Source organism: Deferrisoma camini S3R1, from assembly GCF_000526155.1.
GTDB classification, from domain to species: domain Bacteria; phylum Desulfobacterota; class Deferrisomatia; order Deferrisomatales; family Deferrisomataceae; genus Deferrisoma; species Deferrisoma camini.
The window spans coordinates 677,844-793,186 of the sequence record NZ_JAFN01000001.1; the positions used below are offsets into that span (position 1 = coordinate 677,844).

A 115,343-nucleotide genomic window follows, 5' to 3' on the forward strand; every position below is an offset into this window, starting at 1 on the left:
TCCCGCGGAGGCCGCCACCGGAACGCCCCGCAGCCCACGTTGAACAGGCCGTCGCCCACCGGGAACACCCACCCGTACCCCGGGATCACGCTCGCATCGTAGGTGACGGCCACGAAGTCCCGGCCGCGCCCGGCCCGCAGGTACCGCCGCACGGCCACGGCCTGGGGAGCCGGGGGGGCGTGGCAGCCGGCCGTTCGGGGGGCTTGGCTGCGGCGGGCGCCGGTGGCAGCCACGGCCACGCGGGCCTGCCACCCCCTGCCGTCGGCGGTCTCGACCCGCACCCCGGCGGCGCCGGGTAGGGCGGCCACGGCCCGGCCCCGCTCGAACTCGGCACCCGCCTCCCGGGCGGCCTCGAGGAGCGAGGCGTCCAGGACGCGGCGGGGGACCAGGCGCACCCGCAGGTCGAGCTCCAGCTCGACCCCCCCGGGGCTCCACAGGCGGGCCCGCCCCCCCCGGAAGGCGTGCCGTTCCACCCGCGGGGCCACCCCCAGCCGCTCGAGCTCCGCCCAGGCGTCGTCCAGTAGGCCGTCGCCGCACACCTTCTCCCGGGGGGGCGGGTCCGGGTCGAGCACCAGGGTCCGGGCCCCGGCCCGGGCCAGCACCAGGGCGGCCGCGCACCCTGCCGGGCCGGCGCCGATCACCACCGCATCGTAGCGTTTCGCCGTCACAACCGCCTCTCCTGGACTTTGGGTCTTCGGCCCGGCGGACAAACAGGTGCTATCGCTCCCTGCTCGGAGGGGCACGAGGCCTTGGCGTCGGGGCTCGGGAGCCGCCCGGCCGCCCAGTTGCCTAGCCGGCCGAAGGCTCAAGGGTACACGAGGGGCTTTGCGGAGAAAACGGCGGGCTCGGGAGCATCGGCAGGCCCCTGCGGAGCCGGGCAACGGGGAAGCCCCCTTCGGCCGCTGCGCGACCCTGCAACGGAGAAGGGTAACTTGCGTTGGTCCGGGGCCATTGCCGGCGGGGGGCATGGGTTTCAGGAACCGGAATTCAGCGGACAGAAGACAGGAGAAGGGCAAAGACCCCGTGGCCGAAGCGGCGTCGTGGGCCGACGACCCGTCCACTGACTTCTGTCCTCTGACCCCTGATCCCCATGCCCCACCGAGCGTTTGGCGGCGGTTCGGGGAAGCGGCCCCGCCGCCCAGCGGCCTAGCAGCCAAGCCCCCCAGCGGGCCGAAGGCCCCCGACCGACGACCAACGACTGACGACCAACGACCGAAGTTATAAGGGGGCTTTACCCCGGGCGTGTCCGGGTGCTACAACACGCCGCCCCCATCTGGGGCCAAAGGAGATCGGGAATGCGACCGGAACAGTTTCGCAACGTGGCGATCATCGCCCACGTGGACCACGGAAAGACCACCCTGGTGGACGCCATGCTCTGGCAGAGCGGCGTATTCCGGGAGAACCAGCGGGTGGCGGAGCGGGTGCTCGACTCCAACGCCCTCGAGCGGGAGCGGGGCATCACCATCCTCGCCAAGAACACGGCCGTGTGGTTCGAAAGGGTGAAGATCAACATCGTGGACACCCCGGGTCACGCCGACTTCGGGGGCGAGGTGGAGCGGACCCTGCAGATGGTGGACGGGGTGATCCTGCTGGTGGACGCGGCCGAGGGGCCGCTGCCCCAGACCCGGTTCGTCCTCCACAAGGCGTTCGAGCTGGGGCTGCCGCCGATCGTGGTGATCAACAAGATCGACCGGGCCGACGCCCGGCCCGCCGAGGTCCTGGACGAAGTGTATGGGCTCTTCATCGACCTCGGGGCGTCCGACGACCAGCTGGAGTTCCCGGTGCTCTACACCGACGCCCGCCGGGGCGTGGCCCATCGGAAGTTGGGCGACGGGTCCCGGGACCTCCGGCCCCTGTTCGAGACCGTGCTGGAGCGGGTGCCCCCGCCGTCGGGGGACCCCGCGGCCCCCCTGCAGATGCTCGTCACCAACCTGGACTACAACGACTACGTGGGCCGGCTGGTCCTGGGTCGGGTGGTGAACGGCCGGCTCCGGCCGGGCCAGGAGATCGGCGTGGCCACCGAGGAAGGGGTGGTGCCCGCACGGGTGGGCACGGTGTACACCCACGAGGGGCTGCGGCGGGAGGAGGCCCAGGAGGTCGTGGCCGGCGACATCGTGGCGGTGGCAGGGCTCGAAGCCGTGTCCATCGGCGACACCCTCGTGGAGCCGTCCCAGCCCCGGCCCCTGCGCCGGATTCGGGTGGAGGAGCCCACCATTGCCATGGTGTTCTCGGTGAACACCAGCCCGTTCGGGGGCCGGGAGGGGCGGTTCGTCACCTCCCGTCAGATCCGGGCCCGGCTCGAAAAGGAGGTGCTCCACAACGTCAGCCTGAGGCTGGAGATCCTGGACACGGACGCGTTCCAGGTGGCCGGCCGGGGGGAGCTGCAGCTGGCGGTCCTGATCGAGACCCTTCGGCGGGAGGGGTACGAGCTGAGCGTGTCCAAGCCCGAGATTCTCAGCCGGGAGCGAAACGGCCGGCCGGAGGAGCCCTGGGAGATCGCGCTGGTGGACGTGCCCGAGGAGTTCGTGGGCGTGGTCACCGAGAAGCTGGGCCGCCGCAAAGGCCAGATGGTCCGCATGGATCCGGCCGGCGGCGGCCGGGTGCGGCTGGAGTTTCGGGTGCCGTCCCGGGGGCTCATCGGGTACCGGAGCGAGTTCCTCACCGACACCCGGGGCACCGGCATCCTGAACCGCCTGCTGGAGGGGTACGGTCCCTGGGCCGGGCCGATCCCGGGCCGCACCAACGGGGCCCTGGTGGCCGACCGGGCGGGTCGCGCCACCACCTACGCCCTGTACCACCTGCAGCCCCGGGGCGTTCTGTTCATCGGGGCGGGCACCGAGGTGTACGAGGGCATGATCGTGGGGGAGCACTCCCGGGAGAACGACCTGGACGTGAACGTGGTCCGGGAGAAGAAGCTCACGAACATCCGGGCCGCGGGGTCGGACGAGGCCCTTCGGCTGTCGCCGCCGCGCGAGATGAACCTGGACCGGGCCCTGGAGTGGGTGGACCGGGACGAGTTGGTGGAGGTGACCCCCTCCGGGGTGCGCTTGCGAAAGAGGGTACTTGCCGCAAACCAGCGCCCCCGGCGGGAACGGGCGGCCGGCTGAAACACCGTGAAACGAACGGAAACGTCGGTCCGGTTTCCCCTGGCGACGCCGGGGTAGTCAAACAAGGGTTCCATTTTTCTCTGTCGATGCGGAAATCCGCTTGACACGCCGAAATCGGCTTTCCTATGATCCGCCCTTCCGCCCGGGCCGGGCCCCGGGTTCCCCCTCGCGTTTCGTAGTGTTTCAAGTTTTTTCACCCCGCCAACCCCAAACAGGAGGGATTGGGAGCATGAAGCGCCGCTGGGTTTTGGTGGCCGCCCTTGTGTGCCTGTTCGCAAGGCCAGGGCTTCGGGCGGCCGGGGCCGAGGAGGAGGTGTTCGCGGTACCACCCCCGCCTCTGAGCGAGGACTACTATCCCTGTGCCGAGAACTGTCACGACGACCAGGAGACCGATCCCACCCCCCGGGTGCTGGAGGAGGAGCACACCGACATCAAGCTCCATCACGCCGAGCAGTTCCGGTGGTGTCTCGACTGCCACGACGCCGACAACCGGGACAAGCTGCGTCTTCAGAGCGGTGAGAAGATCGACTTCTCGGAGTCGTACCGGCTGTGCGGCCAGTGCCACGGCGCCAAGTACCGGGACTGGAAGAAGGGCATCCACGGGAAGCGCACCGGCTACTGGAACGGCAAGAAGCAGTACCTGCTGTGTGCCAACTGCCACAACCCCCACAACCCCCGGTTCAAGCCCCTGAAGCCGGAACCGCCCCCCAAGGTGCCTGGGTCGGGCACGTTGAAGTCCCATGCCAAAGGCAAGCACCTGAAGGAACAGACCCACGAAGGCGGCGAGGAAAAGTAGAGCCCGGCCGGTTCGGGACAACGGCAAGGAGAGGCGATCCATGTCCAAGCACAACGTGTCCACCGTCGACCCGAAGAAGGCGAGCCGCCGCAAGTTCCTGAAGGGGATGGCGGCGGGGGCCGCAGCGGCCGCCCTGCCGGTGAAGGCGCTTGCCCAAGGGTCCAGCGGGTTCATGACGTACGGCTCCTGGGAGGAGTACTTCCAGAAGAACTTCCAGGAGATGACCCCCGAAGAGGTGAAGGCCACCCTCAAGCGGTTGGAGGAGAAGTACACCAAGCAGTACGGCAAGAAGGTGACCGTGAAGGCCACCCCCCCGATGGAGAACGTGCTGTTCGGCTACGCCCTGGACTTGAGCCGCTGCATCGGGTGCCGTCGGTGTGTGTACGCCTGCGTGAAAGAGAACAACCAGTCCCGCCGGGATCCGCAGATCCATTACATCCACGTGCTGCGGTTCGAGAACGGCGAGATGGAGTTCGAGAAGTCGGAGCGGTACTACAACCCGGAGAGGGTGCCGGAAGAGGGCCACTACTACCTCCCGGTCCAGTGCCAGCACTGCCGCAAGGCCCCCTGCATCAAGGCCTGCCCGGTGCGGGCCACCTGGGCCGAGGACGACGGCATCGTGGTGGTGGACTACAACTGGTGCATCGGGTGCCGGTACTGCATGGCCGCCTGCCCCTACGAGGGCCGGATGTTCAATTGGCTCGACCCCAAGCTCCCGCCCGAGGAGCTCAACCCCGACACCCACTACCTGGGCAACCGGCCTCGGATGCGCGGCGTGGTGGAGAAGTGCACGTTCTGCATCCAGCGGACCCGCGAGGGCCGGTACCCGGCCTGCCTGGAGGCCTGCCCGGTGGGGGCGCGCAAGTTCGGCAACCTCTTGGATCCCGAGTCGGAGATCCGCTACATCCTGGAGAACCACCGGGTCTTCCGGCTCAAGGAGGACCTCCTCACCGAACCCAAGTTCTATTACTTCTTCGGCTAGAGGGGTGAATCATGAACACGCTGATGGAGTTTCTGGTCGGCACCTTCATCCTGGCCTTCCGGGGTGGAAAGAAGTACTACCTCTGGATGGGGTCGTTGATCCTGATCGCCCTGGTGGGACTGGGGGCGTGGGTGTACCAGCTGAAGACCGGCCTGGGCGTCACCGGCATGCGCGACCCGGTGAGCTGGGGGCTGTACATCGCCAACTTCACGTTCCTGGTGGGCGTGGCCGCGGCCGCGGTGCTCCTGGTGATCCCGGCCTATATCTACAAGTGGGGTCCCATCAAGGAGATCGTGCTCCTGGGTGAGCTCCTGGCGGTGGCCGCGATCAGCATGTGTCTGATGTTCGTGACCTTCGACCTGGGCCATCCGGAGCGGTTCTGGCACCTGATCCCGGGCCTGGGGATCCTGAACTTCCCGATCTCCATGCTGTCGTGGGACGTGGTGGTGCTGAACGTGTACCTGGCCGTGAACCTGATTGTTCCGATCTACATCCTGTACAACGCGTACCTGGGCCGGGAGCCCAACTACAAGGTGCTGTGGCCGCTGATCATCTTCTCGATCCCGGCCGCGGTGTCGATCCACACGGTGACTGCGTTCCTGTACAACGGGTTCCCGAGCCGTCCGTTCTGGAACGCCTCGATCCTGGCCCCCCGGTTCATCGCCTCGGCGTTCTGCTCCGGGCCCAGCTTCATCATCCTGGCGTTCCAGCTGATCCGCAAACACACCCAGATCAAGATCCAGGACCGGGCGATCTTCAAGCTGGCCGAGATCATCGCCTACGCCATGGGGATCAACCTGTTCCTGCTGATCGCCGAGGTGTTCAAGGAGTACTACAGCGCCACCGTGCACCTGGCCCCCATGAAGTACCTGTTCCAGGGGCTCGAGGGGCACAACGAGCTGGTCCCGTTCATCTGGACCGCCATCGCGTTCAACACCATCGCGTTCTTCCTGTTCCTGACCCCCAAGACCCGGGAGAACTTCTTCACCCTGAACCTGGGCTGCGTGCTGATGTTCATCGGGGTGTGGATCGAGAAGGGGCCGGGGCTGATCCTGCCCGGGTTCGTGCCCACGCCCCTGGGCGAGATGTGGTCCTACGCGCCCACCCTCCCCGAGGTGCTGATCACCCTGGGGATCTGGGCGATCGGCCTGATCATCTACACCCTGCTGCTGAAGGTGGCCATCCCCATCGAGGTGGGCGAGTTCCGACAGATCAAGGAGCGCCTCCACGGGATCGTGGGGCAGAGCCGGTAGGGCCGAGAAGCTCCGAGAACGCGGCGACGAAAGGGGTCTTCCCAACGGGGGCCCCTTTCGTTTTGGCCGAATCCGGTTGAAATGCCCGCAGGGGCTTGACTATGATCGCCGGCGCCGGAGGGGCGGGCGGCGGGTTCCGTTCGGTTGGCAGCAGGAGGAGTCGCGATGAAAAGGTGGTACGTGGGGTGCGTCGTGATGCTGGCACTGGGGGGGGGCGGGTGTGCCGGGCTGCCCGTCGCGAAGACGACCGAGCCGACCCCCGAACCCCCCAAGGTCCAGGAGAGTCAGCCCGCTCCGGAGCCGCAGCCCCCGAAGCTCGATCCCCAGGAGGAGCGGCGGCTGGTCAGCGACCTGCTCCGGGACGTGGACGAGTACTACCGGCTGCTCAAGGAGAAGAACGTGGAGCAGGCGGCCGGGTACGTGGACCCGGAGCACCGCCAGGAGCACATCGACAGCCTGTGGGAGTTCGCGGCCAGGTACGAGATCGTGAGCGCGGACGTGGCCAGCTACCAGCTCTTCGCCCAGCCCGACGGCGTGTTGGCCAAGGTGCGGGTCGTGCGCGTTCTGCTTCCCCGGCATTCGGTGATGCCGGAGCGTTCCGAGGTCTGGATGACCTGGCTCCGGGTGGGGGAGCGGTGGGTGCTCCAGCCGCAGCGTCAGAAATAACCCGTTTCGCCCCGGCCCGCCCGGACGGTTGAGCGATGATCGCGTTCCTGGAGTGGTTCGGCCGGTTGGTGGTGGAGCGGATCGAAGAGGTGGGCCGAAACGCCCTGTTCCTGGCAGAGGCGGTGCGGGCCCTGGTGACCCCTCCGCTGCGGTGGCGCCAGACGTTTCGGCAGATGGAGTTCGTGGGGGTGCGGTCCGTGTCGGTGGTGGTGCTCACCGGCACGTTCACCGGAATGGTGCTGGCCCTCCAGGCCTACTACGGGTTCCGGAAGTTCGGGGCCGAGGGACTGGTGGGCACCACGGTGGGACTGTCCATGGCACGGGAGCTGGGGCCGGTGCTCACCAGCCTCATGGTCACGGCCCGGGCCGGGTCGGCCATCGCGGCCGAGCTGGGCACGATGCGGGTGACCGAGCAGATCGACGCCCTCGAGGTGATGGCCGTGGACCCGATCCGGTATCTGGTGGTGCCCCGGATTCTGGCCGGTCTGGCCATGGTCCCCGTACTGTGCGTGGTGAGCGACTTCGTCGGGGTGCTCGGCGGCTACTTCGTGGGGGTCAAGCTCCTGGGGATCAACTCGGGGATCTACGTGGCCAACACGGTGAAGTACGTCGAGCTGGCCGACGTGCTCAACGGCCTGGTGAAGGCGGCGTGCTTCGGCTTCATCCTGGCCGTGGTCGGATGCTACAAGGGGTTCTACGCCACGGGCGGGGCCCAGGGGGTGGGGAAGGCCACCACCGAGGCCGTGGTGCTGGCCTCGGTGCTGATCCTGATCAGCGACTACTTCCTCACCGCGATCATGTTCTAGGCCATGGCCGATCCGATCATCGTGTTCGACGGGGTCCACAAGTCGTTCCGGGGCCAGAAGGTCCTGGACGGGCTCCACCTGGAGATCCCCCGGGGCCGGACCACCGTGATCATCGGCCGCAGCGGCGGCGGCAAGAGCGTGACCCTCAAGCACATGATCGGCCTCATGCGTCCCGACCGGGGCCGGATCCTGGTGGACGGGCAGGACATCACCCGGCTGGAGAAGGGGCCCCTGAACGAGGTCCGGCGGCGGTTCGGCATGCTGTTCCAAGAGGGGGCCCTGTTCGACTCCCTGACCGTGGGGGAGAACGTGGCGTTTCCCCTGGTGGAGCACACCCGGCTCGACCGGGCGGAGATCGAGCGGCGGGTGAGCGAGATGCTTGTCACGGTGGGGCTGCCGGGCACCGAGGGGAAGATGCCGGCCGAGCTGTCGGGGGGCATGCGCAAACGGGTCGGCCTGGCCCGGGCCCTGATCCTGGAGCCCGAGATCGTGCTGTTCGACGAGCCCACGTCGGGGCTGGACCCTATCATGGCGGACGCCATCGACCGCCTGATCCTGCGCACCCAACAGGAGTCCGGCCGGACCTACGTGGTGATCAGCCACGACATCCGGGCCACGTTCAAGATCGCCCACAAGATTGCCATGCTCTACGAGGGGCGGATCATCGCGGAGGGCACCCCCGAGGAGATCCGCCGCAACCCGAACCCCATCCTCGCGCAGTTCCTCCGGGGGACCGCCGAGGGCCCGATCCAGGTGCAGTGATGCCGAAGGCAAGCGGAGCACGGGCATGAAGCGCATGAGCCCCGAGGCCAAGGTGGGCCTTCTGGTGCTGGCGGGCGTGATCCTCCTCACGTACATGGCCCTGCGGCTGGGCCGGCTGGGGTTCGGATCCGGTGGGGGGTACCGGGTGACCCTGCGCCTGGAGAGCGCCGTGGGCCTGGCCCGGGAGGGCGAGGTGCTGGTGGCCGGCATCCCGGTGGGGATCGTGGAGGACATCCGGCTGAAAGGGGGCCAGGCCGAGCTGGTGCTGCGGCTGCGGGACGACGTGAAGCTGCCGGTGGACACGGTGGGGAGCCTGCGGACCCACGGGGTGCTGGGCGAGAAGTACGTGGAGCTGGTGCCGGGCCGGGCGAACCGGTACCTGAAGGACGGGGACGAGGTGTCCCCCGGCGTGCCCCCCGGGGACCTGGACCGGCTGGTGACCAGCCTCAACTCGGTGAGCGACGACGTGAAACGGGTCACCGAACGGCTGGCCAACGTGCTGGGCACGCCGGAGGGGGAGCAGAACCTGCGGGAGATGATCGAGGGGCTGCGGGACACGGCCGTGGGGCTCCGGTCGATGATCGAGGAGAACCGGGAGGACCTGCGGCAGACCCTGGCGAACCTCAGGGGGCTCACCGCCGACCTCAGGGAGCTGGTGGCAGCGAACCGGGAGGGGATCGACGAGACCGTGGCCAACACCCGCCGGCTCACCCGAACCCTGGCAGAGCGCACCCCGGCCATCGCCGACAACCTGGAGCGGCTCACGGGCCGGCTGGATGCGGTGGTGGCCGAGAACCGCGACGACCTGCGGGCGAGCCTGTCGAACCTGCGCCGGGCCACGGCCCGGCTGGACGAGACCCTCGCCTCGATCCGGGACCTGGCCGAGGCGGCCGGCAGCCCCGAGGGGACGCTGGGCCGGTTGATCCACGACGACTCGTTGTACCGGGAGCTGGAGGGCACCCTCGCGGACCTGCGCTCGGTGATGGGGCGGATCGAGCGGGGCGAGGGCACCCTGGGCAAGCTCATGACGGACGACACGGTGTACTCGGAACTCACCGACACCCTGGGGAACCTGCGGAGCATCACGGACAAGATCGACCGGGGCCAGGGCACCATCGGCCGGCTGGTGAACGAGGACAGCGTCCACGAGAACCTCAACCAGACCCTGGAGGGGATCACCAACTTCGTGGCCGGGGCGAACCGGTTCCGGTTGGAGGTGTCGTACCGGGGCGAGTACCTGGCTCAGCTCGGCGAGTCCAAGAGCTACTTCGGGCTCACCATTCAGCCCCGCCAGGACCGGTTCTACTACCTGGCCTTGGTGGACGACCCCCGCGGCGACACCCGCACCAAGATCACCGAGAGGGTGGTGACGGACGACACCGGCACCCACACGGTTCGCGAGGAGAAGACGGTCACCGACGACCGCTTCAAGTTCTCGGCCCAGGTGGGCAAGCGGTTCTCGTTCCTGACCGTGCGCGGCGGCCTGTTCGAGTCCACCGGCGGGGTGGGGGCGGACCTGGACCTCTGGTCGGACCGGCTGCGGCTCACGCTGGAGGCGTTCGATTTCGCCCGGGAGGAGGGCCCGGTGCACCTGAAGGCCTCGGCCCGGTGGCTGTTCTGGAAGCACCTGTTCGTCACGGCCGGGGCCGACGACTTCTTGGACGACCGGGGCCGGGCCGACTACTTCGTGGGCGGCGGCATCCGGTTCGTGGACGAGGACCTGAAGTACCTGCTCTCGCCGGCCGCCAACCTGGCTCGGTAGCTTCGGGCCTTCGGCCCGCTGGGCGGCCGGGCGATAATGGCTTTCAAACGTATTGCCAGGGTACGGGGTGGAGGCCTGGGATTCAGGAGCCAGAGGTCAGAAGACAGAAGTTCGGGCAGATTCTCTCCTGTCCACTGCCCTCTGGATTCTGTCTCCTGATACGGCCGCACCCGGCGCTCCACCAGACCCCCACCCCGTACTCCCCAAGGGGAAGGGGGCACGGGCCTGACAATACTTTATCCCAGTTTTCCAGCCCAAAAGGAGGAACGATGGCACCGATTCGCCGAGCGATCGTGAGCGTGTCCGACAAGACCGGGGTGGTGGAGTTCGCCCGGGGTCTGGCCGACCGGGGCGTGGAGATTCTGTCCACCGGCGGCACCGCTCGGATGCTCCGGGAGGCCGGGGTTCCCGTCACCGAGGTCAGCGCCTACACGGGGTTCCCCGAGATCCTGGACGGCCGGGTCAAGACCCTGGTGCCCAAGATCCACGGGGGCATCCTGGGGCTCCGGGACGATCCCAAGCATCGCGAGCAGATGGCCGAGCACGGCATCGAGCCCATCGACCTGGTGGCGGTGAACCTCTACCCGTTCGAGAAGACCGTGGCCGAGCCGGGGTGCACCCTGGAGGCGGCGGTGGAGCAGATCGACATCGGGGGGCCCTGCATGATCCGGGCGGCCGCCAAGAACCACCGCTACGTGACCGTGGTGGTGGACCCGGCCGACTACCCGCGGGTCCTGGACGAGATGGACCGCAACGCCGGCGAGGTGAGCCGGGAGCTTCGGTACGAGCTGGCGGCCAAGGCGTTCAGCCGCACCTCGGAGTACGATGCGGCGATCGCCGGGTGGCTCAAGGGGAGGGGGATCGGATGAAGGTCCTGGTGGTCGGAGGAGGGGGGCGGGAACACGCCCTGGTGTGGAAGATCGCCCAGAGCCCCCGGGTCACCGCCGTGTTCGCCGCCCCGGGCAACGCGGGCACGGCCGGCCTGGCCCGGAACGTGCCGATCGCGGCGGACGACGTGGACTCGCTGCTGGCCTTTGCCGAGACCGAGGGGGTGGACCTCACGGTGGTGGGGCCGGAGGCCCCGCTGGTCCTGGGCATCGTCGACCGGTTCCGGGAGCGGGGGCTGCGGATCTTCGGGCCCACGGCCGCGGCCGCCCGGCTCGAGGGGTCCAAGGCGTTCGCCAAGGCCGCGATGGACCGTTTCGGGGTGCCCACGGCCGCATACCGGGAGTTCACGGATCCCGACGAGGCCCGGGCCTACATCCGGGAGCAGGGGGCGCCCATCGTGGTTAAGGCCGACGGGCTGGCCGCGGGCAAGGGGGTGACCGTGGCCCGGACCGTCGAGGAGGCGCTGGCGGCCGTGGACGCCATGATGGTGGACCGCGCCTTTGGCGAGGCGGGCGGCCGGATCGTGGTGGAGGAGTGCCTGGAGGGCGAGGAGGCGAGCTTCCTGGCGTTCTGCGACGGCAGGACCGTGCTGCCCATGGCCTCCAGCCAGGATCACAAGCCGGTGTTCGACGGCGACCAGGGGCCCAACACCGGCGGCATGGGGGCCTACAGCCCGGCGCCGGTGGTGAGCCCCGAGCTGTTCGACCGGATCGTGGACACGGTGATCCGGCCGGTGGTGGACGGGCTCGGGCGGGAGGGTACCCCCTATGTGGGCGTGCTCTACGCGGGGCTCATGATCCGGGGCGACGAGGTCAAGGTGCTGGAGTTCAACTGCCGGTTCGGCGATCCCGAGTGCCAGCCCATCGTGATGCGGATGAAGGGCGACCTGGTGCCGGTGCTGGAGGCCTGCGTCGACGGCACCCTGGACCGGGTGGACCTGGAGTGGGATCCGAGGCCTGCGGTCTGCGTGGTGATGGCGTCGGGCGGGTACCCGGGGGCCTACGAGAAAGGCCTGGAGATCCGGGGCCTGGAGGACGCCGCAGCCCTGGACGACGTGGTGGTGTTCCACGCGGGCACCCGGCAGGAGGCCGGCAAGGTGGTCACGGCCGGGGGGCGGGTGCTGGGGGTGACGGCCCTGGGCTCCGACATTCCGTCCGCGATCGAGCGGGCCTACCGGGCCGTGGACCGGATCTCCTGGCCTGGGGTTCACTTCCGGCGGGACATCGGCCGGAAGGCCCTGCGGCATCTGTCCTCCTGACGGTCGTTGGCGTTGGGACGTTAGGACGTTGGGACGTTAGGAGGCTAGGAGGAGGCTACGGGGAGTCGGTGGCCGCCGCGTCACCCGTCACGCGTCACCGCAGTTGACACGACGAACGACCTGCGACGAACCGATTTTAAAGGAGCAGCTTCGATCATGTCCGCGAAACCCAAGGTTCTCATCCTCATGGGGAGCGACTCGGACCTGCCGGTGGTGCAGGAGGCCGCGAAGTTCCTCGACCGGATGCAGGTCCCCTACGCCATGCGGGTCAGTTCGGCCCACCGCAGCCCCGAGCGGACCCGGCGGCTGGTGGCCGAGGCCGAGGCCCAGGGGGTGGAGGTGTTCGTGTGCGCCGCCGGCATGGCGGCCCACCTGGCCGGGGTGGTGGCGGCAGAGACCGTCCGCCCGGTGATCGGCATCCCGGTGGACGCCGGCGCGCTGAGGGGGATGGACGCCCTGCTGTCCACGGTGCAGATGCCGCCGGGCATCCCGGTGGCCACCGTGGCCATCGGCAAGGCGGGGGCCCGCAACGCGGCGGTGCTGGCGTGCCAGATCCTGGCCCTGGCCGACCCGGATCTGGCCCTGCGGCTCCGGAGTCTCCGGGAGGCCATGGCCCGGGAGGTGGAGGAGAAGGACGCCCGGATCGGCGGGGGCGAGGGGTAGTGAGCACGGTCCTTGACGATCGCCCCGGGGCCTGTGGTATACAGGCGCCCGGTTTTGGTTTTGGAAGGCTCGGTTCGTGGGGCCACTTCAACCAAGGGAGGTAGTGCCAGATGAAGAAGATCGTGTTGTTCGTCGTCGCCTGCGTGTTCTCGTTGGGTCTGGCCGTGGGCGCCGCCCAGGCCACCGATGCCCCGGCCGACGGCCTGAAGGTCACCAACTACGGCAAGAAGGCCGCCGTGACCTTCGACCACTCCAAGCACAAGAACGAGGCCAGGTGCGAGCAGTGCCACCACAAGGCCTCCGAGGGCAAGTACAAGTGCGGCGAGTGCCACAAGGCCAAGGGGGGCGATGCGCCCAGCTTCAAGAAAGCCGCCCACAACAAGGAAAAGGCCTGCTGGAGCTGCCACAACAAGAGGGGCAAGACCCCCAAGAAGATCCTGAAGTGCAACCAGTGCCACAAGAAGTAACGGCGCAGGGTGCTTGCTGACATCAGAAGGGCGGCCCTCGGGCCGCCCTTTTCCGTGGAACCCATGACGGACGACTATTTTTTCACCGATACCCCGCCCGAGCAGATCGCCCGGGAGAAGGCCAAGGCCCGGGAGCTCCGGAAGACCCAGTGGTGGAAGCGTCGGGTCGCGGCCGGGGTGTGCCACTACTGCGGCCGTCGGTTCCCGCCGGCCGAGCTCACCATGGACCACGTGGTCCCGCTGGCCCGGGGGGGCCGGTCGGTGCGTTCCAACGTGGTGCCCGCCTGCAAGGACTGCAACACCAAGAAGCGTTACCTGCTGCCCGTGGAGTGGGCCGAGCACCTCGACCGGCTCCGCAGGGGCGGCTGACCCCTCCTGGCTCGGCTTCCTCCCCGATTTTCGTGTATGCTAGCGTCTGGATCGTCCCGGCCCCGGCCGGGCCCGCCGGCCGGCCTTCGGCTTTGGCCGGGCCCGGGTCGCGGCGGGGGAGCACACCGAGCCACCTCGGAGGATGACGCTTGCGAAGACGTGACCGAACTGCAGCCCTGATCTCCCTGTTCGCCCTGCTGTGCCTGGCTGCGGCCGCCTTGCCCCTGCGGGCGCCCGCGGCCACCGGCTTCTTCCACCGGTTCGGCGATCCGTACCCCCGGATCGTGCAGCAGGTGTTCTACTACGTGGAGAAGAAGTACGTGGAGCCGGAGAGGGCGTCCCCGCGGGCCCTGGTGGACGGGGCGCTCGAGGCCCTGGAGAACCAGTACCCCGAGGTGCTGGTGGAGCCTGCGGGAACGGACCGGGTTCGGGTTCGGGTGGGCGGGGCGGAGAAGACCTTCGACCTGTCCCAGGCCGACGTGTTCCGGAGGGCGGCCGACGTCCTGACCACGGTGCTGCGGTTCGTGTATCAGAACCTGGGGGAAGAGGTGGAGGAGCAAGACCTCTACTACTTCGCCCTCAACGGGGCCCTGGCCAAGCTCGATCCGCACTCCACGGCGTTCAGCCCCAAGAGCTTCAAGGAGTTCATGATCGGAACCCGGGGCACGTTCGGGGGCATCGGGTTCGTGTTCGGCATCCGCGATGGCGAGATGACCATCATCAGCGTGATCGAAGGCACCCCGGCCGAGCGGGGGGGGCTCCGCTCGGGTGACCACATCCTCTACATCGACGGCGAGCCCACCATCAACATGCCGGTGGACACCGCGGCGAACAAGATGCGGGGGGAGCCGGGCACCCAGGTGACCCTCACCATCGCCCGGGAGGGGTGGCCGGAGCCCCGGGCCATCACCTTCACCCGCGAGGTGATCCACGTGGACAGCGTGGAGAGCTACGTCCTCGAGGACGAGGGAAGCCCGCCGGTCCTGTACGCCCGGGTGAAGAACTTCCAGAAGGACACCACGAAGGAGCTGCGTCGGGCCATCCAAGAGGCCGAGGCGAGCTACCCGGACCTCACGGGGGTGGTGCTCGACCTGCGCAACAACCCGGGGGGGCTCCTGGACCAGGCCATCAAGCTCTCCGACGGGTTCCTGGACGAGGGCACCATCGTGAGCACCCGCGGTCCGGAGAAGGACGCCAACTCCCGGGCCCTGGCCGGGGCCGACGACCCGCCCCTGACCCGAAAGCCCGTGGTGGTGCTGGTGAACCAGGGCAGCGCCTCGGCCTCGGAGATCGTGTCCGGCGCCCTCAAGGCGTCCCGGGCCCTGCTGATCGGTCAGAAGACCTTTGGGAAGGGCTCGGTCCAGAAGCTCTATCCCCTCACCGACGGCGGGGCGCTCAAGCTGACGGTGGCCCAGTACCTCACCCCGGGGGACGTGTCGATCCAGTCCATCGGGATCGAGCCGGACATCGTGGTGTATCCGGCCCGGATCGAGGCGGGGAGGATGCGCATCGGCCCGCCGCCCACCCACGTGGCCGAGGCCGACCTGGAGAACGCGTTCAAGAGCTGGGGGAACGCCTCGGAAAAGCCCTGGGCCGAGCTCCAGTACCTGCTGCCGCCGGACGAGGAGGAGCAGCGGCCGTTCTCCGAGCTGTCCAAGGAGGAGAAGGCTCAGCGGCTGGCCGAGGACTTCGAGGTGGGGCTGGCGCGCAAAGTGCTCGCCCGGGCCGAGGGAGCGGACCGGAAGGCCCTGTTGGCCGCGGCCGAGACCGTGCTGGCCCAGGTCCGGCGAAGCGAGGACCGAAAGATCACCGAGGCCCTGGCGGCCCTGGGCGTCGACTGGACCGACGGCCCCGGAGGCAAGGGGCTGCGGGTGGAAGGGTCTGCCGAGACCGAGCTGGTGCCCGGCGAAAAGGCCCGGATCCGGTTCGTGGTGGAGAACCGGGGAGCCGCGGCGGTGCACCGGGTGTGGGGGCGCACCGAGTCCGACAACCCCCTGCTGCGCAACCTGGACCTGGTGTTCGGCCGCCTGGGGCCGGGGGAACGCAAGGAGGCCGAGGCCGAGGTGGAGGTGCCCAAATCGGCCCGCCAGCGGTGGGACACGGTGACGCTGCGTCTGCACGCCCCCGGGGTCGACGAGGCGGGCGTGGGGACGGCCGCGGCCCGGATCCGGGCCGTGCCCCGGCCGGAGTTCGCCTACCGGTACCGGCTGCGCGACGAGAACCCGGCCGTGCCGGCTCGGTCTGGGGACGGCCGCATGGAGGAGGGGGAGCGGATCCAGTTGGTGCTCGAGGTGATGAACCGGGGATCGGGTGCGAGCGGAGCCGTGGAGGTGAACATCCGGGGCGAGGAGAAGGAACAGCTTTACCTGGAGAAGGCCCGGCACCGGTTCGACTCGCTGGCGCCGGGGGCCGAGGTGACGGCGCCCATGGAGTTCCGCCTGGTGAAGGCCGAGGAGGACGGCAACGTTCGGGTCGGGGTGAGCGTCACCGACCGGGACTACGGGGCCTTCTTCTCCGACGAGCTCTCGTTTCGGGTGGGTGAGCCGTTCCCCGCGCGGGAGCGGCGGGAGCCCCCTCGGTTCGGAAAGGGCGCCCCGCCTCTGCGCACGGACAAGGATCGGGTCACCTTCGAGGTGGAGATCACGGACGACTCGGCCGTGCGCGACGTGTACGCCTACCGGGAGCGGGACAAGGTGGTATACCGCCGGAACCCGGAGCGGACCGACCGGATGAAGGTCACCTTGGAGGTGCCGCTGGAGGAGGGGTCGAACCGGATCGTGCTGGTGGCCCGCGACGACAAGAAGATCGCGGCCACCCGCACCTTCTTCGTGTACCGAACCCGGCCGGGCGAGCTCGGCACCCAGCTCACCCAGAGCGAAAAGGCGGCCGGCGAGCGCTGACGGGCAGGGCCGCGCCCCGCCCCCTGTTGTAGGAGCGACCTCCCGGTCGCGATCCGGGCCGTTGCGCCGGGGGCCTTGGCAACCGCGGGGCATGGGGCCTGCTTCCGGCCGCGCGCGAAGCCGGGCGTTGAGATTCGCCGCGCAGGCACGGGGCACCGGCGGTGGTTTCATGCCCGTTCGGTGGGGCACGAACGAACTCACGGTGCGAGCGTTGGAGGCGCTGCGCGGCGAGCCAAGGAGCCGCACGCGGCTCTCCAGCAGACCCCATGCCCCCGAGGCCTTGGAGTCGAGGCTCGGGAGCCGCCTAGCCGAATCCAGGCCCCTTGCCCCCCGGCTCCGATGTCGGGGCGAGCTTTCGACCGACGACCGAAGTCACTGGGAAGGAACCGTCGATGGAGTCACGAGAGGAGACCGGCGAGATCCGGGTCACCCGTTCCGGGTTCGTTGGAATCCTGGGTCGGCCCAACGTGGGCAAGTCCACGCTCCTGAACCGGATCCTGGGGCAGAAGGTCGTGATCACCAGCCCCAAGCCCCAGACCACCCGGAACCGGGTGGCCGGGGTGCTCACCCGAGACGGGGTGCAGATGGTGTTCTTCGACACCCCGGGCGTCCACGCCGGCCAGAAGCTCATCAATCGGTACATGGTGCGCGAGGCCCTGTCGTGCGTGCCCGACGTGGACGTGGTTCTGTTCCTGGTGGACGCCGCCACGGGCCGCCACCCGGATGACGAGGTGCTGGCCGGGCACCTGCGCCGGTCCCAGAAGCCGGTGATCCTGGTGGTGAACAAGGCGGACCGCAACCGAACGGCCCCCACGGAGGCGTTCCAGGACCTGGTGCCGGCCGTGGCGGTGCACCGGATCTCCGCCCTGACCGGCGAGGGGGTGGAGGCCATTCTCGACGACCTGGCCTCGCGCATGCCCGAGGGGCCGGCCTACTACCCCGAGGACCAGCTCACCGACCGACCCGAGCGGTTCCTGGCCGAGGAGTTCGTGCGCGAGAAGGTGTTCGAGCTGACCGGGGAGGAGATCCCCTACAGCGTGGCGGTCACGGTGGAGGCGTGGGAGGAGCGGCCCGAGGCGGACCTGGTGGTGATCCACGCCACGATCCACGTGGAACGGCCCAGCCAGAAGGCCATCGTGATCGGAAAGGGCGGCCGGGTGATCAAGGAGGTGGGCCGGAGGGCCCGCCTGGACCTGGAGGCGCTGCTGGGGACCCGGGTGTTCCTCGATCTGCACGTGACCGTGGACCGGAACTGGACCAAGGACCCCCGGGCCCTGCGCCGGTTCGGGTACGAGGTGCGGCGATGAGGCTGGTGGCCATCGTGGGGCGGCCCAACGTGGGCAAGTCCACCCTGTTCAACCGGCTGGTGGGCAAACGGGTGGCCATCGTGGAGGACGTCCCCGGAGTGACCCGCGACCGCCGGTACGCCGCCGTGGACTGGGGCGACCGGAGGTTCACCCTGGTGGACACGGGCGGCCTCGACCCCGACCCGGCTGGCGAGGTGGCCGCCGGCATGACCCGGCAGGCCCTCCTGGCCGTGGAGGAGGCCGACCTGATCCTGTTCGTCACGGACGTCCGGGAGGGGGTGCTGCCCGCGGACGAGGAGATCGCCCGGGGCCTGCGTCGGCGGAGCAAGGACGTGGTGCTGGTGGCCAACAAGGCCGACGGCCCCCGCTGGGAGACCGCTGCGGCCGAGTTCTACGCCCTGGGGTTCGAGCGGGTGCTGCCCGTGTCGGCCGAGCACGGCAGGGGGCTCGAAGAGCTCGAGGGGGAGGTCCGCGACCGGCTCCCCGAGGCGGATGCCGAACCGCCCGAGGCCGACGAGCAGGGGACCCGGGTGGCGGTGCTGGGCCGGCCCAACGTGGGCAAGAGCTCGCTGGTGAACCGCCTCCTCGGGGAGGAGCGGGTGGTGGTGAGCGCCGAGGCCGGCACCACCCGGGACCCCGTGGACACCCTGGTCCGCCGCGACGGCCGGCCCTACCTGCTCATCGACACCGCCGGGATTCGGCGGCGCAGCCGGGTGGAGAAGGGGGTGGAGCGGTGGAGCGTGGTGAGGGCCCTTCGCACCGTGGACCGGGCCCACGTGTGCCTGGTGCTCCTGGACGCCACCGAGGGGCTCACCGACCAGGACGCCCGCATCCTGAACCTGGTGCTCAAGGGGGGCCGCGCCTTGGGCATCGTGCTCAACAAGTGGGACCTGGTGGAGAAGGACGAGAAGACCTTCGACCGGACCGTGGCGGAGCTGCGCCGGCGGCTGGGGCCCCACGGCCACGTGCCCGTGGTCAGCATGTCGGCGCTCACGGGCCAGCGGGTCCATCGGGTGTTCGACCTGGTGGACACCCTCTACCGGGAGTGGACCCGGCGGATCCCCACCTCCCAGGTCAACGCGTTCCTCGAGGCCACCCTGAGGGAGCTGCCGCCGCCGGTCAAGGCGGGCAAGCGCACCCGGATCTACTACATGACCCAGGTGCGCACGGCCCCCCCCACCTTTGCCGCGTTCACCAGCTTTCCCGAGGGCATCTCGGAGTCGTACCACCGGTTCCTGGTGAACCGGCTCCGGGATGCGTTCGGATTCGCCGGGGTGCCGGTGCGGTTGGAGTTCCGACGCCGGACCCGGCCCGGAGAGGAGGACCGATGAGCCCAGGGCAACGGATCCCCCTGGTAGCCCCTTCAGGCCCCCGGGGGGCCGTCCGGGGACCAGAGACTAGAAACTGGAGACTAGAAACTAGATGTCAACCCGGCGGATAAGCAAGCGCTACCGTTCCCTGCTCGGAGGGGCAAGGGACCTGTCGGAGAGCCGGGCGCGGCCCCTTAGCTCGCCGCGCAGCGCCTCTGACGCTCGGACCACGAAACGGTTTGGGTTCCAGCGAGTTGTCATGAAATCAGCTCTTCGGTCCCGTGCCTGCGCGGCGAATCTCAATGCCCGGCTTCGCGCCCGGCCGGAGGCAGGTCCCTTGCCCCTCCCTCCGAGGAGGCGCGTCTATTTTGTCGCCGGGTTAATAAAATCCGGGCACCTCGGCCCCTTAGCTACCCAGCCGGCCAGGGGGGGCGAAGGCCCCAGACAGAGGACCGTAGACCGATGACCGGAGACCGAAGTTACTTGGAGGAGATCAGGGCCCGGGTGGCCCGGCTCCAGGCGGGCATGAAGCGCCAGGGGCTCGGGGGCGCCTTGCTCGTGCAGAACGCGAGCCGGTACTGGGCCTCGGGCACCATGCAGGCCGGGGCGGTGGTGGTCCCAGCCGGGGGAGACCCGGTGGTGTTCGTGCGCAAGGACCTCGACCGGGCGCGGCGGGAAAGCCCGTGCCGGGTGGAAGGGCTGGCCAGCCTGCGGGACCTGCCGGCCCGGGTTCGGGAGGTGCTCGGCGGCGTGCCCGAGCCCCTGGGGTTGGAGTGGGACGTTCTGCCCGTGAACCAGGCCCGGCGGTTCCAGGGGCTGTTCGAGGGGGTGGACCTGGCCGACGTGTCGGGCGCCTTGGCCCTGGCCCGGGCCGTCAAGACGCCGTGGGAGCACCGGGCCATCGCCGAGGCGGCCCGGGTGGTGGCCGAGGCCGTGGCCCGGGTGCCGGAGCTCCTGCGGCCGGGCATCCCCGAGATCGAGCTTGCGGCAGCGGTGGAGTACGAGCTGCGGCGCAGGGGCCACGGGGGGCTGCTGCGCATGCGCGGGTTCAACCAGGAGATCTTCTACGGCCACGTCATGGCCGGTCCCACGGCTGCCGAGCCTTCGTTCCTGGACGCGCCCACCGGGGGGGCAGGGCTGGGCCCGGCCCTGGCCCAGGGGCCCAGCACCCGCGCGATCGGACCCGGCGAGCCGGTCACCGTGGACCTGGTGGGCAACCACCAGGGGTACCTGTGCGACCAGACTCGCATCTTCTGCCTGGGCCGGCCCCCGCGGCAGGTGGCAGAGGCGTTCGAGGCCGCCTGCGCCGTGCAGGACGCCGTGATCGAGACGGCCCGGCCCGGCGCGACGGGCGACGAGCTGTACCGGGTGGCCCGCCGGGCGGCCGAGGCCACGCCGTTCGCCGACACCTTCCTGGGCCACCGCAACCCGGTGAGCTTCGTGGGCCATGGCATCGGGTTGGAGGTGGACGAGCCCCCGTTTCTCGCCCGAGGGTTCCGGGTTCCCTTGGAGGAGGGTATGGTGTTTGCGCTGGAACCCAAGTTCGTGATTCCCGGGGTGGGCGCCGTGGGGGTCGAGGACACCTTCCGGGTCACGGCGACCGGGGTGGAGCGGATCACCCTCTCTCCGAGGGAGCTCGGGCTCGTGGAGATCTGAGCCGGGCCACGCCCGGCTCTCCACCAGGCCCCATACCCCCCGAAGTTTCGCCGGCGGCCCGGGAGCCGCCCGGCCGCCTAGCCGCCTGGCAGCCCAGCCGCCCAGCGGGCCGAAGGCCCCAGACCGAGATCACCGCAAAGGGGGAGACATGAAGGGAGGATGGAGTGCGGCCCACCTGCGCCAGTGGTGGTGGATCGCGTTCGTGCTCGGCGCCCTCATGATCAACTTCCCGTTCCTGCGCATCTTCGACCGGGAGGTGACGGTGGGGGGGTGGCCGCTTCTGTTCCTGTACCTGATGGGGGGGTGGGCCGTGAGCATCGCCGCCATCGCCGGCTACGCCCTGCTGCTGCGCCGGGTGGAGCCCCCCGGGGAGGAGGAGAAGTAGATGCCCCTCACCTGGGGGTGGGTGGCCGCGGTGGCCTTCGCCTATCTCCTGCTCCTGTTCGGCGTGGCCTATTGGGCCGAGCGCCGGAAGGACCGGGGCCGGAGCATCATCGCCAACCCCCTGGTGTACGCCCTGTCCACGGCCGTGTTCTGCACGTCGTGGACCTTCTACGGCAGCGTGGGCCGGGCCACCGTCAGCGGGTTCCAGTTCCTCGCCGTGTACCTCGGCCCCACCCTGATCGCGTTCTCCTGGTGGACCCTCCTGCGCAAGTGGGTCCGGGTGGCCCGCGACAACCACATCACCTCCCTGTCGGACCTGGTGGCCTCCCGGTACGGCAAGAGCGGGTGGCTGGGCGCCCTGGTCACCGTGATGATCCTGGTGGGGAACACCCCCTACATCGGGCTGCAGCTCAAGGCGATCTCCAGCACCTTCGAGATCCTTACCCAGGTGTCCCGCGAGGCCCCGTTCCGGGTGGTGGGCCACCCCGAGTCGTTCCTGGAGGACACCGCCTTTGCCGTGGCCCTGGTGCTCGGGGTGTTCGGGGGCATGTTCGGGGCCCGCCGCCTTGATCCCTCGGAGCGGCACGAGGGAATGGTGGCGGCCGTGGCCCTGGAGAGCGTGGTGAAGCTGGTGGCCCTGCTGTTGGTCGGGGCGTTCGTCACCTGGGGGCTGTTCGGCGGGTTCCGGGACATCTTCGCCCGGATCTCCGAGCACGAGTTCTTCGCCCACCTGCTGACCCTGGGGGCGGCGCCGGCCCGGTCCTACGCCACCTGGTTCACCCTGCTCGTTCTGTCGGCGTGCTCCGTGATGCTGCTGCCCCGCCAGTTCCACGTGATGGTGGTGGAGAACTGCAGCGAGGAGCACATCCGCCACGCCATGTGGATGTTCCCCCTGTACCTGTTCCTGATCAACCTGTTCGTGGCCCCCATCGCCTTCGGAGGGCTCCTGCTGTTCCAGAGCCCCACCCTGGCCGACACCTTCGTGCTGCGCATCCCCCTGCGTACCGGCCACAACCTCCTGGCCCTGGTGGCGTTCCTGGGCGGCCTGTCTGCGGCCACGGGCATGGTGGTGGTGTCGTCGGTGGCCATCTCCACCATGGTCCTGAACAACCTGGTCGTGCCGGTGCTGATCCGGCTCGGCTGGCCCCGCCGCCCCGCGCCCCTGCTGCTCCACTGCAAGCGGGCCATCATCGTGGGGGTGATCCTGCTGGGCTACGCATACTACCGGCTGCTGGGCGAGCGGTTCATGCTGGTGGACATCGGCCTGCTCTCGTTCGCGGCCGCGGCACAGCTGGCCCCGGCCGTGCTGGGGGGGTTGTACTGGCGCCAGGCCACGGCCCGGGGGGCCGCGGCCGGGCTCCTGGCCGGGTTCGGGGCGTGGGTGTACTTCTTTCTGACCCCGTCCCTGGCCCGGGCGGGGTGGATTCCGGTCTCCGTGCTGATCGAGGGGCCCGCAGGGATCCGGCTGCTGCGGCCCGACGCGTTCCTGGGGCTGGAGGGCCTCGACCTGTGGAGCCACGGGTTGTTCTGGTCGATGTTGTTCAACGCCGTGGCGTTCCTGGCCGTGAGCCTCCTGACCCGGCCGTCCCAGGCGGAGCTGGAGCAGATCCCCAAGTTCGTGGACGCCATGCGCCCCTCCCCCCGGGTCCGTCTGGACCTCCGGATGGCCCGGGCCCCGTCCGTGGGGGAGTTCGAGGAGCTCCTGGCCAAGTTCCTGGGGCCCGAGAAGGCCCGGCAGCGCCTGGCCGAGTTCCTGGGTGGACCCGGCTACGACCCCCGGGCCGTGCTGTCCGACGACCGCATGCTCGAGCTCCAGGCCCACGTGGAGCGGACCCTGGCCGGGGCCCTCGGCCCGGTGGCGGCCAGCCGGGTGGTGCAGCGGTACCTGGACCTGAAGGGCACCACCCTCGAGGAGATCTTCGACGTGTTCGGGGCGGTGTCCCTGAGCCTGGAGGAGAGCCGGGAGGAGATGGAGGCGCGGGTGCGGGAGTTGGCCGTCCTGTTCGAGGCCTCGAAGCGCGTGGCGGCCACCCTGGACGAGGACGAGGCGATCCGCGCGGTGCTCGACCTGGTGGGCGCCGAGTTCGGCATGGATTGCCGGGCCGTGTTCGTGGTCCGCGGGGGCAGGCTGGAGCCGGCCCAGGCCCACGGGTTTCGGCCTTCCTACCTGGAGGCGATGTCCATGGGGCCGGTGCGCCCCTCGTACGTGGTGCAGGCCATGGCCGACCGGCGCACGGTGTTTCTGTCGGACGCGGGCCTGAGCCCCCGGCCGGTGCCCCTGGAGGTGCTGGAGAACCCGAGGCTGCTCTCCCTGATCGCCACCCCCATCGTGCACGAGAACCAGGTCCTGGGCATCCTGGCGGCCGGCAGCAGCCAGCGCAAGGGGTACTTCTCCGAGAAGTTCGTGGAGGCGTTCGAGGCCCTGGCCACCGAGCTGGCCCTGGCCCTGGCCAACGCCCGCCTGTACCGGGAGATCCGGGAGCTCAACCGGACCCTGGAGCAGAAGGTCCGGGAGCGGACCCGGGAGCTGGAGGAGGCGAACCGCAACCTCCAGGAGCTCGACCGGCTCAAGAGCGAGTTCCTCGCGAACATGAGCCACGAGCTGCGCACGCCCATGAACTCGATCCTGGGCTACACCCAGCTCGTGCTCGACGGCGTGGACGGCCCCCTGACGCCGGAGCAGCGGCAGAGCCTGGAACGGGTGGAGAAGAACGCCACCCACCTGCTGAAGCTGATCAACGACATCCTCGACCTGTCCAAGATCGAGGCCGGTCGCATGGAGCTGGACCTCCACGAGTTCGATCTCAAGGCCCTGGCGGACGAGGTGGCCGGAGACCTCTGGACCATGGCCGAGGCCAAAGGGCTGTCCCTGACGGTGGAGGCGGAGGAGGGGGATCTGCGGGTGCGCGCCGATCCCAACAAGGTGCGGGAAGTGTTGAACAACCTTGTGAACAATGCTATCAAGTTCACGGACCGGGGAGGGGTGGTCGTGCGGGTGCGGTCCGACGACCGAGGCCGGCCCGGTGTGGCCGTGGAGGTGGAGGACACCGGCATCGGCATCCCCGAGGACAGCCTGGGGATCATCTTCGAGGCGTTCAAACAGCTCGACGGCTCCACCACCCGGGCCTACAGCGGCACCGGGCTGGGGTTGAGCATCGCGAAGCGGCTGATGGAGCTGCACGGGGGGGAGATCACGGTCACGAGCCGGGTGGGCGAGGGCAGCCGGTTCACGGTGTGGCTGCCCCGTGAGGGCCCGGAAAGGAAGGCATGAGGTGGCGCCGCGGATCCTGGTGGTGGAAGACAACGTGGACAACCGGGAGCTCCTGGTGAAGGTCTTGGTGCGGCAGGGGTACCGGGTGACCGAGGCAGCGTCTGGCGAGGAGGCCCTCGACATGGCGGCCCGGGAGCGGCCGGACCTGGTGCTGATGGACATCAACCTGAGCGGCATGGACGGCCTGGAGGCGACCCGTCGGCTCAAGGCCGACCCCCGGATGGGCGGGGTTCCGGTGGTGGCGATCACGGCCTACGCCATGGTGGGGGATCGGGAGCGGGCCCTGGAGGCCGGATGCGACGGGTACATCCCCAAGCCGGTGGACGTGCGGGCCCTGCCGGACCACGTGGCCCGGTTCCTTCGGCAGGGACGGGACGAGGACCCCCGGCCCCCAACCTCTCGAGGGAGCCCACCGTGACCACGGCGCCGAAGATCCTGGTGGTGGACGACAACATCGACAACGTCGAACTCCTCGTGAAGCGCCTGCGGGCGGCGGGGTATCGAACCTGCGAGGCCTACGACGGCGAGGAGGCCCTGGAGAAGGTGGCCGCCGAGGACCCGGACCTGGTGATCCTCGACGTGATGATGCCCAAGCTCGACGGCTACGCCGTGTGCGAGCGGCTCAAACGGAACGAGGCCACCCGGATGATCCCGGTGCTCATGCTCACGGCCAAGCGGGAGGTGCCCGACAAGATCCGGGGCCTGGACATCGGGGCCGACGACTACATCACCAAGCCGTTCAACCCCCAGGAGCTGATGGCCCGGGTGAAGAGCCTGCTCCAGCGCCGGTTCACCGAGGAGCGGCGGTTCACCGAGGAGCGGCTGGACGCCCTGGGGCAGATGGCCGAGGGGGTGGCCCACGAGGTGCGCAACCCCATGGTGGCCATCGGGGGGTTCGCGCGCCGCATCCGCGACAAGCTCCCCGAGGACAGCCCGCTGCGGGACTACGCGGAGCGGATCCTTCACGAGGTCCACCGGCTCGAGTCCATGGTGGAGGACATCGTCCGGTTCAAGACCCTGATGATCTCCCCCTACCAGGAGGTGGATCTTCGGAGCCTGGCCGAAGAGGTGCTGCGCGAGGCCGAGCCCGAAGCCCGGGAGGCGGGGCTGGAGCTGGTGCGCGCCTTCGAGCCGGTGCCGGCCGTGGAGGCGGATCCCCCCAACCTCCGGCTGGCCCTGGCCAACCTGATCGAGAACGCCATCGAGGCCACCGACGCGGGCGGCACCATCACGGTGGAGACCGCGGACCTGGGCGACAAGGTGCGGGTCACGGTGCGCGACACCGGCCGGGGCATTCCGAGGGACCAGGTGGCCAACGTGTTCGACCCGTTCTACACCACCAAGACCGCGGGCGCCGGCATGGGGCTCACCATGGTGCACCGGATCGTGTCCCGCCACGGGGGAACCGTGGAGATCGAGAGCCGGGTGGGCAAGGGTACCGCGGTCCACCTGTTGCTGCCCTGCCGCCATCCGGGCGGGGCCTGAGCCGGGAGGGGGCCTTGGCCGATCGGACCGGCCCCACGGTGTGGCTCGACGCGTTCCTCGATCACCTGGCGGTGGAGAAGGGGCTGAGCCCCCGCACGGTGGAGGCCTACGCCCGGGACCTGGCACGGTTCCAGACCTTTTTGGAAACCCTGGGGCAGGACCTGACGGGGGCGACCGGCACGGACGTGGTCGGGTTTCTGCGGGCTGAGAAGCGCCGGGGTGTTTCGGGCCGCACCCTGGCCCGCAGGGTCTCGGCCCTGCGGGGGTTCTTTCGGTTCCTGTGCCGGGAGGGGGCGGTGTCCCGGGACCCCACCGCCCGCCTGGCCTCGCCCAAGGCCTGGAAGACCCTGCCCCACACCCTGTCCCCCGAAGACGCCGCAGCCCTGGTCGAAGGCCCCCGGGGGGAGGACCCGCTGGCCCTGCGCGATCGGGCCATCCTCGAGCTCCTGTACGGCTCGGGCCTGCGGGTCTCCGAACTGTGCGACCTGACCCTGGGGTTCGTGGACCTGTCCATGGGCTACGTGCGGGTGGTGGGCAAGGGCAGCAAGGAACGGGTGGTGCCGCTGGGGGAGCGGGCGGCCGAGGCCCTGCGGGCGTACCTGGACCGGGGAAGGCCGCGGCTCCTCAGGGGGCGGAAGCGGTGCGACGCCGTGTTCGTGAGCCGGCTGGGAAGACGCATGTCCCGCCAGTCGGTGTGGAACCTGGTCAAGAAGCGGTGCCTGGAGGCGGGGGTCCCCCCGAGCACCAGCCCCCACACCCTGCGCCACTCGTTTGCCACCCACCTGCTGGAAGGGGGCGCGGATCTGCGGAGCGTGCAGATGATGCTCGGCCACGCCGACCTCGCCACCACCCAGGTGTACACCCACGTCACCCGTCGCCGCCTGGCCGAGCTGGTGCGCCGGCATCACCCCCGGAGCCGAAGATAGAAATGCCCCCCCAGGGCTGGGGGGATTCCAGTACCAAGTTGCATTCAAAGCTATCGGCCCCCTGCACAGAGGGGCAAGGGAGCTGCCGGAGAGCCGGGCGCGGCCCCTTGGCTCGCCGCGCAGCGCCTCCGGCGTCTGGACTGCGAAAGGGTGCGGATTCCAACGGATTGCCATGAAGCCAGCTCCCCCGCCCCGTGCCTGCGCGGCGAATCTCAATGCCTGGCTTCGCGCCCGGCCGGAGGCAGGTCCCTTGCCCCGCCCCCGGATGCGTATCCGATGGATGGCAACTTGGTACTAGCTCCCCAGCCTCCCAGCCGAAGTCAGCGGAGACCGCCCGCGTGGACCTGATCACCACCCACATCAACTCCGACTTCGACAGCCTGGGCGCCATGGTGGCCGCCAAGAAGCTCTACCCGGAGGCGGTCGTGGCGTTTCCGGGCAGCCAGGAGCGCAGCCTGCGCCAGTTCCTGGTGGAGAGCGCCCTGTACGCGGTGGACGTGCGCCGGGCCCGGTCCGTGGACCTGGACGCGGTGGACCGGCTCGTGCTGGTGGACGTGTCCCACCCGGACCGGATCGGCCGGTTCGGTGAGCTGCTGGGCCGGCCCGGTCTCGAGGTCCACGTGTACGACCACCACCCCATGTCGGACGAGACCGTGGAGGCCCGGGTCCGCCGCATCGAGCCGGTGGGAGCGGCCACCACGCTCCTGGTGGAGATCCTCCGGGAGCGGCGGATCCCGGTGACCCCGGAGGAGGCCACGGTCATGCTCCTGGGGATCTACGAGGACACCGGGGGGCTGGTGTTCGCCACCACGACCCCCCGGGATCTGGAGGCGGCCGCGTACCTGCTGGGGCAGGGGGGCGACCTCAATGTGGTCTCGTCGTTCCTGACCCCGGAGCTCACCCTGGAGCAGGTGCGGCTGCTGGAGGAGCTGCTGCGCAACCAGGTGACCCACCGGATCTACGGGGTGGAGGTCACGGTGACCGAGGCGAGCGCCGACCACTACGTGGGGGATCTGGCGTTCCTGGTCCACAAGATTCGGGACATGGAGAACCTCGACGTGGTGGTGGCGGCCGTGCGCCTGGGCGACCAGGTCCAGGTGGTGGCCCGGAGCCGGATCCCGGCCCAGGTGGACGTGGGGGCCCTGGCCCGGGCCCTGGGAGGGGGCGGCCACCCCGAGGCCGCGTCCGCCTCGGTGCGGGACGAGACCCTGATCCAGGTGCGGGAGCGGATCCTGGGGCTTCTGCCCCAGGTGGTGCGGCCCCCGGTCATGGCCCGCGACATCGCCACCGCGCCGGTGAAGTTCGTGCGGCCCGGCACGCCCCTCGTCCGGGTGCAGGAGGCGCTCAACCGCTACCACCTGAACGCCATGCCGGTGGTGGGAGACGACGGCCGGGTGCTGGGCGTGGTCACCCGGATGATCGTGGAGAGAGCCCTGAGCCACGGCCTGGGAGAGGCGGTGGTGGACGACTACATGACCACCGACGTGGAGGCCGTGGGGCCGGAGGCGCCCCTCGACGAGGTGCGGCGGCTGGTGGTGCGTGAGAACCACCGGCTGGTTCCGGTGGTGGATCGGGGCGCCCTGGTGGGGGTGGTGACCCGGACGGACCTGCTCCGGGCCCTGGGACGGGAGTGGGGGCCGACCGAGGCTCCGGGCGGGCCGCCCCAGGAGCGCGACGTCTCCCGGCTGCTCCGGGAGCGGCTGCCCTCCGGCGTGGTGGAGCGGCTCCGGGAGTTCGGCGCCCTGGCCCGCCAGCAGGGCATGGAGGCCTACCTGGTGGGCGGCGGCGTGCGGGACCTGCTGCTGCGACGGTCCGTGGAGGACCTGGACCTGGTGGTCGAGGGGGACGGCATCGCCCTGGCCCAGGAGGCCGGCCGTCGGTGGGGGGCGCGGGTCCGCCCCCACCGGCCGTTCGGAACGGCGAAGATCCGGTGCCCCGACGGCGTCCGGATCGACGTGGCCACGGCCCGCACCGAGTACTACCCCCGGCCGGGGGCCCTGCCCACGGTGGAGTGGTCGAGCCTGAAGCTCGACCTCTACCGCCGGGACTTCACCATCAACACCTTGGCGGTGAGCTTGAGCCCGGACCGGTTCGGTCAGGTGGTGGACTTCTTCGGGGGGCTCCGGGATCTCAAGGAGGGCACGGTCCGGGTGCTCCACAACCTCTCGTTCGTCGAGGACCCCACCCGGATGCTCCGGGCCCTGCGGTTCCGGCTCCGGTTCGGCTTCCGGCTAGGCCGCCAGACCGAGAAGCTCCTGCGCACCGCGGTGCGCCAGGGGTTCATGGCCGAGGCCCGGGGGAAGCGGCTGTTCCATGAGTGGATGGCCCTGCTGCGGGAGGGGGAGGGGGCCGAGGCCGTGGCCCTGGCCGACGAGCACGGGGTGCTGTCGGCCCTGATTCCGGGGGTGCGGTACGCGGGCAGGGTGGAGGAGCTGGTGGAGCGGGTCCGGGGCGTGCTGACCTGGTTCCGGCTGCTGTACCGCGACACCGCCCTGGAGGACTGGCGGGTGTACCAGCTGGCCCTGCTGGACCCCCTCAAGGAGGACGAGGTGCGCGCCTGGGTGCGGGAGCTGGGGGTGGAGCAGGGTGTGGGCCGATGGTTGGTCGAGGCGCTCGGATCGGCGTACCGGGCCCTGGGCGAGCTTCGCCGCGCCCTGGATGCCCGGGGCGAGCGGGTGCCCGACAGCCGGGTGTACGAGATCCTGCACCCCTGCGGGGACGAGACCCGGCTGTTCATGATGGCCAAGACCCAGGACGAGCGCAAACGCCGGCTGATCAGCCGGTACTACACCCGCCTGGCGGACGTGCGGCCGGCGCTGCGGGGCCGGGACCTCCAGCGGATGGGCATCCCGCCGGGGCCCGCCTACCGGCAGCTCCTGGAGGGGCTTCTGCGGGCCCGGCTGGACGGGGAGGTCCGCACCCGGGCCGACGAGGAGGAGTGGGTTCGCCGGCGGTGGGCCGACCGAAAGGAGCCCCCCGCCGGGGCCGGATCTTGACGGCGGCCGATCCAATCGATAGGGTAGCTGTTATCAACCGATCGTCCGGTTGGCGCCGCGGCCACGTCCTCCGGGCCCCACGGGTAAGAGCGACCTCCTGGTCGCGATCGTGACGGGGGCGGGCCATTGCGGGCGGCGGGGCATGGGGTTCAGGAGTCAGAATTCAGGGGACAGAGGTCAGAATGCAGAAGTGGGGGTAGAGTCTAAAAACTGAACTCTGCCCCCTGATACGGCCGCACGCGCCTCTCCACCGGACCCCATGCCCACTGAGGCCTTGATGGTGGCTCAGGAGCCGCCTAGCTGCCTAGCGGCCTAGCCGCCCAGCGGGCCGAAGGCCCGAAGCCACTGGGAAAGGAGGAGGACCATGCCCAAACTGAAGCAGATCTCGGTGTTCCTGGAGAACTCGCCCGGACGGCTCTACGCGGTGACCAAGGCGTTGGGGGACGCCGGCATCAACCTGCGGGCCCTCAGCCTGGTGGACACGGCCGGGTTCGGGGTGCTCCGGCTGCTGGTGTCCGACGTGGCCAAGGCCCGCCGGGTGGTCATGGGGCTCCACCTGCCGGCCCGGATCGACGAGGTGGTCGCGGTGGAGATCCCCGACCGGCCCGGAAGCCTGGCCGCGGTGCTGGAGCCGGTGAACCAGGCCGGCATCAACGTGGAGTACATGTACGCCTTCACCGGCTTCTCCTCGGATAAAGCGGTGATGGTGTTCCGGTTCAGCGACAACGACCAGGCGATCCGGGTGCTGGGGGAGCAGGGCGTTCGGGTGTTGGACGCCCAGGCCTTCGGCATGCTCGAAAGCGCGTGAGTCGCGGAAAGGAGGCAGCGATGGGAGGCTCGTCGGACTTTACCCCCAGCCGGTTCGCGGTCATCGGGGCCGGCCCCGTGGGATGCGTGGTGGCGGCCCACCTGGCGTCGGCCGGCCACGAGGTGACCCTGTGCGACATCGTGGAGGACCTGCTGCGGCCGGCCCTGGACCCGGGGATCGAGATCGAGGGGGCCGAGACCCTGTCGGCACGGGTGACCCGCACCACCACCCACGTGGACGAGCTGGGCGAGTTCTCGCCCGACGTGATCTTCGTGACCACCAAGGCCACGGCGCTGCCGCTCATTGCCTCGGCCATCCAGGGGTTCCACCGCGAGGGCATCCACGTGGTGAGCTGGCAGAACGGGATCGACACCGAGCTGGTGCTGGCCGAGGCCCTGGGCCGGCCCTGGGTGATGCGGGCCGTGGTGAACTTCGGGGTGGGCCTGGCCGGCCCCGGCCGGGTCCACATGGCCTTCCACCATCCCCCCCACTACGTGCAGGAGCTCGACCCGGCCGGCAAGCCGGCCGCCCAGGCCGTGGCCGAGGTCCTCACCGGCGCCGGCCTCGCCACCCAGCACACCGACCAGCTGGTGAACATGGTCTGGCGTAAGACCATCATGAACGCCTCCATGAACCCGGTGTGCGCCCTGACCGGCATGACGATGGCCCAGGCCATGAAGGACCCGTTCGTGGCCGGCATCGTGGACCAGCTGGTCAAGGAGGGGGTGCAGGTGGCCCGGGCCAACGAGATCTCCCTGGGTTGGGACTACTACCGTTACTGCATGGACTACCTGGGCACGGCCGGCGACCACAAGCCCTCCATGCTGATGGACGTGGAGGCCAAGCGCCGCACCGAGATCGACTACATCAACGGCAAGATCGTGGAGTACGGGGAACGGGCCGGGGTGCCCACCCCTTACAACCGCATGGTGCAGGCCCTGGTCAAGGGACGGGAGGAGACCCTGCGCTGAACCGGCCCGCCCCCGGCGGCCGCTCGTCCGGCCCCGCCCCGTCGCCCCGGGGCGGGGCCGGTTTTGTCTGGGCGCCGACGTCTTGCGCGACGGCCGGAGAATGGTCGATGATGAGGGCCCCTTGGATGTTCCGGCCCGGCAGAACCGAGGTGACCGATGCCGCGATTCGTGCTCGCCCTGTGGATGGCCCTGGTGGGAGGGCTCTCCGCCCTGCAGCCGTCGGTGAACGCCCGGCTCGCCGACCGGGTCGGCGGGTTCCTGCCCAGCGCCCTGGTGTCGTTCTCGGTGGGCACCGCAGCGCTGTTGGTGATCGTGGCGGCGTCGGGCCGGCTGCCCAGGCTGTCGGGGGTGGGTGGGGCCCCGTGGTGGGAGCTGACCGGCGGGCTGATCGGAGCGGTGTACGTGGCCAGCACGATCCTGGTGTTCCCCCGCCTGGGCACGGCCGCGGGCATGGCCTCGGTGATCGCGGCCCAGCTGGTGGCCGGGCTGCTGCTGGACCGGGTGGGCGCGTTCGGGTTCGAGCGGATCCCCCTGGGGCCGGCCCGGGTGGCGGGCGTGGCCTTCCTGATCCTCGGGGCCGTGCTGGTGCTCCGGCGGGGGTGAGAGGGGGGGACTGTGGCGCCGTTGAAGCAGCCCTACTTGCTTGGGTCCTGAGAGACGAGAGAGGCTTTTCGCTTTCTAGCCTCCCAGCCTTCTAGCTTTCCAGCGGGCCAAAGGCCCATAGCGGGCCGGAGGCCCGAAGTGACGGGAGGCTCATCGTGGGACATCGCGTGACCGTGTTCAAGCCGTACCCCTTGACCCCGGGGCAGAAGATCCGGATCGAAGGGGGGCCTCGGTCGGGAGACTGGGAGGTCGTGGAGGTGGGCGACCGCACGATGAGGCTCCGCTGCCCGGTGTCGGGCCGGGAGGTGGAGTGGGACCGGTTCGCCTGCTTCGTGGAGGAGCGCCCCGACGCCGAGTGGCCAAGCCGCGAGGGGTGAGGCTCCGGCCTTGACGCACAGGGGGTCCCCGGGTGACCCTTCGGGCTTTTTGGGCCCGAAGCCGGGCGTTGGGACGTGACATGCCGTTAGTGGTGTTGCCGCCGCGTCACCCGTCACCCGTGACCCGTCACGGAAGTACTGCCGTGAATCGTAAATCGTGAATCGTTGGGACGCTTCGCGTTTGGGGCGCGCGGCGGGCCCAAAGGCCTGCATCGGTAGGATCCTGCTCCTGCAGGCGATCCCGGGCCGGAGGCCCGGCCGGACCGGGATCGCTCCCTCGGCCCCAACGACAAACGACCCACGACCTACGACGAACGGCCCTTAAGCCTTCTAGCCCCTGTCCCCAGCGGGCGGAATCCGTGGGAGACGATCGTGAAGAGGATCTGGCTCGTTGTGCTGCTCGCGGCCCTGGCGGCCTGCACCAAGGGGGGAGAGCCCGAAAAGGCCCAGGCCTCGAAGGAGACCGAAGCCCAGGTGGATCTCTCGCCCGCCTACGGCGACACCTTCGTGGACGCCTCGATCGGGGACGCGTCCACCCTGCTCCCCATCCTGGCCACGGACTCCGCGTCCCACTCGGTGGCGGGGCTGATCTACAACGGGCTCGTCAAGTACGACGGCGAGTACAACGTGGTGGGGGACCTGGCCGAGTCGTGGGAGGTCAGCGACGACAACCTGACGATCACCTTCCATCTGAGAAAGGGGGTGCGGTTCCACGACGGGGCGCCGCTCACGGCCCGGGACGTGGAGTTCACCTACCGGGTCACCATGGACCCGAACACCCTCACCGCCTACCGGGGAGACTTCGAGCCGGTGGAGTCGGTCGAGGTGGTGGACGACTACACCCTTCGGGTACGGTACAAAGAGCCGTTCGCGCCGGCCCTGATCTCGTGGGGCGCGGCCGTGCTCCCGCGGCACCTGCTCGAGGGCAAGGACATCAACACCTCGGAGCTGGGCCGCAAGCCCGTGGGCACCGGCCCGTTCCGGTTCGTGGAGTGGCTCACCGGCCAGCGGATCGTGCTGGAGCGAAACCCCGACTACTTCGACACCGATCCGGACACCGGCATGCAGTTGCCCTATTTCAGCCGGTACGTGTTCCGGATCATTCCGGATCTGGGGGTCCAGTTCAACGAACTGATGGCCGGCAAGATCGACATGATGGGGCTGAAGCCCCTGCAGTGGACCCGTCAGACCGACAACGAGCGGTTCCGCAGCCAGTACAACAAGTACAAGTACCTGGCCAATGCGTACACCTACTTAGGTTACAACCTCGAAAAGCCGATGTTCCAAGACGTGAGGGTGCGCCGGGCCCTGACCCACGCCATCGACAAGAACGAGATCGTGGAAGGGGTGCTCCAGGGGCTCGGGGTCCCCGCCACCGGTCCGTACAAGCCGGGGACCTGGGTGTACAACCCCGACGTTCCCAAGTACCCCTACGACCCGGACCGGGCCCGCGAGCTCCTGGCCGAGGCGGGGTGGACCGACACCGACGGGGACGGGGTGCTCGACAAGGACGGGAAGCCGTTCCGGTTCACGGTGCTCACCAACCAGGGCAACGACCAGCGGCTCAAGACCGCCGAGATCATCCAACAGCGCCTCAAGGCGGTGGGGATCCAGATCGAGATCCGCGTGCTCGAGTGGGCCGCGTTCATCAACGAGTTCGTGAAACCCGGTAAGTTCGATGCCGTAATCCTGGGGTGGACGATCACCCAGGACCCGGACCTGTACGACGTGTGGCACTCGTCCAAGGCGGTGCCGGGGGGGCTGAACCACACCCACTACCGGAACCCGGAGGTGGACGACCTCCTGGTGCGGGCCCGGAAGACCTTCGACCGGGCCGAGCGCAAGCGGCTCTACGACCGGTTCCAGGAGATCCTGGCCGAGGACCAGCCCTACACGTTCCTATACGTGCCCTACGCGCTGGTGGCCGTGTCGAACCGGGTCCACGGCATCCGGCCGGCCCCGGCCGGCATCACCTACAACTTCGAGCGCTGGTACGTGCCCAAGGCGCTCCAGCGCCATGCGGAGACACCCTGATCCATGCTGGGGTACATCGCGAAGCGGATCGCGTTCATGATCCCGATGCTTTTCGGGATCACCCTGATCTCGTTTCTGCTGATGCACATGGCGCCGGGCTCCCCCACCGAGCTCTACACTGAGCTCAACCCCAAGGTGGGCGCCGAGTTCCGGGAGCGGTTCGAGGCGTACTACGGGCTGGACAAGCCGTTGCCGGTCCAGTACGTGACCTGGCTCGGCCGGGTCGCCCGGCTGGACCTGGGGATCAGCTTCAGCCCGGACAAACGGCCGGTGTGGGACAAGATCCGGGAGCGGTTGCCGATCACCCTGCTGCTGAACCTGTTGAGCCTGGTGCTCATCCTGGCCACGGCCGTGCCCCTGGGGGTGATCTCGGCGGTGCGCAGGGGGTCGCAGTTCGACCGGACCACCACGGTGCTTGTGTTCGCGGGGTTCTCGGTGCCCAGCTTCTGGCTCGCCCTGCTGCTGATGAAGTGGCTGGGGGTGGACCTGGGGTGGTTGCCGATCTCGGGGCTCGAGTCCCTGGGCGCGGCGAATCTTCCACCCCTGGCCCGGTTCTGGGACCGGGTGCAGCACCTGATCCTGCCGGTGTTCGTGTCGGCCGTGGGGGGGCTGGCCGGCATCAGCCGGTACATGCGGGGCTCGATGCTCGAGGTGATCCGTCAGGACTACGTCACCGCGGCCCGGGCCAAGGGGTTGCCCGAGTGGCGGGTGGTCTACGTGCACGCCCTGCGCAACAGCCTGCTGCCCATCGTGACGCTGATGGGGTTCTGGATCCCGGCGCTCATCGGGGGCAGCGTGATCTTCGAGACGATCTTCGCCATCCCGGGCATGGGGCAGCTGTTTTACCAGAGCGTGATGGCCCGCGACTACCCGGTGATCCAGGGCATTCTTCTCCTGGGAAGCGGGCTCACGCTGCTGGGCAACCTGGTGGCCGACGTGGCGTACGCCCTCGTGGACCCGCGGATCCGGTTCGGGAGGACGTAGAAAGCTCCAGCAGGCCCCTGCGGGGCCCTACAACGGGAAGGGTAACTTTGGTTGGTCCGGGGGCCATTGCTGACGGCGGGGCAGGGGGGTCAGGAACCAGATGAATTCTGGCCCCTGAAACCCATGCCCCCCGGCTCCGACGTCGGGGCGGGCTTTCGACCGACAACCAACGACTGACGACCAACGACCGAAGTTGCTGGGAAGGGGACGACGGTGCCTCGACGAAAGCGGCTGGGGGAGATCCTGATGGACGCCGGCCTCATCACCGAGACCCAGCTCCAGGCGGCCCTGAGCAGCCAGAAGACCTGGGGGGGAAAGCTGGGGTCCACCCTGGTGCGCATGGGGTTCGCGAGGGAGGAGGACATCCTCCGGTGCCTGTCGGCCCAGCTGCGGCTGCCCGCCGTGGACTTCCGGAAGGTCCGGATCTCCCCCCGGGCCCTGGCGGCCGTGCCCCTGCGGATCGCCGAGAAGTACCACGTGATGCCGGTGGCCCTGAAGGAGGAGCTGGGCAAGAAGTCCGTGATCCTGGCCATGGCCGATCCCACCAACCTGGACGCGATCAGCGAGATCGAGTTCCAGACCGGGGTGAACGTGCGGCCGGTGGTGGCCACCGAGTCCGGCATCACCCGGGCCATCAACTACTACTACCGCAAGCAGGGCAAGGACCCCGCAGCCCAGGCCCCCCCATCCGAGCGGGTGCCCGTGGGGCCGGCCGGCGGCTCGGAAGGGGAGGAGGAGATGGTGATCCTCCAGAAGGGCGAGGAGCGAAGGGTGGGCTCGCTCGACGGGCTGGACACCGGCGAGCTGCTGAAGGTGCTGATCCGGGTGCTGGAGGCCAAAGGAGTGCTCACCCGGGAGGAACTGGAAGCCGCCCTGCGATCCCAGCGATGACCCAGCCCCCCCACGTAGGCCCCTGGAAGACCCTGTGGCGCCGCCTGCGCCGGAACCGGCAGGCCGTGGCCGGGCTGGCGATCGTGCTGACCCTGGCGGCGGTGGCCGTGCTCCACCCGTGGATCGCGCCGTACGACCCGGCCCAGGTGGACGTCCGCCACATCCTGGAGCCGCCGAGCGTCCGCCACTGGTTCGGCACCGACGAGCTGGGCCGGGACGTGTTCTCCCGCCTGGTGTACGGGGCTCCCATCAGCCTTCTGGTGGGGTTCGTGGCGGTGGGGATCTCGGTGGGCATCGGCACGGTGCTGGGGTGCACGGCCGGCTACTACGGGGGCTGGTGGGACAGCCTCGTGATGCGGTTCGTGGACCTGATGCAGTCCATCCCCACGTTCTTCCTGATCCTCTCGGCCATCGCGTTCCTGAAGCCGTCGATCTGGCTGATCATGGTGATCATCGGTGCCACCGGCTGGATGGGGGTGTGCCGGCTGGTCCGGGCCGAGGTGCTCAGCCTGAAGGGGCGGGAGTTCGTGCTGGCGGCCCGGGTCCAGGGGGCGGGGGACCTGCGCATCCTGTTCTTTCACCTGCTGCCCAACGCCCTGGTGCCGGTGCTGGTGTCGGCCACCCTGGGGATCGCCGGGGCCATCCTGGTAGAGTCGAGCCTGTCGTTCCTGGGATTGGGGGTGCAGCCGCCCCAGCCGTCGTGGGGGAACATGCTGGCCCAGGCCCGGGACAACCTGGCCAGCGGGTGGTGGGTCACCGTGTTCCCGGGCATGGCGATCTTTCTGACGGTGTTGGGTTACAATCTCCTGGGCGAGGGGCTGCGGGACGCCCTGGACCCCAAGATCAACGACTGATACCAAGTTGCATTCAAAGCTATCGGCCCCCTCTGCTCAGAGGGGCAAGCAACTGTGTTGCGTGTCAAGCCGGAACCGCGGCCCGGGGCTGCCAGGGAGTCCTGTCCCGGACGATCGCGTTTAGGATCGTGATAAGTTTGCGCATGCAGGCCGTGAGCGCGACTTTGGGCTTCTTCCCTGCGGCGAGAAGCCGCTGGTAAAACTGCCGAATGTCCGGGTTGTGCCGGATTGCTGACAGGGTGGCCATGTAGAGAACGTGACGCACGCCGCCTCGACCGCCCCAAACACTTCGGCTTCCGCGGTATTGACCGCTATCGCGGCTAAACGGTGCAACCCCTGTGAGACTCGCGATCTGGCGCCGGTCGAGGGTGCCGATCTCTGGTAGTTTGGCAATGACCGTGGCGGACATCACGGGCCCCACCCCGGGGACGGACTGCAGGAGCCTATCGAGTTCTCTCCAGCTCTCGCAGGCGCGAAGGGCCGAACGCAGCTGTTTGTCGAGGCCGTTGCGTTGCGACCGGAGCCATTCGAGATGGGCGCGGATGCCGGGGCGTATGCGCTCCGAGGCGGTGGCCAGCCGGTTGCTCTCGGCTGTGATCATGGCGACGATTTGGCGTCGGCGGTTGACCAAGGCCAGGAGTTCCTGGGTGGCCTCGTCGGGAAGCTGGGTCACGGGGGGCATGATGGCTTCACCGAACAGAGCAAGCACGTCGGCGTCGACGCGGTCGGTTTTGGCGAGGCGTCCGGTGGCTTGGGCGAAGTGTCGACTGTGACGAGGGTTGATGACCGAGGCTGGCAACCCGGCGGCGAGAAGCTCGGCGGTGACGGTGGCTTCGTAGCCGCCGGAGGCTTCGAGGACCACCCGGGTTGGCGCCAGGGCCTTTAGGCGGTTGAGGAGTTCGGCGATACCGTCTTCGGTGTTGGGGACGGACCAACGGGTTCCGTCGGGCCTGACGGCGACGTGGAGGGAATTCTTGGAGACGTCGATACCAACGAAGGTCTTGGGGGTTTTGGCCATGGCTCTCTACCTCCCAACCTTGTGAAATGCGGGCTTGGTGGCCTTAGCAACTGTACGGGATGCGAGAGACCTGGGCGTGGCGACCGCGCTTACCCACGGGCTTGGGGTCCCAAAGGGACGTCGGTCTGCCACGCCCTACCGAGATAACAAAGTTATTAACCCGGTGGCTAAATAGGCGCGATTATGGTACACTGTCGTCATGGACAAAGTCGATGCTCGCAGCATCAGCCGAGAGGCCCAGCAGACCTTACGCCGCCAGGCGATCCGCTTGCGAAAGGCCGGTCGGACCTTCGCAGAGATTGCCGAGATCGTCGGCGTTCATCCTTCCACGGTGCGCAAGTGGTGGAAGATCTATGAACGCGACGGTACCCAAGGAATCCGCCTCAAGAAACGGGGGCGGAAGCCCGGGCAAAAACGAACGTTGAGCCGCGAACTGGAACAGGAACTCCGGCGGCTCATCACCGACAAAACCCCCGAGCAGCTCAAGATGCCCTTTGCCCTGTGGACGCGTCGAAACATCCAGGAGCTGATCCGGCGCCGATGGGGTATCGAGATGCCGGTGCGCACGATCGGGGACTACCTGAAGCGCTGGGGATTCACGCCGCAAAAGCCGTTGCGGCGGTCCTATGAGCAAAACCCTCAGGCGGTCCAGAAGTGGCTGGATGAGGACTACCCCGCCATTGTCGCCCGTGCGAAGCGAGAAAACGCAGAGACTGAACGACCACCGGCTAAAGCCCAATACTGTTCACTTAGTGTGCCTTCGTGCTATTCTTCTCTCGTCTTCCTTACTCATGGAAAGCGAGGTGAAGGATGGCTCGAACTCCAGCAGGGCTTCCCGAAGGCACGCGGATCACGGATTACATCACGCTGGGGGTCATCGCAAAAACGTTCCCCCTGCCCAAGGTGCACGAGGTGCTGCAAGCCACAGGCAAGGCGAGCCAGCGACAGCGCGCCTTACCTGCCCATGTCGTGGTCTACTATGTGATCGCACTGGCGTTGTACATGAGCGTGTCCACACGAGAGGTGCTCCGCTGTTTGCTCGAAGGTCTCCAGTGGCTCATGGGGCCCCGTGAACGCGTTCGCGTTGCCGGAAAATCGGCCATCTCCCAAGCGCGGTCCCGTCTGGGGGCGGAACCGATCGAACGGCTGCACAACGAACTCGTCCGGCCGATCGCCGAAACGGCCACCCGAGGGGCGTGGTACCGGCGCTGGCGGCTGGTCAGCCTGGACGGCAGCACCTTGGATGTGGCCGATACTCAGGAGAACGAACAAGCCTTCGGACGCCCCAAGGCCGCCCGGGGACGGAGCGCCTATCCGCAGATCCGGTTCGTCTCCTTGGTGGAGAACGGAACCCACGTGCTGTTCGGCTCCCGCATGGGTGGATACCACACGAGCGAGGTCGCGTTGGCTCGGCACGTGGTGGAGTCCTTGCGGCCCGGGATGCTGTGTCTGGCCGATCGGTGTTTCTTCTCCTGGCCCTTGTGGACCCAGGCCTGCGCAACCGGAGCCGATCTGCTGTGGCGAGTGAAGGCAAGCGCACGCCTGCCGTGCATCCGCCGTCTGTCCGATGGTTCCTATCTGAGCAAGATCTATCCCAACGCCTATGCTCGCCAAAAGGATCGGGGCGGTGTCATGGTCCGGGTGATCGAGTACACACTGGACGGAGTCCCAGGCGCAGAGGACGTGTACCGGTTGGTGACCACGATCCTCGACCCTGAAGATGCCCCGGCAGAGGAGTTGGCCGCCCTGTACCAGGAACGCTGGGAGATCGAGACTGCACTCGACGAGTTGAAAACGCACCTCCGAGGGGCTCGGATTGTGCTCCGGAGCAAGACCCCGGAGCTCGTCCGACAGGAGTTCTTTGGGTTCCTGATGGCGCATTTTGCGATACGAGGACTCATGCATGAAGCCGCCCGCAAGGGCGATGTGGATCCTGACGAACTTTCCTTCGTTCACACGGTGCGGGTGGTGCGTCGGAGACTGCCCGCTTTCGTCGCCACTCCCCCCTGAGCACAGGGCGGCGTTCCATGCGCAGGTGCTGGAGGAGATTTTGGAAGAGCGAGTGGTGTCCAGTCGTGGTCGACGCAACCCGCGAGCGGTGAAGCGGAAGATGACCCCGTATCCGACTCGGCATCGCCAAACGGTCTCGCCCATGCGACTGCAGCCCATTTGCGAACACGTTCGTATCTTAAAGTGAACAGTATTGGGCTAAAGCCGGTGGGTTCTGTTGCGACTGAAAGTCGCTGGTTGCGGCTGAAGCCGCTGTCGTGCGGCTAAAGCCGGCTCAAGCCCGTGCTTCGTCGGACACCTTGAAGTCGTCCTCCGGCGGCACAGTCTGCTGCTCGATATACGCTTTGATCACCTCGTCCGTCACCGTGCCCGACGAAGCACAAAAGTAGCCCCGAGCCCAAATGTGCTGCCCCCAATACCGTTTCCGAAGAGACGGAAACTCTTGCTGCAACATCTTTGACGATCGTCCCTTCACATACTGCATGATCCGAGCCGGCGACAAGCTCGGAGGAGCTGACACAAACAGATGAACATGATCCTTACTTACATAGCCCTTCAGTATCGTGATCTCTCGCGCCATGCATATTTGCCGGATAATATCCCGCGCGCGCTCCGCTATCTCCCCTCTCAGAATCTTGTATCGATATTTCGTCACCCATACAAAGTGATACTTGATGTCATGGACTGTGTGTGCCCCTCTTCGATACTCTGCCATCGCGGACCTCCTTGCTGGTCCGCCAACCCTACAAAGAAAAACCTGCTGAAGCAATTCCGCCTAAAGGCGAAGGATTGTGACCTGGCACTTCGAAATTCATTGGGGCGACGAAACGGGACTTCGTTCGGACAGCCAACATGGACGCTCCTACGCGCCTCGGGGAAAAACGCCGGTGGTTCGGCTCAACGCCAAACGTGAATCCATCAGCCTGATCTCCAGCATCACCAACCAGGGCAAGGTTCGGTTCATGACCTACCGGGGCGCGATGAACAGTCGGACGTTGATCCGGTTCCTCCGGAGACTGATCAAAGACGCGGACCGGAAGGTGTTTCTCATCTTGGACAATCTCCGAGTGCACCACAGTAAGCCGGTGAAGGCCTGGCTGGAGAAGCACCGGGAGGAGATCGAGGTGTTCTACCTGCCCTCGTACTCGCCAGAGCTGAATCCGGACGAGTATCTGAACTGCGACCTCAAGGCCGGTGTGCACTCGGGACCGCCGGCACGCACGGGAGAGCAACTCCGGGCGAAGGCGATCTCCCACTTGCGCAAGCTCCAGAAGTTGCCCGACCGCGTGCGCTCGTACTTCCGTCACCCGAAGATTCGATACGCAGCCGCCTAGTGCGCCTATTTAATCGCCGGGTTAATAACCATCGGGGCCCTTATACAAGGGACCTGCCGGAGAGCCGGGCGCGGCCCCTTGGCTCGCCGCGCAGCGCCTCCGGCGTCTGGACTGCGAAAGGGTGCGGATTCCAACGGGTTGCCATGAAGCCAGTTCCCCCGCCCCGTGCCTGCGCGGCGAATCTCAATGCCTGGCTTCGCGCCCGGCCGGAGGCAGGTCCCTTGCCCCGCCCCCGGATGCGTATCCGATGGATGGCAACTTGGTATGAGAAGCCCCCAGGCTCCTGTGGGGTCAGGCGACGATGGAAGTCTCTCAGGCCCCTGGGGGGCCGGGAACCGGGAAAGGGTAACTCTTCTTGATTCGGGGCAAGCTAGAGACTAGAAACTAGAGACTAGTGTCGTGCTTCGGAAATTTCGTGGTTTTCCCAGGCGGTGGGGCTGGGGGCCCCTCCTTCGCTGAACGGCCTCGCAGGGGCCGCCTCGGCGCGGTCCGCTGCGGCGCGTGAGAGCACGCGCCGCAGCCGCTTCCCTGGCGCCGGGCGGCCCTAGCTGCTCGGCCGTCGCGCTTCGTCGGAGCCCCCAGCCCCACCGCACTAATCCGCATATTGTTTGCGAAACGGAACACTAGAAACTAGAGAAATCCTGGGGGGCGTCGGCCCGTGAGGCGGCCTCCCAGCCGCCCAGTGGGCCGGAGGCCCGACAAGGAGTATGCGCTTGCCCGAACTCCTCGAGGTCGAGAATCTCCAGGTCTCGTTCCACACGCCGGCGGGCGAGGTGCCGGCGGTGCGCGGGCTCGACCTGCGGGTGGGGGCCGGCGAGGCGGTGGGGCTGGTGGGGGAGTCGGGGTGCGGCAAGAGCGTGACCGCGCTGTCCCTGATGGGGCTCGTGCCCGAGCCGGGCCGGGTGGAGGCCGGCTCGATCCGGCTGAACGGCCGGGAGTTGGTGGGGCTTTCCTCTGAGGAGTACCGAAAGATTCGGGGTCGGGAAATCGGCATGGTGTTCCAGGAGCCCATGACCAGCCTGAACCCGGTGTTCACGGTGGGGTTCCAGGTGGGCGAGGCCCTGAGCACCCATCTCGATCTGCCGCGGGACGAGGTGCGGCGCCGGTCCGTGGACCTTCTCCGGGAGGTGGGGATCCCGGCTCCGGAGGAGCGACTTCGAGCCTACCCGGCGCAACTGTCGGGCGGGCTGCGGCAGCGGGTCATGATCGCCATCGCGGTGGCCTGCCGGCCCAAGCTGCTGGTGGCGGACGAGCCAACCACGGCCTTGGACGTGACGATCCAGGCCCAGATCATGCGGCTCCTGGGGCGGCTCCGGAGGGACCGGGGCATGTCCCTGCTGCTGATCACCCACGACCTGGGGCTGGTGGCCCAGAACGTGGACCGGGTGGTGGTGATGTACGCGGGGTATGCCGTGGAGGAAGCGACCACCGAGATGCTGTTCGCAGAACCCCTTCATCCCTACACCCGGGGCCTGCTGGGCTCCCTTCCCGGCGCGCCGGGCCTCCGGAGGGGGGAGCGGCTGCGGGCCATCCCCGGGAACGTGCCCCACCCCACCCGGGTGCCGTCGGGCTGCCCGTTCCGGGACCGGTGTTCCGAGGCGGTGGAGGAGTGTGCGGCCGCGGTGCCGGCCCTGGAGGAGAAGCGGCCGGGCCACCGGGCCCGGTGCGTGAGGGTGGAGCGCCGTGTTTGAGGTCAGAGGGGTCCGGCGCCACTACCCGGTGCGGCAGGGGGCGTTCGCGCCGCGCCGGTGGCTGCGGGCCGTGGACGGCGTGGACCTGGTGCTGGCCCCGGGCGAGACCCTGGCCCTGGTGGGGGAGTCGGGGTGTGGGAAGAGCACCCTCGCCCGGCTCCTGTTGCGCCTGGAGCGGCCCACGGCCGGCGAGATCCGGTACCGAGGCCAGGACCTCTGGACCCTGGACCGCGACGGGGTCCGTCGGTTCCGGCGGGAGGTCCAGATGGTGTTCCAGGATCCCCAAGCCTCCCTGAACCCACGGATGCGGGTGGGTGCCATCGTGGGCGAGGGCATGGCGATCCACAATCTGGCCCGGGGCCGGGAGCGGCGCGCGAGGGTGGAGCGGTTGTTGGAGCAGGTGGGGCTGCCCCCCGAGGCGGCCGAGGCCTACCCCCACGAGTTCAGCGGGGGCCAGCGCCAGCGGATCGGGATCGCCCGGGCCCTGGCGGTGGAGCCCCGGGTGGTCGTGGCTGACGAGCCGGTGTCGGCCCTGGACGTGTCCGTGCAGGCCCAGATCCTGAACCTGCTCCAGGACCTGAAGGAGGAGCGCGGGCTCACCTACCTGTTCATCAGCCACGACCTCAGGGTGGTGGAGCACGTGTCCGACCGGGTGGCCGTGATGTACCTGGGGCGGGTGGTGGAGGAGGCCCCGGCCGAGGCCCTGTTCTCCCGGCCGCTCCACCCCTACACCCGGGCCCTGCTCTCGGCCGTGCCGGTGCCGGACCCCACCCGGCGGACCGAGCCCACCGTGCCGGAGGGCGACGTGCCGAACCCGATCGACCCGCCCCCCGGCTGCCCGTTCCACCCCCGGTGCCCGGAGCGGTTCGGCCCCTGCGATCGGGATGTGCCCGAGGACACCCGGCCCGAGCCGGGCCGGCGCGTCCGCTGCCACCTGTTCCGCTGACCCCGACGGGAGGCCAAGGCCCATGCAGACCGTGTTGCGGCCCATGGGGGCCCGGGAACGCCGGCTGTTGACCGTATGCGTGGGGGTGAGCCTGGCCCTCCATGCCCTGCTCGTGTGGATCGCCCTGCCGGCGGGCCCCAAAGGGGGGTCCCGGGGAGCCCCGGCCGCCCTGGCGGAGCGGTTCGCATCGGCGGTGAACGCGGCCACGGACCTGGACCCGGCGGTGCGCTCCCGCCTGGAGGCGGCCGTGGCAGGGGTGCGGCGATCGTCTTGGCGCCGGCTGGCGATGGCCCAGACCCTGCAGGAGGTGGCCCGGGGGGCGGGCGTGCCGGTGTCGGACTGCAAGCTGGTGCGGGCCCTGGATCCGGAACGGGCCCGAGAGGGGCGGTGGGACATTCGGGTGTGGGTGCGGTGGGACGAGGACGTGGCCGCCGACCCGTTCCTGATCGTGGCGTTCCTGGTGGGGGAGGGGACGCTCAAGAGCGACTTCGGCTCCCACCGGCTCTGGATCCAGGTGGAGGCCCCGGAGGGCACCGGCCGGGTGGCCCTGGAGACCATGGACTGCCGGCTGTTCCGGGCCGGCAAGCTCTCGGCCTCCGACCTGCTGCACCGGGCCCGGTGGTACGACGGGTAGCGAGGTGTCCGCGACCGGGGTTGCCTCGTCGCGGAACGGTGATTATAGGTCGCCGGTCACGACCCACGACGAACGGCCTTCAGAAACCATTCGCCACAGATCGACACAGATGAACACAGATATGGACCCCATATCTACCCAAGAATCCGTGCAAATCTGTGAAGATCCGTGGCTAGAATCCTTACGCTGGGACGTCGGGGCGCCAAGGCCGTCACCCGTCACGGAAGTGCTGCCGTAAATCGTGAATCGTGAATCGTGGCAAGGCGGCCGGTTCTTCCCCCGTCACCCGTCACGCGTCACTGTGTCACCGCTTCTCAGCCTTCAGAAGCCATTCGCCACAGATCGACACAGATGAACACAGATATGGATCCCATCTCCGCCCAAAATCCGTGCAAATCTGTGAAGATCTGTGGCTAGAACTCTTTCAGTGGGACGGCTCGGTGGCTGCTCGACGTCCAGCCGCACAGTGGTCACGACGTACGACCCACGACGTACGACAAACGGCCATTAGCCTCTCAAGGAGAGACGGTCCATGTTCTACTTCGACCCCTTGTACTTCATCCTGATCGCTCCGGCGTTCCTGCTGTCGCTGGCGGCCCAGATGTGGGTCCAGTCGGCGTTTCGGAAGTACGGTGAAAGGATGAACCGGCGGGGCATCACCGGCGCCCGGGCCGCGGAGCTGATCCTGGCCCGGGCCGGGCTCGACGACGTGCGCATCGAGACCGCCCAGGGGTTCCTTTCGGACCACTACGACCCCCGGTCCCGGGTGCTGCGCCTGAGCCCCGACGTGTACTCCACGCCCAGCCTCGCGGCCGTGGGGGTGGCCGCCCACGAGGCGGGCCACGCCCTGCAGCACGCGGCCGGCTACGCGCCGCTCAGCCTGCGCACGGCCCTGGTGCCGGCCGCGTCGGTGGGGTCCCAGCTGGCGTGGCCCCTGCTGGTGTTCGGGTTTCTCCTGCAGGCCACGGCCCTGGTGAAGCTGGGGGTGGTGTTCTTTGCGGCGGCGGTGGTGTTCCAGCTGGTGACCCTGCCCGTGGAGTTCAACGCGAGCCGCCGGGCCCTGGCCGCGGTAGAGAGCGTGGGCATCCTGGGGCCCGACGAGATGCCCGGCGCCCGGCAGGTGCTCACGGCCGCGGCCCTCACCTACGTGGCCGCCGCGGTCACCTCGGTGATGCAGCTCCTCTACTTCCTGCTGCGTTCCGGCATGCTGGGGGGCAGCGACGAGTAGGCTCTGCGACGGCCGAGGCCATGCCCCCGCGACGCACGACTGATACCAAGTCGCATTCGAAGCCAGCGATTTGGGGGCCGTTGGCCCGGAGCGCTACGGCCGAGCCGTTCAAGCCGCTCGGCGCAGGGGAGCGCCCGCGGCGCGTGCTCTCACGCGCCGCAGCGGACCGAGCCGTAGCGGCTTCGGCGAGGCCGTCTTTTCCGGCGGAGGACCAACGGCCCCCAAATCGCCCCTCTATGAGCTCATCTTGATCGCAAATCGGTACGACGACCCGCGACCAACGGGCTTCAGCCTCATGGCCTCCTAGCTTTCCAGCCTTCCAGCGGGCCGAAGGCCCAAACCGACGACCGTGGACCGTAGACCGAAGACCGACGTTCCCTGGAAGCGGCTGGTGGAGCAGCTCACCGACGAGGGGTACGACAGCCCCTACCTGGACCGGCTGCGCCGGCGCCTGGACGTGTACCAGGCCCAGGACGAGCTGGAGAAGGAGATCCTCCAGGAGATGGCCGCGGCCGTGGGCCGGGCCGAGGAGAAGGTGCTGGTGGCCCTGCTGGAGCTGGAGGTGCAGGGTCGCCGGATCGACCGGTGGGAGCAGGAGGGCCGGCCCGTGCCGGCCGAGGAGATCCAGGCGTTCAACGCCAAGCGCCGCGTGGCCCGGCAACGGCTGTGGGAGCTGGTGATCCACCGGGAGGCGCTTGGGTTCCGAAACCACCGGATCCTGGAAGAGTTCTACCCGATTCCCCCGCCCCGCCGGGCCTAGCCCCACCCTGCTCGTCCTCCGCGTTCGGCTGGGGCCACAGCTCGGCCGCCAGGGTGCCGGCGACGATCAGCAGCCCGCCCATCCACGCCGTGGCCGAGAGCCGCTCCCCGGCCAGCCACACCGAGAACACGGCCGCGAACACCGGCTCCAGGGTGTAGATCAGGGCGGCCCGGGCGGGGGTGGTGTAACGCTGGTACGTGGTCATCACCCAGAAGGCGTACACCGTGGCGAAGACCGCGGTCACCACCACCGCGGTCACGAGGTCCGCGGTCCATGCCGGGGGCCAGGTCACCGGCTCGAACGCGGCGCTTCCGGCCCAGGCCCACACGGCCATGGTGGCCACCTGCACGAAGGTCAGGGCCCTGGCGTCCGTGCCCTCGGTCAGGGCGTCGAGCCCCAGCACGTGCAGGGCCACGAACACCGAGCACACGAGCACCAGTAGGTCCCCCGGCCCCAGCCTCCAGGGGGCGCTGCCGGTCAGGAGCCACAGCCCGATCACCGCGCAGACCACGCCGATCCTGGCGCCGGTCGACGGCCGCTTGCCCAGGAGGGGGCCGGCCAGCAGCGGCACCCACACCACGTTGAGCCCCGTGAGGAACCCGGCGTTGGCCGCGCTGGTGCGCTCGAGGCCGAAGGTCTGGAACAGGTAGGCCAGGAACAGCACGGTGCCCAGCAGCACCCCCCGGGTCCAGCCCCTGCGGCCCAGCCGTGCCAGGCGCGGGCCGGCCAGTGCGGCCAGCAGCAGGGCGGCCAGGGCGAACCGCACCCACAGGAAGCACAGCACGGGCACCTGGGACACGGCGTCCTTCACCACCGGGAAGGTGCTGCCCCAGAACACGGTGACCGTGGCCAGGAGGAACTCGGCCCAGAGGCGTCGGCGTCGGGTGGCAGGCAGGGACAAGGGCATTCCTTTCGGGCCGACCCGTTGCCCCTTGCCCGGGGTCGGCTTGCCGGGCCGAAGGGGCTGTGGTATAAGCGGCTTCCCTTTTATCAAATCTGGTTTCGCGACGCCACAACGGTCGAGGTGTTGCCATGGAGCGCGGGGAGAAGGAACCGGTCCAGGTCGTGTGCCCCCGGTGCCGGTTCACCCAGATCATCTACCTCCCGGTCGAGGACCTGCCCCAGTGCCCGGAGTGCGGCACCCGGATGGTGATCGAGGAGCTCCTCGACGAAGGCAAGTCCTACTGACCCCGCCGGAGAGCCTTCCCCACCCCTTCGTTCCGAAAAGGAGGTCTGCCATGAAACGCATCTTCCGAACCCTTACCGTCCTGGTGGTCGCGGCGGTGGTCGCCGCTCCCCTGGCCTCGGCCGGCACCCTGGACGAGATCCTCGACCGGGGCAGCCTGCGGGTGGGCCTGGAGCCCGGGTACATGCCGTTCGAGATGACCAACCAGAAGGGCGAGATCATCGGGTTCGACGTGGACATCGCCAAGCGCATGGCCAAGGCCATGGGCGTGAAGCTCGAGATCGTGAGCACCGCGTGGGACGGCATCATCCCGGCCCTGCTCACCAAGAAGTTCGACATCATCATGAGCGGCATGACCTTGACCCAGGAGCGCAACCTTCGGATCAACTTCGCCGACCCGTACATCGTGGTGGGTCAGACGATCCTGCTGCGCAAGGAGCTCGCGGGCAAGGTGAAGTCCTACAAGGACCTGAACGATCCCAAGTACAAGGTGGTCTCGAAGCTGGGCACCACGGGCGAGCAGGCCGTGAAGCGAATGATCCCCAAGGCGGAGTACATCTCGTTCGAGACCGAGCAGGAGGGCGTGATGGAGGTGGTCAACGGCAAGGCCGACGCCTTCGTGTACGACTCGCCCTACTGCGCCGTGGCCAACGCCCAGAAGGGCGAGGGCAAGCTGGTGTTCCTGGACAAGCCGTTCACCTACGAGCCCCTGGCCTGGGGCGTGCGCAAGGGCGACTACGACTTCGTGAACTGGCTCAACAACTTCCTGCGCCAGATCAAGAACGACGGCACCTACGACCGGATCTACCGGAAGTGGTTCAAGAGCGACGCCTGGCTCAAAGAGCTGCAAAAGTAGGTGTTGGAAGGGCCCCGGCACGCCGGGGCCCTTCCAACACTTCGGTCGTTGGTCGTCGGTCGAGAGCTCGCCCTGACATCGGAGCCGGCAGGCATGGGGGCTGTTGGAGCGCCGCGTGCGCCCGGAAACGGCACCACGACGCGGGGGAGAGGGATTTAGGCTCCCAGCCCCGTTTCATCGGCCACAGATTCACACAGATGAACACAGATGTGGGAAAAGCGGGGGGTCCAGCACCGGTGGAATGGGGCGCCTGCATCCCAGAATCCGTGGAAATCTGTGTTCATCTGTGGCCCCCATCCTCTGAGTTTCTAGCTTCCCAGCAGGCCGAAGGCCCAACGTTCCTGCAAGGTGAGAGACGGTGAAGCAAAAGACCCCCACGTGGCCCTGGAACCTCCTGCTGGGGCTGATCCTCCTGACCGTGGCCGGCGGCATCTGGTGGGCCACGAAACGGGTGGACTACACCTGGCGCTGGAACCGGGTGCCCCAGTACTTCGTGTACCGGGCCGAACTGGTGGAGCACGCCCCGGCCGACGGCCGGGTCGTGGAGGTCCGCACCGACGGCGACGACGCCGTGGTGGTGTTCGAGAGCGACACGGGCGAGCGTACCGAGATCCGGGTGGACGTCGGCACGGTGCAGGTCTCGGAGGGGGAGGACCTGTTCGAGGGCGACCCGGTGGGCGCCCGGTTCCGGTGGCGGGTGGGCCCGCTGACGAAGGGGCTGTGGACCACCCTTTGGATCTCGTTCTTCTCGGGGGTGCTGGGGCTCGTGCTGGGCCTGGTGGCCGGGCTGGCCCGGATCTCCAAGAACCCCACCCTCAGGGGGCTGGCGGTTCTCTACGTGGAACTGATCCGGGGAACCCCGCTGCTGGTTCAGATCTTCATCTTCTACTTCTTCATCGGAACCGTGCTGAACCTCGACCGGATCGTCGCGGGAATCCTGGCCCTTGCGATCTTTGCCGGCGCCTACACCGCCGAGATCGTGCGGGCCGGGATCCAGTCGATCCCCCGGGGCCAGATGGAGGCGGCGCGGTCGCTGGGCATGACCCTGCCCCAGGCCATGCGCTACATCATCCTGCCCCAGGCGTTCAAGCGGATCCTGCCGCCGTTGGCGGGGCAGTTCATCAGCCTGATCAAGGACTCGTCCCTGGTGTCGGTCATCGCCATCACCGATCTCACCAAGAGCGGCCGGGAGGTGATCACCTCCACGTTCGCTACCTTCGAGATCTGGTTCACGGTGGCGGCCCTGTACCTGCTGGTCACCTCGCTGCTGAGCCAGGTGGTCATGTGGATGGAACGGAGGCTCGCGGTCAGTGATTGAGGTTCGGGATCTCGTCAAGATCTTCCACGCCCGGGGCCACGTGGTCCGGGCCGTGGACGGGGTGAGCACCCACGTCGCCCGGGGCGAGGTGGTGGTGGTGATAGGGCCCTCGGGCTCGGGCAAGTCGACCTTTCTGCGGTGCCTGAACGGCCTGGAGACCTTCGACGAAGGCCACGTGGTGATCGACGGCATGGACCTCGCGGACAAGAAGACCGACATCAACCTGGTCCGGCGCGAGGTGGGCATGGTGTTCCAGCAGTTCAACCTGTTCCCCCACAAGACCGTGCTCGACAACATCTGCCTGGCCCAGGAGGTGGTGCGGAAGCGCTCGCGGCAGGAGGCCGAGGCCAAGGCCCGGCAGCTCCTCGCCAAGGTGGGCATCGCGGAGAAGGAGTCGGAGTACCCCTCGCGTCTGTCCGGCGGGCAGCAGCAACGGGTGGCCATCGCCCGGGCCCTGGCCATGGACCCCAAGGTGATGCTGTTCGACGAGCCCACCAGCGCCCTGGACCCGGAGATGGTGGGCGAGGTGCTTGACGTCATGAAGCAGCTGGCCCGCGAGGGCATGACCATGGTGGTGGTCACCCACGAGATGGGCTTCGCCCGCGAGGTGGCCGACCGGGTGCTGTTCATGGACGAGGGCAAGATCGTGGAAGAGGGCCCGCCGGACAAGCTGTTCTCCTCCCCCGAGCACGACCGCACGAAACTGTTCCTGAGCCAGGTGTTGTGAAGGCTGGAAGGCTAGAAGGCTGGAAGCCACAGATTTACACAGATTGGCACGGATTTTGGGTGGAGACGAGATCCGTACCTGTGTTCATCCGTGTAGATCCGTGGCGAATGGTTTCTAAGACTGGGCAGCTAGGCGGCTGGGCGGCGAGCCGGCACGACGAACGACCCGAGGCCTTTCCCAACGATTCACGATTTACGATTCACGACAGTACTTCGATGACGCGTGACGGCTTTGCCGCCCCGACGTCCCAGCGTAAGGATTTTAGCCACAGATTTACACAGATTTACACGGATTCTTGGGTGGAGACGAGATCCGTATCTGTGTTCATCTGTGTGGATCTGTGGCCGATTGATTCTCCTCCCTGCCAGTGATCTCCTCAGGTGCCGGATTCGCTGCTTTCCGGTAGAATCCCCTGTATGAACCGCTGCCTCCCCACACCCTCTCTTCGAGCCGGCGACACGGTGGCCCTGGTGGCGCCGGCCGGGCCCGTGGATCCCGAGCGGATCGAGGGGGCCCGCCGGCTGCTCGAGGCCCGGGGCCTGCGGGTGCACCTGCGGCCCGACGCCGGGGCCCGGCACGGCTACCTGGCCGGCGACGACGACCGCCGGTGGGCCGAGCTTTGGGACGCCCTCTCCGATCCGGAGGTGGCCGCCGTGTGGTGCCTTCGGGGCGGGTACGGCACGGTCCGGCTCCTGGCCCGCCTGGCCCGGCGAGATCCGCCCGCCCGGGCGAAGCCGGTGGTGGGCTTCTCCGACAACACCGCCCTCCTGTGGTTCGTGCGCAGCCGGTGGGGCTGGCCGGCGGTCCACGGCCCCCACCCGGACCCGGCCGATCCGGACGGGATCGACGCGGTGCTGGGGGGCCTGGGGTTCTGGGGCGAGCCGGCCCGGCCGGCGGCGAGGGGGCTGCGGCTGTGGAATCCCGGGCCGTGGCAGCCCCGGCACGGGCCGGTGGAGGGGGGGTGCCTGGCGCTCGTGGCCGCGCTCCAGGGCACGCCGTTCGCGCCCCGGTTCGGGGGGTGCATCGCGTTCCTGGAGGACGTGGCCGAGCCGGCCTACCGGATCGACCGGCTGCTGTGGCAGCTCGGCGCGGCCGGCGCGTTCGAGGGGTGCCTGGGGGTGGTGTTCGGGCGCCCCGAGACCTTCGTGCCCCAGGCAGAGGACGCGGCTGCGCTGGAGCCCCTGCTGGAGGAGTTCGCCCGGCAGGTCCCGTTTCCGGTGCTGTCGGGCCTGCCCTCCGGCCACTGCCGGCCCAACCTTCCCCTTCCCCTGGGCGCCCGAGCCCTCCTGGACCCGGCCGAGGGCCGGCTGGCCTGGATCGACCCGGCGGTGGAGCCGTGATCGAGCGGCCGGGCCGGCTCCTGGTGGTGGGGTTTCCGGGGACGACGCCCCCGCCCGAGCTGTTCTCGTTCGCCCGGAGGTGGGGCCTGGCCGGGGTGATCCTGTTCTCCCGGAACGTACCCGAGGACACGGACGTGGCCCGGCTCGTGGCGGCCGTGCGCCAGGGCCTGGCCGAGGCCGACCCCGGGTCGCCGGCCCTGGTGCTGGTGGACCAGGAGGGAGGGCGGGTGGAGCGGGTCCGCCACGGCGTTCCCCGGCTGCCCGCGGCCCGGGATCTGGCCGCCTCGCCCCTGGCCGAGCTGACGGCCGGGGTGGAGGCCCAGGCCCGGGCCCTTGCGGCCTTCGGCATCGACGTCAACCTGGCCCCGGTGTGCGACCTGCCGGCCGAGGGCGAGAGCGGGGTGATCGGCGACCGGGCGTTCGGCAGCGATCCCCGGGCCGTGGCCGCGTGCGTGCGGGCCCACGTGCGCGCCTGCCTGCGGGGCGGGGTGGCCCCGTGCGCCAAGCACTTCCCCGGCCACGGCCGGGCCCGGGCGGACAGCCACCGGCGGCTCCCCACGGTCCGGGCCGGGTGGGACGACCTGTGGGGCCGGGACCTGGTGCCGTTTCGGGCCGCGGTCGGGGACGGCGCGCCCCTGGTCATGGCCGGCCACCTGCGGTTCCCTGCCGTGGACCTGCGGCCGGCCACCCTGTCGCCGGTTTGGATCGAAGAGGTGCTCCGGGGGCGCATGGGGTTTGCGGGCGCCGTGATCTCCGACGACATGGAGATGGGGGCCCTGGACGGGCTGGGGCCGCCCCCAGACGTGGCGGTCCGGGCCGTGGCCGCGGGGTGCGACCTGCTGATCTACGGCCGCACCCTGCGGCCCGACCTGGCCTTGGAGCCGGTGGCCGAGGCCCTTGGCCGGCGCCTCGGGCCGGAGCGGGCCGCCCAGGCGGAGCGTCGGCTCGGCCGCCTGGGGCGGGGAGGCGCGCCGTGACCCGGCCGCCGGACCCCCGGGAGCTGGCCCGGGCGTTCCCCGACCTGGGGCGGGTCGAGTCGGTGGTGCCCCTGGCCGGGGACGGGTCGAGCCGGAGGTTCTTTCGGATCCGCATGGGGCAGGGGAGCCGCGTGCTTCTGGTGGGGCCGGACCCGCGGGAGAACGCCGCCTATGTGCGGATCGGCCGGCACCTGGGGGCGCGGAGGGTGCGGGTGCCGAAGGTGCTCGGGTTCGACCCAGGCCGGGGGTGGATCCTGGTGGAGGACCTGGGCGACCGAAACCTGTTCGGGGCGCTGCGCGAGCCGGGCGCCGACCGGCTGAGGCTGTACGGGCCCGTGCTCGACCTGCTGGTGCGGATGCAGGTGGCCGGCTCGGAGGGGTTCCGGCTCGAGATCGGGTTCGCGGCCCGGCCCTACGGCGCCCGGACCATGGTGGAGGACGAGGGACTCTACTTCGCCCGGGAGTTCCTGGAGGGGGTGCTGGGCCTTCGCCCCCCGGCCGGGTTCGGGGCGGAGCTGGAGGCCCTGGCCAGCCGGGTGCCCCGGGAGGGTGGGCGGTTCTTCCTCCACCGGGACTTCCAAAGCCGCAACATCCACCTCGTGGCCGATGGCCCGGCCGTGATCGACTTCCAGGGCGCGAGGCCCGGGCCGTTGGCGTACGACGTGGCCGCGTTGCTCCTGGATCCTTACGCCAACAACCCCGTGAACGTGCGGGAGGCGTTGATGGCCGGGTACCTGCGCCGCCTTCGGGACGCGGGGGCCGAGCAGGCCTGGGACCCCGAGGCCTGGGCGGCCGTGGGCACGTTCCGGCTGCTCCAGGCCCTGGGGGCGTTCGCCAAGCTGGGGTGGCGCATGAAAAAGCCGGGGTTCCGGGAGCACGTGCCCGCCGCCCTGGGGCTCCTGTCGGAGCACCTGGCCCGGGTGGACGGCGTCGCCGCCCTGCGCGAGACGGTGGAGCGGGCCCGGCAGGCTTGGGCGCTCCGTTCGCGCTGAGCCCGGCCTACAGCCCCATCCCCCCCACCCGGTACTCCAGGGCCAGCCGCCGCTGGAGCTTCTTGGCCTGCCGCAGCGACTCCAGCAGGAACCGCCGGTCCAGGTTGTTGAGCCGGTCGGGATCGATCCGGTTGTCGGGCTCCCGGCCGGCCCGCTCCTGCTCGTACTGGTGGCGGAGCCGGAGCATCTGCACGAAGAAGTGGGCGTGGATCCACGCCTCCACGTCGGGCCGGGCGAGCCGGCGGGGGCCGGCCGCGAACCGAAGGCGCTCGGCCGTGTTGCTGGTGGGCGCGCCGTGGGCCAGGCCGAGCACCCGGGCCGCGTCCACGAACAGGGCCACCCCCTGGGTCTTCAGATCCAGGGTGCCCCGATGCGGGCCCCGGCTCTCCACCACGAAGTCGCGGAAGAACCCGATGGGCGGGGTGCGGCCCAGGGCGTTGGCGGCGAGCAGGTGGAGGAACATCTCCCGCTTGGGCGCCTCGGCAGCGAGCCAGGCCCGGAGCTCCTGGCCCAGGGCCAGGTGGCCGAACAGGGGGCGCAGGTCGAAGAAGATCGTGGCGTTGAGCAGGGCCTCGGGCGACGGGGTGTCCATCCAGCGGTGGAACCGGTCCTTCCACTCGGCCAGGCTCAGGCACCAGGCCGGGTTCGAGGCCATGACCTGGCCCTTGCACAGGGGAAACCCGCACTCGGCCAGGGCCTCGTTGGCCCGGCGGGCCAGGGGGAGCAGGCGCTCCCGCACGGCCTCGTCGGGCTCGTCCGGGGCCGCGAACACGATCCCGTTGTCCTGATCGGTGCTCAGGGTCTGCTCCATGCGGCCCTCGCTTCCCAGGGCGATCCAGCACAGGCGCACTTTCCCCAAGTCGGCCGGAGCGAACACCAGCTCCAGCACCCGGGTGGTGATCTGGTCGTTGAGGGTGGAGATCAGCCGGGTGAGCTGCTCGGCCGCCACCCCCTGGCCCAGGAGCCGGTGGGCCAGCGCCTTCACCTCCGGAGCCAGGCGGGCCAGCTCGTCCACACCGGCCGCCCTGCGGATCCGGTTTCGCAGATCGGTCAGCCGGAGCCCCTGGCGGCGGAACAGCTCCTCCTCGGACACCAGGCCCACCACCCTCCCGCCGTCCACCACCGGGATGTGGTGGAACCCGTTGCGGGCCATCACCAGGGCGGCCTCGAACCCGTCGGCCTCGGGCCCCAGGGTGACCGGGTCCGGGGTCATCACCTCGGACACCGGCCGCGAGACGTCGCGCTGGGGCAGGGCCACCCGCCGCAGAACGTCCCGCAGGGTGAACAGCCCCCGGGGGCCGCCGTTCGGGTCCGCCACGATCACCACGCTGGAGTCCCGACGGTCCATAGCGGTCAGGGCGTGCCGGATCGGCGCGTCGGGGGGGCAGGTGGGGGGATCGGGCCGCATCAGCTCGCCCACCGGCGAGCCGAGCCCCAGGTGCGCGTCCGGCTCCGGCACCCCCGCCTCCGATCCGGAGGCGCCGAGGAACGACTCGAGCCGGCACCGGCAGAACGCCTCGAACTCGGGGTTGCGTTCCTTGAGGGCGGAGAACTCCTCCACCGGGATCTCCAGGCACCACACGTCGGTGCGGGCCCGCCACGCGGCGCCCGAGGGCCGGTGCCCCTCCAGGGCCTCCACCGGGAAGCACTCGCCCTCCACCAGCTCGGCCACCACCCGGCCGTCCACCTCCACGGCCACGGTGCCCTCCTGGATGAACCGGAGCCGTTGGGGCACGTCGTCCGGGCCCAGGATCAGGCTGCCCTTCCGGTAGCACACCTCGCGCAGCCGGCCGGCGATCCACTGCAGGTCCGACTCCGACAGGCCGGCGAACGGCTCCTGGCGTCGGAGCCTTGCGACGAGGGCCTCGGGCATGGGGGCGTCGGGGCGGGAAGCGCTCACGGGAGTCCTCCGGCGTGAAAGGGGGAAGAGGCGTCAAAAGAGTCCGGCGGCCCTCCTCGCCGTCCTCTCCGGCGGCTCGGCCGGGGAGGTCGCGGAGCGGGCCACGCCGGCCGAGCCGCCGCTCCGAAGAACCTGGATGGCGGCCTCAAGCTGCGGATCGTTGTCCGGGGTGACGCCTTCCGGCTCCGCGACCTCCCGGTCGGGGGTGAGCCCTTGGCCGTGCCAGGACGACCCGTCGGGCAGGAGGATGCGAAGCGACGGGACGAACAGCGCGGACCCGTCCGCCAGGACCGCGACGTCCTGGGCCACCCCCTTGCCGAAGGTGCGCTCCCCCACCAGGGTGGCCACCCCGTGGTACCGCAGCACCCCGGCCACGATCTCCGAGGCGGACGCAGAGCCCCCGTCCAGCAGCACGACCAGGGAGACGCCGGTGAGGTCATTCGCGAACCCGTCGCCGAACCGGTACCTCGTCTCCAAGCCGTACGCGTCCTCCGTGTGGAACATCTCCACGCCGTCCAGGTCCGGTCCGGCCAGCAAGTCGGCCAGCTGCACGGCGCCCTGGAGGCTTCCGCCCCCGTCCTGCCGCAGATCCAGCACGATGCCCGAGACCGGGCCCGCGGCCTTCACGAGATCCCCGTAGTCCTCCCAGACCTGCCGGGCCGTGTCGGTGGTGAACTTCCGCACCCCCAGGTAGGCCACGTCGCCCTCGAGGATCCGGCCGATGTGGGTCTCGGCCGCGGTGGCGACCTCCACCGTGGATCCGTCGCGGTCCAGCACGAGGATCGTCTCGGCCTCCTCGGTTTGGGGCAGCAGGGCCCGCGCCTGGTCCAGGGTCATCCCGTCGAAGGGGGTCTCCACGCCGGTCTCGGGGTCCCGCACCCCGAGGATCCGATCCCCCGCCCGGAGGCCGTCCCACCACCCCCGGGTGTAGGGCAGCACCCGCTCCACGCTGGGCACCGTGTCCCCCTCGGCGATCGTCAGGACGATCCCGATGTAGGCCCGCTCGCCGGTGATGCCGGGCTCCACGGTGCCGGCGAACGCCTCGGGGGTGTAATACACGGCGAAGCGGTCCGGCGGGGTCAGGGCGGCCAGGTACCTGTCGGGGGTTTCGATGTCGGCCACGTCCGGGGGCAGGCGATCCGGCTCCAGGTACCGGTCGTGGAACTCCAGGCAGGTCTCGGCCACCAGGAACGGCACCCTTTGGTCGGCCGGGTCCTGGCAGGCGGGTTGGGCGAGGGTGCGGTCGTACACCGAGGCCAGGTATGCGCTCGACGCCCCGAAGGCTCCCTCCGGCACCTCCAGAACGAGCTCGGTGCCGGGCCGGGTGACCGCGCCGTCCCGGACCACCAGCCCGTCGTCGGAGGAGCCGCCGCCCCCGCATCCGGCGAGAGCGGCCAGGGCCAGAAGGACGACGGCGGGGGGGAGACGGCGATGTCGCACGGCAACCTCTCGTGTCAGGTCGGGTAGGCTAGAGACTAGAAACTAGAAGAGACTAGAGCCTAGAGAAATTCCGGATGCCTCGGCCCGTTAGGCGGGCGGCCGCGCCCCAGAATCCGTGCCAATCTGTGTCCATCTGTGGCCCCCAGCTTCCCAGCGGGCCGCAGGCCCAGATTCTGCCACAGGGCGGCCGGCTTGGCGACCGTCGAGCGAAAAAACGGGGAGGCCCGTCAGGGCCTCCCCGTTCCACTTCGCGCTGTGCCGTTGCAGCTAATTGTGTCGGGCCGCCTCGCGGATCATGCGCTTGGCCTCCTGTTTGATCTCCACCAGGTCCTTCTTCATCTCGGCCAGGCCGTACCAGGTGACGTAGTCGGGGTTCATGTGGAACGCCCCCTGGAACGCCCGCATCCGGTGCTCCAGGAACATCACGTACAGGGTCTGCTCGATGGGGGTCCTGGCCTCGTAGAAGGTCAGCAGGTCCGGGTAGGCTGGTTTGCCGGGCTCGGGCTCGATGATGCCCCGCTTGTAGAGGTCGGCCACGATCTCGATGGCCTCGGCCATCAGCTTGTCGGCCTCCTTGATCATGGCGTCCGCGTTCTTGAGGTTGGTCTCCGCGTAGGACCGGCTGTGGCACTTGGTGCACACGTTGAGCATCCGGTCCCGCTCGGCCTGCCACTCCTCCTTGGTCAGCCGGGCCACCTTGCCGGCCTTCACCACGTCGAGGCGGGCCGTGGGCTTGCCGTCGGGGTCGAGCACGTGGAGGCCCTTGAGGATGGTGAGCCGGTAGTTCATCCACTCCTTGTCGTCCTCGGGCAGCCGCAGAGCCAGGAAGCCCCAGGCGGTCATCACCTTGTGGTTGCCGTTCTCCATGTGGCAGGTCTGGCACTTGGGAGCCCGGCCGGTGTCACCCTCGGTCAGGTAGATCACGCCGTGCTTCGAGCTGGACCACATCTCCCACTGGGGGTGGTCGAAGCCCATGTGGCAGGTGCGGCACGCCTCGGGCCGCTGGGCCTCGGCCTTGGAGAACTTGTGGCGGGTGTGGCACGAGTCGCACGGCGACCCGTACCGGGACTCGGCGCGGACCGACTCGTCCCGCACGCCCACCTTGTGGCAGCCGCCGCAGCCCTTGAGGCCCTGGATGTAGGCGTGGGGCTGGAACCCGGTCTTGGGCATGGCCGCCATGGCGATCCAGCCGGCGGCGTGCTTTCCGGCCATGTACTCGTCGTGCTTCTCCTGGTGGCACTGGGCGCAGGTCTTCTCGGTGGGCAGCTTCACCTTGGCTACGTCGTCGGCGCTCGTGTGCTCCGACCCGTGGCAGTTGGAGCAGTCGATCCCGGCCTTGCCCATCTCGCCCGACAGGAAGTCCTTGACGATGTTGGGCGTCACCTTCCGGTGACACTCCATACAGGCGCTCTCACCGGCCCAGGACGAGCCCGCTGCGAGCACCAGCGCGGCCGCGGCCGCGACCGCCACGGTGAGGTGAAAGCCGATTCGTTTCCCCATGTTCCCACTCCTCCTCGCCCGGACGTGGTTTCCGGCCGGCTCCTGTGGGGCCCCGCCGGGCTTCGGGGCCCCGCCGGCCAGCCCGGTGTCAACCCGGCGCCAAAACAGGCTCGTTTCTCCGAGGGCGGGGCAGGGGACCCGCGGTTCAGGGATCAGCGGACAGAAGAGAGAGGCAAACCGCACCCCCGGGTATCCTGTTCGCTGAATTCGGTCCACTGACACGGCCCCGCCCGGCTCTCCGGCAGGTCCCCCTCGGATCATGGGAGCAACTACGCCTATTTCGTTGCCGTTTTGACAATTGATGCGGGCTACAGGCTCCGTTCGGAAAGGATGTGTCCGTTTCGGCCGATGACCACCTCGCGGGCCGGAATCTGGGCCCCGGCCTCCTGGAGGGCCTGGGTCACCATGCCGGTGAGCCCTCCGCAGCAGGGCACCTCCATCCGCACGACGGTGACGGACTTCGGGTCGCCCTGCTCGAAGATCTGGATCAGCTTGCGAAAGTGGGCGCCGGGGTCGTCGAGCTTGGGGCAGGCCACGGCGATGGCACGGCCGGCGAGGAACCGATCGTGGAATCCTGCGAACGCGAACGGCACGCAGTCGGCGGTGATGAGCAGCTCGGCGTCCCGGAAGAACGGGGCGGTGGGGGGAAGCAGCCCGAGCTGCACCGGCCACTGGCCGAGCCGCGAGGGATGGTCGCCGGCCTGCGGGTCCGGAGCGGCGGCCTTGGCGGGCCGCATCTGGAGCACCCGGGCCGAGGGGCAGCCGGCGGGCTGGGGCTGGGCGGCCTTTCGTCCGAGCTGGGCCAGCCGCTTCTCCACGAGCTCCTCGTCGAACGGCTCGGCGTCCCGCTCCTCGATGATCAGGGCCCCCTCGGGGCAGTGGCCCAGGCAGGCGGCGAGCCCGTCGCACAGGGCCTCCTTCACGAGCACGGCCTTGCCGTTGCGGATCTCCAGCGCACCCTCGGCGCAGTTGGGCACGCACTCGCCGCAGCCGGTGCACTTGTCTTCGTCGATACGGATGATGGGTCGTTTCATGGGACTCTCCTATTGGGTCTGGTTTGCGCGGCCAAAGCATAGCGCGACCCGGGATGGACGCAATTGACCCGGATCAAGAATCGAAAGGTTGTTGATCACGACGGGTTGCCCGAGGCACTTGACGGACCGGGCCCCGCGGCTAGCTTGGAGCAGGGGGATAAGTGTGTTGAATTTCGAAGTGCCAGGTCACAATCCTTCGCCTTTAGGCGGAATTGCTTCAGCAGGTTTTTCTTTGTAGGGTTGGCGGACCAGCAAGGAGGTCCGCGATGGCAGAGTATCGAAGAGGGGCACACACAGTCCATGACATCAAGTATCACTTTGTATGGGTGACGAAATATCGATACAAGATTCTGAGAGGGGAGATAGCGGAGCGCGCGCGGGATATTATCCGGCAAATATGCATGGCGCGAGAGATCACGATACTGAAGGGCTATGTAAGTAAGGATCATGTTCATCTGTTTGTGTCAGCTCCTCCGAGCTTGTCGCCGGCTCGGATCATGCAGTATGTGAAGGGACGATCGTCAAAGATGTTGCAGCAAGAGTTTCCGTCTCTTCGGAAACGGTATTGGGGGCAGCACATTTGGGCTCGGGGCTACTTTTGTGCTTCGTCGGGCACGGTGACGGACGAGGTGATCAAAGCGTATATCGAGCAGCAGACTGTGCCGCCGGAGGACGACTTCAAGGTGTCCGACGAAGCACGGGCTTGAGCCGGCTTTAGCCGCACGACAGCGGCTTCAGCCGCAACCAGCGACTTTCAGTCGCAACAGAACCCACCGGCTTTAGCCGGTGGTCGTTCAGATCTCCGCGTACGGCCAGGGGCAAGGAGGAAGCCATGCGCCAGTATGTCATCTTGGGCACCGGGCCGGCCGGCACGGCCGCGGCCGAGGTGGTGCGGCAGGAGGACCCGAAGGCCCGGATCACCATGGTGAGCCGGGAGTTCACCCCCTTCTACCTCAAGCCGGCCCTTGCGGTGTTCGTGGCGGGCCAGGTGGATCGGGGTCGGCTGGTCCGGTCCGACACCCCCGTGCTGGAGGACCCGAACACCGAGGTGCGGGCGGGCGCCCGGGTGTACCGGGTGTTTCCCCACGAGTCCCGCGTGCTGCTGAGCGACGGCACCAGCCTGTACTTCGACCGCCTGCTGGTGGCCACGGGCGCCGTGTCGCGGATGGGGCGCCGGGCCACCGAGCTGCGCCACAAGGTCCACACCCTGAACTCGTTCGCCGACGCGGTGCGGATCGTGGGCACCGGGGTGGGCAAGGGCGACTGGGTCCTGGTGGAGGGCGAGGGGCACACCGGGCTCGAGGTGGTTCGCGCCTTCGCCATGCGGGGGTGTCGGGTGGTGTACCTCACCAACCACACCCGGTTCTGGCCGCCGGGCTCCCCGGTGGCCCGGGCCGACGTGCTCGAGAAGCTCCTGTCGGAGAAGGTGGAGGTCCTGTTCGACGAGACGGTGCTGGACATCCTCGACCGCAACGGCGACGGGTACCGGGTGGTCACCTCGACCCGGCGCGCCATCGACGTGGACCTGGTGTGCGAGGCCGGCGCCCTGGACCCGGCCGTGGGGTACCTGGAGGGCAGCGGGATGCTGGTGGACCGGGGGGTGGTGGTGGACCGGGAGCTGCGCACGAACTTCGACAACATCTTCGCGGCGGGCGACGTGGCCCGGGTGTTCGACAGCGAGAACGGGTGGACCCGGGGGAACTTCGGCTGGCAGAGCGCCTGGGAGCAGGGAAGGGTGGCCGGGTACAACCTCGTCCACGGCGGGGGCCGACGGGTGGGAGCCTCGGAGGCCCACTTCCGCAGGCTCACGGGCACGGCCCTGCTGGAGCGGTGGGGAGACTAGCGTAGGCGCCGGGGGAAGGGAGCCCCATGCCCCGGGTTTCGGTGGTGATCCCCACCCGCGACCGCCTCGGCCTCGTGGACGAGGCGGTCGCGAGCGTTCTGGCCCAGACGTTCCCCGACCTGGAGCTGGTGGTGGTGGACGACGGCAGCACCGACGGCACCGCCGAGCATCTGGCGCGGCGGTTCCCGGACCCCCGCCTCCGGGTGGTGGTCCAGGAGAACCGGGGGGCCAGCGCGGCCCGGAACCGGGGCGCGGCCGAGACCTCGGGCGAGTGGCTGGCGTTCCTGGACTCGGACGACCTGTGGCGGCCCGAGAAGCTGGAGCGGCAGCTGGCGGCGTTGGACGCCCATCCGGAGGTTCCGGCCGCGTATACCGAGGAGGTCTGGTACCGCCGGGGGCGGTGGGCCAACCCCCGGAAGATCCACGCCAAACACTCCGGCTGGATCTTCGAGCGGTGCCTGCCCCTGTGCATCATCAGCCCCTCGTCTGTGATTCTGCGGCGGGGGGTGTTCGAGGAGTTGGGCGGCTTTGACGAGAGCCTGCCGGCCTGCGAGGATTACGACCTCTGGCTCCGGCTGACCGCGAGCCACCCGGTGCTGCTGGTGCGCGAGCGGCTGATCGTCAAGCGAAACGGCCATCCGGGCCAGCTCTCCCAGGCCCACTTCGGGCTCGACCGGTTCCGGGTGCGGGCCCTGTGGAAGGTGGCCTACGACCCCGAGATGCCCGACGACCTGCGGGCCAAGGCCCTGGAGACCCTGGCGGCCAAGGCCCGGGTGGTGGCCCAGGGCGCCCGGAAGCGGGGCGCCCGGCAGCGGGCCGAGATCTTCGAACACTCCCGGAGGGAGGCGTTGGCGTGGTTGGGACGGATCGGATCGAAACCGTCGAGCTGAGCCGGCTGCGGGCCGAGCCGGACCGGTACTCGTTCTCGTGGCCGCCGGCGGACGAGCGGGCCCGGCTCGAGCACAGCCTGGCCCGGGCCGGGGTCCTGCGGCCCCTGTGGGCCCGGCCGGCAGGGGACGGGTTCATGGTCGTGGCGGGGGCCCGACGGCTGGCGGCCCTGCGGGCCCTGGGCGCGGCCGAGGCTCCGGTGCGGGTGACCGACGTCCGCGGCCCGGCGCTGTGGGACCGGCTGCTGGACGACCACGCGGACCACCGGCCGTGGAACCCGGTGGAGGTGGGCCTCTACCTCGTCCGGCGGCAGGCCGACACCGGCGAGGCCCTGGAGCGCCTGGCCGGGGAGGTGCTCCCCCGGCTCGGCCTGGCGCCGCGGGTCGGGGCCGCGGCGGGGCCTCTGTGGTTCGCGGGGCTGCCGCCCCGGCACCGGGACGCCGTGGCCGAGGGCCGGCTGCCCGCGGCGGCCGCCCGGGTGCTGGGTGACCTGCCTGCCGGCGAGGCCGTGGCGATCCTCGATTGGCTGGGCCGGTGGCGTCTGGGCGGAAACCGGTTCGCCGAGCTGGCCCGGCTGGCCCTGGAGTGCGCCTGGCGCCGGGGCCGGGACGTGGGCGCCTGGCTGCGGGACGAGGGGCTGGACCCGTGGGCCGGGGACCCCCAGGGCCTGCGGCAGGAGCTGCGGCGCCGGCGGTACCCGACCCTGACCGAGTGGGAGGGGCGGTTCGCCCGGGTGGCGGCCGAGCTCCGGCTGCCCGAGGGGGTTCGGGTGGAGGCCCCCCAGCACTTCGAGGGCGGCCGGCTGCGGTGCGTCGTGACGTTCGGCAGCCTCGCCGAGCTGAAGGGCCGGCTCGACCGGGTCTATCGTGCGGTCGAGGAGGGGGCGTGGGCGCCCCTCGCGGAGTTCCTGGGGTGAGGCCCCCGTTCGCCCGGGTGGTGGTGGACCGGGAGGTGGCCGACCTCCGGTTCACGCGGGAGTTCCTGGACCGGATCGGGTCGGCCGTGCCGGTCGAGATCGCGGCGCCGGGCTCGCCGGCGCCCCAGGGCCGAACCACGGTGCACCTGACCCGGGAGCCCGGCCGGTTCCTGAAGCCGTGCCCCTGCAGCCCCGGGGTGGTGCGGTGCGGGTACTGGGTGCTCTCCCCGGCGTTCCAGTGCCCGTTCGCCTGCGCCTACTGTTTTCTGCGGTTCTACGCCCCGGACGAGCCCCTGACCCTGTACGCGAACCTGGCCGACGCCGAGGCCGAGCTCCGGGACGCGCTGTCGCGGTGGGAGGGGCCTGTGCGGCTGGGCACGGGGGAGTTCGCCGACAGCCTGGCCCTCGACCCCTGGACCCGCCACGCTCGGTGGCTCCGGGACCTGGTGGCGCCCCACCCGCGGGTGCTCCTGGAGCTCAAGACCAAGAGCGACCGGATCGAGGGGGTGCTCGAGGACGGGCCCGCGCCGAACGTGGTGCTGGCCTGGTCGGTGAACCCGCCGGCTCGGATCCGCACGGACGAGCCGGGAACCGCGCCCCTCGGCCGGCGGCTGGCCGCGGCCGCCGACGCGGTGCGGGCCGGCTTTCGGGTCGCGTTCCATTTCGACCCGGTGATCCTCGAAGGGGAGTGGCGCGGGGAGTACGCCGGGGTGGTGGAGGCGATCTTCGACGCGGTGCCGCCGGAGCGGGTCGCCTGGATCAGCCTGGGCACCCTGCGGTTCCCCCGCCGGTTCTTGGAGCGTTGGGGGCCGGCGCTCCGGGGCCGAGCCGCGTTTTTCGGGGAGCAGGTGCCGGGGGAGGACGGGAAGCTCCGGTATTTCTGGCCCTTGCGCCGGGACGCCTACCGGTTCCTGGCCGGGGAGATCCGCCGCCGGGCCGGGCCGGACCTGCGGCTCTACCTCTGCATGGAGACCCCCGCCATGTGGCAGGCGGCGTTCGGCCAGGAGCCCGGGCTCGAAGGCGACGTGGAGCGCTGGCTCGCCGCCCCCCTCTGCACCGGCGGGGCCTCCCGCCTCCACAATCTATCGGCCACAGATTCACACGGATTCACACAGATGAACCAGAAGTAGGGGGGCTTCGACTTCACCAGCAGTCGGTTCCTCAGGGGGCGCGCCCCAACGGAAGGGATCCACCTCCACTCCAAAATCTGTGCCAATCTGTGTCCATCTGTGGCCCCCAGCCTCGTTTCATCGGCCACAGATTCACACGGATGAACACAGATGTGGGAAGAGCGGGGAGGCGACCACCGGTGGAACGGGGTGCCCGCGCCCCAAGATCCGTGGAGATCTGTGTTCATCTGTGGCTCCCAGCCTCCCTACCACCACCACGGCCGGGTGCCCACGGCCGGGTCGTACCAGGGGGGGTACCACAGCTCCTGCCGGGCGAAGGGGGTGCGGGCCATCTCCCGCCGGGTCCAGGCCCGCACCTCCGAGGCCGTCACCGCCAGGTATCTGCGCTTCGCCTCGCCCTCGGAGCGCTCCACCACGCCCGCGATCTCCCCCACCACCGTGACCGGCCGGCCGGGGGCGAAGAGCCGGCGGTCCAGGTCGGCTCCGCAGGTCACGAGGATCCGGCCGCGACCCAGCAGATCGAGCCGGGGCCGGTCCCAGCCGTCGATCGGCTTGTGGAGGAGCACGATCTCGGTCGTCCCGTTCTTCCTGTTCAGCTCCTGGACCACCCCGCCGATCACCACGAACCGGCCCACGCGGTTGGGCGCCTCGGCCAGCAGTTGCTCGTACCTCGGGGGGACCTCGTCGTCCGTGCGCAGGTCGAGCCGACCTGCGCACCCTGCCGCGCACACGGCCACCGCCACCACCGCGGCCAGCCTGCCCATCCGGGCCCGTGCTCCCATGGGGCCTCCTCCGGAAAAGGGGTGTGTTCCTCCGTATCGGTTCGCGCGCCCGCCGAGATGAGGGCGTGCGCTTGCCCCGCACCCCCTTTTCTCCTACCATCCGGGCGTTGCGCGGGCACGACGGGGGGGGCCCGCCCGCGCCCGTACCCGGGCTTTGGCGCGGTTCGAGAGCCGCCCCGCCGCCGAGCTGCCCAGCGAACGCGAAGCGTCCCAACGATTCACGCTTCACGGCACTTCCCACCCGAAGGAGGGGTCCCATGAGCATGCTCTACTCCGTCAGCCCCGACGGCGAGCGGTTCCCGCTGCCCGACACCGAGGACTACCAGACCGAGTTCGCCCGGCTCGAGCGCCTGGCGGCCGAGCAGCGGGCCCTGGGTCGGGAGGTCGTGGTGGTGGTGGGCGTGGGGTTCGTGGGCGCGGTCATGGCCGCGGTGGTGGCCGACGCCGAGGACGCCGAGGGCAACCCCACCAAGTTCGTGATCGGCATGCAGCGCCCGAGCGTGCGCAGCTACTGGAAGATCCCGCTCCTGAACCGGGGCCTGTCGCCGGTCAAGTCCGAGGACCCCAAGGTGGACGAGCTGATCCGCCGGTGCGTCCACGACAAGAAGACCCTCACCGCCACCTTCACCTACGACGCCCTGAAGCTGGCCGATGTGGTGGTGGTGGACGTCCAGTGCGACTACCTCAAGGAAGACCTGGGCAACGTGCGAAACGGCCGGGCCGATATGGCGGCCCTGGAGCAGTCCCTGGAGATCATCGCCCAGCACATCCGGCCCGATGCCCTGGTGCTGATCGAGACCACCGTGGCCCCGGGCACCACCGAGCAGGTGGCCTACCCGATCATGCGCAAGGTGTTCCGGCGGCGGGGCATCGAGTCCGACCCGCTGCTGGCCCACAGCTACGAGCGGGTCATGCCGGGCCGGCAGTACGTGGACTCGATCCGCAACTTCTGGCGGGTGTGCAGCGGCATCAACGACGAGGCCCGGGACCGGGTGGTGCGGTTCTTGAGCGACGTTCTCAACGTGGACGAGTACCCGCTGACCGTGCTCGACCGGCCCATCGAGTCCGAGACCGCCAAAATCGTGGAGAACAGCTTCCGGGCCACGATCCTGGCGTTCCTCCACGAGTGGAGCCTGTTCGCCGAGCGAAACGGCGTGGACCTGATCAAGGTGATCGAGGCGATCAAGGTGCGGCCCACCCACTCGAACATCATCTTCCCGGGCCCGGGCATCGGCGGGTACTGCCTGCCCAAGGACGGAGGGCTCGGGGTGTGGGCCTACCACCACATCCACGGGTTCGAGGACGACATCTTCCGGATCACCCCGCTGGCCATCGACATCAACGACACCCGGGCCCTGCACGCCTCCCAGTTGGTGCGCGACGCGCTGCGCAACATGGGCCGGCCCGTGGCCGCGGCCGAGGTGCTGGTGCTCGGGGCCTCGTACCGCGAGGACGTGGGCGACACCCGCTACAGCGGGTCCGAGCTCCTGGTGCGCCGGCTCGCCGAGATGGGCGCCGAGCCCCGTGTCCACGACCCCTACGTGGACCACTGGTGGGAGTTCGAGAAGCAGGACGAGTACCCCTCGCCCGAGTACAGCTGGAAGCGGTTCTTCCGCAACCAGGAAAAGCTCAAGGAGCTCCGGGTGGAGAAGGACCTGGGCCAGGCCCTGGCAGGGGCCGACGCCGTGGTGTTCGCCGTGCGCCACGCCCCTTACCTCGACCTGGACCCGGACGAGGTGGTCGCCCGAACCGGCCAGCCCGTGGCCGTGATCGACTGCTTCGGCATCCTCGACGACGCCAAGATCCGGCGTTACTTCGAGCTGGGCTGCGAGGTCAAGGGCCTGGGCCGCGGCCACGTGAAACGGATCAAGGACGAGGTGAGGGCGGGAGGGCTAGGAGGTTAGGCGGCGGGACGCTCTTTGCCCCCTGGGCGCCAGGGCAGTGGCTCCCTCTCCCCCCCCGGGGGGGAGAGGGCCGGAGTGAGGGGGAGCAAGTCCGACCCACGACCAACGCAACGACCTGTGGCCTTTCCAACGATTCACGATTGACGATTCACGATTTACGGAAGTTTTCGACCTACGACGAACGGCAGTACTCCAGCCTCCCCATGATTTTCCTTAGCACCCGTTCCGGCAGCTCCGTGGCCCCGTGGGGGAGCACCCCCAGGAGCCGGGCCTCGGGGTAGCCCGCCAGCACGTCGGGGTTGGTCTCCTCCGCCACGGTGACGGGCGGTTGGGTGGCCGAGAGCACGGTGCCCAGCAGGGGGATGCCCCGGTCCCGGAGGTGCCGGGCCGAGAGCAGGGTGTGGTTGATCGTGCCCAGGCCCAGGCGGCCCACCAGGAGCACCGGCAGCCCCCGGGCCTCCACCCAGTCGGCGAACAGCACCCCCTCGGCCAGGGGCACCAGCAGGCCGCCGGCCCCCTCCACGATCACCCAGTCGTGGGCCGCTGCCAGCGCCTCCATGCACCGGTCCAGCACCGCCGGGTCCACGGCCCGGCCCTCCCTCCGGGCCGCCACGGCCGGGGCCAGGGGCTCGCGGAATCGGTAGGGGCAGATCCGGTCCAGGGGCTCCGCGCACCCGGAGGCCCGCACCAGGGCCAGGGCGTCACCGGGCCGGTCCGGGGCCTCGCACCCGGTCTCGGCCGGCTTGAACACCCCCACCCGCGCGCCCCGGTTCCGCAGGGCCTGGGCCAAGGCCGCGGCCACCCGGGTCTTGCCCACGCCGGTGTCCGTGCCGGCCACCACGACCACCCGGGCCCGCGAGGGGCTCACGCCTGGGCCTCCGGGGCTTGGCGGGCGGCCGGGTCGGACCGGAGCAGGTCGGCCAGGGCCTCCGTGAGGGCGTCGATGTCGGCCGGGTCGTGCTCGGAGCTGACCGTGATCCGCAGCCGGCTGGTGCCCTCCGGCACGGTGGGCGGCCGGATCGGGTGCACCCAGAACCCCCTCTCCCACAGCCGCTCGCTCCAGGCCAGGGCCGCCCGGTTTCCGCCGAGGATCACCGGCACGATGGGGGTGGGCAGGTCGGGCACCGCGAACCCGGCCTCCTGGAGCCCCCGGCGCAGCCGCCGGGTGTTGGCCGCCAGGCGCTCGACGCGCTCGGGCTCGGTCCCCAGGACCTCCAGGGCGGCTCCGGCCGCGCCCAGCACCGGCGGCGGGATCGCGGTGGTGTAGATGAGGCTGCGGGCCCGGTTCACCAGCAGATCCCGCACGGCCTTCGGCCCGGCCACGAACGCGCCGAACGCGCCCAGGGCTTTGCCCAGGGTGCCCATGACCACCAGGCCCTCGGGCCGGATCCCGAAGTGGTGGGCCGTGCCCTGGCCCCCGCCCACCACGCCGGTGGCGTGGGCATCGTCCACCACCACGATGGCGCCGTGCTCCCGGGCCGCTTCCATGATCTCCGGCAGGGGGGCCAGGTCCCCATCCATGCTGAACACGCCGTCGGTCACCACCACCTTCCGGCTGGTGCCGGCGTGGGCCCGCAGGCGCCGCTCCAGGTCGGCCGGGTCGGCGTGGCGGTACACCTCCACCCGGGCCCGGGCCAGCCGGCAGCCGTCCACGATGGAGGCGTGGTTGAGCTCGTCCGAGAGGATCACCCCGCCCCGGCCCAAGGCCGTGAGCACCCCCAGGTTGGCCTGGTACCCCGAGTTGAACAGCACCGCCGCCTCGCACCCCTTGAGCCGGGCCAGGTCCTGCTCCAAGGCCGCGTGCAGGCCCAGGGTGCCGGTGATGAGCCGGCTCGCGCCCGCGCCGGCTCCCCACCGGCGGGCCGCCCGGGCCGCGCCCTCGGCCAGCCGCGAGTCGGCCGCCAGGCCCAGGTAGTCGTTGGACGAGAAGCACAGCATCTCCCGGCCGCCCACCCGGACCCGGGCCCCGCAGGGGCCCTCCAGGGGGCGCAGCGTGCGGTAGCTGTCGGAGGCCCGCAGGGCCTCCAGCTCGTCCCGCACCCAGGCCGGGATCACAGGCCCCTCCCGCTCCCCTCGGCCACCGGCCGGAAGCCCAGGTCCCGCACCATCTTCAGGTCCTGGTCGGGGTGGCGGCCCGCCGTGGTGAGGTAGTGGCCCACCATCATGCCGTTGGCCCCGGCGTAGAAGATCCACGAGGCCAGGTCCCCCAGGTTGCGGTCGCGGCCCGCGCACACCTTGATCGTGGCCCTGGGCAGCAGGAACCGGTACACGGCCACGATCTTGAGGCACTCCAGGGGCGGCAGCGGGGGCATGCTCTCCAGGCGGGTGCCCTGGACCGGCACCAGGAAGTTCAGGGGCACGCTGTCCACCTCAAGCTCCCGCAGGGTCAGGGCCATCTCCACCCTCTGGGCCCGGCTCTCGCCGATGCCGAAGATCCCGCCCGAGCAGGTCATGAACCCCAGGCGCTTGGCCGTGCGCACGGTCTCCACGTCGTCGTCGTAGTCGTGGGTGGTGCAGATCTCGGGGAAAAAGCTCCGGGCGGTCTCCAGGTTGTGGTGGTAGCCCCGGAGGCCAGCCTCCCACAGCCGCCGGAGGGCCTCCTCGGACAGGATGCCCAGGCTCGCGCAGGGGCTCACCTCCCCTTCGGCCGCGATGCGCCGCACGGCCTCGCACACCCGGTCGAGCTCGGGCCCCTCGCCCACGGCCGTGCCGCTGGTCACGATGCCGAACCGGTTCGCACAGATGCCGGCCCCCTCCCGGGCCGCGGCCACGATCTCGTCGGGGTTCTTCAGGTCGTACACCGGCGCCTCGGTCCGGTGATGGGCCGACTGGGCGCAGAAGGCGCAGTCCTCGGGGCACCGGCCGCTCTTGGCGTTCACGATGCCGCACAGCTCCACGTCGTACCCCTTGAACCTCCGGGCGACCCGGTTGGCCGAGGGGAACAGGTCGTACACCTCGGGCCCCTCGAGCTCCATGAGCTCCACGGCCTCCTCGGCCGTGACCTGCCCCCCGTCGTAGATCCGCTGCTCCAGCGCCTCGATCCGCTCTCGCATCCGTGGCCTCCCAGAAAGAACCGCCGCCCCGCGGGCGGCGCGAACGCCCGTAGGTAGCACGGGGAAGGGCATGCCGTCAACCAAAAGAGCGGCGTTGGTTGACGGTGGTGCTTTCGGCTCCGCCGGAGTGGAACATGGCGTAACAGGGTGGGAAGAAAAGTTCTTAGGGTGGGGCAGTTGGACGTTGGGACGGCAGGACGCTAGGAAGTAGAAGCGTGCTCCTGCAGGCGATCCCGGGCAGGAGGCCCGGTCAGCGGACGCGAAGCGTCCGAACGATTCACGATTCACGATTCACGATTTACGATTTACGATTTACGAATCCCCCGGCCCCCCTCTTGCATCCCCGACGGCCCTCGGTGTTCCGCCCGTCTTCCCTGGGAGCCCCCATCGGCCCCGGCGGGGCCCTACAACGGAGAAGGGTCACTTGCGTTGGTCCGGGGCGAGCTAGAGACTAGAAACTAGAGACTAGAGACTAGAACGTATGGGAATCCGGGAGGTTTTCAAACCTCCCAGCGTCCCAGCGTCCTAGCGTCCCAACGGAAGTTGCATGGAGCTCGATTGAGACTTCTGTCGGTTCTCCTCGTGTTCGCCGCGTCGCTGGTCCTGACCGGGCCGGCCGGGGCGGGGGTGCGGCCGAGCCAGGTGCTGGTCCTGTACAACGCCGACTGGTCCGGCGACGCGCCCCTCACCGACCCGGGGCCCGACTCCCGGGAGATCGCCGAGCTCTACGTGGCCCGGCACACCGACCCCGCCACCGGCGAGCGGCCGTACCTGCTGGGCCTGCGGTGCCGGCATCGCATGGGCCACCTGAACGGGCCCCACCTGGTGGAGGAGAGCCGGGACAACGGGGCCGGGGTGGTGCTGCGGGGCGAGGGGAGGGCGGCCGCGCCCGCGGGCGAGGTGCGGGACAGCCGGCTGGTGGAGCTGGTGCTGCCGAAGACCGAGGCGGGGTGGCGGTTCGACACGCTGCGGGTGGTGCTTTGGCCGGAGAAGGGTGACCCGGTCGTGGTGGTGGACCGGGGCCGGAGCCGGTTTCCGAAGCGGGTGTCGGTGCAGGAGGAGGGCAAGTGGAACGTGCGCCTGAACGGCCGGTCGTTCCTCACGGGCCCGCTCACGGCCGAGGCCTCCATCGAGGACACCACGGACAAGGTGCACACCTGGACGGCCCGGTACGCCGACATCCTCGACGTGTCGTGCAGCCGCACCGGCGCCGACGGCGTGCCCGACGACCGGAACTTCGAGGAGGACGTGGCCGAGCCGGTGCGCCGGTTCCTGGAGGACCCGGCCAACGCGCGGCCCGACGGCACCCTGCTCAAGGACCACGTGCTGTTCCTGGTGGTGTGCTACGGCCTTCCCAAGACGGCCGCGGCCACCTACGGCATCGCCCGGGGGGTCACCGCGAGCCGGGGGGACCACGGCCCGGCCGTGTCCTTGGAGCAGCGTCTCCAGCTCCTCTACTACGACGTGGAGGGGGCCCTGGGGTTCGTGCCCCGGCCCCACCGGTTCAACGGCCGAAACCCGTTCACGGCGTACCTGTTCCGGGCCCCCCAGGCCTGGCCCCTGTACGGCAAGCGGGTCAACCCGTTCCTCCACCCCCTGGCGTACAAGAAGGACAAGGGGAGCCTGGACGCGCTCCCAGACCCCCTGCGGTTCACCCCCCAGAACCGGGCCCGGTTCCCGGGCCGGCACCTCTACTTCGCCATGCGGGTGGACGGCACCACCCCCCTGGAGGCCCGGGGCCTGATCGACCGGGCGGTCTACGCTATCCGGTACGCGGGGCCGGCGATGGGGGTATTGTCGGGGGTTACTTTGTCGAAAAATGAGGAGCGGGTGGGAAGCGTTGACCGCAATCGGGCTGGCGTTCTTTTGTGGGCCCGAGGCTACAGGCATGTTTACTATCGCTATACGAGCAGCCAGCGCCTCGCTCTTTTTACCCTCAGACCGGGGTCTGGCTTCTGGAATCAGACCGACGTGTACCTGCCCGGAGGAGTCCAGGGCACGGTGATCTCGAACAACGGTTGGAACCGCAGGACTGCGGCTATGGTGCGGGCTCTGGCCCGTGGGGTGACGGTCACCGTTGGCGCGGCTCGGGTGTATAACGGCGCCCCCCACATCCACGACAAGAGCTGGTGGGACGACGAGATCCTCTACCCGCTCCTGCTCCGGGGGTACACCGTGGGCGAGGCCCTGCTGGCCAACCAGATGCACCTGGAGTGGATCACCACGTTCGTGGGCGATCCGCTGTACCGCCTGCCCTCGGAGCCCGAACCGGACACCCGGCCTCCCTCGATCGCTTCAGGCGGGGTGCGCACCTACCGATACCTGACCGAGGAGGGCAAAAAGGCCCTGTGGGTCGCCGTGGACCTGGACCAGACCCGGGGCCCCGAGGTGGCCCAGATGCGGCTCACGGCCGGCGACCAGACCGCCGTGTGCCAGACCTTCGAGGCCCGGCCTTACGTCAGCCTGCTCCGGACCGACGCCGTGGACCGGGGCCCGTGGAAGATCGAGCTCCTGGACCCGTACGGGAATCGGAGCGAAACCGTGTGGACGTTGGGACGGATGGGGCCGTAAGTCGTGAATCGTGAATGGTGAATGGTGAATGGTGAGTCGCAGGTCGTTGGTCGTTGATCGTTGGTCGTGGGGCTTCGCCCCTCACGACCCGCGGCAGTTCCAACGATTCACGATTTACGATTCACGGTAGTTCACAACGGCAGTGCACACGACAAACGACCTCCGACGAACGACCTGCGGCAGTGGTCCCGTCCACACGTTTCACCGCGCACGACGCCGAGCAAAGGAATCGGTTTGACCAAGAACCTTCTGTTCATAGCCCACCGGGTTCCGTATCCCCCGGACAAGGGAGAGAAGATCCGGGCGTTCCATCAGATCCGGCATCTCGCCGGAAAGGGATGGAAGGTTCACCTGGTTGCCCTCGCGGACCGGCCGGAGGATGCTGAGTCCTGGGGCGCCTTGAAGCGCTGGTGCGCATCGGTGTTCTGCGAGGTCGTGGATGCGCGGTACCAGAAGTTTCGGTGCCTCGCGGCTCCGTTTCTCCGGCGTCCGCTGTCCGTTCCCTATTTTCACCGTAGAGTCCTGCAGCGAAGGGTGGACCAGATCCTGGAGCAACGCCCGATCAGGGCGGTGTTCTGTTACTCGGGTGCCACGGCCGAGTACGTGTTCCGCTCGAAAATCCTGCGGCTGTCCGAGCGGCTCGGAGGTCCGGTCGCCGGAAGGCCCCAACGCCGCTCCACCAGGGTTGGACCCCCGGGTCAGCCTCCCAGCCTTCCGGCGTTCCAGCCTTTCAGCGACGAGCCGCGGAGCCCGCGGCTCGTCATGGACCTCGTGGACGTGGACTCGGACAAATGGGCCCAGTACGCCCGCTGGAACCCCTGGCCGTGGAAGGTCGTCTACCGGCTGGAGTCGATCCTCCTTTCCCGCTACGAACTCGCCGTGGCGCGGGCGTTCGACGTCGTGACCCTGGTCTCTCCGGCCGAGGCGGAGCTGTTTCGGGGAAGGGTCGGCCCGGAGGCGCGGGTAGAGGCGCTGGCCAACGGCGTGGATCTCGAGTATTTCCGGCCCGGGGCGGTTGCCGAAGGGGACGCCGAGGCTGCCCTAGGCGGTTCCGAGATCGCCTTTTGCGGCGCCATGGACTACTACCCCAACGTGGACGCGGTGGTCTGGTTCGCAAACCGGGTGTTGCCGCTCGTTCGTGGCGAGGTGTCAGATGCGCGGTTCGTGATCGTGGGCTCGAGTCCGGCGCCAGCCGTGCAGGAACTGGCCAAACTCCCGGGGGTGGAGGTGACCGGACGTGTCGAAGACGTTCGGCCCTTTGTCGCCGGGGCCCAGGTGTCCGTTGCTCCCATCCGCATCGCCCGGGGCGTGCAGAACAAGGTGCTCGAAGCCATGGCCATGGGGAAGCCGGTGGTGGCAAGCCCCCAGGCCCACGAGGGTATCGACGCTTCGCCCGGGGTACACCTCCGGGTATGCGAGTTGCGTCCAGAGGGGTTTGCGAATGAGGTGGTTGCGTTGCTGAGAGATCCAGAGCTTCGCTTTGAGTTGGGTCGGCGCGCCCGGGAGCGTGTGGAGGAGGTGTACCGGTGGGATCGGTGCTTGGAGCCTCTGGAGGTTTTGCTCACCGGGAACTCGCCCAGGGAGACACGAGCATGACCGAGAGCGGGCTTATCGTCTCATACCTGCGAACGGGGGAGGAGCCGGAATGGAACGCGTACGTGGAGCGCCATCCCTTGGGCAGCCCATACCACCTCACCGCGTGGCGGGACGCCATCGAGCAGACCTTCGGTCACGAGGCCAGATACCTGACGGCGCGCAGGGGGGGCGTGATGGTGGGCGTGCTGCCCCTCTTCCACGTGCGTTCCCTGCTGTTCGGCTCGATGCTGGTGTCCGTGGCGTTCGCCGTGTACGGCGGGGTCCTGGCAGACGACGAAGACGCAGCCCGGGCCCTGGAGGACGCGGCGGTCGGTTTGGCTGAGTCCCTGGGGGTGGACTACCTCGAGCTTCGAGATCGGGTGGACCGCACCGATCGGGGCGGCACTCGAAAGGATCTCTACGTGACGTTCCGAAAGCCGCTTCCCGGCTCGCCCGAGGAGGTTCTGGGGCAGATCCCGCGGAAGACGCGGCGGATGGTGCGGTTGGGCATCAAGGCCGGACTCGTGGGGGAGCTGGGGCGTGGGGCCCGGATGGTGGACGAGTTCTACCGGCTTTTCGCGCTGAACCTGCGAAAACTGGGCACCCCGGCCTTTCCGAAGACCCTGATCCAGAACCTCCTCGCGGCGTTCGGGGAACGGGCCGACATCCTGGTGGTTCGAACGCCCGAAAAGCGGCCCGTGGCCGCGGTGCTGAACCTCTACTTCCGAGACGAGGTGTTGCCGTACTACAGCGGCGCGACGCCCGAGGCGCAGCCCCTGGGCGGCAACAATTTCCTCTACTATGACCTCATGGTGAAAAGTATCGAGCGGGGCCACCGAATCTTCGATTTCGGTCGGAGCAAGGCCGACACGGGGCCCTACCACTTCAAGCGGCACTTCGGGTTCGAGCCCGAGCCGCTCCCATACCGGTTCCACCTGGTGCGGGCCCAGGCCCTGCCGGACCTGAACCCGACGAATCCCAAGTACCGCAAGGCCATCGAGGCGTGGAAGCGCCTTCCCCTGGCCCTCACGACCTGGATCGGCCCCCGCATCGTCCGGGGCATCCCGTAGCCGTTGCCGTTCTCGAGGGAGACACGAATTCATGCCGTTTCGCGTTCCAGTGGGTGGTTTCGTCGTCGTTGCGGGGGCCGATGCTCGGATTCCCCCCGGCACCGGGCCGGCGCCGGATCGGGAGTGCCGGTCCGACGGGGTGGGGGGAGCGGTCTGGGCAGAGTTCCCGGGGCAGGGTATGTGGGAGGGAGAAGGCCTGCTCGTGGCCCACGATCTGGATCTCACGAACGAGAGGGCACTCCGGCAGGAGTTGGGGCTTGGTGGGGGCGAGTCACCGGCTGCCGGCGAGCTCCTGGCCCGGGCGTACCGGGCGTGGGGCGTGGGCATGGCGGACCGGCTGAGGGGGGCGTTCGCCTTTGCCGTATGGGACCCCCAGGCGCGCACCTTGTTCGCGGCCACCGACCCCTACGGCATCCGGCCCGTGGTGTATGCCGAGGTGCCGGAGGGGCTGGTGGTCGGCTCCCGCATCCGCCACGTGCTGCTCCACCCCGACGTGGATCGCGCCCTCGACCCCGACGCGATCTACCAGTACCTCTTCTTCTCCGCGATCCCCTCGCCCCACACCGTCTACCGGGGGGTGCGCAAGCTCGAGCCGGGCCACTGGATCCGATGGACTCCCGAGGGTTGGAAGGTGGGGCGGTACTACGACATCCGGTACCGGCCCGACCGGAGCGTGGACGAGGGGTACTGGCGCCGCGCCATCCCCCTGGAGGTGCGGAGGGCGGTGGGCCGGTTCGTGCCGCTCTCCGATCCGGACCGCACGGGCTGCTTCCTGTCGGGCGGTACCGACTCGAGCTCGGTGGCGGGGTACTACACCCGGCTCGCGGGCCGGCCGGCCCGCACCTTCTCGATCGGGTTCGACGAGCCCGGGTACAACGAGCTCGACTACGCCCACACCGCGGCCCGCCACTTCGGCACCGAGCAGCACGACGCGTTCGTGACCCCGGCCCAGGTGCTGGAGCTCCTGGAGCACCTGCCCTCCGTGTACGACGAGCCGTTCGGCAACTCCTCGGTGATCCCCACCTACTACTGCGCCCGCTTCGCCCGGGAGCACGGGGTGGAGGTGCTGCTGGCCGGCGACGGCGGCGACGAGATCTTCGGCGGAAACGAGCGCTACGTCACGAATCTGGTGTTCGAGCGGTACCGCCGGATTCCCGGGCCCCTCCGAAAGGGGGTGATCGAGCCCCTGGTCCGGGCGCTTCCCGGCCGGGGGGTGGTGTACAAGGCCCAGCGGTACATCCGGCGGGCCAACATCCCGAACCCCGATCGGTTCTACTCGTACAACCTGCTGTACGAAGAAGGGGCGGCCCGGGTGTTCCGGCCGGAGTTCCTGGACCAGGTGGATCCGGAGAGCTTCCTGCGCCTGGCCCGGCGCCACTATGCCGCGGCCGCCCCGGCCCACGACACGGACCGGCTGCTCTACCTGGACATGAAGTTCACCATCACCGACAACGACCTGCGCAAGGTCACCCAGATGACCGAGGCGGCCGGGGTGCGGGTGCGCTACCCCCTCCTGGACCGGGACCTGGTGGACTTCACGGCCACCATCCCCCCGGAGCTCAAGGTCAGACCGGGGCGGAACCGCTACGTCTTCAAACGGGCCATGGACGGGTTCCTCCCCCGGGAGATCATCGAGAAAACGAAGCACGGATTCGGGCTGCCGGTGGGGCCCTGGTTCGCCCGCCACCCCCAGCTGAACGCCCTCGTGCGCGACGCCTTGCTCACCCCCAGCGCCCACATCCGCGACTGGATCCGCCCCGAGTTCCTCGAAGAGCTCCACCAGGGCCTCTACGGCGACAGCCCCTCCTACGCCGGCGGCAACCTGTGGGTGTTCTTGGTGCTTGAAATGTGGATGCGAAAGGCCGTGAATCGTAAGTCGTGAATCGTGAATCGTAAATCGTGAATCGTGGGATGGGGGGTGGCAGAGATGGCGGCGGATCGACCGCACAAGAGGCTGGATGCATGGAATCTATCGATGGAGTTGTGCCGGGAGGTCTACGCGCTTTGTCAGCGATTGCCCCGGGAGGAAAGGTACGGGCTCGGGGCGCAGATGAAGCGCGCGGCGGTGTCGGTGCCGAGCAACATCGCGGAAGGGGCGGCAAGGGGCACCTCCAAAGAGTTTGCTCATTTTTTGTCGGTTGCCCAGGGATCGCTCGCGGAACTGGACTCCCAGTTGGAGCTTTGCAGCGCATACCTGGGGCTCATAGACCGGGAAGAGGCGGCAAAAGTTCTTGAGAAAGCAGCCCGTGTGGGGCGCATGATCACCGCTCTTCGTCGCTCGTTGGAGCACCGAAAGTAAAGCCCTGAGATTCACCGCCGACCCCGTCGGCTCAACCATTCACCATTCACGATTTACGATTCACGGTCCCAATGAAGATCATACATCTCCTCGACCACAGCCTTCCCCTCCACAGCGGCTACACCTTCCGGAGCCGGAACATCCTGTTGTGCCAATTGCGGCAGGGTCTCCGTCCGGTGGCCGTGACGTCCCCGAAACACGAGGCGGCTTGGAGCGGGGAGTGGCGGCCAAAGGAAGAGTTCGACGGAATCGCCTACCACCGATCCGGACCGGTCTCCGGGCGGGTGCCGGTCTGGGCTGAGATCCGGCTGATGGCCCGGAGCCAGACCAAGGTGCGAGAAGTCGCCCGGGAGGAGTCTCCCGCCGTGATCCACGCCCACAGCCCGGTGCTGAACGCGTTTCCAGCGCTTCGGATCGGAAGGGAACGGCGCGTTCCGGTTGTGTACGAGATCCGGGCCTTCTGGGAGGACGCGGCCGTGGACCATGGCACCCACCGGGAGTGGGGGCTACGGTACCGGCTCACCCGGGCCCTCGAGACCCGGGCCTGCCGCCGGGCCGACGCAGTGGTGACCATCTGCGAGGGGTTGCGATCCGACCTGGTGTCGCGGGGCATCCCCTCGGAAAAGATTACCGTGGTGCCCAACGCTGTGGACCCCGAGGAGCTCCGGCCCGTGCCCCGCGACCCCGCCCTGAGGGCCCGCTGGGGGGTGGGGGAGGCCGACTTCGTGATCGGGTTCATCGGCTCGTTCTACCACTACGAAGGCCTCGACCTCCTCCTCCACGCCCTGGCCTACCTGAAGGAAGGAAGGGGTGACAACGATTCACGATTCACGATTCACGATTCACGCGCGCCCCGCGCGCTGCTGATCGGCGGCGGTCAGGAGGACGAGCGGCTCCGTGCCTTGGCCCAAGACCTGGGCGTGGCCGACCGGGTGGTGTTCGCCGGCCGCATCCCCCACGCCGAGGTGCCGGCCGCCTACGCGGCCTGCGACGCCCTGGTGCTGCCCCGAAAGTCGATCCGGCTCACCGAACTGGTCACTCCCCTCAAACCCCTGGAGGCCATGGCCCTGAACACCCCCGTCATCGCGAGCGACGTGGGCGGCCACAAGGAGCTCGTGCGGGACGGGGAGACCGGGCTCCTGTTCCCGGCGGGGGACCCGGCGGCCCTGGCCGACCGGATCCTGGCCCTGGCCCGGAGCCCGGATCTGGCGAACCGCCTCCGGGAGAACGGCCGCCGCTGGGTCACGGCCGAGCGCACCTGGAAACGAAACGGCGAGATTTATCGGGAGGTGTATGGGAAGACGTTGGGACGTTAGGACGTGGGGTCGTTGGTGCTCCGCGCGTTCGAGGGGGTGGACGCCGACGTGTTTCTGTTCGGCTCCCGGGCCACCGGAGGGGCATCGGAACATTCTGACTGGGACATCGGGTACCGGTGCGCGGCCGAGACGCCTCGTCGCGCCCTGGTCCGCGTGGAAGAAGAGCTGGAAGATCTCCCGGTCCCGACACCCTGTCACGACCACCGCGACGAACTGGGTGAGAGGGATGTAATGGCGAACGAGATCAGGACCCAGTGTCCGGACACGGTGCATCATCCGGGCACGCTACGGTCTTCCGGAGCAGTGACCCGGAGGGGTGTGTACCCCGTTTCCCTCTTCGCCTTCCCAAGGCACTCGATGTCACAGTGTAGGAAAAAAAGTTCCCTTCGTATCCGTCGGGCCGGGCCAAGAGCGGTATTCGTAAATAGGTAAATGGCGGGAGCGCCCGGGTCCCTGCGTCGCCCAAGCTCATACCGGCGCTGCAATCCCTTCTCTTCCTCTCCTTCCCCACGCCTTGGCATCTCTCTTGCAAAACACGCCTCCCGGTAAACGGCGGCGCCCAGAGGGTGGCCGGCAAAAGGCTGGGGCTCATGCACCTCGATCGCCCACACAAGAAATTGGACGCGTGGAAAGTGGCCCTGGAGCTGTGCAAGGAGGTCTATGTCCTTTGCGAGAGTCTGCCGCCGGACGAACGGTTTAGCATGGCCACGCAGTTGCGGCGCGTGGCGGTTTCGGTGCCAAGCAACATCGCGGAAGGGGCGGCAAGAGGTACCGTGAGGGAGTTCGCCCATTTCCTGTCGGTTGCTCAGGGCTCGCTCGCAGAACTGGACACCCAGTTGGAACTTTGCAGCGCATACCTGGGGCTCATAGACCGAGAAGAGGCGACAAAGGTTCTCGAAAAGCGGCCCGTGTGGGGCGCATGATCACCGCTCTCCGGCGCTCGTTGGAGCACCGAAAGTAAAGCCCTGAGATTCACCGCCGACCCCGTCGGTTCAACCATTCACGATTTACGATTCACGATTTACCATTTACGATTCACGATTTACGATTTACGGAAAAGAGCCCATGCAATCCCCCATTCCCAACACCCCCTTCGACATCTTCCGATACCTTCGCCTCCTGTGGAAGCACAAGTGGCTGATCCTGCTCCCTGCCATCGTGTTCCCGGCCGTGGCCGCCTGGTACGCCATGCAGCTGCCCGACCGGTACAAGTCCACCACCCTGATCCTGGTGCAGCCCCAGAAGGTGCCCACCAAGTTCATCCCGAGCACGGTCACGGCCAGCATCCGCGACAGGCTCCAGACGATCAGCCAGCAGATCTTCAGCCGCACCCGGCTGGAGCAGATCATCCAGGAGTTCAACCTGTTCGAGCGCGAGCGCAAACAGAAGACCCCCGAAGAGATCATCGAGATGATGCGCTCGCGCATCAACCTGCAGGTGCACCGGAACGACGCCTTTCAGCTCTCGTACATCGACGCGAACCCGCGGCTTGCCATGCTGGTGACCAACAAGCTGGCTAGCCTGTTCATCGAGGAGAACCTGAAGGTCCGGGAGCAGCAGGCCATCGGCACCACCCAGTTCCTGGAGGACGAGATCCAACGCTACCGTTCGAAGATCCGCGAGAGGGAGAAGCTGATCTACGAGTTCAAACAGAAGCACATGAACGAGCTGCCCGAGCAGCTCGCTTCGAACCGGGCCCGGCTGAACCAGCTCCAGAACCAGCTCCAGATCAACAACGACAACCTGAACGCGGCCGAGTCCCGGAAGATCCAGATCCAGCAGCAGATCGCCGAGATCGAGCGGAGGGTGGAGGAGCGGGCCGTGGGCGGTGCGGGGATGGCGCAAGGGCCGGATCTAAGTATCTCGAAACAACTCGAGGCCCTTTTCCAGACTCAACTGGAGGATGGGGAGGGCGGAGGCGGGATCCAGATCGACGAGAGCCGGCTCCGGGCGATCCGCAAGGAGAAGCAGAAGGTCCAGAGCAAGATCGAGGCTCTGTTGCTCCGCTACACCGAGAAGCACCCGGACGTGGTCGCCCAGAAGGCCATCCTGGCTCGTCTGGAGGAGCAGGAGCAGGCCGAGATGACCGAGCTGGAGAAGAAGCGCCAGGAGGCGGAAAAGCAGCGGGCCGAGCAGGAGGCCGCAACCGCGGCTCAGGAGCCGGAGGTGGCCCAGGAGGAGGAGGAGATCCCCCCCGAGCCGCCCAAGCCCCAGTACCCGCCGGCCTACGAGCGCTTGAAGGCGGAGCTGGCCCGGGTGGACGCGGAGATCGCTCGGATCACCGCAGAGAACCAGGAGATTCAGCGCCAGATCGAGAAGTACCAGGCCCGGATCGCCGCGGCCCCGGCCCGGCAGCTCCAGCTCCAGCAGCTTTCCGAGGACTACGACAACCTGAAGCGCGTGCTCGAAAGCTTGATCAACAAAAAGCTCCAGGCCGACCTCTCCGAGAACCTGGAGCGCAAGCAGAAAGGCGAGCAGTTCAAGATCCTCGATCCGGCCAACCTGCCGGAGAAGCCCTTCTATCCAAAACGGCTCCGCTACGTTGCAGCGGGTCTGATAGGTGGGCTGGGGCTCGGCGTGGGGCTGGTGCTCCTGTTGGACATCCTGGACGGCAGCATCCGCAGCCGGGACGAACTGCACCAGATCACCGAAACGCCGGTGCTCACCATCATCCCCGAGATCGTCACGCCCGAGACCCTGCGGCGGCGATGGATGATCCGGGTGGGCGCGACCGGCGCCGGCCTAGCCTGCGTGGCGATCCTGCTGATCGTGGTCCACTTCCAGGTGAAACCGCTGCCGAAGGCGTTGTCGGACCTCTATACCCAGGTGCGGAACACACACTGGACTACGGTGAGATAGAAAACTTAAGGCCGCGCATCGTCGGACCTTCCTTTCTGGAGTCTGGGGTCCCGCATAAAACTGCGGTGGAAACCAGATTTGTCGGAGAATTTGTAAAGGAGGAAGAGGGTGGAAGCTTTGCTGTTTGAGGTGACCGAATTCTTGCTTCGGGATCCCGACCTGGCGACGGGACGGGAACAAATAGATCCGGATGAACCTTTACTGGAGGGCGGGCTCATCGATTCCATGGGTGTGCTTAAGTTGATCGCCTTTTTGGAGGAGCGTTTTGGCGTTGTTTTTGGCGATGACGATATCGATGCGGAAAAGTTCAGATCTATCCGCACGATCGTTTCGTTGGTTAGCAGTAAACGGGATGCCAAGGCTGTTTCCTGACTTGCAGAACTAGCCACCCTTGTCTGGCTTTGAGTCGGGCGGGGAAATGTTCTCGATAATCGGCTGAAGATAGTCCATTTGCCCTGGGGAACTTGAGCGCAGGCTCGCCAAACGGCGGGCATCTGAGGGATGCAGTGATTCGGATCACCGTAGCAGACAGCCTGAGGGAACAGGCCGGGATCTGGCCGGACAAGGAAGCGCTCGTTCACCGCCAGCGCCGCATCTCCTACGCGTCCTTGGATGCCGAGGTCGATCGGCTGGCCTGTTTGCTCCTGGACCAGGGCCTGCGCAAGGGCGACCGTGTCGCCGTCTACATGGAAAAGAGCCCGGAGGAGGCGGCTTCCCTCCTGGCCGCGGCGCGGGCCGGGGGGGTGTTCATCGACGTGAACCACCTTCTCAAGCCCCCCCAGGTGGAGCACATCCTGTGCGACTCGGGGGCGCGGGTGCTCCTGACCACCCGCCAGCGGGCGGCGGGGCTCGCCGAGGTCTTGGCTCGCTGCCCGGACCTGGAGGTGCTGATCCTCCACGGGCCCGGTGAGACCCCCGAGATCCAGAGACTCCGGGTCGTGGAGCGGGGATGCTGGGGCGAGGAGGGCTGTGGACAGGCGCGGTTTCCCCGGGTGGTGGAGACGGACATCGGGGCCATCATCTACACCTCCGGCAGCACCGGAAAGCCCAAAGGCGTGGTGCTCTCCCACCGGAACCTGGTGGCCGGGGCGGAGAGCGTGTTCACGTACGTGGAGAACACCCCCGACGACCGGATCCTGAGCGTGCTGCCGTTCAGCTTCGACTACGGGCTCAACCAGCTGACCTGCAGCCTCCACGTGGGCTGCACCTGCGTGCTGATCAACTACCTGTTTCCCAACGATATCTTGAAGGCCCTCGAGGCCGAGAACATCACGGGGCTCGGGCTGATCCCGCCCCTGTGGCTCCAGCTGCTCAAGCTCGAATGGGACCACACCCGCTTCCCTCACTGGCGCTATCTCACGAACACCGGGGGGGCCATGCCGGTGCACGCCACCCGGGAGCTTCGCCGGCGCCTGCCCCACACCCGCATCTATCTCATGTACGGGCTGACCGAGGCGTTCCGGGGAACCTACCTGCCGCCTGAAGAGGTGGACCGCCGGCCCACCAGCATCGGAAAGGCCATCCCCAACGCGGAGATCTGGGTGCTGAACGACCGCGGCGAGCACTGTAAGCCGGGCGAGGAGGGCGAGCTGGTGCAGCGGGGCGCCCACGTGGCCCTCGGCTACTGGAACGACCCGGACAAGACGGCCGAGCGGTTCCGGCCGAACCCCTTCGCCCCGCCGGGGCTCCAGATGCAGGAGATGGTGGTGTTTTCGGGCGACCGCGTGAAGACCGACGAGGAGGGGTACATCTACTTCGTGGAGCGGGCCGACGAGATGATCAAGACCTCCGGGTACCGGGTGAGCCCGACCGAGGTGGAAGACGCCCTCTATGCCACGGGGTTGGTGGAACACGCGGTGGCCTTCGGCGTGCCGGACGAGGTGCTGGGGCAGGTGGTTGCGGCCGTGGTGTCGGCGAAAAAGCCGGGGGTTCAGCCCCGCGACCTCACCGCGGCGTGCGCCCAGACCCTTCCCAACTACATGGTGCCCAAGCACATCGAGGTGTGGGAGCGCCTGCCCCTGAACCCCAACGGCAAAATCGACCGGAACGCGGTGAAAAGGGATTTCTTGAACCGCGGAGGCGCGGAGGACGCGGAGAATTCTTGAACCGCGGAGGGGTGGGGAGAGGAAGGCTTCTGTGGGGAGATCGCATGGGCGAGAGACGCTGTGGTAGGGCACCGAAACATCTTGGTGATGTGGTTCCTCCGCGCTCTCCGCGTCTCCGCGGTTAGAAAAAAGGGGTGGCCATGGGAATCGAGGACGTCTCGCCAGAGCTCAACCGCCTCACCGAGGCCGTGATCGGCGCCGCCATCGAGGTGCACCGACATCTTGGGCCCGGGTATCTCGAGAGCGTGTACGAAGAGGCGCTGGGGATCGAGCTGGATCTGAGGGGCATCCCGCACCAGCGCCAGGTTCCGGTGAGCGTGGATTACAAGGGCAGATCGGTGGGAGAAGGGCGGTTGGATCTACTGGTAGGTGACCGTCTTGTGGTCGAGCTGAAGGCGGTCGAGGCGCTCGCACCCATTCACCATGCCCAGGTCATATCGTACCTGAAGGCAACCGGAAGCCCGGTGGGGCTTCTCCTGAACTTCAATGTCCCCTCGATGAAGGAAGGCATCCGTCGGGTTGTTCTAACCGAAAAAATACAGATGTTCTCCGCGCCCTCCGCGCCTCCGCGGTTCAAAAGGTTTTGAGCCCACATGGAACATAAAGCTCTCTCCTCCATTCTTCGCTACTTCGCGGTTCGGGACGGGCGGCTCCTCATCGGCGGCCGCACCTGTGCCGAGATCGCCGCCGAGGTGGGCACCCCGTTCTACGCCTACGACCTGGGTGTGGCCCGAAAGAAGTACGAAAGGCTCCGGGCCGCCCTGCCCGACGAGGTGGAGATCCACTACGCCGTCAAGGCCAACCCCCACCCGGAGATCGTGCGGTTCTTCCGCGACCTCGGCTGCGGGTTCGACGTGGCCTCGGCCGGAGAGCTTCGGGTGGTTCTGGACGCCGGCGCGAATCCCGCCGCGGTGGGGTTCGCCGGGCCGGGCAAGCGGGAGTTCGAGATCCGGGAGGCCTGCCGCGCCGGCATCGGCAGCCTGAACGTCGAGAGCGAGGCCGAGCTGGAGCTCGCCGACCGGATCGCCGGCGAGGAAGGCCGCAGATTGCGGGTGGCCATCCGGGTGAACCCGGCCTACGAGCTGGTGGGCTCGGGCATGAAGATGGGCGGCGGCCCCAAGCCCTTCGGCATCGACCAGGAAAATGTGCCCCGGCTCCTCGCGCGGTTCCCCGAGTGGCCGAACCTCGGGTTCGCGGGGTTCCACATCTTCGCCGGCTCCCAGAACCTCAGGGCCGAAGCCATCGTGGCCGCTTTCGAGGGCGCGCTTTCCGCGGTGGCCTCGTTCCTCCCCCACTGCCCCAACGCGCCCGAGCTCGTGAACTTGGGCGGCGGCTTCGGCATCCCCCACTACGCGGCCGATAACGAGCTCGACATCGAGGCCGTGGGGGCTGGGCTGGGAGAGCTCCTGGAAAGGCATCGCCCGGAAATGCCCCGCACCCGGCTCGTGGTGGAGACCGGCCGGTACCTGGTGGGGGAGTGCGGCGTTTACGTTTGCCGGGTGCTGTACCGAAAGGAGTCCAGGGGCCAGGTGTTCCTGGTCCTCGACGGCGGCCTGCACCACAACCAGGCCGCGTGTGGGAACTTCGGCCAGGTGATCAAGCGGAACTTCCCGATCTGTGCCCCTGAGAAGATCGGCGGGGAACCCGTGGAGGAGGTGAACCTCGTGGGCCCCCTGTGCACGCCCCTGGACCGGCTGGGGAGCAAGGTGGAGATGCCCAGGTTGGACGCTGGAGCCCTGGTGGCGGTGATGGTTGCCGGGGCGTACGGGTTTACGGCGAGCCCGAGATCGTTCCTGGGCCATCCCGAGCCTGGGGAGGCCGTTGTGGAACCGCCAAGACGCCAAGGGCGCCAGGGTTGACCCGGTGATTGAGACGAGATGAGCGGAATCAAACAAAGGGTCAAGAAGCTTCTCTTGAAGACCGTCTGGGCCTTCGGACCGGAGGATGTCGTACGGACGATCCGCCGTCTCGGGGTGAGGCCCGGCGACGTGATGATGGTGCACGCAGGATGGCGGCCGGATTCGGGTTTTCGGGGCTCCGTCCAGGACCTGGTGCAGGCCTTCCTGGACGCCGTTGGCCCGGAGGGCACCCTTTGCATGATGAGTATGCCGTTCCACGGCATGACCATGGCCGAGTACCTCAAGCTGGGGAAAGTGTTCGACGTTCGGCGCACGGTCTCCATGGTGGGGTTGCCGAGCGAGGTGTTTCGGCGGCGCAAGGGGGTGGTGCGCAGTCTCCACCCCACCCACTCGGTGGCAGCGTATGGCCCGAAAGCGGAATGGTTGATTGAGGGGCACGAGCGTTGCGCAAGCCCTTTTGGAAAAGGAAGCCCGTTCGACAAGATGGTGGAGGCGAAAGGTAAGATTCTGATTTACGGCGTCCCTTTCAATACGATGACGTTCGAGCACTATCTTGAAGATTTGCTCCAACACCGATTGCAGGTATCTGTTTACAGTGCAATGACGGTTCCTGGCTTAGTAATTGATTCGGCCGGGCGTCGGTTGATTGTGAAGACCAAAGTCATTTCTGACGAACTGAACCGGTCTAGAAATACAGATTCACTGTATTCATGGATGAAAGAAACAAAAGTGGCCCGGAAAATGAATCTGAAGCACATCGTGGTTACAGTGGTTGATGCTGGAGACGCGGTAAAGGCACTGCTGCGCGCGCCAGAGCCTCCCCCGGGATGGCATATTGCTTTTTAAGTTAAGGTGTACTGCCGTCGGTCGTCCGCGAAGTTGATAGATTAATCAGCCTGAAAAAAAGTCCCTCGGTTGGCCTGGCGGCACCACATGTTGCGGGTCTAGCGACAATACTGTTCACTTAGTGTGCCTTCGTGCTATTCTTCTCTCGTCTTCCTTACTCATGGAAAGCGAGGTGAAGGATGGCTCGAACTCCAGCAGGGCTTCCCGAAGGCACGCGGATCACGGATTACATCACGCTGGGGGTCATCGCAAAAACGTTCCCCCTGCCCAAGGTGCACGAGGTGCTGCAAGCCACAGGCAAGGCGAGCCAGCGACAGCGCGCCTTACCTGCCCATGTCGTGGTCTACTATGTGATCGCACTGGCGTTGTACATGAGCGTGTCCACACGAGAGGTGCTCCGCTGTTTGCTCGAAGGTCTCCAGTGGCTCATGGGGCCCCGTGAACGCGTTCGCGTTGCCGGAAAATCGGCCATCTCCCAAGCGCGGTCCCGTCTGGGGGCGGAACCGATCGAACGGCTGCACAACGAACTCGTCCGGCCGATCGCCGAAACGGCCACCCGAGGGGCGTGGTACCGGCGCTGGCGGCTGGTCAGCCTGGACGGCAGCACCTTGGATGTGGCCGATACTCAGGAGAACGAACAAGCCTTCGGACGCCCCAAGGCCGCCCGGGGACGGAGCGCCTATCCGCAGATCCGGTTCGTCTCCTTGGTGGAGAACGGAACCCACGTGCTGTTCGGCTCCCGCATGGGTGGATACCACACGAGCGAGGTCGCGTTGGCTCGGCACGTGGTGGAGTCCTTGCGGCCCGGGATGCTGTGTCTGGCCGATCGGTGTTTCTTCTCCTGGCCCTTGTGGACCCAGGCCTGCGCAACCGGAGCCGATCTGCTGTGGCGAGTGAAGGCAAGCGCACGCCTGCCGTGCATCCGCCGTCTGTCCGATGGTTCCTATCTGAGCAAGATCTATCCCAACGCCTATGCTCGCCAAAAGGATCGGGGCGGTGTCATGGTCCGGGTGATCGAGTACACACTGGACGGAGTCCCAGGCGCAGAGGACGTGTACCGGTTGGTGACCACGATCCTCGACCCTGAAGATGCCCCGGCAGAGGAGTTGGCCGCCCTGTACCAGGAACGCTGGGAGATCGAGACTGCACTCGACGAGTTGAAAACGCACCTCCGAGGGGCTCGGATTGTGCTCCGGAGCAAGACCCCGGAGCTCGTCCGACAGGAGTTCTTTGGGTTCCTGATGGCGCATTTTGCGATACGAGGACTCATGCATGAAGCCGCCCGCAAGGGCGATGTGGATCCTGACGAACTTTCCTTCGTTCACACGGTGCGGGTGGTGCGTCGGAGACTGCCCGCTTTCGTCGCCACTCCCCCCTGAGCACAGGGCGGCGTTCCATGCGCAGGTGCTGGAGGAGATTTTGGAAGAGCGAGTGGTGTCCAGTCGTGGTCGACGCAACCCGCGAGCGGTGAAGCGGAAGATGACCCCGTATCCGACTCGGCATCGCCAAACGGTCTCGCCCATGCGACTGCAGCCCATTTGCGAACACGTTCGTATCTTAAAGTGAACAGTATTGGGTCTAGCGAGTTGGTAGCCACTACATATTGTGGCCGGTCTTGCCCCGATCGCCTTTTTGCAGCCTCATCATAGATTGAATCCGATAGAAGGTGTTTTATAAAAGCTTTTTCTGGGATTCAGCGAGGAACCCGGGACAATGCTTTTCAACTCGGTCGAGTTCTTCGTCTTTCTGACTGCCGTGCTCACGGTGTACTATTGTCTCGGGTGGCGCTGGCAGAACTACTGGCTGCTGGCCGCGAGTTATGTGTTTTACGGCTGGTGGGACTGGCGATTCGTGTTCCTCCTCGCCGGCTCGACGGGTTTCAACTACATTTGCGGCGCCTGGATCGCCCAGGCGACAGAGGCCTGCAAGAAAAAGATCTTGATACTCAACGTTGCCGCAAACCTGGGCCTCTTGGGGATCTTTAAGTACTTCAATTTTTTTTGCGACTCTTTCGTCGCGGCTTTTGCCCTGCTTGGTCTGGAGTTGCCGGTCCCTGCCGTCCAAATTGTTTTGCCAGTGGGTATTTCTTTCTTCACCTTCCAATGCCTTTCGTACACGGTGGACATCTACAGGGGACAGACGAAGCCTGAGCCGAGCTTGCTCACGTTTGCACTCTATGTATCGTTTTTCCCCCAGCTCGTGGCCGGCCCGATCGAACGGTCCACGCGGTTGCTGCCCCAACTGCTGGGACCCAGACGGGTGGAATGGCCGAACCTGGGGAGGGGAGTCGAGCTAATTCTGCTCGGTCTGTTCAAGAAGGTAGGCGTCGCTGATGCGTTTGCACCCCTCGTGGATTTGCGCTTCCGCAACCCGGAGCTGGCGAGCGGCGCCGACCTCTTAATGGCCGCCTACCTGTTTTCGATCCAGATCTACTGCGATTTCTCGGGCTACACCGACATCGCTCGGGGGGTTGGCAAACTTCTCGGCATCGACCTGATGAAAAACTTTCAACAACCCTATCTCTCAAGGAACCCCACCGAGTTTTGGCGTCGGTGGCACATATCGCTTTCCACCTGGTTGCGAGACTATCTGTATATTCCGCTCGGGGGGAACCGAAAAGGGGTTAGAGCCACCTACCGGAATCTCATGATCACCATGCTCCTGGGCGGGCTGTGGCACGGGGCTAACTGGACGTTTGTTGTCTGGGGTGGGCTCCACGGGGTCTATCTGGCGTTGCACAAAGCGTGGACCGAGGTGCGTCAGGGAGCTCAGGGGGTACTCGAACGGAGAAAGAGCTCGCCGTGGATGCGTGTCGCGCAAGTCATCGCGATGTTTCACCTAGTGACGTTCACATGGATCTTTTTTCGATCCGAGACGTTGGGGGCAGCCCTGCGTTACTGCACCGGGCTCCTTCGCTGGCAACCCGGTTCGGGCGCGTTCAAGGCGATCGCCGTAACCTCGCCCCGAATTTGGGCTCTGGTGCTCTTGATGCTGGTGATTGATGTAAGTCAGTACTGGGCCGGAAGGCACACCGTAATGCTGCGCTTGGCTTGGCCGGTGCGCGGCATAGCCTACGCCGGGTTGATGGCCACTGTGCTTATTTTGGGCGGTGTTTATGGGCAGGTTCCGTTTATCTATTTTCAGTTTTGAAACCCTCAGACTCAAGGCGGTGCCCCTGGAGTGGTGGCTCTCTCTCGCCTTGGGCTCCGCTTTGTTGCTGGGGGTAGAAGGCGCGGCGCGCTATTTGATGCGCCCTTTGGGTGAATACGCATGGGCCTACTGGGACGATCAGGCCATGGTGAAGTTTGAATGGTTCCGCGCTGTCGCGTCCGCCGGCTCTCCCCCTGAGGTGTTGGTCATCGGGGACTCCACCGGTGCCAGAGATTTCTGCCCCAAAGCATTCACCGAGACTTCGGGTGGGCTAACAGCTTTCAACTTGGCTTGGCCGGCGAACTTCCCGTTTGCGCTTGAGGCCACAACCTTGCCGTTCCTTCGCGACAACACTCTAAAAGCCCCGCGATATGTCGTGCTTTTTCAGAGCCCAGCCGCATTCGTGGACTCTGCTGACGTTGAGCGGTTTGAGGCTGGGATCCTTTCCAGCCCCATTGCCCGCTTGGCGCGAGGGGATGTGTGGCCGGTTGATCGCGTGGCGCTCGCCCGGATCTATCGTTGCCGTCACCTCTTGGTGAGATACTGGCTGCGGGGAGAGCCACCTATTACGAGCCCTACGCGGGACGGGTTCATGCCTGAGCGTGGAACCGGCCGCACGGGCCAGGGGAACGACAAGAAACCGGTCGAAGTACCTTTGTCCAAACGCCGCCTCGACGTCGTACGCAAATTTGCGCAGGTGGCACGAGAGAGGGGGACTCAATTGATCGTGGTCGTCCCCCCTGTGCGCGTGCGACCGGTGCCCTCCTTGTTTCAGAAGTATCGCCGGTGGCTGGAGAACACGGCCGGTTCAGAGATGTTTCGCGTGATAGATTGCGCCGAGCTTCCCGAGTTGGGTGAGGCCGACTACAAGGATTTTATCCACTTGAATGAGCGCGGAGCCGAGCGATTTTCTGCCATCCTAGGTCGAGTTTTCGCCGATGGGATCGCGACATGCAGTCCCGCAAGCGGGCCAGCCCAGGGTTCTTGAGCGCCATTGAGCACTACGATGGACGTTTTGAAGCAACGCAGCAGCGCCTGGAGAGAAAGGCGAACATGAGGGAATCAAATCCCAACCCGCGCCGCCGTGGGCCGAGATGCATGGCACCCAACTTTCAGGGCGAACACCACGGCGCCCGTCCCAGAAGGCCGTCGCAGGGGCTGGATCGCGCTGGTTGCCCGCGAGGCTCAGTATGGCGAATGGCTCAGCTTGGCGGTGACTCGCAGCCATCCTCAGGGGTTGCTTCGGGGACGGAGGTGGGGCCGTGTCGGGAAGTGGGTGCGTTTCATCCGCGAATAGGGGGATCAGAAGGAGAGACTCAGTCTCGGGTAATCGGGAACATCCAGTTGAAGACCACCGTGCATCTTTGTTCGCGAGCCGGTGCCGGGACGCACGTGCCAAAAGGGGGGGGCGGCGAGTTGGGAGGTGCCGGTTCAAAAAGGGCAGTGTTGGCGGAACGGAGTGGGAGGGAAGATGAGGGTTTTGGGCCCTTGCGGAGCGCTACAACTGGTCCGGCAGGCAGACGCGAGCGAGCGGCAGCACCAGAGGGCTTCCCCGGCACGAGGTTACTCGGCGCCGTTTTGGGATTGTGCCTCCTCGTGCTCCCCTCCATCGCATGGGGCCTGTCACGTTACGCCCTGGAAGTTTGGCCCCGCCCTCAAGGAACCTATTTGGAGGGTGCGGATTATACTTCAACCGACCATGTGGCGCTCGGCTACAACAAGATGTGGCGGGGAGAGAAATACTATGCGTATGCAAAGGAGGAATTTTTGTACCTTATCAGCTATCGAAACTACGAGCACCTACGTTCGGAGTCGCCTGCCGGCGTCTTGAGCCTGCGCGGGCTCTCTGAATTATCTCTTCGCATGAAGAATCCTGATTTGGCAACAAAATGGTATGTCAAGGCGCTACAGCTGAAACCGGAGTCTTCGGTTTATTGGAATGGTCTCGCAAACCACCTGTTTCGTGCGGGGCAGTACAGGGAGGCTCTGAAGGCGGCGAAGAGAGCCGAGAGCCTGAATCCTCAAGATTTGCAACTCACCTACAACCGGGCACTGATCGAGGTAGCCCTTGGAAAAATCGATGACGCCCGTGCGACCTTGACGTTCTTGCGAAAGAAGAAATTCAGCCCGAAGCGCTGTGAGAAATTGGAGAAAATCATCGAATCTCTTCAGGGCGAAGGCTCTGGAAACGGGACCTCCGATAAACCCGCGGCCGCAGAAGAGGCGAGCGCCCAGCAATGAGCCTGCTTCGCGAGATTGCGAAGGGCGCGGCTTGGACCGCGGCGTCGCGGTGGCTGAGCCAGGCGACCCAGGTTGTGGTCAGCGTGATCGTGGCGCGACTGCTCTCACCCGAGGACTACGGTCTGATGGGCATGTCTGCGGCGTTTACGGGTTTCGTGGTGTTGTTTGCAAACCTCGGGATGGGGCCTGCGCTCGTGCATGCCGACGAACTGGACGAACCGTTGGTGCATACGGCTGTCTGGTCCACGCTGGGGGTGGCGGCGGTGTTGTACGTGCTGAGCTTTGCGGCTGCACCGATGATCGGAGCGTTCTTCAACGAGCCGCGTGTTGTGCCGGTGATCCGGGTGGCGGCGCTGGCTTTTCTGGTGGGGCCGGCCGCGGGCGTGTTGTCGGCGGTGCTCACCCACGACATGCGCTTTCGTGCGCTGGGGTGCGTGGATCTGGCGGGGGCTTGGGCTGGACAGATGGCCGCGCTTATCGCGGCATGGCAGGGCTTTGGTGTGTGGAGCCTGGTGGCCGCGAGTCTGACGCAGCAGTGCGTTCGGTTGGGCCTGCTTTTGCGCATCACGCGATACCGGCCCAGGCTGTGGTTCGATCGACTCCGCTTCAAAGCGCTGTTTTCATACGGCTCGAATATCTTGGGGAGTAACATTCTAGGGTTCTTTGGCAGGAATGCTGACAATTTGCTGATCGGTCGGTATCTGGGAGCCCAGGCCCTGGGGTACTACGATCTGGCTTATCAGATCATGATGCGCCCGATCGTATATCTTTCGGGTACGGTCACACGCCCCCTGTTCCCTGCCCTTTCCAAGCTCAAACACGACAAGAAGAAGGCTGCTGAAACCTATATGCAGGTAATAGGGTTTTTGGCGCTGCTCACAACACCTGTCATGCTGGGGGTTGCCTCGGTCGCGCCAGAGTTCGTGCACGTGGTCCTCGGCGAGAAGTGGGGGCCCGCGGTGCCCCTGATCCAAATACTCGCTGTGGTCGGCGCCCTGCAATGCGTGGGAACCACGGTGGGGGACATCTACCAGTCACAGGGCCGCACCGACCTCATGTTCAAGCTGTATTTGTTCGGTACGCCGATGGTCGTCCTCGTGTTTTGGGTCGGGGTCCGCTGGGGCGTGCTGGGGGTCGCGTTGACCTATGCGGCGTGGTGTTTTGCGTACGCGGGGCTGAGCCACGCCATCGCCAACCACGTGATCGGGCTCCCGAACCGGCGGTTTTTGCAAACCCTGCTGCCATCGACCCTGGCGAGCCTGGTGATGGTGGGGGCCGTATGGGGGGGGCGGGTAGCCCTGACGGGCTCGCTGCCGATGGGGCTCCCGCGCCTGGTGGTGCTGGTGGCCGTGGGGGTGGTTGTGTACGTGGGGGTGATGGTGGCCCTTGGCCCACCCGAGGTGGCGAGCCTGCGCGCCTTGGCGCGCGAGCGCATCGCCCGCTGGCAGGCCCAGCGGGCCTGAGAGAGGGAGCAGGATGCGGGAACCGTTGGTTTCGGTGGTCATTCCCTGTTTCAACGCGGCCCGATATGTGGCGGAGACGTTGTCGAGCGTGCTCGCCCAGACCTACCCCCGGCTCGAGGTGATCGTGGTGGACGACGGATCCACCGACGGGACGCTGGATGTTCTGCACTCGTTTCGGGAAGCGGTTACGGTGGTCCGGCACGACAGAAACCGGGGCGTGGCGGCGGCCCGGAACACGGGCGCGGGGCTCGCGAGGGGAGAGTTCCTGGCCTTTGTGGATGCGGACGACCTTTGGACGCCCCAGAAGCTGACGCGGCAGATCGAGGCCGCGTCGGAGCCAGATGTGGTGTTGTTGGTTCACACCGACCTGGGGTACATCGACGAGACCGGCGCGCCGCATCCCAGGCCGTGGCCCATGTGGACCACCGCCGACGGGGACTGTTTTGCCGAATTGCTGCGATCGAACGGGGTGGCCGCGTCAGCGGCCCTCGTGCGGCGCCCGGCGTTCGAACGGTGCGGCGGTTTCGAGGAAGGCCTGAGGGGCACAGAAGACTACCACCTCTGGCTGCGCCTGACGCTTCGGGGAAGGTGCGGCGGATCCCCGAGCCCCTGACCCTGTACCGTCTTCATGCGGGCCAGGTGAGCTCCGACCGCGTGTTCATGGCCCAGCAGCGGCTGAGAGCCGTCGTCGATGTGTTGACCACCGAGCCCGGGGCCCTGGTGTGCACCGGCTGGTGGTTTCGGGCCCGCCGGATGTCGGGGCTCCGGCGTCGGGTGGGGTACGAGCTGTGGCGGGCGGGGCGCCGCAGAGAATGCCTTCTCACTTTGGCCTCGGCATGGGCGAGGTTCCCGCTCGACCCCCACCACTTGGTGGGACTGCTCGATCTGGGGGCCCCACGGCTCGCGGCCTCTGCCCGCTGGTATCTGAAACGCATCTTTGGGTTAGAGGACCTGGCATGGACGTGAACAGGCCCGCGGGGCTTGGAGTGGTTTCGTTCTCCCCGGTGACCTGGCCGGTGCGTGGGGGCCTTTCCACCGTGGTCCACAGTCTGGCCGAGGCCGGGCGGAAGGCCGGCGACCGTGTCGTGTTGGTCCGTCCTGTGGGGTCGCGAAGCGAGGAGGGGGAAGACGAGCACTGTCGGCGCGTGTGTATCCCGGCTCCCGGAGACGGGGCTTCCACGCTCGGCAGGGTTCGTGAAGCCCTGCTGACGTTGCGGGCCCGCAGGGTTTTGGCGGGCATGGTCAAGGGCCGAAGCGTCGTCCACGTGCATTTTCCGCAGGAGCGGTTCGACGTGCTCCGGGGCGCCGATGCCCCGCTGGTCCTGACGTACCACGGAAGCGACGTCTTGCGTTTGGGGAACGGCTCCGCCCCGAACCCCCTCGACCGGCTGAACGATCGGGCGAGCCGCATTTTCGTGGTCTCGGAGTTCTTGCGGCGGGACCTCCTTGACCGCCGTCCCCACCTGGAACCGAAGGTGGTGTGCATTCGCAACGGCCGCCCCCCGCTTCCCGCGCCTCCCCCCCGGCGTTGGGCACGCGGGGATGGCAGCCGGATCTTGTTCGTGGGCGACCTGCTCCCTGTGAAGGGCGTGGACCTGCTCGTCCGGGCTTTTGGCCGGTTGCGAGCCGGTGGAATCAGGTGCTCGCTCACCCTGGTCGGAGTCGGGCCCGAGAGGACGAGCCTGGAGGAGACGGCAGCGGATTTGGGAGTCGCCGGGGAGGTCAGGTTCCGGGGGCAGGTTCCCAACCAGGAGGTCTTGGCAGAGATGCTTCAGGCGGACGTGCTGGTTCTGCCATCGCGGCGAGAAGGGCTTCCGAACGTTCTCTTGGAAGCCATGGCCGCCGGATGCCCTGTGGTGGCGTCGACTGCCGGCGGGATCCCCGAGATCGTCGATGGGGGACGGAACGGGCTGCTTTTCCCAGCGGGGGATGGGGATGCCCTCTTCGCGAGGCTGCAAGAACTGCTCACCTCGCCTGGACTGAGGTGCCGCCTCGCGGAGGGGGGCAGGGAATATGTGGCCGGTTACCCTGACTGGGGGCAGGTGTACGAGCGGTACCGGGAACACTACCTTGAGGTGGTTCGCGAATGGGAGCGGGCCGGGCGCAGACGGATACGGAGGGCCCATGCGGGATAGGGAGATAGGGTCAGCGGTGAAAGCCGTTGTGGAATGGATGAAGCGGGCACAGGATGCGACTCAGGACGTGGGAGTTGCTCAGGCATATTTCGTAAACCGCGGCGAGTGGACGGCCTCGTATCCGGAAACCACCGGCTACATCATCCCAACCTTTTTCGACTACGCCGAACTGACCGGCGACTCCGACGCGAGACGCCGGGCGGTGGAGATGGCCGGGTGGGAGTGCGAGGTGCAGCTCCACAGCGGCGCGGTGCGGGCCGGGACCATGGCCGACCACGCCGACGATCCAAGGCCAACCATTTTCAACACGGGCCAGGTGCTGTTTGGCTGGGCCCGGGCGTGCCAGGAGACGGGGGAAGAACGGTTCCACACGGCCCTGGAGAGGGCTGCGGACTGGTTGTGCGACGTCCAGGACGAAGACGGTTGCTGGCGGCGTTTTGGTTCCACGCGGACCGCCACGTCGGTGAACACGTACAACACGCGCACGGCCTGGGGGCTGATCGATGCGTACCGCGTTACCGGAAACGAACGGTACCGCGAGGCGGCCCGGAAAAACTGCCAGTGGGCGTTGGGCCAGCAGCTTCGCAACGGATGGTGGAGGAACAACTGCCTTCTGGATAACTCCAAACCGTTCACCCACACCATCGCTTACGCGATGCGCGGTTTCCTCGAAGTAGGCGATTTTCTGGGGGAGGAGCGTTTCGTCGAGGCCGCCCTGAAGGCCGCCCGGGCGTTGGTGAAGCGGCAGCGGGACGACGGCTCGTGGGCGGGGCAGTACAGCCGGTGGTGGCGGCCCAAGGCCGAGTGGACCTGCTGCACCGGAAACTGCCAGTTGGCGGTGAACTTCATTCGCCTCTATGAGATCACGGGGGACAGGGCGTTCTTCGACTCAGCCGTCCGGGCGAACCGGTTCACCATGTCGATCCAGGACCTGGAGACCGATGACCCCAACGTCCGGGGCGGAATCCCTGGATCTTGGCCGATCGACGGACGCTACCACCCCTATCAGTACCCCAACTGGGCCGCAAAGTTTTTCGCCGATGCACTCATGGCGGAGATGAGGAACGCACCGTAGCCGAACGCATGGCGACTTTGGCGCGATGAGAGTGAGCCCTAAACCCGGAGCGGGGACTTTTACGCCAAGGATTCTTTGGCTGGATGTGGTGCGGCTTATCAGTATTGTATGGATCTGTCTGTTTCATGTGCCCAAACCGCCGCAGAATGATTGGGTGCGATACCTCTTCCGCAAGGGGTCCCTAGGAGTTTTCGTTTTTCTCATCGTTTCTGTTGTGTCGCTGGCGTTGTCCGAAAAAAGTGGCAGGAGGAGAACTTATAGTAGTTTTTTGTTGACTAGGTTGACTCGTATAGCGCCAGTATACTATGTCGCATTGAGTTTTGTTGTGGTGGCCAGGTGGGGGCTCTGGGGGAAAATACCGACCTGGCCGGATCTGCTTATTCATGGCCTGTTTTTGCAGGACCTGTTTTCTTCGTATTCACAGAGTATTATAGCTCCTGCTTGGTTTTTGACGTCTGTCTGGCAAATTTATTTATGCTTCCCGCTGATGAGCGGTTCCCTTGACCGCTTTGGTCTGTCGAAGGTGCTGGCTGCCTGTTTGCTGATGAGCTTTGCTTGGAGGCTTCTGTGGCGCGGAATCGTCAACCCTGGATGGTTCAACCCGGGTGGCGTGATTTTCCACTTTCTCCCCTTGATGGCCCTTACCCTTTACTTGGCGAAAACAAGACTTCGGGGGGAGAAGTTGATCACGGGCGGCTTAGGGGCGATGGCGGTGGTGGGGGTAGTTTTTCTCGTGGTGATGAAGTTTGCCAGTGGGCGTCCGATAGCAGACTTAGTTACATCTTTAGGCGTCGCTAGAGCTGCCATCCCTGGGGTTCTGTCGTTTTTTGTAATCGCCGTGGCGGCCATATCGCTGGAACATGTGGGCGGCCCGGTGGTAAGGGGGTTGGCTTTTTTAGGTAAGAAAAGTTACGCATTTTTCCTTCTGCACGGACCTTTCATAGGTGTTGCCCAGTGGTTTTTTGAGCAAAAGCTGGGCTGGGGCGTATGGTGGTTCATAGTTGTCTATGTTGCGTTACTGTTTGCCATGTCGGTTCTTTTTGAGGCGTGCGTGAATAGGCTGTTCAGGATTGGATTTGGCCTGTTGACGCGAGAAGTTTCGAGCATCCCTGTGTCTCGGTGAGGCGCTTTATGGAAAGAGGCATGCTTTGAGAGCTCTTTTCATCGCCAGCTACTTCCCCCCCATCGCCGGCGGGTCCGCCGTGGTGTACGAGAACCTCTGCCGTCACCTGGGCGATGCCGCGGCTGTGCTGGCACCGTGGCGCTACTACATGGATGGCCGGGAGGTTGAGGGCTGGCGAGAGGCGGACCGGGCCCAGCCGTTTCCTGTGCGCCGGGTGGAGCTGCTTCGTCCCGTGGTCAAACCGGCGCCGCGGCACGCGCTCCAGTCAGCCTGGCGGTTGCTGACGGAGGATCTGCCCCTCCGGCGCAGGGTCCTTCGGGAAGCCCTCCGGGCGGTGGACGCCCATGGGGCGGACGTTGTGGTTCTAGGGGAGCTGGTCGCCCTGTCATGGCTGGGTCCGGCGCTACGCCGCAGACGGGGGGTGGCGATCGTTCATTATATCCATGGGGAAGAGGTCACCACGCGCCCGACGTCCCGGTTGTACGGGAGACACGCGTTCCGCCATCTCAGGCAGGCCGAGGCGGTGGTGGCGGTCAGCTCGTTCACCCGGGACGAGCTGGTCCGGCGCGGCGTGCCGGCCGAGCGCATCCACGTGATCACCAACGGGGTGGATCTGAAACGGTTCACGCCCGGGCCCAAAGACCCGGAGATCGTCGAGCGCCACGGCCTTCAAGGCAAAAAGGTGCTTCTCACGGTGGCGCGGATCGAGGAGCGCAAAGGCCACGACAAGGTGATCGAAGCCCTTCCGGCCATCGCAGAGAAGGTGCCCAAGGTGGTCTATTTGATCGTGGGTAAGGGGGGGTACCGCCCCCGCCTCGAGGAGCTGGCTCGGGAGCACGGAGTGGCCGACCGGGTCGTTTTTACCGGACTGGTCCCGTGGGACGACCTGCCGAGGTACTACCGCACCTGCGACGTGTTCGTGATGCCCAACCGGACCCTCCCCAACGGCGACACCGAGGGGTTCGGCCTCGTCTTCCTTGAGGCGAATGCCTGCGGAAAGCCGGTCATCGGAGGCCGGGCGGGCGGGGTGCCGGATGCTGTGGTGCATGGTGAGACGGGGCTCTTGGTCGATGGGGCGTCGGCCCAGGAGGTGGGGCGGGCGGTGCTGCGGTTGCTCTTGGACCCGGAGTTGAGATTGAGAATGGCAAACTCGGGTCTCTCACGAGCCCGGGAATTCTCGTGGGCCCATAAAGGAGACGAGTTCTCCGGGGTGTGTCGGCGGTTTTCCCGACATTCCGTGAGGTCCTCCTTTGGGAGCTCTGAAAAAGTGGTCGGGAAAACGGACCGAGTATGAAAGCATCCGAGGCTTAGGGAATCTCAAAGGAATAGATGAATGCGGGTCTTGATCGTCGCAGCGGAGTTCCCACCGTATATCGGGATCGGTCGGCTGAGGCCTTTGAAGATGTGCCAACACCTCCCGGATTTCGGGTGGGAGACGGCGGTGCTGACGGTGAACGAGGCCTCGGTGTTCCCCCGAGACCCAGCCACGTTGAGGGAGATCCCTGACGGGGTGCCGGTGCACCGTGCCTGCCGCCCAAGGCCATTGGAGAGCCTCCTGGCACTGATCTCCCAGCGAAAGGCGCATGCCGGGGAGGCGATGATCTCTTCGGAAGGCCCCCAGGGCCAGAAGGCGAGGGGAACGCAGGCTGGGGCAACGAAGGGGGAGATTCGAAGGTTGGCGGGGGCTGCAAAGAAACGGTGGGACCTGTTCGCCCGCGCCCATCTCCTGGTTCCGGACGGATGGGCCCTCTGGATTTTCCCGGCCGTACGAAAGGCGCTGAAGGTTGTCCGGGAGTGGGGGCCGGACGTGATCTTCAGCACCGCACCGCCTTTCTCCGGTTTCCTCGTCGGATGGGCCGTGAAAAGGCGCACCGGGCTTCCGTGGGTGGTGGACTACCGGGACCTTTGGACGGGCGACGTGCTGCGGGAGTGGCTGCCCCCATGGCGCAAGCGGTTTGAGTTGTGGTTGGAAAGGCGCCTGGTGGGACAAGCCGACGCGGTGATCGCCGTCTCGAAGCCGAAAGAAGACGTTTTGCGTGCCCGGCTTCGCAGCGTCCCCGCCGATCGCTTTTTCACCATTACCAACGGCTTCGACCCTGAGGAGTACGACGGTGTCGAGCCGGAGCTCGGCGAACCCGGAGCGGTCAGAGTCGTTTACACGGGACGGCTGTTCAAGAATCGCCGCGGTTATGAGGTGGTCGAGGCGGCAGCGCAACTTTTCGACGAGCTCCCCGCGGCCAGGTCGCGGCTACGTTTCGAGTATTACGGAGGCGTGGCTCCTGAGATCGCGGAGACCATGAACAGGACGGTCGAGCGGCATGGTGTTCGAGAAACTTTCCGGTTTTTCCCGGCGGTGCCTTATCAGCGTTCCAAGGCCCTGCAGAAGGGAGCCGATGCGCTGTTGATGATTGTGGATACGGGGGAAACGACGGCTGGGGTTCTCCCGGGTAAGCTCTTTGAGTACATCGCGGCACGAAGGCCGGTGCTGTGCATTGCTGCGGACGGCGCAGCCGCTGAGATCGTCCGGAAAGGGGGGCTCGGGTGGGTGGTGCCGCCGGGCGACGTGGCAGGGCTGAAGAACGTTTTGAAACGACTGTTGAACGGCGAGGCCCATTGCCATCGTGACGATGAGTACCTGGCTGGTTTTGAGCGTAGAACATTGATCGGTCAAATGGCCGAAGTCCTGATGCACGTGGCGACATAGGAGTACCAGTGCCCATCCGTGACGCATTTGTCGCCCTCGTTCTTTTCGCCGGAGTTCCCGTGGCGTTTTTTCGCCCGGTTTGGGGGGTGCTTCTGTACGCTATGTTCGGTTACCTGAACCCTCACCGGCTGACGTGGGGATTCGCGCAGAACCTCCCCGTGGCGTTCTATACGGCGCTGGCGACGATGGCCGGCTGGGTGTTCTACTCGGGCGACCGCCGACTTCCCGTGACGCGCGAGGTCATACTGATGGGGCTCCTGTGGGGCCTTGCGTCGGTGGGCTGGCTGACCGCGTTGAATCCTCAGGGGTTCGTGGCGGATTGGAGCCGGTATAGCAAGATTCTTCTTATGATTTTCGTGGCCGTGAGTCTCATTAAGACCCGAGAGGATTTGAGGCGGCTTTACTGGGTGATCGCGTTGAGCATCGGGTTCTATGCCCTCAAAGGAGCCATCTGGGGAATGCGGGGGGGGACGGGATGGGTGTTCGGGCCGCCCGGCTCGTTCTTCGAGGGCAACAACGGTCTCGGGCTCGCGATCAACATGGTCTGGCCCCTTTTCCTCTTGATGGCGCGCAACGAGCGGCGTCCGTGGCTGCGGCTGGGGCTGTGGTTGCTTTTCTGGGTTTCTCCGTTAACCGTGATCCTCACTAAGTCTAGGGCGTCCGCCCTTGCGATGGCGGTTGTCGGGGCGATCCTGTTTCTGCGGGTGAAGAGAAAGGGCCTTTTTATTGTTCTCGGAGTCACTGCTGCACTGGTTCTAGCTCCGTTCGTGCCTGCCGAGTGGTACACCCGGATGAAGACCGTGGAGACGTACCGCGAGGATCCTTCCGCAATGGGGCGGATCAACGCATGGCATGCAGCATGGAATTTGGCGGTAGACCGCCCTCTCACCGGAGGCGGGATGAACGCGTTCACCCGGGAGATGATTTTTCGTTACGCCCCCAACCCGGAGGACTATCACGATTCGCACAGCATCTATTTCGAGATCCTGGGGGAGTTGGGCTTCCCGGGGCTGGCCGTTTTCCTGGTGCTGCTGCTGTCGACGATGGCGAAACTAAACAAGATAAAAAGAGTGTGTGCTGGAAACAAAGATCTAGCGTTCTTCGAGAGCTATGCGGATGCCACGTTCCTCGGGTTGGTGGGGTACGCGGTCAACGGTGCATTCGTCGGAATGGCGTACTTCGACCTGTACTACCAACTCGTTGGACTTACAGTGAGTCTCGAAACAGTTTTGACATCGGAGCTGTGGCGGACGGAGGATGTTTCTTCCTCGTCTTATGCTCCTGCTACCGAGGTGCCGGCTATGGGTAGTAGGTGGAGAACGGAGATATAACTACATGAGGTTCTTGTGCCCCGCGTGTCGGACGCCAATGGATGAAAAGGACTCGATGCTTTTGTGCCCGAGCTGCGGTTCCACCGGGACGCGCGAAGGTGCCATTGTGTGGTTCTGCCACCGAGACGAGTTCTACGGGGAGTTGACGCGGCCGCAGATGAAGCAGTTGCTCGAGCTGGCGGAGCGTGAGGGCTGGAGGGACGCGGTGGCCACGTACGTGACCGCCGTGAACCCCGGCCTTGTCCGAACCATCGAGCATCCTCATCGTCTGAACGGGATATTGGACGCGGGACCTAGTCTGATGGATGCCGTGGTTCTGGATTACGGATGTGGACTGGGGGGGGTTTGTATTCCGTTGGCTGGTCTCTGCAAGGAGACCGTAGGGGTAGACGGTTGCCTCGAGCGGCTTCGATTCACCGCGTTACGCGCAGAACAGGAAGGGCTGGAGAAACTGACCCTGGTGCTCCACGACGACGCAATGAGGTTGCCGTTTCCGGACCATTCGTTCGATTTGGCAATTCTTAATTTGGTGCTTCCCTATCTCCCATCGGCTTATCCTGACATGAGCAGGTGGAGTGCAGAGCGGGCAATACTAGCCGAGTTCCGGAGGGTGATCCGCCCAGGCGGAGTACTGTATCTTGCAGAGCGCAATCGGACAAGCGTGTACTGCTGGTCACGGCTGGGGTTGCCAACCACGACCAGGAGATCCTATGGCCATAGGCAGTATCTCCGGCTTCTGCGGGAGGCCGGATTCTCCGATGTCTCGTTCCGTTGGCTGATCCCAGATTACAAAACGCCGAGCCACGTGATTGATTTAGATCAACCGTATCACTCCATTTGTAGAGAGCTTGATGCGGTGTCGGAATTTCCAAAAATAAAAAAGACGTTTTTCAAATTCATTGCGCGCGTCTCTTCATATTGGATGGCTCATGTGCTCGGAATCGTCGCGAGAGCATAGTCTGTCTGCCAGAAATCGACATCTTGACGACATGGCGCGGGCCTTGGAGTTGTGGCTGTCGGCCGAGGTGGGGGTGAAAAACGCTCAGGTTGAGGAGGCACGGCGGAATCCGTCCTCTTCGACGTGGAGGGTGGCCGCTACGGACGCACGTGGCGAGCCCGTGCGTTTTTTTGTGAAGCGTCATGCGTCGAAGCGGATGTTTGAGCGTGAGGTGATGGGGCTGACACTTCTATCCGAATACTCGGGGGCAACTGAACCATATGCGGTCCCAAGACTCGTGGCCTGCGATGAAAGACGTCGATTGGTGGTTCTCTCGTGGGTCGAAGGCGTCCAGGTCGGGAATCTCCTCCGAAATGCTGTGGGGCGGGGTGCGGACGAAAAAAGTTTTCGAAGAGGACTTCGAGCGGCTTGGATGGTGGGGAGGTGGTTGACACATCTGGAGAGACGGACGCGCGCTGACGAGCCCGCAAAGTTTCCCGTGGAGCCGATCTTAGCCCGGATTTCGGAACTTTGCGACGAGATTTCGGGTTGGCGCGTGCCCGGGATGACGAGGGGCGTGCTCAGCCGGTTGAGGGATGTTGCTGAAATGCTGGGATGCCGTCTAACTGGGCACTATTCCGTCAGCCTGACCCATAGAGACTTCTGGCCAGATCATATTTTCGTCCACCCGAAGGTGAGACGGATCGTTGTCATTGATTTCGGGCGCTGCCTTATGGGCCCTGCCGGCAGAGATGCGATGCAGTTCTGGATGCGCTTGGCCGACCTCGCTTTGGGGAATCCTCTAGTCAGTAGGTCACGGGTGTTCGCGCTCCAGGCCGCGTTTCGCGACGCGAACCCGGACTTTCAGCCCGGAGCACCAGAATGCCAGCTGTTTGGGCTGTTGTATCGGTTGGAGCAGGTTTGTTCTATGTGGTCAGCTATCAACAGTCGGAGACGTACAGGTTTCAGGGATCATATTAGAATGATCGTTCTTTGTTCTGCCGCCAGAAAAGATGTCAAACGGGCAAGGAGGGTCGCGGTAAGGATGTAAATTGTTTCCTTTATCTTGGCTGTGGCAGCTTTGTTAGAGATTGCTTGTGTGTCGCGTGTGGATTTCGCTGGTTGGATGGGTAACAGCAAGTGGAGAGATGTGTGTTGATGGGGGTATGTCAGGGGATGCATTCTGCTCATATACGTCCTGCGTCGTCAAGGAGATGGGTTGTAGAATTTGGATGCTTGGCAGCATGGTGTGTGCTCGGGTTCTGTTCGGTGTTTTTTGGGGGAGAGACTCTCTCGTTTTCGAAAGCAGCATTCGAAAACGCCCGAGTTCTAGCAGATTTTGAACAGGGCGTCCCTGTTTCCTCTTTTGTTCAGCCTGGATTTCGGCCACGAGACGCAAAGATCGCGATGATTCTGGAGAGAGAGTCTCCTGTAGGTGGGAAATTTGCCAGATTTTTGATTGGTTCTGACCATCGTGATTTGTTCTTTCAGTACGCCGTTCGATGGAGGTATCTAGTTAACGGAACTGCCCTTTACCGCGAGCTTCCCCTGAACTGCTTAACGTTCACTCTCCGAGTGAGAAATGGAAGCCCTCTGATTGATGTGGGCAAGAATACATTAGGTGTTTGGACGTACCACTGGGCTCCTGGCGATCGGTGGGTAGGCGGCAAGAATGGTAGGTCTGGGACCACTGACTCAATGATGCACGGGTACGCCAATATGCGACTCTTGCCTGGAGCAGAAGGTCGCTGGGTTCGGGTGGAGTTGTCCCCGAGTGCTTTCCGTCACCAAAGGGAATACTACCATTTTTACGCGGCCAGAGCGGTATCTGGGGAATTGGATTTCTTTTCTTCTTTGCGACAGCTTCAATTCCGAGTATTGGCAAACGTTGGCAATATCACCCCTTTGGATATAGATAATATGGCCGTGGTTCGGAAGGAGGCGACGGCCATATTTGAACCAGACTATGTGGCTCGCGAGGTTCCTTCTTCTGAAGCAGAAGTTCGAGTCCCCATTGTTTTGATCAACCCCACGAATCGGGCACGAAGATACCGGGTGTTCATATCGAGTTTTTTGGGCACCTCCCGAAGCGAGCTGAACCGAGCGTTTGGTGAGGCCGATTCGGTGGGCGCGCCAACGGCCGTGCAAAAGGCGGTAGGCGGTGACGGGGGACTAGGGGTGGCCTACTTGGCGGATGCGAAGGGTGAGCCCGCGGGCTATCGGGAGATTGGGGTTGCGGCCGGGGGGAAGTGGAAAGGTTTTTTGGTTCACCGTCTTCGGCCCGAGATGTTGGGACCGTCAGTCACCGTGCGTTACCGGGGACGTAAGTGGGCCGTCCGGCGCGACACGCTCACCACCTCGGTGATCGCCTGGGATCCGGATGAGCCCTCCGCTCCCGGCATGGAGTGGATCCGGGTGGCGCCGAGCAACGCCGACGATGGGCAGCATCGCCCCCCGCCGGGCTTCCCGCCCCAGGAACGTCCCCCAGAAGGCTGGCGTAGCGAGGACGTTCCTCCGGATCAGGTGGCTGCCTATTTGGTGACGGAGATCACTCTGCGATGACGGCAGCCGGGGACGGGGGCCTGCGGGTCCTCACGTTCACCTCCCTTTTTCCCAACGCCGTCCAACCGGATTTCGGCGGGTTCGTGGCCCGGCGCATGGGGGCATGGGCGGAGAGGTATGCCGAGGGGTGGGCCGTGGTGACGCCGGTGCCGTTGTTCCCCCGGCTTCCCTGGAAAACAAAATGGGACGTGTTCTCCCGCATTCCCCGGGAAGAGCGACGAAACGGTTGGCGGATCTGCCACCCCAGGTATTTCATGGTTCCGGGCGTGGGCGGGTTCTTCCAGGGCGACAGCATGGCCCGGGGCGCGGTTGGCGTCGCGGAGCGCTTGTGGCGCGAAGAGGGGCCGTTCGACCTCATCGACGCCCACTTCGTGTATCCGGACGGCTATGCGGCCGTGAAGCTGGGCCGGCGGTTGGGCGTGCCCGTGGTGGTGAGTGCCCGGGGCACGGACGTGAACCTGTACCCGGATCTGCGGGGAATCGGGGGTAAGGTGCGGTGGGCGGTTCGCCACGCGGACGCACTGATCGCCGTGAGCCAGGAGCTCAAGGACCGTATGGTGGCCTTGGGGGCAGACTCGATGCGGGTCCATGTGATCCCCAACGGGGTGGATCTAGGGCGTTTCTCCCCTCGCGAAAGGCCAAGAGGGTCCCGCCACCGCCTGCTCACCGTGTGCAACCTGGTGCCTGGCAAGGGGGTGGATGTGGTGATCCGGGCCGTCGCCGGCCTCGAGCCCGAGGCCGAGCTGTGGGTGGCTGGCGACGGCCCCGAGCGCCCGCACCTGGAGGCCCTGGCCCGGGGCCTGGGCCTGGAGGCCCGGGTCCGGTTCCTGGGGCGGGTACCTCACGAGGAGATGCCCCGACTGTACGCGGAGGCAAGCCTGTTCTGCCTCGCTAGCCGGGCCGAGGGGTGCCCCAATGTGGTGCTAGAGGCGCTGGCGAGCGGGGTTCCGGTGGTGGCCACGCGGGTCGGCGGCATCCCCGAGTGGGTGGAGGAGGGCCGGACGGGGTTTCTGGTGGAGCCCGGAGACCCCGAAGCGTTCCGGGGGGCGTTGTCGCGGGCGTTGGCGCACCCCTGGGATCCGGCGGCCATTCGTGCAGCCCTGCGAGGCCGTACCTGGCAGGACGTGGCGGAGGCCGTGGAGGCGGTGTTTCGGGGGGTGGTGGGGGCTTAGGTGCCGAGTGCCCGTCGGCCACAGGTGGATACGGATTTTCACGGTGAACTGCGGTGACGGGAGGACGCGCGGACGTTGGGACGTGCGGACGGGATGCCGTGTGGACGGTGGGACGTGCGGACGTGCGGACGGAACGTCCCAACGTCCCAACGACTCACGACCAGCGATTCACCATTCACCATTCACGATTCACGGCCCCATCCGTCCTAGCGTCCTAGCGTCCCAACGTTCCCCGCCCCGTGGCGTCGTTGCGCCGTGGCGTGAGCTCTGGGGTTCGGAAGGGGGGCGACATCGCCCGGCCAGCGTTTGTCGGGTGCCGGATCTTGTGCTATCAATGGTGATATCATTCCCCTTGGCTTCGCAGGATGGATCCCATGGCTCAGGTGATCGTGCGCAACCTCGACGATCGGGTGGTCCGTGCCCTCAAGGCGCGGGCCGCGCTTCACGGCAGGGCTCTGGAGCAGGAGCTCCGGGAGATCCTGACCCGGGCCAGCGAACTCAGCCCGGAGGAGCGGCTGGGGCTGGTGGACCGGATTCGGGCCATGGCGCCGCGTCCCTCCACGGACAGCGTGGATCTGATTCGCGAGGATCGGGATTCACGATGATCTGCGTGGTGGATGCGTCGGTCGCGGCCAAGTGGTTCTTTGACGAGCCGTTGACCCCCAACGCCAGGGCGGTGCTGGGTCGGCACGAGGGGCTCATCGCGCCGGACCTGGTGCTGCTGGAGGTTGCGAACGTCGCTTGGAAGCGGGTGTCTCGGGGTGAGGCTCCACCGGAGCACATGAAGGCGGTGGTGGATGCTTTGCCCCATCTGTTCTCCCTGCTGGTCCCTGTCACGGATCGCCCTAATGGAGCCACCCATGATCGGCCTAATGGAGCCAGTTTGGGGGTCTCATGATCGGGCTAATGGAGCCGGGTCATGATCGGCGTAATGGAGCCACTCAGACCGGCCTGCCTCAGAGGGTCCCGGCGGTGTTGACCCTACCCCTTCCGACGCGTCGAGGCAACGGCCTCCCGGGGGGCGTCGTCCGGCAGGGGGCGGGGTGAGCGGTAGCTCTGGCCTTCCAGGACGATCCGGTAGGCGCCGTGGCGGATCCGGTCGATGGTGGCGGCCCCCAGCAGGCGGTTGGGGAAGGCCTGGCCCCACTCGCCCAGGTCGAGGTTGCTGGTGAGGATGGTGGAGGCGCGCTCGTAGCGTTCGTTCATGAGGTCGTGGAAGTCCTCGTCCTGGGGTGGGCGCAGGGGTTTGAGGCCGAAGTCGTCGATGATGAGCAGATCGACCCGTGCCAGGGCGGCGAAGCGGCGTTCGTAGGTATCGGTGGCCCGGGCGGCATGGAGCGAGCCCAGGAGCTTAGAGGCGGAGGTGAAGAGCACATCGTGGCCCTGGCGGATGGCGCAGTGGCCGATGGCCTGGGCGAGGTGGCTTTTGCCGGTGCCGGTGGGGCCGACGATGAGGACACAGACCTTCTCGTGGAGGAAGCGGCAGGTGGCGACATCGAGGATGAGGGCCTTGTTGACGCCGGGGTTGAAGGCGAAATCGAAGTTCTCGATGGTCTTCTCGCCGCGGAATCCGGCACGCCGGAACCGAAGGGCGAGCTTTTTGTGCTCGCGGCGGGCGATCTCGTCCTGGATGAGCAGGGAGAGGAACTCGGTGTAGGAGAGCTGATGCTCCACGGCCTGACGGTTTCGGGCCTCGAGGGAGTCGAGGATGCCGGAGAGGCGAAGCTGCTTGAGCAAGGGGGCGAGCTGAGGCATGGGGTTCATGGGTTCGTCTCCGTTGAGTGGAGGGGTGGAAGAGGAACAGGCTCCGCCGTGAGGCGGCACCTCAGTGGGGTTCGCCGGGTCCGGGCCGCTGGGGTGCCGGGGGTGGATCCCACAGGCGCAGTTGGGTGGCATCCCGGCAGAAGCGACCCTTGCCGGTGTAGGCCTCGGCAAGCGCGGAGGGCTCGGCCGGTTCGGGCTGTTGATCGAGGCCTTTTTGGAGGATGGTCTTCACGGTGCGGTAGCGGGGGTCGTCGAAGCGAAGGGCGCGGCGGCAGGCGGCCTCCAGGCGTTCGGGCCCGAAGCGCTGGGCCAGGCGGATCACCCCCTGGGCGGCACGGAGGTTGTCGAGGACCCGGTGGGCGAACAGGCGCTCGATGAGCTCGTGGGTGGCGGGCCCCAGGGAGCGGGCCTTCTTGAGGCACCACTGGGGATCTTGCATCCAGTAGGCCACCGCCTCCGGGGGGAGGTGATCGGCAACCGTGGAGCGCTCGCCGGGGCGAGCCAGCCGAGGGTGGGAGGCGACGAGCTCGTGGTCGAGGTAGAGCTCCACGGTCGAGGGGGTGGCGCGCAGCCACAGCGTCTGGCGCACGAGGCGAAAGGGGGCGGAGTAGTAAGCCTTCTCGAACGTGACGTGGCAGTTGCCATGGAGCTTCACGCGGGTCCACACGCCGATGATGGGGGGCACGTCAGGAAGGGGGCGAAGCACGTGGCGCTCCACCTCGGCGAACCGGGTGAGGGGCCGCTCGTGGGTGGTGCCGTGGAGGCGGTTTCCGGCGGTGGAGCGGATCCACTCGTGGAGCTGGCGGTTGGCGTCGACTCGGTCGCGGAACTCGCGCAGCGGCAGAAACGAGCGCTTGATGTACTTCACCCCCGACTCCACCCGGCCCTTCTTCTTGGGGTCCTGGACGGGACAGGGGGCGATGAGGAACCCGTAGCCCTCGGCCAGCTCGGCGTAGGAGCGCTGGACCTCGGGATCGTGGTAGCAGGCGCGCACGATGGCGCACTTGGCGTTGTCGATGATGATCCGGGCGGGAACGCCGCCGAACCACTCGAAGGCGCGGCGGTGGCAGGCGAGCCAGGTGGAGACCTTCTGGTCGGGGACGACCTCGGCGTACTGATGGCGGCTCCAGGCAAGGGTCATCACGAAGACCCAGGTGGACTGGAGCTCGCCGGTGAGGGGATGGGGGATCGTGGGCCCCTTGCCGAAGTCGACCTGGGCGGCCTCTGCGGGGGCGAACTCCAACATCACGGTGGCCTGGGGGTTGGCCTTACGGATCCCCCGCACGAAGCGGCGCACCGAAGAGTAGTGTCCAGTATAGCCGTGCTTTCGGCACAGGGCCTCGTGGATGGTGGTGCCCTGGATGCCGAGTTCGATCCAGCGGGTGATCTCGTCGCGGTAGCGCTCGAGGGAGGACCCGGCCCGCGGGGTGGCCCGCCCGGTGGAGCCGAGGGCCTGGGCGATGGCGGCCTCGTCGGGCACGGGGGAGTCGGGATCGAGCCAGCCGTTCTGGGCGGCGAGTTTCCGGAAGGCGGAGGCCTTGGCGCGGCCCATGAGGCCGGCCTTGGCGATCTTGCGGTTGGACTCGCCGAGCCGCATGCGAACGAGGACGTTTCGGTACTGGTGCATCTCGAACCTCCGGTTGGCCATGGGGATCTCCTCTGAGGCTCCTGGGAAAGGGGAGCGAGGAGGATACCCCGGTGGATGGAAGTCCGAGACCCTCGGGCAGACAGATCAGGTGGCTCGATTACCCCGATCCTGGGGTGGCTCGATTAGGCGATCATCGGGTGGCCCCATTAGGCGATCATGAGGTGGCTCGATTACGGCGATCCTCGAATGGCTCCATATTGGCGATCAGCAACAGTCCCCGCCGCCGAGGTTCTTGCCGAAGCCGCGGAGACGGCGATCCGCCTCGACCATGCCGTGTACGACTGCGCGCATCTGGCCTTGGCTCGAAAGCGCAACGTGCCCCTCGTGACGGCAGACCACCGGCTGAAGGCCCGGGCCGGCGCACGCACGCTGAAGGGGGAGACACGTGAGCAGAGTGGATGGTTCAATTTCGAAGTGCCAGGTCACAATCCTTCGCCTTTAGGCGGAATTGCTTCAGCAGGTTTTTCTTTGTAGGGTTGGCGGACCAGCAAGGAGGTCCGCGATGGCAGAGTATCGAAGAGGGGCACACACAGTCCATGACATCAAGTATCACTTTGTATGGGTGACGAAATATCGATACAAGATTCTGAGAGGGGAGATAGCGGAGCGCGCGCGGGATATTATCCGGCAAATATGCATGGCGCGAGAGATCACGATACTGAAGGGCTATGTAAGTAAGGATCATGTTCATCTGTTTGTGTCAGCTCCTCCGAGCTTGTCGCCGGCTCGGATCATGCAGTATGTGAAGGGACGATCGTCAAAGATGTTGCAGCAAGAGTTTCCGTCTCTTCGGAAACGGTATTGGGGGCAGCACATTTGGGCTCGGGGCTACTTTTGTGCTTCGTCGGGCACGGTGACGGACGAGGTGATCAAAGCGTATATCGAGCAGCAGACTGTGCCGCCGGAGGACGACTTCAAGGTGTCCGACGAAGCACGGGCTTGAGCCGGCTTTAGCCGCACGACAGCGGCTTCAGCCGCAACCAGCGACTTTCAGTCGCAACAGAACCCACCGGCTTTAGCCGGTGGTCGTTCAGTTAGTCTGATCCTGATATTTTTTTTCGCCTGCTTCGGCTTCGTAACGCCTGGTCTGGCTGGGCTGAATGAGCAGGAGCGTATGTATGTTCTGTTTACAATAGACGTGGAGACACGGGGTAGTGGTCGAGGTGTCGGGAATCCCCTGATCGATATACTTGGGCGAGTGCCAGGAGAAGATGAACGGTTTGGGCTTGAAAAGATGATGGATATTTTAGATCGACATGGAGTGAAAGGCACGTTTTTTGTGAATCCGTATGAGACACCAGTTTACGGCGAGGAAGTTCTTTCTCAAGCCTGTCGGACTATAGTACGACGTGGGCATGATCTTGAACTGCACACTCACCCGAAGCCTGCCTTCGGTTTTTGGTCGATGCGAGAGGTAGATCGAACCACTCAAACTAAAGTTTTGAAGTGGGGGCTTGAAAAGATTCAGGGCTGGGTTGGAGACTGGCGGCCGGTGGCGCACCGTGCAGGAGCTTACGCTGGAAACCTTGACACTTTGCTCGCCTGTGCTGCGGTCGGGATCCCGATGGATTTCAGCTACAACTACTCTGTGCCATTCTGGCGCCCAGCACAAAAACGTGTCGGGACCTTCAACCGCCCGGTCGTCGTAAACGGGATCTTGGAAGTGCCAGTTACAAGCTACGTGCAGTTCTCCTTGGGCCCATGGGAGAAGCTTGGCTTTGTTGACTTAGAGTCCTCCACTCTTAGCGAGATCCGTTACGTTCTGAGATCGCTACTCGAGGCTGGGGTCGGCACGGCGGTTGTCATGATGCACAGCTTCAGTTTTGTTCGCAACGGAGTGCCTGATAGAGAAGTTATCGGTAAGTTTGACCAGCTCTTGGGGATGTTGGTGCCCGATCCCAGATATGCTGTGGTCAGCGCCAGAGAGCTGTTTGATGCGGCAAAAAGTGGAGAGGTAGCATTGGACACGTCGGACTTGCTCCCCGAAACAGGATTGGTACTAACGTATTTGCGCGCTTGGGCACGAATAGATGAGGGGTGGAGGAACACGGCAGTGGCGTTGGCACCAATCGGGATCATCGTCTTACTCTTACTAAGACCTTCAAAAGTATTGCCGGATGTGCTAGTATGAGCGCATGAAATGTAAACGGAGAACAGACAACCGATCGCTCGACAAAAAAGCTCAGGAAGCCTTGCGCATCCGGGTGGTGCGCCAGGTACGCGAAGGGGTCAGCCCTGAGCAACTCGCCAAGACCCTGGACATCAATCCGCGGACGATCTACCGCTGGATCGAGCGCTTCCATTACGGGGGCGAGGAGGCGCTTCGAAACAAGCCCAAGACGGGGCGGCCTCCGAAGCTGACGGCGGCGCAGATGGCATGGATCGCCCACACGGTCCGAGACAAGAACCCGCAGCAGATGAGCTTTCCGTTTGCCCTGTGGACGTTGGGCATGATTCGAGAGTTGATCCGCTGGAAGTTTGGGGTTCGGTTGAGCGAAGTCTCGGTGGGGCGGGTGATGCGGGCCTTGGGGTTCACGCCGCAGAGGCCGCTTCACCGGGCGTACCAGCAGAACCCGGCCTTGGTGGAGAAGTGGCGGGAGGAGGAGTACCCGAAGATCCGCAAACGGGCGCGCAAGGAGAACGCCCTGATCTTCTTTGCGGACGAGTCTGGGATCCGGTCGGACTACCACAAGGGGCACACGTGGGCGGAGGCGGGGCGCACGCCGGTGGTGAAGGCGACGGGGAAGCGCTTTTCGGTGAACATGCTCTCGGCCGTGAGCCCTCGGGGTGAGTTTCGGTTCATGGTGCACGAGGGCACGGTGACGGCGGAGGTGTTTTGCACGTTCTTGAGGCGGTTGGCCGCCGGGGTGGAGCAGAAGATCTTCCTGATCGTGGATCGGCATGCGATTCACCGTGCCAAAAGGGTTCGGGAGTTGTTGGAGGAGATGGACGGGAAGATCACGCTGTTTTTCCTTCCGCCGTACTCGCCGGAACTCAATCCAGACGAACTGGTGTGGTCGCAGGTGAAGCGGCGAGTGGCCCGGGAGTTGATGCAATCGAAGGAGGACCTGAAGGCTCGGGTCCTCTCCGCCCTGCGCTCGTTGCAGCGGATGCCAGACAAGATTCGAGGGTTTTTCCTGGCCCCAAGTTGCCGATACGCCGCGTAGGGAATTGGCAATACTTTTGTAGGTATTAGTAACAGTCGCTGTGGCGCGTCGGCGTTGGCAAGCTTCGAAACGGGATTCTCGTGACGGGTGACCTGCCCTTTAGCCACAGTTGACACCGTGGGTTCCCAGGCGACCCAGGGAGACGCTACAGGCAGGGAGAAGTCATAAGAATGCCAGGCAATATCAACATATTAGATCTACTCGTGCACTTTGGGGTAGCCGGGCCTTCCGGTTCGCTTTCAGGCTCGAAGAGTATCGCTTCTGGCTTCAAGAGTGCCTCTCTTGCACAACGCCCTCAAGGCGTGATGCGGCCATTCCAGAAAAACGCCACGGGACTAACGGATTCTCGGCCCATCGCGCCCTGTGGCCCCAAGGTCATGCCACGGTGTCAACTGTGTCCAAGGGACAGACGGGTGACGGGGGAGGGCGACAGGCGCGCACTTTGGGAAGTTAGGACGGATGGGGCCGTGAATCGTGAATCGTAAATCGTGAATGGTTGGAAAGGCCGCTGGTCGTTGGTCGTGAGTCGTTGGGACGGCACGACCAACGACAAACCACCTGCGACGAACGGCCTTTCCGCCTCCCAGCGTGCCAGCGGAGGATGTCCTCAGCCCAAAACGATTCGCAGGGCCTTGCGGAACGCGTCGAGGTTTTCGACCCGCACGGCCTGTCGGAGGAGGATCTTGAGCTTTGCCGGGTCGTCGGCCAGTCGCACCCGGTCCACGATGTCCCCCGGCACGGGCTCGAACCGCGCCTCCAAGGCGTCGATCACGTCCTCCCGGGCCGCCTTGATCTGTCCCTCCATCAACCCCTGCTGAAGCCCCTGCTGGAGTCCCCGCTGGAGCCCCTTCTCCATTCCCTGTTCGATCCACTTCTGGGCGATGGTCGGCATGATCTCCTCTCCTTTCGCCCCCAGAGCCTCGGTGACCGCCCGCTCCAGATCGGCCGGGCCCACCGTGTCCGTCGCCACCGTCACGTAGCGTAGCAGTACCTCCACCGCCTCCAAACCCGAGGCCGTGTCCACCAACTCCCTCAGCAGTCCCAACGCCCGGGGCAGCGCCTGCCTCAGGTCCTCCCGAAAGATGTGCTTCAACACCAGCAGCGACGCCTGCAGAATCGCCGCCCCCCGGATCTCTTCGTCCCCATACCGCCCCAGGTCGCACAACTCGTACCGAAGCCGGGGTTGATAGGCTGCGAGCCCCTCCGGCGCCTCCACCAGATCCCCCACGTCCCGCGGCGCTCTCCACTCGGATCTACCATGATACAGCACCACCGGGATCACCGCGGGCAGCCCGTTCACGCCGGTTTCCCTGAGCGCCCGCTCCCACAGCCGTACGATGTACCTGAGCACTTGGAAGGCCGCGAATCGGTCCGGGTGGCTCTTGTGCTCGATCAGCACGTACACATAGGCGTCGCTGCCGTCCTTCA

The 115,343-nt window shown here is 67.1% G+C and carries 100 protein-coding genes and 2 pseudogenes (2 of these 102 cut by a window edge); 87 read left to right on the forward strand and 15 right to left on the reverse strand.

Annotated elements, in window-relative coordinates:
• Nucleotides 1–668: the 5' portion of an NAD(P)/FAD-dependent oxidoreductase gene (locus DEFCA_RS0102890; RefSeq protein WP_025321539.1), read on the reverse strand. It extends 538 nt beyond the left edge of the window; only the first 668 of its 1,206 coding nucleotides appear in the window; its start codon is at nt 666–668; its stop codon lies beyond the left edge, outside the window.
• A gap of 627 nt (nt 669–1,295) precedes the next feature.
• On the opposite strand from DEFCA_RS0102890, the gene typA reads away from it, so the two are divergent.
• The 31 genes and pseudogenes from typA to DEFCA_RS0103045 all read left to right on the forward strand — a co-directional run bounded on the left by typA (nt 1,296) and on the right by DEFCA_RS0103045 (nt 37,536).
• Nucleotides 1,296–3,107 carry a translational GTPase TypA gene (typA, locus tag DEFCA_RS0102895; RefSeq protein WP_025321540.1) on the forward strand — a complete coding sequence of 604 codons (1,812 nt, stop codon included), beginning with the start codon at nt 1,296–1,298 and terminating at the stop codon, nt 3,105–3,107.
• Between the two features lie 229 nt (nt 3,108–3,336).
• Nucleotides 3,337–3,903: a hypothetical protein gene (locus tag DEFCA_RS20195; RefSeq protein WP_025321541.1), complete on the forward strand. Its 567-nt coding sequence runs from the start codon at nt 3,337–3,339 to the stop codon at nt 3,901–3,903.
• Nucleotides 3,904–3,943: 40 nt separating this feature from the next.
• Complete coding sequence (locus tag DEFCA_RS0102905; RefSeq protein WP_025321542.1) at nt 3,944–4,885, forward strand: 4Fe-4S dicluster domain-containing protein; 942 nt, start codon at nt 3,944–3,946, stop codon at nt 4,883–4,885.
• Between the two features lie 11 nt (nt 4,886–4,896).
• Entirely contained in the window at nt 4,897–6,138 is a 1,242-nt protein-coding gene (dsrP, locus tag DEFCA_RS0102910) for a sulfate reduction electron transfer complex DsrMKJOP subunit DsrP (protein WP_025321543.1), read from the forward strand.
• Nucleotides 6,139–6,303: 165 nt separating this feature from the next.
• Entirely contained in the window at nt 6,304–6,804 is a 501-nt protein-coding gene (locus tag DEFCA_RS19015; protein ID WP_025321544.1) for a hypothetical protein, read from the forward strand.
• 35 nt (nt 6,805–6,839) lie between these two features.
• A complete protein-coding gene (locus DEFCA_RS0102920; protein ID WP_025321545.1) occupies nt 6,840–7,610 on the forward strand; it encodes an MlaE family ABC transporter permease in 771 nt (256 codons plus the stop codon).
• Between the two features lie 3 nt (nt 7,611–7,613).
• On the forward strand, nt 7,614–8,372 hold the full coding sequence (locus DEFCA_RS0102925) for an ABC transporter ATP-binding protein (RefSeq protein WP_029733459.1): 759 nt from the start codon (nt 7,614–7,616) through the stop codon (nt 8,370–8,372).
• A 25-nt stretch (nt 8,373–8,397) separates the two neighbouring features.
• Entirely contained in the window at nt 8,398–10,134 is a 1,737-nt protein-coding gene (locus DEFCA_RS19020; RefSeq protein ID WP_025321547.1) for an MlaD family protein, read from the forward strand.
• 269 nt (nt 10,135–10,403) lie between these two features.
• Nucleotides 10,404–10,991: pseudogene (gene purH, locus DEFCA_RS0102935) on the forward strand (bifunctional phosphoribosylaminoimidazolecarboxamide formyltransferase/IMP cyclohydrolase); the annotation flags it as partial.
• 8 nt (nt 10,992–10,999) lie between these two features.
• Nucleotides 11,000–12,280 (forward strand): phosphoribosylamine--glycine ligase, encoded by a 1,281-nt coding sequence (gene purD, locus DEFCA_RS0102940; protein WP_025321549.1) that lies wholly within the window; start codon nt 11,000–11,002, stop codon nt 12,278–12,280.
• 156 nt (nt 12,281–12,436) lie between these two features.
• Entirely contained in the window at nt 12,437–12,943 is a 507-nt protein-coding gene (gene purE / locus DEFCA_RS0102945) for a 5-(carboxyamino)imidazole ribonucleotide mutase (protein WP_025321550.1), read from the forward strand.
• A 110-nt stretch (nt 12,944–13,053) separates the two neighbouring features.
• Nucleotides 13,054–13,410: a cytochrome c3 family protein gene (locus DEFCA_RS19025; RefSeq protein WP_025321551.1), complete on the forward strand. Its 357-nt coding sequence runs from the start codon at nt 13,054–13,056 to the stop codon at nt 13,408–13,410.
• A gap of 63 nt (nt 13,411–13,473) precedes the next feature.
• The gene (locus DEFCA_RS0102955; protein WP_025321552.1) at nt 13,474–13,779 is read left to right on the forward strand and encodes an HNH endonuclease; all 306 of its coding nucleotides are present in this window, start codon (nt 13,474–13,476) and stop codon (nt 13,777–13,779) included.
• A gap of 149 nt (nt 13,780–13,928) precedes the next feature.
• Nucleotides 13,929–16,679: an MXAN_5808 family serine peptidase gene (locus DEFCA_RS0102960; RefSeq protein WP_025321553.1), complete on the forward strand. Its 2,751-nt coding sequence runs from the start codon at nt 13,929–13,931 to the stop codon at nt 16,677–16,679.
• Nucleotides 16,680–17,071: 392 nt separating this feature from the next.
• Nucleotides 17,072–17,986, forward strand: a complete 915-nt coding sequence (era, locus tag DEFCA_RS0102965) for a GTPase Era (RefSeq protein ID WP_025321554.1) — start codon at nt 17,072–17,074, stop codon at nt 17,984–17,986.
• A complete protein-coding gene (der, locus tag DEFCA_RS0102970) occupies nt 17,983–19,317 on the forward strand; it encodes a ribosome biogenesis GTPase Der (RefSeq protein ID WP_025321555.1) in 1,335 nt (444 codons plus the stop codon). The genes era and der overlap by 4 nt, the downstream gene beginning before the upstream one ends.
• Nucleotides 19,318–19,758: 441 nt before the next feature.
• Complete coding sequence (locus tag DEFCA_RS0102975; RefSeq protein ID WP_025321556.1) at nt 19,759–20,952, forward strand: M24 family metallopeptidase; 1,194 nt, start codon at nt 19,759–19,761, stop codon at nt 20,950–20,952.
• Between the two features lie 148 nt (nt 20,953–21,100).
• A complete protein-coding gene (locus tag DEFCA_RS0102980) occupies nt 21,101–21,337 on the forward strand; it encodes a hypothetical protein (RefSeq protein ID WP_025321557.1) in 237 nt (78 codons plus the stop codon).
• A complete protein-coding gene (locus tag DEFCA_RS23960) occupies nt 21,338–24,607 on the forward strand; it encodes an ATP-binding protein (RefSeq protein WP_025321558.1) in 3,270 nt (1,089 codons plus the stop codon).
• Between the two features lies 1 nt (nt 24,608).
• Nucleotides 24,609–25,025, forward strand: a complete 417-nt coding sequence (locus tag DEFCA_RS0102990) for a response regulator (protein ID WP_025321559.1) — start codon at nt 24,609–24,611, stop codon at nt 25,023–25,025.
• Nucleotides 25,022–26,092 carry an ATP-binding response regulator gene (locus DEFCA_RS23965; protein ID WP_025321560.1) on the forward strand — a complete coding sequence of 357 codons (1,071 nt, stop codon included), beginning with the start codon at nt 25,022–25,024 and terminating at the stop codon, nt 26,090–26,092. The genes DEFCA_RS0102990 and DEFCA_RS23965 overlap by 4 nt, the downstream gene beginning before the upstream one ends.
• A 14-nt stretch (nt 26,093–26,106) precedes the next feature.
• Nucleotides 26,107–27,018, forward strand: coding sequence for a site-specific tyrosine recombinase XerD (xerD, locus tag DEFCA_RS0103000; RefSeq protein ID WP_245693419.1), 912 nt, complete (start codon nt 26,107–26,109; stop codon nt 27,016–27,018).
• A gap of 338 nt (nt 27,019–27,356) precedes the next feature.
• Complete coding sequence (locus DEFCA_RS0103005) at nt 27,357–30,014, forward strand: CBS domain-containing protein (protein ID WP_025321562.1); 2,658 nt, start codon at nt 27,357–27,359, stop codon at nt 30,012–30,014.
• A 364-nt stretch (nt 30,015–30,378) separates the two neighbouring features.
• Nucleotides 30,379–30,822: an ACT domain-containing protein gene (locus tag DEFCA_RS0103010; RefSeq protein ID WP_025321563.1), complete on the forward strand. Its 444-nt coding sequence runs from the start codon at nt 30,379–30,381 to the stop codon at nt 30,820–30,822.
• A gap of 20 nt (nt 30,823–30,842) precedes the next feature.
• Entirely contained in the window at nt 30,843–31,793 is a 951-nt protein-coding gene (locus DEFCA_RS0103015) for a ketopantoate reductase family protein (protein ID WP_025321564.1), read from the forward strand.
• A gap of 156 nt (nt 31,794–31,949) precedes the next feature.
• On the forward strand, nt 31,950–32,396 hold the full coding sequence (locus tag DEFCA_RS0103020) for a DMT family transporter (RefSeq protein WP_025321565.1): 447 nt from the start codon (nt 31,950–31,952) through the stop codon (nt 32,394–32,396).
• Nucleotides 32,397–32,551: 155 nt separating this feature from the next.
• A complete protein-coding gene (locus DEFCA_RS19030; RefSeq protein WP_025321566.1) occupies nt 32,552–32,773 on the forward strand; it encodes a hypothetical protein in 222 nt (73 codons plus the stop codon).
• Between the two features lie 372 nt (nt 32,774–33,145).
• Complete coding sequence (locus tag DEFCA_RS0103030; RefSeq protein ID WP_029733467.1) at nt 33,146–34,807, forward strand: peptide-binding protein; 1,662 nt, start codon at nt 33,146–33,148, stop codon at nt 34,805–34,807.
• Nucleotides 34,808–34,810: 3 nt separating this feature from the next.
• Nucleotides 34,811–35,791, forward strand: a complete 981-nt coding sequence (locus tag DEFCA_RS0103035; RefSeq protein ID WP_025321568.1) for an ABC transporter permease — start codon at nt 34,811–34,813, stop codon at nt 35,789–35,791.
• Between the two features lie 213 nt (nt 35,792–36,004).
• A complete protein-coding gene (locus DEFCA_RS0103040) occupies nt 36,005–36,682 on the forward strand; it encodes a GspE/PulE/PilB domain-containing protein (RefSeq protein ID WP_025321569.1) in 678 nt (225 codons plus the stop codon).
• The gene (locus DEFCA_RS0103045; protein WP_025321570.1) at nt 36,679–37,536 is read left to right on the forward strand and encodes an ABC transporter permease; all 858 of its coding nucleotides are present in this window, start codon (nt 36,679–36,681) and stop codon (nt 37,534–37,536) included. Before DEFCA_RS0103040 ends, DEFCA_RS0103045 begins: the two co-directional genes overlap by 4 nt.
• A 64-nt stretch (nt 37,537–37,600) precedes the next feature.
• Here DEFCA_RS0103045 and DEFCA_RS0103050 read toward each other — a convergent pair whose 3' ends face one another.
• Nucleotides 37,601–38,554, reverse strand: coding sequence for an IS110 family RNA-guided transposase (locus tag DEFCA_RS0103050; RefSeq protein ID WP_025321571.1), 954 nt, complete (start codon nt 38,552–38,554; stop codon nt 37,601–37,603).
• 199 nt (nt 38,555–38,753) lie between these two features.
• On the opposite strand from DEFCA_RS0103050, the gene DEFCA_RS24625 reads away from it, so the two are divergent.
• Together DEFCA_RS24625 and DEFCA_RS0103055 are read left to right on the forward strand one after the other, a co-directional pair.
• Complete coding sequence (locus DEFCA_RS24625) at nt 38,754–39,539, forward strand: IS630 family transposase (protein ID WP_084318716.1); 786 nt, start codon at nt 38,754–38,756, stop codon at nt 39,537–39,539.
• The gene (locus DEFCA_RS0103055) at nt 39,422–40,564 is read left to right on the forward strand and encodes an IS4 family transposase (RefSeq protein WP_245693526.1); all 1,143 of its coding nucleotides are present in this window, start codon (nt 39,422–39,424) and stop codon (nt 40,562–40,564) included. Before DEFCA_RS24625 ends, DEFCA_RS0103055 begins: the two co-directional genes overlap by 118 nt.
• A gap of 274 nt (nt 40,565–40,838) precedes the next feature.
• Here the strand turns inward: DEFCA_RS0103055 and tnpA (DEFCA_RS0103060) are convergent, their stop codons facing one another.
• Nucleotides 40,839–41,279, reverse strand: coding sequence for an IS200/IS605 family transposase (gene tnpA, locus DEFCA_RS0103060; RefSeq protein WP_025321573.1), 441 nt, complete (start codon nt 41,277–41,279; stop codon nt 40,839–40,841).
• Between the two features lie 91 nt (nt 41,280–41,370).
• On the opposite strand from tnpA (DEFCA_RS0103060), the pseudogene DEFCA_RS0103065 reads away from it, so the two are divergent.
• From DEFCA_RS0103065 to DEFCA_RS0103085, 5 genes and pseudogenes are all read left to right on the forward strand, one after another.
• Nucleotides 41,371–41,898: pseudogene (locus DEFCA_RS0103065) on the forward strand (IS630 family transposase); the annotation flags it as partial.
• A 707-nt stretch (nt 41,899–42,605) separates the two neighbouring features.
• Complete coding sequence (locus DEFCA_RS0103070) at nt 42,606–43,589, forward strand: oligopeptide/dipeptide ABC transporter ATP-binding protein (protein ID WP_029733470.1); 984 nt, start codon at nt 42,606–42,608, stop codon at nt 43,587–43,589.
• Nucleotides 43,582–44,535, forward strand: coding sequence for an ABC transporter ATP-binding protein (locus DEFCA_RS0103075; protein ID WP_025321576.1), 954 nt, complete (start codon nt 43,582–43,584; stop codon nt 44,533–44,535). Before DEFCA_RS0103070 ends, DEFCA_RS0103075 begins: the two co-directional genes overlap by 8 nt.
• 22 nt (nt 44,536–44,557) lie before the next feature.
• Nucleotides 44,558–45,169 carry a hypothetical protein gene (locus DEFCA_RS23975; protein ID WP_025321577.1) on the forward strand — a complete coding sequence of 204 codons (612 nt, stop codon included), beginning with the start codon at nt 44,558–44,560 and terminating at the stop codon, nt 45,167–45,169.
• 532 nt (nt 45,170–45,701) lie between these two features.
• Nucleotides 45,702–46,397, forward strand: coding sequence for a zinc metallopeptidase (locus tag DEFCA_RS0103085; protein ID WP_025321578.1), 696 nt, complete (start codon nt 45,702–45,704; stop codon nt 46,395–46,397).
• Between the two features lie 632 nt (nt 46,398–47,029).
• On the opposite strand, the gene DEFCA_RS0103095 is transcribed toward DEFCA_RS0103085, so the two are convergent.
• Nucleotides 47,030–48,058, reverse strand: a complete 1,029-nt coding sequence (locus DEFCA_RS0103095; protein WP_025321580.1) for a DMT family transporter — start codon at nt 48,056–48,058, stop codon at nt 47,030–47,032.
• 131 nt (nt 48,059–48,189) lie between these two features.
• On the opposite strand from DEFCA_RS0103095, the gene DEFCA_RS21920 reads away from it, so the two are divergent.
• From DEFCA_RS21920 to DEFCA_RS0103130, 7 genes are all read left to right on the forward strand, one after another.
• A complete protein-coding gene (locus tag DEFCA_RS21920; RefSeq protein ID WP_169709419.1) occupies nt 48,190–48,345 on the forward strand; it encodes a hypothetical protein in 156 nt (51 codons plus the stop codon).
• A gap of 50 nt (nt 48,346–48,395) precedes the next feature.
• Nucleotides 48,396–49,199: a transporter substrate-binding domain-containing protein gene (locus DEFCA_RS0103105; protein WP_025321581.1), complete on the forward strand. Its 804-nt coding sequence runs from the start codon at nt 48,396–48,398 to the stop codon at nt 49,197–49,199.
• Nucleotides 49,200–49,557: 358 nt separating this feature from the next.
• Complete coding sequence (locus DEFCA_RS0103110) at nt 49,558–50,517, forward strand: amino acid ABC transporter permease (protein ID WP_025321582.1); 960 nt, start codon at nt 49,558–49,560, stop codon at nt 50,515–50,517.
• Nucleotides 50,510–51,244 carry an amino acid ABC transporter ATP-binding protein gene (locus DEFCA_RS0103115; RefSeq protein WP_025321583.1) on the forward strand — a complete coding sequence of 245 codons (735 nt, stop codon included), beginning with the start codon at nt 50,510–50,512 and terminating at the stop codon, nt 51,242–51,244. Before DEFCA_RS0103110 ends, DEFCA_RS0103115 begins: the two co-directional genes overlap by 8 nt.
• Before the next feature lie 416 nt (nt 51,245–51,660).
• Nucleotides 51,661–52,584: a S66 peptidase family protein gene (locus tag DEFCA_RS0103120; protein WP_025321584.1), complete on the forward strand. Its 924-nt coding sequence runs from the start codon at nt 51,661–51,663 to the stop codon at nt 52,582–52,584.
• On the forward strand, nt 52,581–53,561 hold the full coding sequence (gene nagZ, locus DEFCA_RS0103125) for a beta-N-acetylhexosaminidase (RefSeq protein WP_025321585.1): 981 nt from the start codon (nt 52,581–52,583) through the stop codon (nt 53,559–53,561). Before DEFCA_RS0103120 ends, nagZ begins: the two co-directional genes overlap by 4 nt.
• On the forward strand, nt 53,558–54,553 hold the full coding sequence (locus tag DEFCA_RS0103130) for an aminoglycoside phosphotransferase family protein (RefSeq protein WP_025321586.1): 996 nt from the start codon (nt 53,558–53,560) through the stop codon (nt 54,551–54,553). The genes nagZ and DEFCA_RS0103130 overlap by 4 nt, the downstream gene beginning before the upstream one ends.
• Nucleotides 54,554–54,560: 7 nt before the next feature.
• Here the strand turns inward: DEFCA_RS0103130 and DEFCA_RS0103135 are convergent, their stop codons facing one another.
• The 4 genes from DEFCA_RS0103135 to DEFCA_RS0103150 form a co-directional block, all read right to left on the reverse strand.
• Complete coding sequence (locus tag DEFCA_RS0103135; RefSeq protein ID WP_029733474.1) at nt 54,561–56,453, reverse strand: DUF294 nucleotidyltransferase-like domain-containing protein; 1,893 nt, start codon at nt 56,451–56,453, stop codon at nt 54,561–54,563.
• A gap of 33 nt (nt 56,454–56,486) precedes the next feature.
• Nucleotides 56,487–57,893, reverse strand: coding sequence for a S41 family peptidase (locus tag DEFCA_RS0103140; protein WP_025321588.1), 1,407 nt, complete (start codon nt 57,891–57,893; stop codon nt 56,487–56,489).
• 267 nt (nt 57,894–58,160) lie between these two features.
• Nucleotides 58,161–59,393, reverse strand: coding sequence for a multiheme c-type cytochrome (locus DEFCA_RS0103145; protein ID WP_025321589.1), 1,233 nt, complete (start codon nt 59,391–59,393; stop codon nt 58,161–58,163).
• 308 nt (nt 59,394–59,701) lie between these two features.
• Nucleotides 59,702–60,427 carry an ATP-binding protein gene (locus tag DEFCA_RS0103150; protein ID WP_025321590.1) on the reverse strand — a complete coding sequence of 242 codons (726 nt, stop codon included), beginning with the start codon at nt 60,425–60,427 and terminating at the stop codon, nt 59,702–59,704.
• Between the two features lie 266 nt (nt 60,428–60,693).
• On the opposite strand from DEFCA_RS0103150, the gene tnpA (DEFCA_RS0103155) reads away from it, so the two are divergent.
• The 5 genes from tnpA (DEFCA_RS0103155) (at nt 60,694) to DEFCA_RS0103180 (ending at nt 65,204) form a co-directional block, all read left to right on the forward strand.
• Nucleotides 60,694–61,134 carry an IS200/IS605 family transposase gene (gene tnpA, locus DEFCA_RS0103155; RefSeq protein WP_025321573.1) on the forward strand — a complete coding sequence of 147 codons (441 nt, stop codon included), beginning with the start codon at nt 60,694–60,696 and terminating at the stop codon, nt 61,132–61,134.
• Nucleotides 61,135–61,259: 125 nt separating this feature from the next.
• Nucleotides 61,260–62,270 (forward strand): NAD(P)/FAD-dependent oxidoreductase, encoded by a 1,011-nt coding sequence (locus DEFCA_RS0103160; RefSeq protein WP_025321591.1) that lies wholly within the window; start codon nt 61,260–61,262, stop codon nt 62,268–62,270.
• 26 nt (nt 62,271–62,296) lie between these two features.
• Nucleotides 62,297–63,160 carry a glycosyltransferase family 2 protein gene (locus DEFCA_RS0103165; protein WP_025321592.1) on the forward strand — a complete coding sequence of 288 codons (864 nt, stop codon included), beginning with the start codon at nt 62,297–62,299 and terminating at the stop codon, nt 63,158–63,160.
• The gene (locus DEFCA_RS20200) at nt 63,124–64,074 is read left to right on the forward strand and encodes a ParB N-terminal domain-containing protein (protein WP_051463183.1); all 951 of its coding nucleotides are present in this window, start codon (nt 63,124–63,126) and stop codon (nt 64,072–64,074) included. The genes DEFCA_RS0103165 and DEFCA_RS20200 overlap by 37 nt, the downstream gene beginning before the upstream one ends.
• On the forward strand, nt 64,071–65,204 hold the full coding sequence (locus DEFCA_RS0103180) for an SPL family radical SAM protein (protein WP_025321595.1): 1,134 nt from the start codon (nt 64,071–64,073) through the stop codon (nt 65,202–65,204). Before DEFCA_RS20200 ends, DEFCA_RS0103180 begins: the two co-directional genes overlap by 4 nt.
• A 245-nt stretch (nt 65,205–65,449) precedes the next feature.
• On the opposite strand, the gene DEFCA_RS0103185 is transcribed toward DEFCA_RS0103180, so the two are convergent.
• Entirely contained in the window at nt 65,450–65,986 is a 537-nt protein-coding gene (locus tag DEFCA_RS0103185; RefSeq protein ID WP_025321596.1) for a Slp family lipoprotein, read from the reverse strand.
• A 257-nt stretch (nt 65,987–66,243) separates the two neighbouring features.
• Between DEFCA_RS0103185 and DEFCA_RS0103190 the strand changes: the two genes are divergently transcribed.
• Nucleotides 66,244–67,890: a nucleotide sugar dehydrogenase gene (locus DEFCA_RS0103190; protein ID WP_025321597.1), complete on the forward strand. Its 1,647-nt coding sequence runs from the start codon at nt 66,244–66,246 to the stop codon at nt 67,888–67,890.
• A gap of 172 nt (nt 67,891–68,062) precedes the next feature.
• On the opposite strand, the gene bioD is transcribed toward DEFCA_RS0103190, so the two are convergent.
• Genes bioD through bioB form a run of 3 tightly spaced genes read right to left on the reverse strand, consistent with a single transcriptional unit; the run spans nt 68,063 to nt 70,943 of the window.
• Nucleotides 68,063–68,758, reverse strand: coding sequence for a dethiobiotin synthase (bioD, locus tag DEFCA_RS0103195; protein WP_025321598.1), 696 nt, complete (start codon nt 68,756–68,758; stop codon nt 68,063–68,065).
• Nucleotides 68,755–69,942, reverse strand: a complete 1,188-nt coding sequence (gene bioF, locus DEFCA_RS0103200) for an 8-amino-7-oxononanoate synthase (protein WP_029733478.1) — start codon at nt 69,940–69,942, stop codon at nt 68,755–68,757. Before bioF ends, bioD begins: the two co-directional genes overlap by 4 nt.
• Entirely contained in the window at nt 69,942–70,943 is a 1,002-nt protein-coding gene (bioB, locus tag DEFCA_RS0103205; RefSeq protein WP_025321600.1) for a biotin synthase BioB, read from the reverse strand. The genes bioF and bioB overlap by 1 nt, the downstream gene beginning before the upstream one ends.
• Nucleotides 70,944–71,501: 558 nt before the next feature.
• Between bioB and DEFCA_RS0103210 the strand changes: the two genes are divergently transcribed.
• The 32 genes from DEFCA_RS0103210 (at nt 71,502) to DEFCA_RS0103330 (ending at nt 108,234) form a co-directional block, all read left to right on the forward strand.
• Complete coding sequence (locus DEFCA_RS0103210; protein ID WP_025321601.1) at nt 71,502–73,514, forward strand: hypothetical protein; 2,013 nt, start codon at nt 71,502–71,504, stop codon at nt 73,512–73,514.
• Nucleotides 73,515–73,748: 234 nt separating this feature from the next.
• Nucleotides 73,749–75,110 (forward strand): TIGR03087 family PEP-CTERM/XrtA system glycosyltransferase, encoded by a 1,362-nt coding sequence (locus DEFCA_RS22865; RefSeq protein WP_035802869.1) that lies wholly within the window; start codon nt 73,749–73,751, stop codon nt 75,108–75,110.
• Nucleotides 75,107–76,159, forward strand: coding sequence for a FemAB family XrtA/PEP-CTERM system-associated protein (locus DEFCA_RS0103220; RefSeq protein ID WP_025321603.1), 1,053 nt, complete (start codon nt 75,107–75,109; stop codon nt 76,157–76,159). The genes DEFCA_RS22865 and DEFCA_RS0103220 overlap by 4 nt, the downstream gene beginning before the upstream one ends.
• Nucleotides 76,160–76,190: 31 nt before the next feature.
• The gene (locus DEFCA_RS0103225; protein ID WP_084318724.1) at nt 76,191–78,041 is read left to right on the forward strand and encodes an asparagine synthetase B family protein; all 1,851 of its coding nucleotides are present in this window, start codon (nt 76,191–76,193) and stop codon (nt 78,039–78,041) included.
• A 45-nt stretch (nt 78,042–78,086) separates the two neighbouring features.
• Nucleotides 78,087–78,458, forward strand: coding sequence for a four helix bundle protein (locus DEFCA_RS0103230; protein WP_025321605.1), 372 nt, complete (start codon nt 78,087–78,089; stop codon nt 78,456–78,458).
• 71 nt (nt 78,459–78,529) lie between these two features.
• Nucleotides 78,530–79,774 (forward strand): TIGR04063 family PEP-CTERM/XrtA system glycosyltransferase, encoded by a 1,245-nt coding sequence (locus tag DEFCA_RS0103235; protein ID WP_025321606.1) that lies wholly within the window; start codon nt 78,530–78,532, stop codon nt 79,772–79,774.
• A 36-nt stretch (nt 79,775–79,810) separates the two neighbouring features.
• Nucleotides 79,811–80,206, forward strand: a complete 396-nt coding sequence (locus DEFCA_RS24630) for a nucleotidyltransferase family protein (protein WP_407919184.1) — start codon at nt 79,811–79,813, stop codon at nt 80,204–80,206.
• A 158-nt stretch (nt 80,207–80,364) separates the two neighbouring features.
• Nucleotides 80,365–80,697 carry a four helix bundle protein gene (locus tag DEFCA_RS0103240; RefSeq protein ID WP_025321607.1) on the forward strand — a complete coding sequence of 111 codons (333 nt, stop codon included), beginning with the start codon at nt 80,365–80,367 and terminating at the stop codon, nt 80,695–80,697.
• A 142-nt stretch (nt 80,698–80,839) separates the two neighbouring features.
• Complete coding sequence (locus tag DEFCA_RS19035) at nt 80,840–82,633, forward strand: XrtA system polysaccharide chain length determinant (protein WP_025321608.1); 1,794 nt, start codon at nt 80,840–80,842, stop codon at nt 82,631–82,633.
• 108 nt (nt 82,634–82,741) lie between these two features.
• On the forward strand, nt 82,742–83,005 hold the full coding sequence (locus tag DEFCA_RS0103250) for an acyl carrier protein (protein WP_025321609.1): 264 nt from the start codon (nt 82,742–82,744) through the stop codon (nt 83,003–83,005).
• Between the two features lie 137 nt (nt 83,006–83,142).
• Nucleotides 83,143–84,738, forward strand: a complete 1,596-nt coding sequence (locus tag DEFCA_RS0103255; RefSeq protein ID WP_025321610.1) for an acyl-CoA ligase (AMP-forming), exosortase A system-associated — start codon at nt 83,143–83,145, stop codon at nt 84,736–84,738.
• A gap of 140 nt (nt 84,739–84,878) precedes the next feature.
• On the forward strand, nt 84,879–85,325 hold the full coding sequence (locus DEFCA_RS0103260) for a GxxExxY protein (RefSeq protein ID WP_025321611.1): 447 nt from the start codon (nt 84,879–84,881) through the stop codon (nt 85,323–85,325).
• 6 nt (nt 85,326–85,331) lie between these two features.
• Nucleotides 85,332–86,597, forward strand: coding sequence for a pyridoxal-dependent decarboxylase, exosortase A system-associated (locus DEFCA_RS0103265; protein WP_025321612.1), 1,266 nt, complete (start codon nt 85,332–85,334; stop codon nt 86,595–86,597).
• A gap of 18 nt (nt 86,598–86,615) precedes the next feature.
• Entirely contained in the window at nt 86,616–87,443 is an 828-nt protein-coding gene (locus DEFCA_RS20205) for an AAC(3) family N-acetyltransferase (protein WP_025321613.1), read from the forward strand.
• A 179-nt stretch (nt 87,444–87,622) separates the two neighbouring features.
• Nucleotides 87,623–88,822 carry an IS4 family transposase gene (locus DEFCA_RS0103275; RefSeq protein ID WP_025321572.1) on the forward strand — a complete coding sequence of 400 codons (1,200 nt, stop codon included), beginning with the start codon at nt 87,623–87,625 and terminating at the stop codon, nt 88,820–88,822.
• A 334-nt stretch (nt 88,823–89,156) separates the two neighbouring features.
• Complete coding sequence (locus DEFCA_RS0103280; RefSeq protein ID WP_025321614.1) at nt 89,157–90,593, forward strand: MBOAT family O-acyltransferase; 1,437 nt, start codon at nt 89,157–89,159, stop codon at nt 90,591–90,593.
• Complete coding sequence (locus DEFCA_RS21935) at nt 90,559–91,581, forward strand: hypothetical protein (protein ID WP_169709421.1); 1,023 nt, start codon at nt 90,559–90,561, stop codon at nt 91,579–91,581. The genes DEFCA_RS0103280 and DEFCA_RS21935 overlap by 35 nt, the downstream gene beginning before the upstream one ends.
• A 680-nt stretch (nt 91,582–92,261) precedes the next feature.
• Nucleotides 92,262–92,834 carry a tetratricopeptide repeat protein gene (locus DEFCA_RS21940; RefSeq protein WP_169709422.1) on the forward strand — a complete coding sequence of 191 codons (573 nt, stop codon included), beginning with the start codon at nt 92,262–92,264 and terminating at the stop codon, nt 92,832–92,834.
• The gene (locus DEFCA_RS0103285; protein WP_025321615.1) at nt 92,831–94,297 is read left to right on the forward strand and encodes an MOP flippase family protein; all 1,467 of its coding nucleotides are present in this window, start codon (nt 92,831–92,833) and stop codon (nt 94,295–94,297) included. The genes DEFCA_RS21940 and DEFCA_RS0103285 overlap by 4 nt, the downstream gene beginning before the upstream one ends.
• A gap of 13 nt (nt 94,298–94,310) precedes the next feature.
• On the forward strand, nt 94,311–94,910 hold the full coding sequence (locus DEFCA_RS19040; RefSeq protein WP_051463184.1) for a glycosyltransferase family 2 protein: 600 nt from the start codon (nt 94,311–94,313) through the stop codon (nt 94,908–94,910).
• A complete protein-coding gene (locus tag DEFCA_RS21945; RefSeq protein WP_051463185.1) occupies nt 94,886–95,263 on the forward strand; it encodes a hypothetical protein in 378 nt (125 codons plus the stop codon). Before DEFCA_RS19040 ends, DEFCA_RS21945 begins: the two co-directional genes overlap by 25 nt.
• Entirely contained in the window at nt 95,254–96,432 is a 1,179-nt protein-coding gene (locus DEFCA_RS23980; protein WP_025321616.1) for a glycosyltransferase, read from the forward strand. Before DEFCA_RS21945 ends, DEFCA_RS23980 begins: the two co-directional genes overlap by 10 nt.
• A complete protein-coding gene (locus tag DEFCA_RS0103300) occupies nt 96,422–97,507 on the forward strand; it encodes a hypothetical protein (protein ID WP_035802870.1) in 1,086 nt (361 codons plus the stop codon). Before DEFCA_RS23980 ends, DEFCA_RS0103300 begins: the two co-directional genes overlap by 11 nt.
• 31 nt (nt 97,508–97,538) lie before the next feature.
• Nucleotides 97,539–98,630: an acyltransferase family protein gene (locus DEFCA_RS21245; protein ID WP_169709423.1), complete on the forward strand. Its 1,092-nt coding sequence runs from the start codon at nt 97,539–97,541 to the stop codon at nt 98,628–98,630.
• 25 nt (nt 98,631–98,655) lie between these two features.
• Nucleotides 98,656–99,924, forward strand: a complete 1,269-nt coding sequence (locus DEFCA_RS0103305; RefSeq protein WP_025321618.1) for a glycosyltransferase family 4 protein — start codon at nt 98,656–98,658, stop codon at nt 99,922–99,924.
• A gap of 39 nt (nt 99,925–99,963) precedes the next feature.
• Nucleotides 99,964–101,334 carry a glycosyltransferase family 4 protein gene (locus DEFCA_RS0103310; RefSeq protein WP_025321619.1) on the forward strand — a complete coding sequence of 457 codons (1,371 nt, stop codon included), beginning with the start codon at nt 99,964–99,966 and terminating at the stop codon, nt 101,332–101,334.
• An 8-nt stretch (nt 101,335–101,342) separates the two neighbouring features.
• Nucleotides 101,343–102,665 (forward strand): putative O-glycosylation ligase, exosortase A system-associated, encoded by a 1,323-nt coding sequence (locus DEFCA_RS0103315; protein WP_025321620.1) that lies wholly within the window; start codon nt 101,343–101,345, stop codon nt 102,663–102,665.
• Nucleotides 102,666–102,702: 37 nt separating this feature from the next.
• A complete protein-coding gene (locus DEFCA_RS21250) occupies nt 102,703–103,623 on the forward strand; it encodes a class I SAM-dependent methyltransferase (RefSeq protein ID WP_169709424.1) in 921 nt (306 codons plus the stop codon).
• A 31-nt stretch (nt 103,624–103,654) separates the two neighbouring features.
• A complete protein-coding gene (locus DEFCA_RS24635) occupies nt 103,655–104,653 on the forward strand; it encodes a phosphotransferase family protein (protein WP_407919182.1) in 999 nt (332 codons plus the stop codon).
• A 1,507-nt stretch (nt 104,654–106,160) separates the two neighbouring features.
• Nucleotides 106,161–107,336: a glycosyltransferase family 4 protein gene (locus DEFCA_RS0103320; protein WP_029733489.1), complete on the forward strand. Its 1,176-nt coding sequence runs from the start codon at nt 106,161–106,163 to the stop codon at nt 107,334–107,336.
• Nucleotides 107,337–107,710: 374 nt separating this feature from the next.
• Nucleotides 107,711–107,941 (forward strand): FitA-like ribbon-helix-helix domain-containing protein, encoded by a 231-nt coding sequence (locus DEFCA_RS0103325; RefSeq protein ID WP_025321621.1) that lies wholly within the window; start codon nt 107,711–107,713, stop codon nt 107,939–107,941.
• Nucleotides 107,938–108,234, forward strand: coding sequence for a type II toxin-antitoxin system VapC family toxin (locus DEFCA_RS0103330; protein ID WP_025321622.1), 297 nt, complete (start codon nt 107,938–107,940; stop codon nt 108,232–108,234). The genes DEFCA_RS0103325 and DEFCA_RS0103330 overlap by 4 nt, the downstream gene beginning before the upstream one ends.
• Before the next feature lie 83 nt (nt 108,235–108,317).
• Here DEFCA_RS0103330 and istB read toward each other — a convergent pair whose 3' ends face one another.
• On the reverse strand, nt 108,318–109,100 hold the full coding sequence (istB, locus tag DEFCA_RS0103335) for an IS21-like element helper ATPase IstB (RefSeq protein ID WP_025321623.1): 783 nt from the start codon (nt 109,098–109,100) through the stop codon (nt 108,318–108,320).
• A 61-nt stretch (nt 109,101–109,161) separates the two neighbouring features.
• Complete coding sequence (gene istA / locus DEFCA_RS0103340; RefSeq protein WP_245693527.1) at nt 109,162–110,727, reverse strand: IS21 family transposase; 1,566 nt, start codon at nt 110,725–110,727, stop codon at nt 109,162–109,164.
• Nucleotides 110,728–110,904: 177 nt separating this feature from the next.
• On the opposite strand from istA, the gene DEFCA_RS21950 reads away from it, so the two are divergent.
• From DEFCA_RS21950 to DEFCA_RS0103350, 4 genes are all read left to right on the forward strand, one after another.
• Nucleotides 110,905–111,222, forward strand: coding sequence for a type II toxin-antitoxin system VapC family toxin (locus DEFCA_RS21950; RefSeq protein ID WP_169709426.1), 318 nt, complete (start codon nt 110,905–110,907; stop codon nt 111,220–111,222).
• A 28-nt stretch (nt 111,223–111,250) separates the two neighbouring features.
• Entirely contained in the window at nt 111,251–111,691 is a 441-nt protein-coding gene (tnpA, locus tag DEFCA_RS0103345) for an IS200/IS605 family transposase (protein ID WP_025321573.1), read from the forward strand.
• Nucleotides 111,692–111,862: 171 nt separating this feature from the next.
• Nucleotides 111,863–112,879, forward strand: a complete 1,017-nt coding sequence (locus tag DEFCA_RS21260; RefSeq protein WP_084318736.1) for a polysaccharide deacetylase family protein — start codon at nt 111,863–111,865, stop codon at nt 112,877–112,879.
• Between the two features lie 4 nt (nt 112,880–112,883).
• Nucleotides 112,884–113,915: an IS630 family transposase gene (locus tag DEFCA_RS0103350; protein WP_025321625.1), complete on the forward strand. Its 1,032-nt coding sequence runs from the start codon at nt 112,884–112,886 to the stop codon at nt 113,913–113,915.
• A gap of 607 nt (nt 113,916–114,522) precedes the next feature.
• On the opposite strand, the gene DEFCA_RS0103355 is transcribed toward DEFCA_RS0103350, so the two are convergent.
• A protein-coding gene (locus tag DEFCA_RS0103355) for an Rpn family recombination-promoting nuclease/putative transposase (protein ID WP_025321626.1) crosses the window boundary here: on the reverse strand, nt 114,523–115,343 show its 3' portion. 202 nt of this gene lie beyond the right edge of the window; only the last 821 of its 1,023 coding nucleotides appear in the window; its start codon lies beyond the right edge, outside the window — the gene reads right to left on this strand; the stop codon is at nt 114,523–114,525.

Excerpts from the sequence above, each read along its gene's own strand:
- DEFCA_RS0103020 (WP_025321565.1), top strand. The coding sequence starts at position 31,950 with ATGCCGCGATTCGTGCTCGCCCTGTGGATGGCCCTGGTGGGAGGGCTC.
- DEFCA_RS23975 (WP_025321577.1), top strand. The coding sequence starts at position 44,558 with ATGCAGACCGTGTTGCGGCCCATGGGGGCCCGGGAACGCCGGCTGTTG.
- DEFCA_RS0102920 (WP_025321545.1), top strand. The coding sequence starts at position 6,840 with ATGATCGCGTTCCTGGAGTGGTTCGGCCGGTTGGTGGTGGAGCGGATC.
- DEFCA_RS23980 (WP_025321616.1), top strand. The coding sequence starts at position 95,254 with ATGGACGTGAACAGGCCCGCGGGGCTTGGAGTGGTTTCGTTCTCCCCG.
- DEFCA_RS0103325 (WP_025321621.1), top strand. The coding sequence starts at position 107,711 with ATGGCTCAGGTGATCGTGCGCAACCTCGACGATCGGGTGGTCCGTGCC.
- DEFCA_RS0103265 (WP_025321612.1), top strand. The coding sequence starts at position 85,332 with ATGGAACATAAAGCTCTCTCCTCCATTCTTCGCTACTTCGCGGTTCGG.
- tnpA (WP_025321573.1), bottom strand. The coding sequence starts at position 41,279 with ATGGCAGAGTATCGAAGAGGGGCACACACAGTCCATGACATCAAGTAT.
- DEFCA_RS24635 (WP_407919182.1), top strand. The coding sequence starts at position 103,655 with ATGGCGCGGGCCTTGGAGTTGTGGCTGTCGGCCGAGGTGGGGGTGAAA.
- DEFCA_RS0103220 (WP_025321603.1), top strand. The coding sequence starts at position 75,107 with ATGACCGAGAGCGGGCTTATCGTCTCATACCTGCGAACGGGGGAGGAG.
- DEFCA_RS0103285 (WP_025321615.1), top strand. The coding sequence starts at position 92,831 with ATGAGCCTGCTTCGCGAGATTGCGAAGGGCGCGGCTTGGACCGCGGCG.
- DEFCA_RS19025 (WP_025321551.1), top strand. The coding sequence starts at position 13,054 with ATGAAGAAGATCGTGTTGTTCGTCGTCGCCTGCGTGTTCTCGTTGGGT.
- DEFCA_RS0102955 (WP_025321552.1), top strand. The coding sequence starts at position 13,474 with ATGACGGACGACTATTTTTTCACCGATACCCCGCCCGAGCAGATCGCC.
- DEFCA_RS0103235 (WP_025321606.1), top strand. The coding sequence starts at position 78,530 with ATGAAGATCATACATCTCCTCGACCACAGCCTTCCCCTCCACAGCGGC.
- DEFCA_RS0103280 (WP_025321614.1), top strand. The coding sequence starts at position 89,157 with ATGCTTTTCAACTCGGTCGAGTTCTTCGTCTTTCTGACTGCCGTGCTC.
- tnpA (WP_025321573.1), top strand. The coding sequence starts at position 111,251 with ATGGCAGAGTATCGAAGAGGGGCACACACAGTCCATGACATCAAGTAT.
- DEFCA_RS19035 (WP_025321608.1), top strand. The coding sequence starts at position 80,840 with ATGCAATCCCCCATTCCCAACACCCCCTTCGACATCTTCCGATACCTT.
- DEFCA_RS0103085 (WP_025321578.1), top strand. The coding sequence starts at position 45,702 with ATGTTCTACTTCGACCCCTTGTACTTCATCCTGATCGCTCCGGCGTTC.
- DEFCA_RS0103320 (WP_029733489.1), top strand. The coding sequence starts at position 106,161 with ATGACGGCAGCCGGGGACGGGGGCCTGCGGGTCCTCACGTTCACCTCC.
- typA (WP_025321540.1), top strand. The coding sequence starts at position 1,296 with ATGCGACCGGAACAGTTTCGCAACGTGGCGATCATCGCCCACGTGGAC.
- DEFCA_RS0102975 (WP_025321556.1), top strand. The coding sequence starts at position 19,759 with ATGACCGGAGACCGAAGTTACTTGGAGGAGATCAGGGCCCGGGTGGCC.
- DEFCA_RS0103035 (WP_025321568.1), top strand. The coding sequence starts at position 34,811 with ATGCTGGGGTACATCGCGAAGCGGATCGCGTTCATGATCCCGATGCTT.
- DEFCA_RS20205 (WP_025321613.1), top strand. The coding sequence starts at position 86,616 with ATGAGCGGAATCAAACAAAGGGTCAAGAAGCTTCTCTTGAAGACCGTC.
- DEFCA_RS23960 (WP_025321558.1), top strand. The coding sequence starts at position 21,338 with ATGCCCCTCACCTGGGGGTGGGTGGCCGCGGTGGCCTTCGCCTATCTC.
- tnpA (WP_025321573.1), top strand. The coding sequence starts at position 60,694 with ATGGCAGAGTATCGAAGAGGGGCACACACAGTCCATGACATCAAGTAT.
- DEFCA_RS21920 (WP_169709419.1), top strand. The coding sequence starts at position 48,190 with ATGGAGCGCGGGGAGAAGGAACCGGTCCAGGTCGTGTGCCCCCGGTGC.
- DEFCA_RS0103045 (WP_025321570.1), top strand. The coding sequence starts at position 36,679 with ATGACCCAGCCCCCCCACGTAGGCCCCTGGAAGACCCTGTGGCGCCGC.
- DEFCA_RS0103350 (WP_025321625.1), top strand. The coding sequence starts at position 112,884 with ATGAAATGTAAACGGAGAACAGACAACCGATCGCTCGACAAAAAAGCT.
- DEFCA_RS0103165 (WP_025321592.1), top strand. The coding sequence starts at position 62,297 with ATGCCCCGGGTTTCGGTGGTGATCCCCACCCGCGACCGCCTCGGCCTC.
- DEFCA_RS19015 (WP_025321544.1), top strand. The coding sequence starts at position 6,304 with ATGAAAAGGTGGTACGTGGGGTGCGTCGTGATGCTGGCACTGGGGGGG.
- DEFCA_RS0102905 (WP_025321542.1), top strand. The coding sequence starts at position 3,944 with ATGTCCAAGCACAACGTGTCCACCGTCGACCCGAAGAAGGCGAGCCGC.
- DEFCA_RS0103105 (WP_025321581.1), top strand. The coding sequence starts at position 48,396 with ATGAAACGCATCTTCCGAACCCTTACCGTCCTGGTGGTCGCGGCGGTG.
- dsrP (WP_025321543.1), top strand. The coding sequence starts at position 4,897 with ATGAACACGCTGATGGAGTTTCTGGTCGGCACCTTCATCCTGGCCTTC.
- DEFCA_RS0103050 (WP_025321571.1), bottom strand. The coding sequence starts at position 38,554 with ATGGCCAAAACCCCCAAGACCTTCGTTGGTATCGACGTCTCCAAGAAT.
- purD (WP_025321549.1), top strand. The coding sequence starts at position 11,000 with ATGAAGGTCCTGGTGGTCGGAGGAGGGGGGCGGGAACACGCCCTGGTG.
- DEFCA_RS0103330 (WP_025321622.1), top strand. The coding sequence starts at position 107,938 with ATGATCTGCGTGGTGGATGCGTCGGTCGCGGCCAAGTGGTTCTTTGAC.
- DEFCA_RS0103120 (WP_025321584.1), top strand. The coding sequence starts at position 51,661 with ATGAACCGCTGCCTCCCCACACCCTCTCTTCGAGCCGGCGACACGGTG.
- DEFCA_RS19020 (WP_025321547.1), top strand. The coding sequence starts at position 8,398 with ATGAAGCGCATGAGCCCCGAGGCCAAGGTGGGCCTTCTGGTGCTGGCG.
- DEFCA_RS0103310 (WP_025321619.1), top strand. The coding sequence starts at position 99,964 with ATGCGGGTCTTGATCGTCGCAGCGGAGTTCCCACCGTATATCGGGATC.
- DEFCA_RS0103240 (WP_025321607.1), top strand. The coding sequence starts at position 80,365 with ATGCACCTCGATCGCCCACACAAGAAATTGGACGCGTGGAAAGTGGCC.
- DEFCA_RS0103185 (WP_025321596.1), bottom strand. The coding sequence starts at position 65,986 with ATGGGAGCACGGGCCCGGATGGGCAGGCTGGCCGCGGTGGTGGCGGTG.
- DEFCA_RS0103260 (WP_025321611.1), top strand. The coding sequence starts at position 84,879 with ATGGGAATCGAGGACGTCTCGCCAGAGCTCAACCGCCTCACCGAGGCC.
- DEFCA_RS19040 (WP_051463184.1), top strand. The coding sequence starts at position 94,311 with ATGCGGGAACCGTTGGTTTCGGTGGTCATTCCCTGTTTCAACGCGGCC.
- DEFCA_RS21260 (WP_084318736.1), top strand. The coding sequence starts at position 111,863 with ATGTATGTTCTGTTTACAATAGACGTGGAGACACGGGGTAGTGGTCGA.
- DEFCA_RS20195 (WP_025321541.1), top strand. The coding sequence starts at position 3,337 with ATGAAGCGCCGCTGGGTTTTGGTGGCCGCCCTTGTGTGCCTGTTCGCA.
- DEFCA_RS0103275 (WP_025321572.1), top strand. The coding sequence starts at position 87,623 with ATGGCTCGAACTCCAGCAGGGCTTCCCGAAGGCACGCGGATCACGGAT.
- DEFCA_RS0103145 (WP_025321589.1), bottom strand. The coding sequence starts at position 59,393 with ATGGGGAAACGAATCGGCTTTCACCTCACCGTGGCGGTCGCGGCCGCG.
- bioB (WP_025321600.1), bottom strand. The coding sequence starts at position 70,943 with ATGCGAGAGCGGATCGAGGCGCTGGAGCAGCGGATCTACGACGGGGGG.
- DEFCA_RS0103300 (WP_035802870.1), top strand. The coding sequence starts at position 96,422 with ATGCGGGATAGGGAGATAGGGTCAGCGGTGAAAGCCGTTGTGGAATGG.
- DEFCA_RS21950 (WP_169709426.1), top strand. The coding sequence starts at position 110,905 with ATGAGGTGGCTCGATTACGGCGATCCTCGAATGGCTCCATATTGGCGA.
- DEFCA_RS0103160 (WP_025321591.1), top strand. The coding sequence starts at position 61,260 with ATGCGCCAGTATGTCATCTTGGGCACCGGGCCGGCCGGCACGGCCGCG.
- DEFCA_RS21250 (WP_169709424.1), top strand. The coding sequence starts at position 102,703 with ATGGATGAAAAGGACTCGATGCTTTTGTGCCCGAGCTGCGGTTCCACC.
- DEFCA_RS0103230 (WP_025321605.1), top strand. The coding sequence starts at position 78,087 with ATGGCGGCGGATCGACCGCACAAGAGGCTGGATGCATGGAATCTATCG.
- der (WP_025321555.1), top strand. The coding sequence starts at position 17,983 with ATGAGGCTGGTGGCCATCGTGGGGCGGCCCAACGTGGGCAAGTCCACC.
- DEFCA_RS21935 (WP_169709421.1), top strand. The coding sequence starts at position 90,559 with ATGGGCAGGTTCCGTTTATCTATTTTCAGTTTTGAAACCCTCAGACTC.
- purE (WP_025321550.1), top strand. The coding sequence starts at position 12,437 with ATGTCCGCGAAACCCAAGGTTCTCATCCTCATGGGGAGCGACTCGGAC.
- DEFCA_RS0102980 (WP_025321557.1), top strand. The coding sequence starts at position 21,101 with ATGAAGGGAGGATGGAGTGCGGCCCACCTGCGCCAGTGGTGGTGGATC.
- DEFCA_RS0103015 (WP_025321564.1), top strand. The coding sequence starts at position 30,843 with ATGGGAGGCTCGTCGGACTTTACCCCCAGCCGGTTCGCGGTCATCGGG.
- DEFCA_RS0103150 (WP_025321590.1), bottom strand. The coding sequence starts at position 60,427 with ATGAAACGACCCATCATCCGTATCGACGAAGACAAGTGCACCGGCTGC.
- DEFCA_RS24625 (WP_084318716.1), top strand. The coding sequence starts at position 38,754 with ATGGACAAAGTCGATGCTCGCAGCATCAGCCGAGAGGCCCAGCAGACC.
- DEFCA_RS0103070 (WP_029733470.1), top strand. The coding sequence starts at position 42,606 with ATGCGCTTGCCCGAACTCCTCGAGGTCGAGAATCTCCAGGTCTCGTTC.
- era (WP_025321554.1), top strand. The coding sequence starts at position 17,072 with ATGGAGTCACGAGAGGAGACCGGCGAGATCCGGGTCACCCGTTCCGGG.
- DEFCA_RS0103225 (WP_084318724.1), top strand. The coding sequence starts at position 76,191 with ATGCCGTTTCGCGTTCCAGTGGGTGGTTTCGTCGTCGTTGCGGGGGCC.
- DEFCA_RS0102925 (WP_029733459.1), top strand. The coding sequence starts at position 7,614 with ATGGCCGATCCGATCATCGTGTTCGACGGGGTCCACAAGTCGTTCCGG.
- DEFCA_RS0103190 (WP_025321597.1), top strand. The coding sequence starts at position 66,244 with ATGAGCATGCTCTACTCCGTCAGCCCCGACGGCGAGCGGTTCCCGCTG.
- istA (WP_245693527.1), bottom strand. The coding sequence starts at position 110,727 with ATGCACCAGTACCGAAACGTCCTCGTTCGCATGCGGCTCGGCGAGTCC.
- istB (WP_025321623.1), bottom strand. The coding sequence starts at position 109,100 with ATGAACCCCATGCCTCAGCTCGCCCCCTTGCTCAAGCAGCTTCGCCTC.
- DEFCA_RS0103010 (WP_025321563.1), top strand. The coding sequence starts at position 30,379 with ATGCCCAAACTGAAGCAGATCTCGGTGTTCCTGGAGAACTCGCCCGGA.